The organism is Pontibacillus yanchengensis (assembly GCF_009856295.1).
GTDB classification, from domain to species: domain Bacteria; phylum Bacillota; class Bacilli; order Bacillales; family BH030062; genus Pontibacillus; species Pontibacillus yanchengensis_A.
In genome coordinates, this window is record NZ_WMEU01000004.1 from 173,014 (window position 1) to 288,356 (window position 115,343).

107 protein-coding genes, 2 pseudogenes and 1 riboswitch (1 of these 110 running past the window's edge) are annotated in these 115,343 nt (G+C 39.6%); of the genes and pseudogenes, 59 read left to right on the forward strand and 50 right to left on the reverse strand.

Annotated features, from left to right (window positions below; translation table 11 throughout):
- On the reverse strand, nucleotides 1-539 hold the 5' portion of the coding sequence (locus GLW08_RS13425) for a LysM peptidoglycan-binding domain-containing protein (RefSeq protein WP_160849158.1). The gene continues 880 nt to the left of window position 1, outside the view; the window shows 539 of its 1,419 coding nt (coding positions 1-539); it begins with the start codon at nucleotides 537-539; the stop codon falls past the left edge of the window.
- Nucleotides 540-765: 226 nt separating this feature from the next.
- Here GLW08_RS13425 and GLW08_RS13430 point away from each other — a divergent pair, with 226 nt between their 5' ends.
- The gene (locus tag GLW08_RS13430) at nucleotides 766-1,887 is read left to right on the forward strand and encodes an acyltransferase (RefSeq protein WP_160849159.1); all 1,122 of its coding nucleotides are present in this window, start codon (nucleotides 766-768) and stop codon (nucleotides 1,885-1,887) included.
- Between the two features lie 53 nt (nucleotides 1,888-1,940).
- Here the strand turns inward: GLW08_RS13430 and GLW08_RS13435 are convergent, their stop codons facing one another.
- The 3 genes from GLW08_RS13435 to GLW08_RS13445 all read right to left on the reverse strand — a co-directional run bounded on the left by GLW08_RS13435 (nucleotide 1,941) and on the right by GLW08_RS13445 (nucleotide 5,611).
- Nucleotides 1,941-3,467, reverse strand: coding sequence for a Na+/H+ antiporter NhaC family protein (locus GLW08_RS13435; RefSeq protein ID WP_337193947.1), 1,527 nt, complete (start codon nucleotides 3,465-3,467; stop codon nucleotides 1,941-1,943).
- A 579-nt stretch (nucleotides 3,468-4,046) separates the two neighbouring features.
- Nucleotides 4,047-4,436 carry a helix-turn-helix domain-containing protein gene (locus tag GLW08_RS13440; RefSeq protein WP_237458446.1) on the reverse strand — a complete coding sequence of 130 codons (390 nt, stop codon included), beginning with the start codon at nucleotides 4,434-4,436 and terminating at the stop codon, nucleotides 4,047-4,049.
- A gap of 254 nt (nucleotides 4,437-4,690) precedes the next feature.
- Nucleotides 4,691-5,611, reverse strand: a complete 921-nt coding sequence (locus GLW08_RS13445) for a histidine kinase dimerization/phospho-acceptor domain-containing protein (RefSeq protein ID WP_160849161.1) — start codon at nucleotides 5,609-5,611, stop codon at nucleotides 4,691-4,693.
- A 310-nt stretch (nucleotides 5,612-5,921) separates the two neighbouring features.
- Here GLW08_RS13445 and GLW08_RS13450 point away from each other — a divergent pair, with 310 nt between their 5' ends.
- Nucleotides 5,922-6,881: a Gfo/Idh/MocA family protein gene (locus tag GLW08_RS13450; protein WP_160849162.1), complete on the forward strand. Its 960-nt coding sequence runs from the start codon at nucleotides 5,922-5,924 to the stop codon at nucleotides 6,879-6,881.
- A gap of 275 nt (nucleotides 6,882-7,156) precedes the next feature.
- Here GLW08_RS13450 and GLW08_RS13455 read toward each other — a convergent pair whose 3' ends face one another.
- Entirely contained in the window at nucleotides 7,157-8,782 is a 1,626-nt protein-coding gene (locus tag GLW08_RS13455) for a lactate permease LctP family transporter (RefSeq protein WP_160849163.1), read from the reverse strand.
- A gap of 221 nt (nucleotides 8,783-9,003) precedes the next feature.
- Between GLW08_RS13455 and GLW08_RS13460 the strand changes: the two genes are divergently transcribed.
- Entirely contained in the window at nucleotides 9,004-9,906 is a 903-nt protein-coding gene (locus tag GLW08_RS13460; RefSeq protein WP_160849164.1) for an aldo/keto reductase, read from the forward strand.
- Between the two features lie 402 nt (nucleotides 9,907-10,308).
- On the opposite strand, the gene GLW08_RS13465 is transcribed toward GLW08_RS13460, so the two are convergent.
- The 4 genes from GLW08_RS13465 to GLW08_RS13480 all read right to left on the reverse strand — a co-directional run bounded on the left by GLW08_RS13465 (nucleotide 10,309) and on the right by GLW08_RS13480 (nucleotide 14,100).
- Nucleotides 10,309-11,025, reverse strand: coding sequence for an ATP-binding cassette domain-containing protein (locus GLW08_RS13465; RefSeq protein WP_160849165.1), 717 nt, complete (start codon nucleotides 11,023-11,025; stop codon nucleotides 10,309-10,311).
- Complete coding sequence (locus tag GLW08_RS13470) at nucleotides 11,018-11,665, reverse strand: amino acid ABC transporter permease (protein WP_160849166.1); 648 nt, start codon at nucleotides 11,663-11,665, stop codon at nucleotides 11,018-11,020. Before GLW08_RS13470 ends, GLW08_RS13465 begins: the two co-directional genes overlap by 8 nt.
- Nucleotides 11,666-11,679: 14 nt before the next feature.
- On the reverse strand, nucleotides 11,680-12,462 hold the full coding sequence (locus GLW08_RS13475; protein ID WP_160849167.1) for a transporter substrate-binding domain-containing protein: 783 nt from the start codon (nucleotides 12,460-12,462) through the stop codon (nucleotides 11,680-11,682).
- A 303-nt stretch (nucleotides 12,463-12,765) separates the two neighbouring features.
- Complete coding sequence (locus GLW08_RS13480) at nucleotides 12,766-14,100, reverse strand: MFS transporter (protein ID WP_237458447.1); 1,335 nt, start codon at nucleotides 14,098-14,100, stop codon at nucleotides 12,766-12,768.
- A 168-nt stretch (nucleotides 14,101-14,268) separates the two neighbouring features.
- Here GLW08_RS13480 and GLW08_RS13485 point away from each other — a divergent pair, with 168 nt between their 5' ends.
- The 3 genes from GLW08_RS13485 (at nucleotide 14,269) to GLW08_RS13495 (ending at nucleotide 18,775) form a co-directional block, all read left to right on the forward strand.
- Nucleotides 14,269-14,880, forward strand: a complete 612-nt coding sequence (locus GLW08_RS13485) for a transporter (RefSeq protein ID WP_160849168.1) — start codon at nucleotides 14,269-14,271, stop codon at nucleotides 14,878-14,880.
- A 381-nt stretch (nucleotides 14,881-15,261) separates the two neighbouring features.
- The gene (locus GLW08_RS13490) at nucleotides 15,262-16,992 is read left to right on the forward strand and encodes an ABC transporter ATP-binding protein (RefSeq protein WP_160849169.1); all 1,731 of its coding nucleotides are present in this window, start codon (nucleotides 15,262-15,264) and stop codon (nucleotides 16,990-16,992) included.
- Nucleotides 16,979-18,775: an ABC transporter ATP-binding protein gene (locus GLW08_RS13495; protein WP_423808696.1), complete on the forward strand. Its 1,797-nt coding sequence runs from the start codon at nucleotides 16,979-16,981 to the stop codon at nucleotides 18,773-18,775. The genes GLW08_RS13490 and GLW08_RS13495 overlap by 14 nt, the downstream gene beginning before the upstream one ends.
- A gap of 180 nt (nucleotides 18,776-18,955) precedes the next feature.
- Here GLW08_RS13495 and GLW08_RS13500 read toward each other — a convergent pair whose 3' ends face one another.
- Nucleotides 18,956-19,141 carry a small acid-soluble spore protein H gene (locus GLW08_RS13500; protein ID WP_160849170.1) on the reverse strand — a complete coding sequence of 62 codons (186 nt, stop codon included), beginning with the start codon at nucleotides 19,139-19,141 and terminating at the stop codon, nucleotides 18,956-18,958.
- A 338-nt stretch (nucleotides 19,142-19,479) separates the two neighbouring features.
- Between GLW08_RS13500 and helD the strand changes: the two genes are divergently transcribed.
- Nucleotides 19,480-21,813: an RNA polymerase recycling motor HelD gene (gene helD / locus GLW08_RS13505; protein WP_160849171.1), complete on the forward strand. Its 2,334-nt coding sequence runs from the start codon at nucleotides 19,480-19,482 to the stop codon at nucleotides 21,811-21,813.
- 108 nt (nucleotides 21,814-21,921) lie between these two features.
- On the forward strand, nucleotides 21,922-22,260 hold the full coding sequence (locus tag GLW08_RS13510; protein ID WP_160849172.1) for a CHY zinc finger protein: 339 nt from the start codon (nucleotides 21,922-21,924) through the stop codon (nucleotides 22,258-22,260).
- Here the strand turns inward: GLW08_RS13510 and GLW08_RS13515 are convergent.
- Nucleotides 22,257-22,700, reverse strand: coding sequence for an IDEAL domain-containing protein (locus GLW08_RS13515; RefSeq protein WP_160849173.1), 444 nt, complete (start codon nucleotides 22,698-22,700; stop codon nucleotides 22,257-22,259). The genes GLW08_RS13510 and GLW08_RS13515 overlap by 4 nt on opposite strands.
- A gap of 200 nt (nucleotides 22,701-22,900) precedes the next feature.
- Nucleotides 22,901-23,012, forward strand: a riboswitch (SAM riboswitch).
- 164 nt (nucleotides 23,013-23,176) lie between these two features.
- Between GLW08_RS13515 and GLW08_RS13520 the strand changes: the two are divergent.
- A pseudogene (locus tag GLW08_RS13520) lies at nucleotides 23,177-24,220 on the forward strand (LLM class flavin-dependent oxidoreductase).
- The gene (locus GLW08_RS13525; protein WP_160849174.1) at nucleotides 24,217-25,179 is read left to right on the forward strand and encodes an ATP-grasp domain-containing protein; all 963 of its coding nucleotides are present in this window, start codon (nucleotides 24,217-24,219) and stop codon (nucleotides 25,177-25,179) included. The pseudogene GLW08_RS13520 and the gene GLW08_RS13525 overlap by 4 nt, the downstream one beginning before the upstream one ends.
- A gap of 358 nt (nucleotides 25,180-25,537) precedes the next feature.
- Here GLW08_RS13525 and GLW08_RS13530 read toward each other — a convergent pair whose 3' ends face one another.
- Entirely contained in the window at nucleotides 25,538-26,260 is a 723-nt protein-coding gene (locus GLW08_RS13530; RefSeq protein WP_160849175.1) for a lipase family protein, read from the reverse strand.
- A gap of 268 nt (nucleotides 26,261-26,528) precedes the next feature.
- On the opposite strand from GLW08_RS13530, the gene GLW08_RS13535 reads away from it, so the two are divergent.
- From GLW08_RS13535 to GLW08_RS13545, 3 genes are all read left to right on the forward strand, one after another.
- Nucleotides 26,529-27,302 (forward strand): alpha/beta fold hydrolase, encoded by a 774-nt coding sequence (locus GLW08_RS13535; RefSeq protein WP_160849176.1) that lies wholly within the window; start codon nucleotides 26,529-26,531, stop codon nucleotides 27,300-27,302.
- A gap of 61 nt (nucleotides 27,303-27,363) precedes the next feature.
- Complete coding sequence (locus tag GLW08_RS13540; protein WP_160849177.1) at nucleotides 27,364-27,675, forward strand: hypothetical protein; 312 nt, start codon at nucleotides 27,364-27,366, stop codon at nucleotides 27,673-27,675.
- A gap of 234 nt (nucleotides 27,676-27,909) precedes the next feature.
- Nucleotides 27,910-28,416 (forward strand): membrane lipoprotein lipid attachment site-containing protein, encoded by a 507-nt coding sequence (locus tag GLW08_RS13545; RefSeq protein ID WP_160849178.1) that lies wholly within the window; start codon nucleotides 27,910-27,912, stop codon nucleotides 28,414-28,416.
- Between the two features lie 369 nt (nucleotides 28,417-28,785).
- Here GLW08_RS13545 and GLW08_RS13550 read toward each other — a convergent pair whose 3' ends face one another.
- Nucleotides 28,786-28,995 (reverse strand): hypothetical protein, encoded by a 210-nt coding sequence (locus GLW08_RS13550; RefSeq protein WP_160849179.1) that lies wholly within the window; start codon nucleotides 28,993-28,995, stop codon nucleotides 28,786-28,788.
- 240 nt (nucleotides 28,996-29,235) lie between these two features.
- On the opposite strand from GLW08_RS13550, the gene GLW08_RS13555 reads away from it, so the two are divergent.
- From GLW08_RS13555 to GLW08_RS13565, 3 genes are all read left to right on the forward strand, one after another.
- Nucleotides 29,236-29,565 carry a MerR family transcriptional regulator gene (locus tag GLW08_RS13555; RefSeq protein WP_160849180.1) on the forward strand — a complete coding sequence of 110 codons (330 nt, stop codon included), beginning with the start codon at nucleotides 29,236-29,238 and terminating at the stop codon, nucleotides 29,563-29,565.
- A 174-nt stretch (nucleotides 29,566-29,739) separates the two neighbouring features.
- Nucleotides 29,740-30,081 (forward strand): P-II family nitrogen regulator, encoded by a 342-nt coding sequence (locus GLW08_RS13560; RefSeq protein ID WP_160849181.1) that lies wholly within the window; start codon nucleotides 29,740-29,742, stop codon nucleotides 30,079-30,081.
- Between the two features lie 121 nt (nucleotides 30,082-30,202).
- Nucleotides 30,203-31,612, forward strand: coding sequence for an ammonium transporter (locus GLW08_RS13565; RefSeq protein ID WP_160849182.1), 1,410 nt, complete (start codon nucleotides 30,203-30,205; stop codon nucleotides 31,610-31,612).
- Nucleotides 31,613-31,760: 148 nt separating this feature from the next.
- Here the strand turns inward: GLW08_RS13565 and GLW08_RS13570 are convergent, their stop codons facing one another.
- Together GLW08_RS13570 and cysK are read right to left on the reverse strand one after the other, a co-directional pair.
- The gene (locus GLW08_RS13570; protein ID WP_160849183.1) at nucleotides 31,761-32,243 is read right to left on the reverse strand and encodes a DinB family protein; all 483 of its coding nucleotides are present in this window, start codon (nucleotides 32,241-32,243) and stop codon (nucleotides 31,761-31,763) included.
- Nucleotides 32,244-32,315: 72 nt separating this feature from the next.
- Nucleotides 32,316-33,251: a cysteine synthase A gene (gene cysK / locus GLW08_RS13575; protein WP_160849184.1), complete on the reverse strand. Its 936-nt coding sequence runs from the start codon at nucleotides 33,249-33,251 to the stop codon at nucleotides 32,316-32,318.
- 179 nt (nucleotides 33,252-33,430) lie between these two features.
- On the opposite strand from cysK, the gene GLW08_RS13580 reads away from it, so the two are divergent.
- Nucleotides 33,431-33,877: a hypothetical protein gene (locus GLW08_RS13580; protein WP_160849185.1), complete on the forward strand. Its 447-nt coding sequence runs from the start codon at nucleotides 33,431-33,433 to the stop codon at nucleotides 33,875-33,877.
- Between the two features lie 269 nt (nucleotides 33,878-34,146).
- Here GLW08_RS13580 and ggt read toward each other — a convergent pair whose 3' ends face one another.
- On the reverse strand, nucleotides 34,147-35,760 hold the full coding sequence (gene ggt / locus GLW08_RS13585) for a gamma-glutamyltransferase (RefSeq protein ID WP_160849186.1): 1,614 nt from the start codon (nucleotides 35,758-35,760) through the stop codon (nucleotides 34,147-34,149).
- A gap of 523 nt (nucleotides 35,761-36,283) precedes the next feature.
- Between ggt and GLW08_RS13590 the strand changes: the two genes are divergently transcribed.
- Both GLW08_RS13590 and GLW08_RS13595 read left to right on the forward strand, forming a co-directional pair.
- Complete coding sequence (locus GLW08_RS13590) at nucleotides 36,284-37,426, forward strand: glycosyltransferase family 4 protein (protein WP_160849187.1); 1,143 nt, start codon at nucleotides 36,284-36,286, stop codon at nucleotides 37,424-37,426.
- 86 nt (nucleotides 37,427-37,512) lie between these two features.
- Nucleotides 37,513-38,868 (forward strand): UDP-glucose dehydrogenase family protein, encoded by a 1,356-nt coding sequence (locus GLW08_RS13595; RefSeq protein ID WP_160849416.1) that lies wholly within the window; start codon nucleotides 37,513-37,515, stop codon nucleotides 38,866-38,868.
- Between the two features lie 856 nt (nucleotides 38,869-39,724).
- Here the strand turns inward: GLW08_RS13595 and GLW08_RS13600 are convergent.
- The 5 genes from GLW08_RS13600 to GLW08_RS13615 all read right to left on the reverse strand — a co-directional run bounded on the left by GLW08_RS13600 (nucleotide 39,725) and on the right by GLW08_RS13615 (nucleotide 42,812).
- Nucleotides 39,725-40,075 carry a hypothetical protein gene (locus GLW08_RS13600; RefSeq protein ID WP_160849188.1) on the reverse strand — a complete coding sequence of 117 codons (351 nt, stop codon included), beginning with the start codon at nucleotides 40,073-40,075 and terminating at the stop codon, nucleotides 39,725-39,727.
- A 98-nt stretch (nucleotides 40,076-40,173) separates the two neighbouring features.
- On the reverse strand, nucleotides 40,174-41,394 hold the full coding sequence (locus tag GLW08_RS13605) for an MFS transporter (protein WP_202410174.1): 1,221 nt from the start codon (nucleotides 41,392-41,394) through the stop codon (nucleotides 40,174-40,176).
- A gap of 144 nt (nucleotides 41,395-41,538) precedes the next feature.
- Complete coding sequence (locus tag GLW08_RS13610) at nucleotides 41,539-42,153, reverse strand: NAD(P)H-binding protein (RefSeq protein ID WP_160849189.1); 615 nt, start codon at nucleotides 42,151-42,153, stop codon at nucleotides 41,539-41,541.
- Nucleotides 42,154-42,364: 211 nt separating this feature from the next.
- Entirely contained in the window at nucleotides 42,365-42,511 is a 147-nt protein-coding gene (locus GLW08_RS21665; RefSeq protein WP_202406433.1) for a hypothetical protein, read from the reverse strand.
- Nucleotides 42,512-42,590: 79 nt separating this feature from the next.
- Complete coding sequence (locus GLW08_RS13615; protein WP_160849190.1) at nucleotides 42,591-42,812, reverse strand: hypothetical protein; 222 nt, start codon at nucleotides 42,810-42,812, stop codon at nucleotides 42,591-42,593.
- Nucleotides 42,813-42,855: 43 nt separating this feature from the next.
- On the opposite strand from GLW08_RS13615, the gene GLW08_RS13620 reads away from it, so the two are divergent.
- Nucleotides 42,856-43,317, forward strand: a complete 462-nt coding sequence (locus GLW08_RS13620; RefSeq protein ID WP_160849191.1) for an Hsp20/alpha crystallin family protein — start codon at nucleotides 42,856-42,858, stop codon at nucleotides 43,315-43,317.
- A 93-nt stretch (nucleotides 43,318-43,410) separates the two neighbouring features.
- Here the strand turns inward: GLW08_RS13620 and GLW08_RS13625 are convergent, their stop codons facing one another.
- The gene (locus tag GLW08_RS13625; RefSeq protein ID WP_160849192.1) at nucleotides 43,411-43,854 is read right to left on the reverse strand and encodes an Hsp20/alpha crystallin family protein; all 444 of its coding nucleotides are present in this window, start codon (nucleotides 43,852-43,854) and stop codon (nucleotides 43,411-43,413) included.
- Nucleotides 43,855-44,043: 189 nt separating this feature from the next.
- Between GLW08_RS13625 and GLW08_RS13630 the strand changes: the two genes are divergently transcribed.
- Entirely contained in the window at nucleotides 44,044-45,606 is a 1,563-nt protein-coding gene (locus tag GLW08_RS13630) for a glycine betaine uptake BCCT transporter (RefSeq protein ID WP_337193941.1), read from the forward strand.
- 195 nt (nucleotides 45,607-45,801) lie between these two features.
- On the opposite strand, the gene GLW08_RS13635 is transcribed toward GLW08_RS13630, so the two are convergent.
- A complete protein-coding gene (locus tag GLW08_RS13635) occupies nucleotides 45,802-46,293 on the reverse strand; it encodes a DinB family protein (protein WP_160849194.1) in 492 nt (163 codons plus the stop codon).
- A gap of 409 nt (nucleotides 46,294-46,702) precedes the next feature.
- Here GLW08_RS13635 and GLW08_RS13640 point away from each other — a divergent pair, with 409 nt between their 5' ends.
- Nucleotides 46,703-47,092: an ectoine synthase gene (locus GLW08_RS13640; protein WP_160849195.1), complete on the forward strand. Its 390-nt coding sequence runs from the start codon at nucleotides 46,703-46,705 to the stop codon at nucleotides 47,090-47,092.
- Between the two features lie 106 nt (nucleotides 47,093-47,198).
- On the opposite strand, the gene GLW08_RS13645 is transcribed toward GLW08_RS13640, so the two are convergent.
- A complete protein-coding gene (locus tag GLW08_RS13645) occupies nucleotides 47,199-47,864 on the reverse strand; it encodes a YpmS family protein (protein WP_160849196.1) in 666 nt (221 codons plus the stop codon).
- Nucleotides 47,865-47,885: 21 nt separating this feature from the next.
- Nucleotides 47,886-48,848 (reverse strand): SGNH/GDSL hydrolase family protein, encoded by a 963-nt coding sequence (locus GLW08_RS13650; RefSeq protein WP_423808695.1) that lies wholly within the window; start codon nucleotides 48,846-48,848, stop codon nucleotides 47,886-47,888.
- 391 nt (nucleotides 48,849-49,239) lie between these two features.
- On the opposite strand from GLW08_RS13650, the gene asnB reads away from it, so the two are divergent.
- Both asnB and GLW08_RS13660 read left to right on the forward strand, forming a co-directional pair.
- Complete coding sequence (gene asnB / locus GLW08_RS13655) at nucleotides 49,240-50,745, forward strand: asparagine synthase B (RefSeq protein WP_160849198.1); 1,506 nt, start codon at nucleotides 49,240-49,242, stop codon at nucleotides 50,743-50,745.
- A gap of 304 nt (nucleotides 50,746-51,049) precedes the next feature.
- Nucleotides 51,050-51,247, forward strand: coding sequence for a DUF2188 domain-containing protein (locus tag GLW08_RS13660; RefSeq protein WP_160849199.1), 198 nt, complete (start codon nucleotides 51,050-51,052; stop codon nucleotides 51,245-51,247).
- A gap of 343 nt (nucleotides 51,248-51,590) precedes the next feature.
- Here the strand turns inward: GLW08_RS13660 and GLW08_RS13665 are convergent, their stop codons facing one another.
- The 3 genes from GLW08_RS13665 to GLW08_RS13675 all read right to left on the reverse strand — a co-directional run bounded on the left by GLW08_RS13665 (nucleotide 51,591) and on the right by GLW08_RS13675 (nucleotide 53,881).
- Nucleotides 51,591-52,313 (reverse strand): amino acid ABC transporter ATP-binding protein, encoded by a 723-nt coding sequence (locus GLW08_RS13665; RefSeq protein WP_160849200.1) that lies wholly within the window; start codon nucleotides 52,311-52,313, stop codon nucleotides 51,591-51,593.
- Entirely contained in the window at nucleotides 52,314-52,976 is a 663-nt protein-coding gene (locus GLW08_RS13670; RefSeq protein ID WP_160849201.1) for an amino acid ABC transporter permease, read from the reverse strand.
- Nucleotides 52,977-53,086: 110 nt separating this feature from the next.
- Nucleotides 53,087-53,881, reverse strand: coding sequence for a transporter substrate-binding domain-containing protein (locus tag GLW08_RS13675; protein ID WP_160849202.1), 795 nt, complete (start codon nucleotides 53,879-53,881; stop codon nucleotides 53,087-53,089).
- 322 nt (nucleotides 53,882-54,203) lie between these two features.
- On the opposite strand from GLW08_RS13675, the gene GLW08_RS13680 reads away from it, so the two are divergent.
- Nucleotides 54,204-55,115 carry a phosphotransferase gene (locus tag GLW08_RS13680; RefSeq protein ID WP_160849203.1) on the forward strand — a complete coding sequence of 304 codons (912 nt, stop codon included), beginning with the start codon at nucleotides 54,204-54,206 and terminating at the stop codon, nucleotides 55,113-55,115.
- A 283-nt stretch (nucleotides 55,116-55,398) separates the two neighbouring features.
- Here the strand turns inward: GLW08_RS13680 and GLW08_RS13685 are convergent, their stop codons facing one another.
- From GLW08_RS13685 to rarD, 3 genes are all read right to left on the reverse strand, one after another.
- A complete protein-coding gene (locus tag GLW08_RS13685; RefSeq protein WP_160849204.1) occupies nucleotides 55,399-56,919 on the reverse strand; it encodes an FAD-dependent oxidoreductase in 1,521 nt (506 codons plus the stop codon).
- A 163-nt stretch (nucleotides 56,920-57,082) separates the two neighbouring features.
- On the reverse strand, nucleotides 57,083-57,730 hold the full coding sequence (locus GLW08_RS13690; RefSeq protein ID WP_160849205.1) for a glycoside hydrolase domain-containing protein: 648 nt from the start codon (nucleotides 57,728-57,730) through the stop codon (nucleotides 57,083-57,085).
- 208 nt (nucleotides 57,731-57,938) lie between these two features.
- Nucleotides 57,939-58,874 carry an EamA family transporter RarD gene (rarD, locus tag GLW08_RS13695; protein WP_160849206.1) on the reverse strand — a complete coding sequence of 312 codons (936 nt, stop codon included), beginning with the start codon at nucleotides 58,872-58,874 and terminating at the stop codon, nucleotides 57,939-57,941.
- 338 nt (nucleotides 58,875-59,212) lie between these two features.
- On the opposite strand from rarD, the gene treP reads away from it, so the two are divergent.
- The 6 genes from treP (at nucleotide 59,213) to GLW08_RS13725 (ending at nucleotide 66,171) form a co-directional block, all read left to right on the forward strand.
- On the forward strand, nucleotides 59,213-60,616 hold the full coding sequence (gene treP / locus GLW08_RS13700) for a PTS system trehalose-specific EIIBC component (RefSeq protein ID WP_160849207.1): 1,404 nt from the start codon (nucleotides 59,213-59,215) through the stop codon (nucleotides 60,614-60,616).
- 93 nt (nucleotides 60,617-60,709) lie between these two features.
- Entirely contained in the window at nucleotides 60,710-62,380 is a 1,671-nt protein-coding gene (gene treC / locus GLW08_RS13705) for an alpha,alpha-phosphotrehalase (RefSeq protein WP_160849208.1), read from the forward strand.
- 20 nt (nucleotides 62,381-62,400) lie between these two features.
- The gene (gene treR, locus GLW08_RS13710; protein ID WP_160849209.1) at nucleotides 62,401-63,111 is read left to right on the forward strand and encodes a trehalose operon repressor; all 711 of its coding nucleotides are present in this window, start codon (nucleotides 62,401-62,403) and stop codon (nucleotides 63,109-63,111) included.
- Between the two features lie 153 nt (nucleotides 63,112-63,264).
- On the forward strand, nucleotides 63,265-63,885 hold the full coding sequence (locus GLW08_RS13715; RefSeq protein ID WP_160849210.1) for a LysE family translocator: 621 nt from the start codon (nucleotides 63,265-63,267) through the stop codon (nucleotides 63,883-63,885).
- A gap of 113 nt (nucleotides 63,886-63,998) precedes the next feature.
- Nucleotides 63,999-65,201, forward strand: coding sequence for a methionine gamma-lyase (megL, locus tag GLW08_RS13720; RefSeq protein WP_160849211.1), 1,203 nt, complete (start codon nucleotides 63,999-64,001; stop codon nucleotides 65,199-65,201).
- Nucleotides 65,202-65,568: 367 nt separating this feature from the next.
- On the forward strand, nucleotides 65,569-66,171 hold the full coding sequence (locus GLW08_RS13725) for a metal-dependent hydrolase (protein WP_160849212.1): 603 nt from the start codon (nucleotides 65,569-65,571) through the stop codon (nucleotides 66,169-66,171).
- A 144-nt stretch (nucleotides 66,172-66,315) separates the two neighbouring features.
- Here the strand turns inward: GLW08_RS13725 and nadA are convergent, their stop codons facing one another.
- From nadA to nadB, 3 genes are read right to left on the reverse strand one after another with little or no spacing between them, the layout of a single operon-like run.
- Complete coding sequence (gene nadA, locus GLW08_RS13730) at nucleotides 66,316-67,422, reverse strand: quinolinate synthase NadA (RefSeq protein WP_160849213.1); 1,107 nt, start codon at nucleotides 67,420-67,422, stop codon at nucleotides 66,316-66,318.
- 12 nt (nucleotides 67,423-67,434) lie between these two features.
- Complete coding sequence (gene nadC, locus GLW08_RS13735) at nucleotides 67,435-68,271, reverse strand: carboxylating nicotinate-nucleotide diphosphorylase (protein ID WP_160849214.1); 837 nt, start codon at nucleotides 68,269-68,271, stop codon at nucleotides 67,435-67,437.
- Entirely contained in the window at nucleotides 68,240-69,832 is a 1,593-nt protein-coding gene (nadB, locus tag GLW08_RS13740; protein ID WP_337193942.1) for an L-aspartate oxidase, read from the reverse strand. The genes nadC and nadB overlap by 32 nt, the downstream gene beginning before the upstream one ends.
- Nucleotides 69,833-69,933: 101 nt before the next feature.
- Here nadB and GLW08_RS13745 point away from each other — a divergent pair, with 101 nt between their 5' ends.
- The 4 genes from GLW08_RS13745 (at nucleotide 69,934) to GLW08_RS13760 (ending at nucleotide 73,572) form a co-directional block, all read left to right on the forward strand.
- Entirely contained in the window at nucleotides 69,934-71,079 is a 1,146-nt protein-coding gene (locus GLW08_RS13745) for an IscS subfamily cysteine desulfurase (RefSeq protein ID WP_160849215.1), read from the forward strand.
- Between the two features lie 32 nt (nucleotides 71,080-71,111).
- On the forward strand, nucleotides 71,112-71,651 hold the full coding sequence (locus tag GLW08_RS13750) for a transcription repressor NadR (protein WP_160849216.1): 540 nt from the start codon (nucleotides 71,112-71,114) through the stop codon (nucleotides 71,649-71,651).
- A gap of 720 nt (nucleotides 71,652-72,371) precedes the next feature.
- The gene (proC, locus tag GLW08_RS13755; protein WP_160849217.1) at nucleotides 72,372-73,181 is read left to right on the forward strand and encodes a pyrroline-5-carboxylate reductase; all 810 of its coding nucleotides are present in this window, start codon (nucleotides 72,372-72,374) and stop codon (nucleotides 73,179-73,181) included.
- 214 nt (nucleotides 73,182-73,395) lie between these two features.
- Complete coding sequence (locus tag GLW08_RS13760) at nucleotides 73,396-73,572, forward strand: hypothetical protein (RefSeq protein ID WP_160849218.1); 177 nt, start codon at nucleotides 73,396-73,398, stop codon at nucleotides 73,570-73,572.
- Nucleotides 73,573-73,706: 134 nt separating this feature from the next.
- Here the strand turns inward: GLW08_RS13760 and GLW08_RS13765 are convergent, their stop codons facing one another.
- On the reverse strand, nucleotides 73,707-73,868 hold the full coding sequence (locus GLW08_RS13765) for a gamma-type small acid-soluble spore protein (protein WP_160849219.1): 162 nt from the start codon (nucleotides 73,866-73,868) through the stop codon (nucleotides 73,707-73,709).
- Between the two features lie 141 nt (nucleotides 73,869-74,009).
- Here GLW08_RS13765 and GLW08_RS13770 point away from each other — a divergent pair, with 141 nt between their 5' ends.
- Nucleotides 74,010-74,987: an NAD(P)/FAD-dependent oxidoreductase gene (locus GLW08_RS13770; RefSeq protein ID WP_160849220.1), complete on the forward strand. Its 978-nt coding sequence runs from the start codon at nucleotides 74,010-74,012 to the stop codon at nucleotides 74,985-74,987.
- A 63-nt stretch (nucleotides 74,988-75,050) separates the two neighbouring features.
- Here the strand turns inward: GLW08_RS13770 and GLW08_RS13775 are convergent, their stop codons facing one another.
- Nucleotides 75,051-75,365 (reverse strand): hypothetical protein, encoded by a 315-nt coding sequence (locus tag GLW08_RS13775; protein WP_160849221.1) that lies wholly within the window; start codon nucleotides 75,363-75,365, stop codon nucleotides 75,051-75,053.
- Nucleotides 75,366-75,643: 278 nt separating this feature from the next.
- Here GLW08_RS13775 and GLW08_RS13780 point away from each other — a divergent pair, with 278 nt between their 5' ends.
- Nucleotides 75,644-77,038, forward strand: coding sequence for an amino acid carrier protein (locus GLW08_RS13780; RefSeq protein ID WP_160849222.1), 1,395 nt, complete (start codon nucleotides 75,644-75,646; stop codon nucleotides 77,036-77,038).
- 403 nt (nucleotides 77,039-77,441) lie between these two features.
- Here GLW08_RS13780 and GLW08_RS13785 read toward each other — a convergent pair whose 3' ends face one another.
- Nucleotides 77,442-78,305, reverse strand: a complete 864-nt coding sequence (locus GLW08_RS13785) for a peptidylprolyl isomerase (RefSeq protein ID WP_237458449.1) — start codon at nucleotides 78,303-78,305, stop codon at nucleotides 77,442-77,444.
- Nucleotides 78,306-78,329: 24 nt separating this feature from the next.
- On the reverse strand, nucleotides 78,330-79,544 hold the full coding sequence (locus GLW08_RS13790) for a S1C family serine protease (protein ID WP_237458450.1): 1,215 nt from the start codon (nucleotides 79,542-79,544) through the stop codon (nucleotides 78,330-78,332).
- Between the two features lie 199 nt (nucleotides 79,545-79,743).
- Here GLW08_RS13790 and GLW08_RS13795 point away from each other — a divergent pair, with 199 nt between their 5' ends.
- Nucleotides 79,744-80,451: a response regulator transcription factor gene (locus GLW08_RS13795; RefSeq protein WP_160849223.1), complete on the forward strand. Its 708-nt coding sequence runs from the start codon at nucleotides 79,744-79,746 to the stop codon at nucleotides 80,449-80,451.
- The gene (locus GLW08_RS13800) at nucleotides 80,448-81,782 is read left to right on the forward strand and encodes a sensor histidine kinase (RefSeq protein ID WP_160849224.1); all 1,335 of its coding nucleotides are present in this window, start codon (nucleotides 80,448-80,450) and stop codon (nucleotides 81,780-81,782) included. The genes GLW08_RS13795 and GLW08_RS13800 overlap by 4 nt, the downstream gene beginning before the upstream one ends.
- A gap of 231 nt (nucleotides 81,783-82,013) precedes the next feature.
- Here the strand turns inward: GLW08_RS13800 and GLW08_RS13805 are convergent, their stop codons facing one another.
- Both GLW08_RS13805 and GLW08_RS13810 read right to left on the reverse strand, forming a co-directional pair.
- The gene (locus tag GLW08_RS13805) at nucleotides 82,014-82,415 is read right to left on the reverse strand and encodes a hypothetical protein (protein ID WP_160849225.1); all 402 of its coding nucleotides are present in this window, start codon (nucleotides 82,413-82,415) and stop codon (nucleotides 82,014-82,016) included.
- Nucleotides 82,416-82,460: 45 nt separating this feature from the next.
- The gene (locus GLW08_RS13810; protein WP_160849226.1) at nucleotides 82,461-82,676 is read right to left on the reverse strand and encodes a hypothetical protein; all 216 of its coding nucleotides are present in this window, start codon (nucleotides 82,674-82,676) and stop codon (nucleotides 82,461-82,463) included.
- A 177-nt stretch (nucleotides 82,677-82,853) separates the two neighbouring features.
- Here GLW08_RS13810 and GLW08_RS13815 point away from each other — a divergent pair, with 177 nt between their 5' ends.
- From GLW08_RS13815 to GLW08_RS13830, 4 genes are all read left to right on the forward strand, one after another.
- Complete coding sequence (locus tag GLW08_RS13815; protein WP_160849227.1) at nucleotides 82,854-83,051, forward strand: YwbE family protein; 198 nt, start codon at nucleotides 82,854-82,856, stop codon at nucleotides 83,049-83,051.
- A gap of 26 nt (nucleotides 83,052-83,077) precedes the next feature.
- Nucleotides 83,078-84,976 carry an ABC-F family ATP-binding cassette domain-containing protein gene (locus tag GLW08_RS13820; RefSeq protein ID WP_160849228.1) on the forward strand — a complete coding sequence of 633 codons (1,899 nt, stop codon included), beginning with the start codon at nucleotides 83,078-83,080 and terminating at the stop codon, nucleotides 84,974-84,976.
- Nucleotides 84,977-85,797: 821 nt separating this feature from the next.
- Nucleotides 85,798-86,607 carry a DUF2935 domain-containing protein gene (locus GLW08_RS13825; RefSeq protein ID WP_160849229.1) on the forward strand — a complete coding sequence of 270 codons (810 nt, stop codon included), beginning with the start codon at nucleotides 85,798-85,800 and terminating at the stop codon, nucleotides 86,605-86,607.
- Between the two features lie 220 nt (nucleotides 86,608-86,827).
- Nucleotides 86,828-88,027, forward strand: coding sequence for an MFS transporter (locus GLW08_RS13830; RefSeq protein ID WP_160849230.1), 1,200 nt, complete (start codon nucleotides 86,828-86,830; stop codon nucleotides 88,025-88,027).
- A gap of 111 nt (nucleotides 88,028-88,138) precedes the next feature.
- Here GLW08_RS13830 and GLW08_RS13835 read toward each other — a convergent pair whose 3' ends face one another.
- Both GLW08_RS13835 and GLW08_RS13840 read right to left on the reverse strand, forming a co-directional pair.
- A complete protein-coding gene (locus GLW08_RS13835) occupies nucleotides 88,139-88,588 on the reverse strand; it encodes a DUF948 domain-containing protein (protein WP_160849231.1) in 450 nt (149 codons plus the stop codon).
- 27 nt (nucleotides 88,589-88,615) lie between these two features.
- Nucleotides 88,616-89,029 carry a DUF948 domain-containing protein gene (locus GLW08_RS13840; RefSeq protein ID WP_160849232.1) on the reverse strand — a complete coding sequence of 138 codons (414 nt, stop codon included), beginning with the start codon at nucleotides 89,027-89,029 and terminating at the stop codon, nucleotides 88,616-88,618.
- 162 nt (nucleotides 89,030-89,191) lie between these two features.
- Between GLW08_RS13840 and GLW08_RS13845 the strand changes: the two genes are divergently transcribed.
- Nucleotides 89,192-90,019, forward strand: a complete 828-nt coding sequence (locus tag GLW08_RS13845; RefSeq protein ID WP_160849233.1) for a YhjD/YihY/BrkB family envelope integrity protein — start codon at nucleotides 89,192-89,194, stop codon at nucleotides 90,017-90,019.
- 241 nt (nucleotides 90,020-90,260) lie between these two features.
- Here GLW08_RS13845 and GLW08_RS22435 read toward each other — a convergent pair whose 3' ends face one another.
- From GLW08_RS22435 to GLW08_RS22440, 3 genes and pseudogenes are all read right to left on the reverse strand, one after another.
- On the reverse strand, nucleotides 90,261-90,371 hold the full coding sequence (locus GLW08_RS22435; RefSeq protein ID WP_160849234.1) for a thiamine phosphate synthase: 111 nt from the start codon (nucleotides 90,369-90,371) through the stop codon (nucleotides 90,261-90,263).
- Nucleotides 90,338-90,691, reverse strand: a complete 354-nt coding sequence (locus tag GLW08_RS13855) for a thiamine phosphate synthase (RefSeq protein ID WP_160849235.1) — start codon at nucleotides 90,689-90,691, stop codon at nucleotides 90,338-90,340. Before GLW08_RS13855 ends, GLW08_RS22435 begins: the two co-directional genes overlap by 34 nt.
- A gap of 119 nt (nucleotides 90,692-90,810) precedes the next feature.
- Nucleotides 90,811-90,924: pseudogene (locus tag GLW08_RS22440) on the reverse strand (hypothetical protein); the annotation flags it as partial.
- 529 nt (nucleotides 90,925-91,453) lie between these two features.
- Between GLW08_RS22440 and kynU the strand changes: the two are divergent.
- The 8 genes from kynU to GLW08_RS21670 all read left to right on the forward strand — a co-directional run bounded on the left by kynU (nucleotide 91,454) and on the right by GLW08_RS21670 (nucleotide 99,003).
- Complete coding sequence (gene kynU, locus GLW08_RS13865; RefSeq protein WP_160849236.1) at nucleotides 91,454-92,725, forward strand: kynureninase; 1,272 nt, start codon at nucleotides 91,454-91,456, stop codon at nucleotides 92,723-92,725.
- Nucleotides 92,726-92,740: 15 nt separating this feature from the next.
- Nucleotides 92,741-93,367, forward strand: a complete 627-nt coding sequence (kynB, locus tag GLW08_RS13870) for an arylformamidase (RefSeq protein WP_160849237.1) — start codon at nucleotides 92,741-92,743, stop codon at nucleotides 93,365-93,367.
- Between the two features lie 16 nt (nucleotides 93,368-93,383).
- On the forward strand, nucleotides 93,384-94,094 hold the full coding sequence (locus GLW08_RS13875; RefSeq protein ID WP_160849238.1) for a tryptophan 2,3-dioxygenase family protein: 711 nt from the start codon (nucleotides 93,384-93,386) through the stop codon (nucleotides 94,092-94,094).
- 94 nt (nucleotides 94,095-94,188) lie between these two features.
- A complete protein-coding gene (locus tag GLW08_RS13880; protein ID WP_160849239.1) occupies nucleotides 94,189-94,707 on the forward strand; it encodes an acyl-CoA thioesterase in 519 nt (172 codons plus the stop codon).
- A 225-nt stretch (nucleotides 94,708-94,932) separates the two neighbouring features.
- Nucleotides 94,933-95,781 (forward strand): GNAT family N-acetyltransferase, encoded by an 849-nt coding sequence (locus tag GLW08_RS13885; protein ID WP_160849240.1) that lies wholly within the window; start codon nucleotides 94,933-94,935, stop codon nucleotides 95,779-95,781.
- Nucleotides 95,782-95,932: 151 nt separating this feature from the next.
- Complete coding sequence (locus GLW08_RS13890; RefSeq protein ID WP_160849241.1) at nucleotides 95,933-96,517, forward strand: hypothetical protein; 585 nt, start codon at nucleotides 95,933-95,935, stop codon at nucleotides 96,515-96,517.
- A 230-nt stretch (nucleotides 96,518-96,747) separates the two neighbouring features.
- Nucleotides 96,748-98,544, forward strand: a complete 1,797-nt coding sequence (locus GLW08_RS13895; protein WP_160849242.1) for a DNA/RNA non-specific endonuclease — start codon at nucleotides 96,748-96,750, stop codon at nucleotides 98,542-98,544.
- A gap of 297 nt (nucleotides 98,545-98,841) precedes the next feature.
- Nucleotides 98,842-99,003: a hypothetical protein gene (locus tag GLW08_RS21670; protein WP_202410175.1), complete on the forward strand. Its 162-nt coding sequence runs from the start codon at nucleotides 98,842-98,844 to the stop codon at nucleotides 99,001-99,003.
- A 358-nt stretch (nucleotides 99,004-99,361) separates the two neighbouring features.
- Here GLW08_RS21670 and GLW08_RS13900 read toward each other — a convergent pair whose 3' ends face one another.
- Nucleotides 99,362-100,162 carry a helix-turn-helix domain-containing protein gene (locus tag GLW08_RS13900; protein WP_160849243.1) on the reverse strand — a complete coding sequence of 267 codons (801 nt, stop codon included), beginning with the start codon at nucleotides 100,160-100,162 and terminating at the stop codon, nucleotides 99,362-99,364.
- Between the two features lie 152 nt (nucleotides 100,163-100,314).
- On the opposite strand from GLW08_RS13900, the gene GLW08_RS13905 reads away from it, so the two are divergent.
- A complete protein-coding gene (locus GLW08_RS13905) occupies nucleotides 100,315-100,956 on the forward strand; it encodes a hypothetical protein (RefSeq protein WP_160849244.1) in 642 nt (213 codons plus the stop codon).
- Between the two features lie 467 nt (nucleotides 100,957-101,423).
- On the opposite strand, the gene recQ is transcribed toward GLW08_RS13905, so the two are convergent.
- Nucleotides 101,424-103,214, reverse strand: a complete 1,791-nt coding sequence (gene recQ / locus GLW08_RS13910) for a DNA helicase RecQ (protein ID WP_160849245.1) — start codon at nucleotides 103,212-103,214, stop codon at nucleotides 101,424-101,426.
- A 153-nt stretch (nucleotides 103,215-103,367) separates the two neighbouring features.
- On the opposite strand from recQ, the gene GLW08_RS13915 reads away from it, so the two are divergent.
- From GLW08_RS13915 to GLW08_RS13935, 5 genes are all read left to right on the forward strand, one after another.
- The gene (locus GLW08_RS13915) at nucleotides 103,368-104,249 is read left to right on the forward strand and encodes a WD40 repeat domain-containing protein (protein ID WP_160849246.1); all 882 of its coding nucleotides are present in this window, start codon (nucleotides 103,368-103,370) and stop codon (nucleotides 104,247-104,249) included.
- Between the two features lie 148 nt (nucleotides 104,250-104,397).
- Nucleotides 104,398-105,933 (forward strand): BCCT family transporter, encoded by a 1,536-nt coding sequence (locus tag GLW08_RS13920; protein ID WP_160849247.1) that lies wholly within the window; start codon nucleotides 104,398-104,400, stop codon nucleotides 105,931-105,933.
- 197 nt (nucleotides 105,934-106,130) lie between these two features.
- Nucleotides 106,131-107,081 (forward strand): NADP-dependent oxidoreductase, encoded by a 951-nt coding sequence (locus GLW08_RS13925; protein ID WP_337193943.1) that lies wholly within the window; start codon nucleotides 106,131-106,133, stop codon nucleotides 107,079-107,081.
- A 374-nt stretch (nucleotides 107,082-107,455) separates the two neighbouring features.
- Entirely contained in the window at nucleotides 107,456-109,333 is a 1,878-nt protein-coding gene (locus tag GLW08_RS13930; protein ID WP_160849248.1) for a cation:proton antiporter, read from the forward strand.
- Nucleotides 109,334-109,826: 493 nt separating this feature from the next.
- The gene (locus GLW08_RS13935) at nucleotides 109,827-109,982 is read left to right on the forward strand and encodes a hypothetical protein (RefSeq protein WP_160849249.1); all 156 of its coding nucleotides are present in this window, start codon (nucleotides 109,827-109,829) and stop codon (nucleotides 109,980-109,982) included.
- A gap of 57 nt (nucleotides 109,983-110,039) precedes the next feature.
- Here the strand turns inward: GLW08_RS13935 and brnQ are convergent, their stop codons facing one another.
- Nucleotides 110,040-111,368 carry a branched-chain amino acid transport system II carrier protein gene (gene brnQ / locus GLW08_RS13940; RefSeq protein WP_160849250.1) on the reverse strand — a complete coding sequence of 443 codons (1,329 nt, stop codon included), beginning with the start codon at nucleotides 111,366-111,368 and terminating at the stop codon, nucleotides 110,040-110,042.
- A gap of 398 nt (nucleotides 111,369-111,766) precedes the next feature.
- Nucleotides 111,767-112,969 (reverse strand): MFS transporter, encoded by a 1,203-nt coding sequence (locus tag GLW08_RS13945; RefSeq protein ID WP_160849251.1) that lies wholly within the window; start codon nucleotides 112,967-112,969, stop codon nucleotides 111,767-111,769.
- A 201-nt stretch (nucleotides 112,970-113,170) separates the two neighbouring features.
- On the opposite strand from GLW08_RS13945, the gene GLW08_RS13950 reads away from it, so the two are divergent.
- On the forward strand, nucleotides 113,171-113,803 hold the full coding sequence (locus tag GLW08_RS13950; RefSeq protein WP_160849252.1) for a putative metalloprotease CJM1_0395 family protein: 633 nt from the start codon (nucleotides 113,171-113,173) through the stop codon (nucleotides 113,801-113,803).
- Between the two features lie 330 nt (nucleotides 113,804-114,133).
- Here GLW08_RS13950 and GLW08_RS13955 read toward each other — a convergent pair whose 3' ends face one another.
- On the reverse strand, nucleotides 114,134-115,210 hold the full coding sequence (locus tag GLW08_RS13955; RefSeq protein ID WP_160849253.1) for an AI-2E family transporter: 1,077 nt from the start codon (nucleotides 115,208-115,210) through the stop codon (nucleotides 114,134-114,136).
- Nucleotides 115,211-115,343 lie beyond the last annotated feature (133 nt).

The window sequence follows — 115,343 nt, forward strand, 5'->3', positions numbered from 1 at the left end:
AAGGGCATAATATATGTGAGGGATTCGCCAACATCTTCCATGATATTTCGTGCATCTTCCCCGGCATCAATGGTGTAGCCATTCACTTCAATGGTAGATTTTGTTTGAGAGGGTATGATTAACCGCGTGCCAGGGTATAGAAGGTTAGGATCATCAATTTGATTGGCCTCCACTAACGTTTGTACGGAGATACCGAAGGCGTTGCTAATGCTCCAGAGCGTGTCACTAGGCTGTACCAAGTAGGTTTGTGGTGGGATGCTAAGAGTGGTACCAGGATATATGACGTTCACGTCTTGTAGTTGGTTTGCTTGAATGAGTGATGGGAGAGAGATGTTGTATTGTTGTGCAATCGACCACAGCGTTTCACCGGCTTGCACCGTATGGCTGCGATAATATGAAGGGATAATGAGAGCTAATCCAACAACAAGTCTGGATGGATCAGACAGCTCGTTCGCATCCGCGATTTCCTGCATAGTAGTTTGGTAGCGTTGAGCGATACTCCATAAGCTCTCACCGGTTTGCACAACATGTATTTGCATGGAATGCCTCCTTCTTGTTGACTTTATATATGTTTATGCGTATTGCTCGGTTATTAACAGTAAAAAAAGCTATCGTCATAAATTAGATATTTGAGGCGAATAGTGTACTAGTTTTTGTAAGGAAGTCTAGTAAATATCTAGCTCCAGCGTCGTCTTCTACCAACTTGAAGCCATGGCACTAGGAGAGTGAAAAATCATAAATGGTAAGATAGAACGGAGAATGCACATGAGTAAGCAAAGGATCGGGTCGATTCATTTCTTGAGGTTTTTTGCTATGTTTATGGTTGTATTGGTCCATGTGACAGGGACGTACATCAATACATTGCCAATGGATAGTGGAGCCTTTCAGAAATACCATTTTTTAAATAGAATTATTCGCATAGAGGCTGGCATCTTTATTATGATTACAGGTCTCGTGTTTTTCTATAATTATTTTAGTAAATCTATTACCCTTTCGTTTTTGAAGGAATATGTGCGAAAGCGGGCTGTGTTTATTTTACTACCATATGTAATATGGGCGATATTTTACGAGTGGTATGCTTATCACATTGGCTTTAGGGAAGTAAATTTGACTGATTCTGTCTTAAGGATCATACAAGGTGAATCCTATTATCAGTTACATTTTATATTTATTATCGTGCAATTATATTTAGTATTACCGATATTCATTTACGCAGCCCAGCATCTACAGTGGTTTAAAAGGTATATGTGGGCATTTGGTATCGCCATTGAACTCATCTATTTTATGATTGATTCTAGATTTGACATCATTCCTTTCAGCTTCTTTATGAATAGTTTAGGAACCTTCTTGTTAGGTGGTTGGCTCGGTATCTATTTCTTAGAGCAAAAGGAGAAAGTACGAAATCGAACAAACTATCTATTAGGTCTGTTAGCTGGAAGTTCTGGTGTTGTAACGGTTTATGTGCACTATCATCTATATATCCTCAACACGATGGAATTGCCAGGAATCTATTATAAAGTATTAAATTTGATTTTCATCATGAGCGCAAGTTACTTGTGTTTCCGTTTGGCAGAAATCTTTAGTGAAAGCTGGTATGAAGGTATTCAAAAGGTAGTGAGAAACGTCGCTGCCTATTCCTTTGGTTTTTACCTCATTCATCCTTTTGTGCTGAAGGAAGTCGCACGTTTTATTCCCACACACTCGAATTATTTGTTCCACGTGGAGCTCTTGATGAGATATGTGGTCACGTGTGCGCTATGTTTTATGATTATTTGGCTATTTCACCGGTTCACACCATTTGCGAGTTGGATGTTTGGAAAGCTACCGAAGCAGGCTCCATCGTTAAAGCCTGTGTATCGTCATGAAGCAAATCATTACTCCTCATAAGATGCAAAAAACCCCTGGTACTTTGTGAAAAAAAAGTACCAGGGGTTTTTGAATTAAATAAATCCTGCTATAAGGAATAATACAGATGCTATGCCTGCTGATGTCAGGGCGTATGGTAGTTGGGTGTTAATGTGCTGCATGTGGTTGCATTCAGCCCCTACGGAAGACATAATGCTTGTATCCGAAATAGGGGATGTGTGGTCGCCGAATGCGCCTCCAGAAAGAACAGCAGCTGCTGCAATAATAGGGTCTCCTCCTGTTGCTAGCATTAACGATACGCCGATAGGCATCATGATGGCCCATGTTCCAAACGAAGTTCCCATGGAGAAAGCAACGAAACCGGAGAGAGCAAACAAGGCAAACGGTATAATGGCACTAGGGATGACCCCTTTAGCGATTTGTTCAATATATGCAGCAGCGCCGGTGCCTTCAGGAGCAGGTGCACGCATGATATCGCCAAGTGTAACGGCAAGCGTAATGATCACAGCACCAAAAATGACCGACTTACTACCTTCGAAGAGCTCATTCGAAAATTCCTTTGGTCCCATTAAGTTGGAAGCCAAATACTTAATAAACGCAACAATGATACCTAGGGAAAAGCTAATAATAAGCATTTTATTGCCATCTAAAGGTAGCTTTTCGATAGAGAAGAAGTAAGGTAGCGTGTAATTGTATAAACCTAAGAAAACGAGCATGCCAACCGTTACGCCCAATGGAAGCACCATATCGGAAGGTTTAGCATTTTTCGTAGCTTCAGATGTATCGGGCTCTTCTGTAGTAGCTGAAACTTCTGGATTCACACCACCATAGTTGAAGTGTTGAGCTCGTTCTTCTGCTTTTTTCATCGGTCCGAAATCTTTAATTTTTCCTGATGCAAATAAGAACACCATCAAGATCATCACGATGTTATAAAAGTTGAACGGCACGGTTTGAGCTAACCCAGCAATAGGGTCGTCCACACTAGGGATGTTGTCCACCATTAGTGCGCCCATAAAGGCAACCCAGCCTGAGATAGGAATTAATACGTTAATTGGTGAAGAAGTAGAGTCTAATAGAAAAGCCAGCTTCTCTCGAGATATCTTCATTCGATCGAAAATCGGCTTGAAAACCGTTCCTGTAGCCAATGAACTAAAGTAAGCGCTGGTAAAAAGGGAGGTTCCCATCACTGCTGTTGATACTTGCGCTCCTTTTTTCCCACGTACTTTTGTAGCTAGCCATTCTCCAAAGGCATAAGCCCCACCAGATTTATTTAAAACACCGATAAAGGCGCCAAGAAGAAAGACGACGATGATTAATTCAGCACGTCCGGCTTCTTTGATGATACCCATCCCTTGAATACCAGCATCTGAATTTGCTGGATGACCAGCGATGGCACCGAATAAATTTGTTATAGAATACATAATTGCATGAAGAACACCGTTCGTACGTATATCGATCATTAAGCTTCCGATTAAGATTCCTGCAAGTAAAGACGGAACCACTCGTTTAGATAAGATGGCCAAAGTCAAAGCCACAATGGAAGGAAGTAATGATAGTATGCCAAAATGCTCCATGATGTACGCTCCTTTCTCTCTAGTTATTTAGTAAAAACGTACTCAAACAATTTTTATTAAGTTAGTAATAATACGAATTGTTTGAAATCTTAATTTGCATTATAGGAACCTTTTATTTTTTATGAAAGAGAAAAAAATGAATAAAAGTAATTGTGCGGTTAGAAAAGATGAAATAGCGGCTATTCACACCTGCTGAATACCACTCATCTGACTTATTTAAGGGACTAATCTCCATGGTGTTAAGTTTGATAGGATTGATTGGTGAGTTAGCTCTGTTGGCGTATCTAATATTATAAGGATGGCTTCGGCAGGTTTACCATTAACCCAATTGAATATTGGATCGAGTTCTTATGTATGGTGAGAGGTTAGTATCATTGTAGCTTTTTTTCCTTGCTACAATAGGCTATTGGTGGGCGAAAAAAATGATTAAACGGGTACAGGAGAAGGGAGAGGAGTTGGAGGGACTAGAAGATAATCCCCAGGTAACTTCTGCATGAGGAGGGGGAGTTCGCTTATGAACGCTACATCACGTAGCAACATCGAACCAACCCACTTCCTATGGGCAGCAGTTTGTATGTCGCTAACCGGGCGTTTGCGCTTTTGTTCTTACGCGTACCATTGGTAAAGTTTTTTCGGACGACCGATTTTTTGATGACTCAATACTTGGTTGACTTTTCCTTCATCAAGTAAATGCATCAAGTATCGATAAACAGTTGGATAGGCTAGGTCAATATTTTTGGAGAGTTCATCGACAGAGATGGGCTCTTTTTGCTTTTTGAGATAGTTGGATATATGTTGCAACGTATGTCGGCTAATGCCTTTCGAGCTAAAGACGTCTTCTTCTTGTTCTTGATGCTGGCGCATATTGGCTAGTTGAACGTGAAGTTGAATTCTAGAAATCATGTCTGGTGCTTTGACAGGCTTTAAGGCAAAGTCTGTTGCTCCTTCTTCCAATAGCTGATCGGCAATTTCCTGCCTCTCATCCACCGTGAGCACTAGTACCGGAAACCACCCATTTAAGATTAATCAGATGAAAGGAATCCTCTTAAGCTTTATAGATACTCAACCTCGTTCGATATACGGCAACTAGGTACCATCCAGCTCATACGAATAGTTCTATAAAGAAAGAGGTGTCAGTCTAAAACACGAAGACAATGCTTCAAGGGCGCAGAGCGACAACCTCTATCTGATGTATCCTCATTATACCTTCCTAAAAAGGTATTGAGGATTAAAAGCCAGAAAGAATCTGACTAATAATAATATACGAGGGTGCACCAATTCTTTCGCTCATCATAAAGGATCTCAGACACCATGTTGCTGGTGGACTGAATAGAATCGGAGATTTTCTCGGTATAATCATGAATTTCTTTGTCTGTTGTTTTCATTTGAATCAACGAATTTAGCCCTTCTATTAAGGCAAGAGGTGTTTTTAAATCATGAACCAAGTGCATTGCTTCCCGTCCAGAACGTGATTCGATCATTTCACCTCTAGCAATATTTAAATCTTGGCTCATGGTCCATTTTTGTTCGGAAACGGTTAAATAAATAGCCAAAACGATGGCATTCCCAACAAAAATACTACATAAAACCAGGCTGTAGAAGGACAAAGTCGTTTCAAACCCTAATGATACGGCTATATCTTTCACTTTCGTAGATATTGGACCTCCTCCAAAGCTAAAAGGGGTAAGGAAGATAACGGTATCTAACCATTGTATGCCAAACAATAACTGGGAAAATACAAACGACTTTATGATGGGACGCAAACGGCCTTTTGCGATACGTTGCAACACAACGATAGAGGTGACTAATAAGAGAGCTGGTCCTCCAAAGTAATAATCCAGTGGATTGTAAACGTTAATAATTGCATATACCAATGGAATGATGACAATAGGGACGATGATTTTTAACCATGGTCTTTGTAATCGATAACCAAGCTCATCCCCTAGTAATAAAGCTCCGAGATAATGTGGTAGAGCTCGTACGGTATTCAGCATGACGAGTAAAAAAGCTGTCATCATTAACGTGTCTCCGGAAGGGTTTGTTTCTAGTTGTTCGATGAGAAAAGTGAGTCCTACTTCATCAGCACCTAACCACAAGGGCATCGTAATACCCGCTGCAATGAGTCCAATTTTTATCCAGGTGCTTTTCTTATCCAATATTGTTTGTGTCAACGCGCTACCCCAATCTTAAATGTTGTTTCATTTGTAATCCCAATCACTGTACCATAACATACGTTTTATTTTAATATACAATTTTGTGTGTTTCGACTTTAGACTCCGGTGGATGGGACAGTATAGGAAGGATAATTTATGACGCTTAAGTTGGTACGTCGCTAACCGGGCGCCCCGAGCTTTTGTTCTGCTTGTATGAAGGCATTATGTGTTACTCTTTATGTAGGATGTATATTTCCTGTCATTTTTTCTTCGTAGTGCTATACATAGGTAAACACATTCGAAAGCAAATAAAGGAGGGCTTCAAAAAATGCGTTGGGGAATTCTAGGTGCAGCGAATATTGCCAAGAAAGCATTGATTCCAGCACTGCAGCGAGCGAATGCTGAGATTGTTGCGATTGCAAGTAGAAGTGGGGAAGCAAGTCAAATAGCAGAAGAGTTTGGCATTACTAAAGGTTATGATGCGTATGAAGAGTTGTTAGCCGATCCGGACGTTGATGCCGTCTATATACCAGTGCCCAATCATGTACATAAGGAATGGGTTATCGCCGCCGCACAGGCCGGGAAGCATATTTTGTGTGAGAAACCTGCTGCTTTAACGGTCCAAGATGTAGAAGAAATGCTTGAGGAGTGTCGTCGTAACAATGTGTATTTCTTAGAGGCATTTATGTATCAGTTTCACCCGCAGCATGAACGTGTAAAAGAGCTAATTATTGCCGGGGAAATAGGCGAAGTCCAGTACATGCGAGCTACATTCTCCTTTATGTTTGATAAGACGAAAGACAATATTCGTCTAGAAAAGGAAAAAGGTGGTGGAGCACTATGGGATGTAGGCTGCTACGGTCTTCACTCCACGATGAATATATTAGACTCTCAGCCAACCGAAGCTCAGATTATGTCTCATATAGATGAACGATTTGGTATCGATACAACGAGTCTCATCAACCTCACATTAGAAAATGGAAAATTGGCTCAGATTGATTGTAGTTTTAATGCTCCGGTGAGGAATGAATATCAAGTGATGGGAACAAAAGGAAAAATTACTGTGCCTCATGCATACCGTCCCGATAATAACAATCACCGGGGCGTGATTATTATTGAAAATGAAGACGGGCAACAAGAAGAAGTCCTCGAGGGCGATCAATATAAGCTGCAAGTGGAAGCGTTCATGAGAATCATCGAGAACGGTGGAACATTTGATGATTTTCACGAACTTACCCTACACAATGTGAGAATGATTGAGGCATTGTATAAACAGCAGAATATGTGAATTAGAAGAGCAGTCTGGTTTCAGTACAGATTGCTCTTTTGTTTTCATTCATTTTCGGGTGTGAGAAGTCTTTTTCAGGCTTGAATGATAGTATTGCTCATAAAATTTGGGTCTGCTTATATATTTGAAATCTCGATTATATTCAAATCTCGTTCATATCCCCAAATTGCTGACCTACCATTCCCTTGTTTCAATTTGGAAATAGAATGAGACTTTCCCATCAATGGAGAAAGTCTCTTTTTGATACGAGTCTTGCTATCTATCAAGCTTCGATGTTATAAAAACAATGCTTGTCCAAAGGTAACAACACCAGTAATCAATAAGAATACCATGCTATATTTAAGGGTGAATCGGAACAATTCTGATTCTCTGCCTACTAATCCTACAGCTCCAGATGCTACAGCGACGGATTGTGGGGAAAGCATTTTTGCCATGACTCCACCTGATGTATTAGCCGCCACTAAGATAAGTGGTAGTACGCTGATTTGCTCGGCTGTAATTTGTTGAAGGCTACCAAACAAGGCATTGTTTGATGTCACAGACCCTGTTAGAAAAACGCCAATCCAACCGAGTACAGGAGATAACAATGGGAAATAGTCAGAAGTAGCCGCCATCGCTAACCCTAGTGTGGAAGATTGACCACTATAGTTTGCGATGAAAGCAAAACCTAGCACCATCATAATTGTAAAGATTGGTTTCGCTAACTCTTGTAACGTCTCTTTAAATGTTTCTAAAGCGACACCAATTGGGATACGTAGCATAATAATAGATAGGATTGCTGCAATGAAAATAGCAGTACCAGTAGCTGACAAAAGATCTATCTTTAATATAGCAGCATAAGGTGTTACTTCTGTTACTATTGGTTGAGCTTTTAGTACCAGGTTATGCAAGTGATTCATAGGAATATGAAGAATGGTTCCTGCGAATAATCCCTCCGGTGTGAACAACTGTTTAAAAAAAGATAAGCTCCAAATGGTTACCATCACTGTTAACGCAATAAAGGGAGACCATGCTTTAACAATAGTTTTGAAAGTTAATGGAGATTTTATTTCCATCTCGTTTTCTTGAACGTCAAGTTCCATAATCTCTTTAGGTTTCCACACCTTCGTAAAGAGCGCGAGTGCCACTAAGCTAGCAATGGCAGATGTGATATTAGGTAATTCAGGACCGATGTAGGTCACTGTAAAGTATTGAGCAAGAGCATAGGAAGCGCCTGATACAAGAGCAGCAGGCCATACTTGTCGAACCCCTTTCAGACCATCTAGAATAGCGATTAATAAAAATGGAACGGTGAAAGAAATAATCGGTAAAGATGTTCCTAAAAATTGTCCAATCACTTTTGGATCAATCCCACTTACTTGACCTGCTACAATGACAGGTATCCCCATCGCACCAAAAGCACCAGAAGCTGTATTCGCAATTAAGCATATTCCAGCAGCTTGCAGAGGTTTGAAGCCTAAACCAACCAATAGTGCAGCTGTTATGGCAATAGGAGCACCGAATCCTGCTGCGCCTTCAAGAAAGGCATTGAAGGAAAAGGCAACAAGTAACATCTGCAATCGAGCATCTTTAGATATGGAAGCGATAGAGCTTCTGATTACATTGAATTGACCACTTTTAACAGATAATTTATATAAGTACACGGCCATAATGACAATATAACTAATTGGCCAAAAGGAAAAAGCAAATCCATATCCTGCTGCTTCAGAAGCCATTGCAGTGGGCATGTTGTAAACACTAATTGCAATAATGAATGAAAGAAGGACGGTGCATAAAGATGCAATGGTTCCTCGAATTTTAAAAACGGTTAAAGCTAGAAAGAAAAATAAAATCGGAATAGCTGCTACAAATGCGGATAACCAAATGTTGTTAAATGGATCGTAAGCTTGAGTCCATGTCATGTTCTATCACCCTTTTTTATTTAATGTGAATTATTTCACATGTTAAGTGTAAACTTCTACACAAAAAAGGAGAAGGATAAAAATGGCGTGAAAAGGTTTACTTTTAACCGTCTAGGCTCATTGTCATGATTTGGACAAATTGAAAGCGTTACAATAGATTTTTTCTTCTGTGTGCATTAAAGTTAATGTATACGATTGTTACAAAATTTGGAGGAATACATATGGAACGAATAAAATTAGCATCTGGTTTATCTTTATCACGTATTGTTCATGGCGAATGGAGATTATCTGATTGGAAGTACACAGATGAAGAACTGATCCAACTGATTGAGCATTGCTTAGATCAGGGGATAACAACATTTGATCATGCGGATTTATACGGGAGTTATACATGTGAGGAGTTGTTTGGAAGAGCATTGGCTAAGAAACCGGAGCTCCGTGAGCGCATGGAAATCGTAACAAAGTGTGGCATCGTGATTGAGTCACCAAATCGTCCAGAACATCATTCCCATCACTATAACACCAGCAAGGCTCATATTAAAAAATCCGTAGAGAATTCTTTGGAAAACCTTCGTACCGACTATATTGATTTATTATTAATTCATCGTCCCGATCCGTTCATGGACCCAGGAGAGGTGGCAAGTGCATTTCGAGAGCTGAAGGATGAAGGGAAGGTTCGTCATTTTGGTGTATCCAACTTTAAACAACATCAATTGAACATGCTACAGTCCTTCTTGGATGTAGAACTAGTCACAAACCAGATTGAGCTATCTGCTTATAACCTTGAAAATATTCAAGACGGTACATTAGATCTTTGTATGGAAAAGCGTATGGCACCGATGGCTTGGTCTCCTTTAGGTGGAGGAGATGTTTTTACTAGTCAAGAGGAGAAAGCGGTGCGCTTACGTGGAACGTTAGAAAAGGTAGCGAATGAATTAGGTGCCGATGGAATCGATGAGGTGCTCTATGCATGGTTGCTAAACCACCCAGCAAACATTATGCCAATTGTTGGATCAGGCAAGGTCAACCGAATCGATCGTGCCGTAGCTGCACTAGACTATAATCTATCGAGGGATCAATGGTTTGAAATTTATACAAGCTCGATGGGATACGATATTCCATAGTAAACAAAACCCCTGCCAATACGGCAGGGGTTTTGTTATGAGGTTAAATAAAGTATAAGTTCTGGTGCTTGCCTGTTTAGCTCCAGCACCCAGCGACTAGTGTGCTTCCCTCACCTCTGTGCGATAAGTCAACATCGAATCACTACTACTCTCTGTGATTCCTTTTGGCCTACACAACGTAGGTTGGTTCGATGTTGCTGCGTGACGCAGAGGGTTTAATCGAACTTCCTCTAACTCCCAGGCCAGCAGTTTGTGCGTCGCTAGCAAGGCGCTTGCGCTTTTCTAATGGCTAGCTCCGTCACACCTACCCCCTCGGGGTCTTAAGCAAATCCTCTCTGTGGCAAGAAACGCCACCGGCGAGCTTTGCTTAAGCCTGAACAGGGCGCCTGCGCTTTCAAGTGGTTAGAGTACTTTTTCTAAGAAGCTTTGCGCTCTTTCTGTTTCTGGATGATGGAAGAAAGCGTGAGGTGTGGTTTCTTCTACAACGGCTCCCTCATCGAGGAAAAGGATTCGGTCTGCAACTTCCCGAGCAAATCCCATCTCATGCGTCACCACAACCATGGTCATGCCTGAATGAGCCAGTTGCTTCATCACATCCAGTACTTCTTTTACCATCTCTGGATCTAGAGCTGATGTTGGCTCATCGAATAGCATGATTTCCGGTTCCATGGCTAGAGAACGGGCGATGGCAACACGTTGTTTTTGACCACCGGAAAGCTGGTTAGGGTACGTGTTTGCTTTATCGGATAGGCCCACTGTTTCCAATAGCTTTTTAGCTTGTTTTTCTGCATCAGCCTTTTTGACACCTTTTGTTTCTATTGGGGCAAAGGTAATATTGTCAATCACCTTTAGGTGCGGGAAGAGGTGGAAGTGTTGAAAGACCATCCCTGTTTTTTCCCGGACTTGTGCTAACGTTTTTTCGGTTAACGTGATGTCATCGACAATGATTTCACCCTTCGTTGCTTCTTCTAACCCGTTTATGCACCGAAGAAATGTAGATTTACCAGATCCAGAAGGTCCGATGACGGCGACAACATCTCCTTTTTTTACTTCGGTTGTAATGTTGGTTAGTACTTGATTGTCTCCAAATTGTTTGGTTAAGTTGTTTACGTTAATCACTGTATCGCAACCTTTTTTCGAGTTTTGCTCCGAATGTTTCTAGAATACGCACCATTATAAAGTAAATAATCAATGCAATGGTTAAAGCGCCAAAGTAGTTAAAGGTATCTGCTGCAACAATTTGCGAGCGACGCATAATGTCGTGAGCGCCAATTACAGAAATGACGGCAGACTCTTTCAGTAACATAATATATTCGTTCATTAATGCCGGTAAGATGTGCTTAATAGCTTGCGGTAAAATGATCTTACGCATGGACTTCCAGTAGGACACATTCAATGCCTGAGCAGCTTCAAATTGTCCTTTATCAACAGATTGAATACCAGCACGGATGATTTCGGATACATAAGCTCCTGAGTTTAAGGAAAAGGCAATAATCCCAGCTGCTAGCTTAGGAATCTCCCAGCCTGTGACTTCGGGAACAACGAAATATACATAGACGAGCTGGAGAATCAAAGGTGTTCCTCGGAAGAATGCAGTATATGCATCAGCAAACCGTTTTAACAATGGAAACTTACCAATCTTCGCGAATGCCAATAGAACCCCGATAATAAAACCGAAAATTCCTGAAACAACAACGAATTGTAGCGTAACGAGTATTCCTTTTAAGATGAATGGGATAGATGGTATTAGGTCAATCATTGTTGTTCAACTCCCTATTCTGAAGATCCTTTTCCGAACCAGTTGTTGATGAGTTCGTCCATTTTTCCACTTTCTTTCATTTCTTGCAGTTCCTTATTAAATTCCTTTACGATTTCACTTTCTTTAGGAAACGCCGCCGCTGATCCTTGCTCGTCCTCGCTGTCTATAATAAAGCTAGTCAGTTCTTTATTATTATCTAGATACCCTTTTGCAACGGTATTCTCGATAATCGTTGCGTCAATACGGCCTGATTTTAATTCTTGGACAAGCTGTGGAATTTGATCAAGTTGAGATAACTTAATACCTTCTATGTTTTTTTGCATATCCTCGGCTCTACCTTCTTGAATGGAGCCAAGCTGTACGCCGATGGTTTTATTCTTCAAATCTTCTACGCTATTAATATTGGATTCTTTTTTGGAAATAAGGGAATCCTTTGCTACATAATAGATGTCAGAGAACTGAACTTTTTCCTTACGCTCTTCCGTTGGTGTCATGCCAGCCATGACAAAATCTACTTTGTTACTATTCAACGCAGCAATTAATCCGTTAAAGTCCATGTCTTCAATCTTCAGTTCATAACCCATTTCCTTAGCGATGTGTTTGGCAATATCAATATCAAAACCTACTATTTCTTGTCCTTCTTTCGTATCAATAAATTCATAAGGTTTATAGTCAGCAGACGTTCCCATCACAAGGGTTTTCTTATCTGATTCTTGCTCCCCTTCAGCATTTGAACTTCCGCATGCAGCTAATACGATGATGGAAAATAATGATAAAATAATTGCGAATTTCTTCATAACGTAATCCCTCCGTGTTTTTTGTATCTTTATTAGTGTAAATGCATAATAACACAATTAATTAAGGGTGCATAGCGGTTTTTATGAAAGAATATTCAACTTTATGTATAAAGATAAATAGGTAAGGGTTTACATTATTGGTGTGAACGAAAAAATCACTTAGAGAAAAATTCTCTAAGTGGAGAGGGATTAATATATTGGTTTGTTGTATATTGCATTTGGTGTTTTATAAAATACTCATTATTTGAAGTTATTGGGTTAGATTTAAACTTTTTCCTGTGAACGACATAGCCTGTTACATCCTTATTTCTTGCTATAAAGCCAGTACAATAATGTCGAGATGACCATCATCCCAAAGATGAATAGAAAGGTATATTGAAAGGATGAAACGGAATAAGATGTTCCTCCTATTTCTAAGAAAAGACTAGCAAATACCGGTCCAGAAGCAGCGCCTACGAATTGGATGAGTTGCTTTAATCCTATGCCAGAGCCAATTAATTCATCTGGCAAAAAGCGAGATACTTCATTAGTGGAACTGGAGGATAAACTAGAAAATCCAAAACTCGTAAACATATAGCCTAGCATAATCATGTATTCGTTCACCGGGGATAGGAAATAAAAGACAAGGGTCGAGATTGTAAGCAATACATGAGCGAGTAGCATGATTTTACTATTTCCATATCGATCAATCAGTCGTCCTACGAAAATAGCCGCTACAGCTGATAAGAGAGCGCCAGGGAATATTATTAGCCCAACAGTTGTAGGGGGTTTATCATATACGTTTTGTAACATTAGTGGCATGATTACAAGGATTGCAAAGTGAGTACTAAACCCTAAATAACTCATATAAATGATCATGCGGTAAGGCTTATGCTTAATTAAATCCGGTTGTATAAACGGAACAGAGTGATTGGTAATACGTCGCCACAACATATATAAAACGACGATACCGATGACAAGGTAATACCATTGCAAGGTTGAGATGAACAGCAGAAAAGACGTTACACTTAGACCGGTTAAGATCGCTCCTATTCCGTCAAATGTTCCTTTCTTTACCTCTTCATTCGGAAGCATGCGATACAGAACCGGGATTAAGACTAGGACAATCATGGTAAATAAAAATAGATAATTCCAATTTAGCCAATCGGTAATCGCACCTCCTGCCACAGGACCTAATCCAAAGCCTAACGATGATGCAGAGGCGATAAATGCCATAGCCCGTCCTCTTATGGATAACGGGACAAATCGACCTGCAAATACGTAGGAAAGTCCTGGTATTGCTGCTGCACCTGCGGCTTGACAGAGTCTTGCAATGATCAGCCATACGAAATTGGATGTGAAGTAACCGAATAAAGAAGCTGATCCAAATAAGAACATCCCGATTAATAGTAAACGGCGAAGGGGAATGTAGTCCGACAATCTTGTGTAGCCGATTGTGAATATGGCCAATACAATAGAATAGCCAGAAACAATCCATGCCCCTTCAGAAGGGGTGAGGGAGAAATCTTCCAATACATTTGGTAAAGCTACGTTAAACATAGTCGTATTCATGACAACTAACCAGACAGCTAAACTTAATACAATGACTGTTTTAAAGGTGCTGGATGATCGTTGTTCAGTCGCTTCTTGCTGCATCATATTCCTCCTTCAGAGGTTCGGGTTTAGCATATATTTCGATACTCGAAAAAACTATAACATATGTTCCCTGATGTTTAACAAGGATGTGACTTGAGAAGGTTCATGCACCTTAAATGATGATATAATATACGTAATAAAGACGTTACGATCCTCGTAGGAGGGTAAGGGATGAAAATCTTTAAGCGAGTGTATGAGGGTATCATGATTATCTTGGTTATGGTCACCATCGTCACACTATGGACAGAACAAGCTTATAATACATTTATTAATCGATTTATTTGGTTTGTCTTTTTTATAGATTTTGTGGTTCGATTATGGAAAGCAGAAGAACGTTGGACATTTATAAAGAAAAATCCGTTTCTCGTCATTGCTGTTATTCCACTGGATCAATTTTTTCAGATGGCTCGTATTGTACGTATCATTTATTTGTTTAGAATCAAAACCATTACAAAGTATTATATACAGCCATTTGTACAAAAATTGACGTATCAATCTAAGCTGTTTATCTTTGGTGCTTTGTTTGGTGTGTTAGTTTTTCAATCTATCATTTTATGGTGGTTAGAGGAAAATATCACTTCTTTATGGATGTCCTTTAGCCTTGTGTTTCAACATTTATTGTTCTTTGGGCATCGAGCGATTGAAGTGAACGCTTCCGCTACGTTGTGGATGTTTGTGATCACCTCTATTATTGGCGTCATCCTTCATGGGCTTGCCCTTCAATGGCTGTTTAGTCATATTGAACCGATTTATAATAAAGTGAAAAATACGCTTGAATCATAAGGTTCAACCTTTCATAAGCATAGAAGTAAGCTGTTCGTTGAATAGCTCTTTTCAAGTGAACCTCAAAGCTACCGAATCATTTACAGGTGAGAGGTTCCTTTTTTACAAGAAAAGAAAGTATAAGTTTTTGGCTCTTACATGTCTAGCTCCAGCGCCCAGCGACTAGCAAACTTCCAGCTCCTCCTTGCGATAAGTCAACATCGGATCGCTACCGCTCTCCGTGTTTCCTTTATCTAATACGGATTCAGGGGAAGTTCATTAAGAACGCTACATCACGTAGCAACATCGAACTAACCCACTTCATGTGGGAAGCAGTTTGTATGTCGCTAAGCGGGCGCTCCGAGCTTTTCTTTACTTTTCCATAGATTGGATGGTTTTACGATGAAGACTGTTCTGAGGTATGTTCTTACATATAAAAAATCGGCTATCATTGCTTTGTTACTCATGGGGGTTGAATTAACGGTTGAATTGCTTCAACCGATGCTCATGGGGGTCATCATTGATCAGGGCGTTGTGGAACAAGACATGGAAGCTATCATGATATGGGGAGGCTTGTTGCTCTTTTTATCCTTGCTTGCCTTCGCTTCTGGTATAACGAACTCCTTTTTTGCGGCAAATGTGAGCCAAGGAGTAGGACACGATGTTCGTCGTGACCTGTTTACAAGGATACAATCCTTTACAGCAGATCAATTCCAACGATTCGCCACGTCCTCTCTCATAACGAGGATGACGAATGATGTTACCCAGGTTCAATCCTTTTTGTTTATGGCCATGCGGATCATGCTCCGTGCACCGTTATTTATTATCGGTGGTCTTATATTGGCATTCACAGTGCACGCGGGTCTTGCCAGTATTTTGTTGCTGGCCGTGCCATTTCTGTTTTTGTTTATGCTGTGGATGATGGGGAAAGGGGTTCGTCTGTTCAGGGAAGTTCAAGTAAGGTTAGATGCAGTGAACCGGGTGATCCGTGAAAATTTAGTCAATATGAGGTTGATCAAAGCATTTGATCGTGGTGATTATGAACAACATCGATTTGATGAGGTCAATCGGCCTCTTATGGATGAGAACAAAAAAGCACTTCGATTATTAGAGTTGACGATGCCTGCTGTGATGCTTGCTATGAATATCGTTTTAGTCGTTGTTCTTTGGTACGGTGCAGCCGATTTACGAGTAGGAGATGCCCAGGCTGGTCAAGTGGTGGCCGTTCTGAATTATGGCACACGAATTATGTTCTCTTTTTCAACTTTTTCATTTTTGCTGATGGTGTTTTCAAGAGGGCGAGCTTCGACAACAAGGATTGCGGAAGTGTTACATAAAGATGCAGGTGAAGAGGTAGATACATATGATGAAATGTACACAATAAAAGGTGATGTTTCCTTTGAGGATGTTTCCTTTCGTTACCCAGGTATGAATGTTGATGTGATTAAACATCTATCATTTTCTGCAAATGCTGGGGAAACGATAGGCATCCTAGGTGAAACAGGATCAGGAAAGACCTCCTTACTACAACTGCTCCCAAGGCTCTATTCACCTACAGAAGGACAAATACGTATTGATCAAAAAGATATCCATTCCCATTCTGTTCCATCACTCCGAAGAGGGATCGGGTTCGTCACACAGGAAGCCCACCTTTTTTCTGGTACGATTGCGGACAATATAAGGTGGGGAGACGAACAAGCAGATATGGAACAGGTGAAACAGGCAGCGCAAGAAGCCCATATCCATGACTTCATTATGTCATTACCTAACCAATACGAAACAAATTTAGGGCAAAAGGGAGTCAACCTATCTGGTGGACAAAAGCAACGACTGTCATTGGCCCGTGCTATGATTAAGCGTCCTGCGATCTTGTTGTTGGATGACAGTACAAGTGCACTTGATGCACAAACAGAAACCAGTGTATTACATACATTGGAACATCTCTCATGTACGACGTTTATCGTTGCCCAGAAAATTAGCTCTGTGCAAGCTGCCGATCACATTTTATTACTTCAAGATAGCGAACTCATTGCCAAAGGAACGCACAGTGAGCTTATGCAGCATAGTGATGTTTACAACAACATTTTTCAGTCACAACTGCAGCGTGAGGAGGTACATGATGGGTCAATCTAATCGAAGCCACCCACATCAACGTCGAGGTATTCCTATGAAACCACCAAAGATTGATCATATGAAGGGAACTCTTTTGCGTATTTGGCAGTATATGATGGTGGAAAAAGGCCGAATTGCGCTTGTGTTAGCCATGGTCGTCATCAGCTCCGTTTTGTCGTTGGTAGGGCCTTATTTATTAGGAGTAACCGTGGATAAGGTGATTGCGAAGGTAGGGGTGTTCACGCTTGTTTGGATGCTGGTTTTATTAGCCTGTGTTTATGTATTCCAATATGGGGCAGTGTTATTGCAACAGTTTTTTATGATTGGTGTTGCTCAAAACACGATATATACGATGCGAGGCGATCTATTTAAACACTTTCACCAGATGGGGATGTCGTTCTTTCAAACGAAACAGCATGGAGAATTAATGAGTCGTGCGACGAATGATATGGAAAATATAAGTCGAACGTTAAATTCATCTGTTATTCAATTCTCTACTAGTATCTTAACGTTAATAGGGACCATTGGGATGATGATTTGGTTGAGTCCTTTGTTAACGGTGGTCACCTTATTGATTGTGCCGATTTTACTTTACGGTATGAAATGGATTACCAGTCGTACGGGCGTTTACTTTAAAGAACAACAACGCCACTTGGGAGATATGAATGGATACATTGAAGAGTCTCTAACTGGCCACCATATCATCACTCTTTATTCACGAGAACCGCAAGTGATGGAACAATTCAAGCATAAAAATGAAGCGTACCGAAATGCTAGTTATTGGGCCCAAACTTATACAGGATTTATCCCTAAGCTACTTAATCTGCTCAATAATCTAAGCTTTGCCTTGATTGTTGGGTTAGGTGGAGTGTTTGCGTTAAATGGATGGATTTCTATTGGAGTGATTGTTACCTTTACTACTTATTCACGTCAGTTCACTCGCCCACTGAATGATTTAGCCAATCAATTTAACGTTATATTATCAGCTGTTGCTGGAGCGGAACGTGTCTTTCACATCATGGATGAACCAAGGGAAACCGAAGATGAAAAAGATGTGGAACAAGTTACTTCCATTGAAGGAAAGGTGCAGTTTCGAAATGTTTCATTTGCTTATGAAGACCAGCCAACACTTTCGGATATTGATTTTGATGTGAACCCTGGGGAAACAGTTGCTTTGGTTGGTCCGACAGGTGCTGGGAAAACGACCATTATATCGCTCTTGTCCCGTTTCTATAACCCTGATGAAGGGGAAATTTATGTGGATGGAAAATCTATTTCATCCATCAGCCGGAAAAGTTTGCGCAACCATCTTGGTATGGTACTACAGGACTCTTTTTTATTTGAAGCTACGATACGGGAGAATATACGCTATGGGCGATTGAATGCCACAGATAAAGAAGTGAAAGAAGCAGCTAAGAAGGCTAATGCCAACCGATTTATCAAGTCGTTACCAGAAGGGTATGACACCATGCTTCATTCTGATGGTCAACGAATCAGCCATGGACAGCGTCAACTATTGTCTATTGCCCGGGCAATGTTAGCTGATCCTCAATTATTAATACTAGACGAAGCCACGAGCAGTATAGACACGATTACAGAAGTGAAAATTAACGAAGCTCTTTCAACCTTAATGGAAGGACGTACTAGCTTCGTCATCGCTCATCGTTTAAACACCATCCAAAATGCCGATCAAATCATTGTATTGGATGAAGGGAACATAGTTGAAAAAGGAACCCATGAAACGCTACTGAAACAAAATGGAATGTATGCGTCGTTTATGTATCAGCAACTTTCAAAGGCGTAGTATGATGTGCAAATGGCAATAAAAAGCCTCCCTGTTAAGGAAGGCTTATTCAAAAGAAAAAGCAGTATAAATTTTTGGCTCGAATGTGTATAGCTCCAGCGACTAGCAAAATCGTGCAGCAACATCGAACCAACCCACGTCGTGTGGGCGGCTATCCGGACGCCTGCGCTCTTCTATTCATTAATGATAATCTTCTCTCAAACTGTTCAGAGATACCTCTTGTTCTTGATCTGGGAAGTCTAGGGGGAAGATGCGGGCGGTTTCTTTTTGCTCATCTACGTGTTGAATGTAGATGGGGGTTCCGTTATAAGAAACATTCGCCATGATTGGCGTCTCAGAAATTTCTTTCGCGCGTTGTCGGTTCATGCCATTCACCCTCCTTAAGATGAGATCAAGATTAGTCTTGGTGACTTGGTCAAAAACTATACGAGTAAACATTCATTGCACTTGCATAACCTCATAATAGGATGAGGTTGGATGGAAAATAGAAGACATCCATATCAAAGCAAAAAAAACATAAAAAAGGTACCGAGAACATCGGTACCTGACTGATAAAAAAGTTGTGAATATGTAAAAACCATGCTATGATAAAAATCCATGCATACAACAAAAATATGCAATTACATTTATCCAATTATAATTATACATGAATTTAATTTGAATGTCAAACCATTTGATAATCTTAAGTAATGGAGAGTGATGGTATGTCTGATAAACATGAAGATTGGCAAGTTGAACAGCAACGTGTGGATCGTGTTGTTGAAGAAATAAATAAAAAGGAAGAACAGCTTCGAGAAAAAGTTGGTGACGTCAAAGGGGAAGTTATTGACCTTCGCGAAGATTTCTTTGAAGATGTAACCGTCAATATGGATGAACCAGATGATGTAATGGAAACGTATAGTAGTATTCGCCAACAAGCTGAATTGCTAGGAGAACGGGAACGTAGTCATAAGCAGTTCTATGACCAATTGAAAACTTTGCATCGATTGAAACATTCTCCTTACTTTGGACGGGTGGATTTTGTAGAAGAAGGTGAATCGGAAGCTGAGGAAGTGTACATTGGAGTTGCATCGTTAATGGATCAACATGATGAAGATTTTCTCGTCTATGATTGGCGTGCTCCTATCTCAAGTCTTTATTACGATTATTCACCAGGCTCTGCATCTTATGAAACTCCCGAGGGTGAAATAGAAGGGGATATGACGTTGAAGCGTCAATTCATCATTCGTAACGGACAGATAAAAGGGTTATTTGATACAGGTGTTACGATTTGGGATGAACTGCTTCAAGAAGTCCTTGGTAACAATGCGAATACACAAATGAAAAGCATTGTTGCAACTATCCAAAAAGAACAGAATGAGATCATACGCTATGATAAGAAAAAATACTTATTGGTCCAAGGCGTAGCGGGTAGTGGTAAGACCTCAGCAGCATTACAACGTGTGGCTTACTTAATGTATCGGTATCGTGGCAGCATTCAAGCCGACCAAATCATGCTTTTCTCACCTAATCCAATGTTTAATAGCTATGTTGCAAATGTCCTCCCTGAACTCGGAGAGGAAAACATGGATCAAACGACCTTTTTAGAGTATATCGACAAACGCCTTGAGGGACGTGTGAGCTACGAAGACGCTTATGAGCAATTAGAACATCTTCTAACTTCCCAAAAAGACAAGGATTATGATGTTCGATTAAATAATATCCAATATAAAGCTAGTTTAGATTTCAAGGCATTTGTGGACCAGTATATTGAGCGGTTAACAAAGCAAGGATTAATCTTTAAAAATGTGAAATTTAGAGAACAGACCATTGTTACCAAGCAACAGATGGATGATTACTTTTATAGTCTAGACCCGGCTATTTCTACTCCTAATGCCATGCAAATGCTTGCAGATTGGCTTTTGGAACAAGTGAGTGCTTTTGAGCAAGCAGAACGGAAGAAGGCATGGGTTGAGGATGAAATCCAACATTTAAGTAATGAGGAATACTTGAGAATTTACCACAAAACGCAAAAAGGAAATCGAGATAATCAGGATACCTTTGATGACTTTCAATTAGAGCAGCAAATGTTATCGAAGGCTGTTGTCCGAAAGTATATTAAGCCGATAAAAAATAAAATTAAAAATCTTGAATTTATAAACATGACCGCTGTGTATAAAGCTCTGTTTTCCATTGAACCACATGATAAGCCAGCACAATGGGATGAAATGATTCAACAAACATTGGCATCGTTGGATGAGAAGCATCTCCTACATGAAGACGTTACGCCATATCTTTATCTAGAGGATCAGCTTAAGGGAACGAATGTCTACACGAAAATTCGCTACCTATTTATTGATGAGGCTCAGGATTATTCTCCGTTCCAATTTGAATTTTTGAAGAAGCTTTTCCCTTATAGTCGTATGACGATTTTGGGTGACTATAACCAAGCAATCTATGCCCATAATGTCCATGCGCCAACGCCATTATCAGAAGAACTCCACTCTGAAGGGGAAGTAGAAAAGCTTACCCTATTAAGAAGTTATCGCTCAACCAAGCCTATCATTGAATTTACAAAAGGACTTGTAACTGGTGGAGAAGATATTGAACCGTTTAATCGAGAAGGTGAGCGTCCAAGTCTTGTCGAAGTAGAGGATGCAGCGAAGCATATAGAAGCAGTTGAGCAAAAGGTTCTCTCCTTGCAAGACAAAGCATACGAAACAATTGCGATTATTTGTAAAACAGCTGAAGAGAGTCGACAAGCATACGAAGCGCTTAAAGATGATCTGCCTGTTAGACTAATGGATAAGGATACCTATACGTTTGAAAAAGGACTTATTGTCATACCTGCCTACTTAGCAAAAGGGATTGAATTTGATGCTGTTGTTATTTTTAATGCATCAGCAGAGCAATACAAAGATGATTTGGAACGCAACTTGTTCTATACCGCGTGTACAAGAGCGATGCATGAACTTCACATTCTTTCTTTAGGGGAAAAGAGCCCTTTTATTCAGGAAGTTCCTTCAGAAACATACGTGGAAGAACTGTTTATGCGATAAGTGGAGCAGATAAGTGTACAACACAACTCCCACTGGAACAGATTTTATCATTCAAAAGAGGAGGTGCGTAGAGATACGCGCCTTCTTTTTTAAACGGGAGGAAATAAAATGAAGATCAATGGTCATGAAGTAAAGGGGATAGACATTGATGCTGAGACTCGGTGCAAACATTACCATAAGGAAGTAGATAGGATCGCACTTAAATTTAAGTGTTGCGATACCTATTACCCTTGCTATCAATGTCATGACGAGGTCACCAATCACAAGGCTGAGACGTGGACTGTGGAAGAGCGAAACAAGAAGGCAGTTTTGTGTGGTTCATGTGGTAAGGAGTTAACGATACACGAGTATATGAACAGTGGATACGCATGCCCTCATTGTGAAGCCTCTTTCAATCCTGGCTGTCGTAATCATGCTAATCTTTACTTTGACGTCTCAGAAGATTAAAAGTGTTGTTTTAAGTAGGAAGATAACTCGATAAAGCCAGGCTCATCTTGTTTGTCTAACGCTTGATCAATCAATCTCATTGCATTTTCTCGCTCTAGTTCGAGAATCACTTTATCAATTGTTTTCATATTGATTGATTTTTTTCGATTCAAATATCGACTAGCAATCGAGTGGACATGGGTAACGAAATCAGGTAAATCCAATAGCTCTTGAATGGTAATTTGCATCATATGTTTCCCCTTTTGGAAAACTAGCACATCATTAACATTGGTGATTTTTTTGGTTTTACGATCAACTACAATTTCACGTCCTTCAATGGGAGTGAATTGATACAGGTCATCACCAAAGTGGATAGAGAAGTATTGATAGGCTAACATAATGCGAATACAATTTTCTTCGTGTTTCACATAAAACGGTTTTAACATCCGAACAGATAACATGTGATCACCCCTTAAATACTGAATATTTTGTTATTAGGATATGCAGTAATCCCGCCAGAGGTTAAAGATTTTAAGAAGGTTAGACGCTTTCATTTTTTTAAGTACTTTTTACGAAAAATTTAAACTATTCAATAAGTTTGACATATTGACGGGTGATTAGTAGTATATATGGCAACAACTTATGCATCATTAACGTAATCTTCTTATCCAGAGAGGTGGAGGGACTGGCCCTTTGAAACCTCGGCAACGGATTCTGTGCAACAGAACACCGTGCTAATTCCTTCAAGCTTAACGCGGCTTGGAAGATGGGGAGAGTTGGGATCTACATAAAAGCAGAGCCCCTCTTCTTTACATAAAAGAGAGAGGCTCTGCTTTTATGTTTATGAGGAAATACGTTAAAAGTTAGTGTTTAATACTGAGTAAAGTCATTGGAATAATGGAATATAATAGGTGTCGTGAAGGAGAGGGAATGGATGATGAGGTATGGATTTTGGCTCCCTATATTCGGAGGTTAGTTACGGAATGTAGATGAAGAACAGATGACTCCTACATTTGAGTATGTGAAGAATGTTATTCAATCGGCTGAAAAATGGGGGTATGACACCACCTTAATCGCAGAACTGTATTTAAACGATATCAAGGGCCCTGAAAGAGATTCATTAGAAGCATGGTCCACTGCTGCAGCATTAGCTGCAGTTACGGATTCGATAGAAATCATGACAGCTGTTCGGCCAAATTTTCATAACCCTGCTGTTACTGCAAAAATGGCCTCTACGATAGATCATATTAGTAATGGACGCTTTACGTTAAATGTAGTTTCCGCTTGGTGGCAAGAGGAAGCACGACAGTATGGAGGTGCTTTTACAGAGCATGATGAACGTTATGATCGCACAGATGAGTTTTTACAAGTCTTAAAAGGGCTATGGTCTCAAGATACATTTAGTTTTCAAGGGAAGTTTTATCAAATCGCTGATACACAGTTACAGCCTAAACCTATTCAAGCACCAACTGTTTATGCGGGTGGGGAAAGTCCCCGAGGAAAACAATCCATCTCTGAGTATTGTGATGCTTATGTGATGCACGGAGGGACGGTTGACGAGATTTCACAAAAAATAAGAGATATGAAAGAACGGAGACTTAAGGTGTCTTCAACGCCGTTTCAATCGTTCGGTATGGCTGCTTATGTCATCTGTCGTGACACCCTTGAGGAGTTAAATCGAATCACGCAGTTGAAACAGTCTAGCGCTTATGCAGGCTACAAAGACTTCACAAGTAAATCGCAGCTGGAACAGCAGGTGGAAATGTTGGATTATTCGGTTTCCAATCGTGGATTACGGCCAAATTTGATTGGAACTCCTAATCAAATAGCAGATAAAATGATCGCTTATGAAGAAGTTGGACTTGATTTGCTACTGCTTCAATGTTCACCTCAGCTTGAGGAAATGGAGCGGTTCTCTAAGCAAGTGATGCCTCTAGTAGAAGAGAAAAGGGTGCAGGAAAGAAAGGAGACTCAACAATGAGTAAAGTATATATCTTACACGAAAACGAAGAATGGACTGTCCACCTCACAGATCGTTTAGACCAATTGGGCATACCATATGAAAGCTGGCATTTGGATTATGGAACGATTGATCTATCTGAGGAACCTCCGGAAGGTGTGTTTTACAATAGGATGAGTGCTTCTTCCCATACAAGAAATCATCGTTTTGCTCCAGAATTTGCTGAAGCGGTGCTAGCTTGGCTTGAGCGGCATGGTCGGACTGTAATCAATGGAAGCAGAGCTCTTCGTCTTGAAGTCAGTAAGGTTAATCAATATATGGCATTAAACCAGCAAGAGATACAAACGCCTAAAACGATTACGGCAGTGGGACGTAATCAAATCATAGAAGCCGCAAAGCAGCTAGATCGAGCTTCCTTTATTACAAAGCATAACCGTGCAGGTAAAGGCCAAGGCGTTCAACTGTTTCACTCCATAGAAGCCTTGCATCAATATGTGTACAGCGAGGGATTTGACGAGCCTGTAGATGGTATAACCCTTGTACAGGAATATATTGAAGCACCTGAACCGTATATCGTGAGGTGTGAATTCATTGGTGGGAAGTTAATCTATGCGGTTCGTGTTGATACATCTGAAGGGTTTGAGCTTTGCCCTGCTGATGCATGTACGATTGAAGATTTACATTGCCCTACGGAAGATACGCCGCAACAAAAGGAGGAGCAACCTAAGTTTAGGATCTTAGATTATTTTGACGATCCAGTTATCGAACAGTATGAACAATTCCTTTTAGAAAATAATATTGAGGTAGCAGGGATTGAATGTATACAAGATCAAAACGGAAATCTGTACACGTATGATGTGAATACGAATACGAACTATAATAAAGAAGCAGAAGAGCAAAAGGATAAGTTTGGTATGTTGGAACTTGCTACGTACCTTGGCAGGAAACTAGAAAAGAAATCAATTTCGAGTTATGTATAAAACGGAAGTTAGGCATCTATTAAGGTGTCTAACTTTTTTATTGTCTAACGAAATTATAAAAATGTTGGCTTGTGCATAACTAAGTAAGTTATAGAGGCCACGTACAGCTCCAGCGCACAGCGACGAGCAAACTTCCTGCACCTCCTTACGATAAGTCAACATCGAACGCTTGCGCTCTTCGTGTTTCCTTTATCTCATACGGATTCAGCGGAAGTTCGAGTTCGATTAAGAACGCTACATCACGTAGCAATATCGAACCAACCCACTTCCTGTGGGCAGCAGTTTGTACGTCGCTAGCCGGGAGCGCTGAGCTTTTGTTCTCATAACGAAAGCCTTGATGTGGTAAATACTCGCCGCGTCAAAGGATTTCAATCCCTTTTCTATATGTGGTGAGTGAGTGGTTTCCCTTGATGGTATCGGTTTGCAAGGAGAATTCCATTGGAGAACGGATGTGTGAATAATACCAAAGCTGCTTTGTGAAAGGGCAGTAGATAACGGTAGGAGGGAGTTGGGTAACAAGGTCATGCATATTGGCAAAACGAATGCTCAGGGGCGTAAGCGTAGTATAGGATTGTGTAAAATTATCATTTCCGACTCGTGGACTTCCGTAATTGTACATGATCACCTGAGCGAATGGTGCGTTTCCTTTTGCATCTAAAGCATGTAGCGTCGCTAAGGCACCACCTAGACTATGACCGGTAATATAGAGCTTCTTATGAGGGGGAATGTGTTGATAAGCTTGGAAAATATCATCGCGGCACGACTCATAAATAGATAAGAATCCATTATGAACAAGCCCAGCATTGTCAACATAGGGGTAAGGTATTTGGAAAACCTGTGCGTCTGCGACCCAATCTGGTTCTGTTTGGGTGCCACGAAAAGCGATTATTACAGAATGCTCAGATTCTATGATAAAGCCGAACCACTCTTTTGAATGAAGGGTAGTTGCCTTGAATGTTTTCACTAGCTTAAACCCTTTAGGTATAGGAAACGCACCATTTTGTTTGAATTGCACATAGCTTAATTCACACATATTTAATAAAAATCGGGAAAGTTGCTTATGATAAAACGGTAGAAGCATGAGGTACAACCAACCTTTCATGGTAGAAATGAAAGGATAACTTTCGGCGCTCACATGTCTAGCTCTAGCGCCTTCACCTCAGGAGCTTTAGCAATACTTCTTTGTGGGAAAAATCGCCACGACGAAGCTTTGCCTTAAGCATGGCGGGGATGGATAAGGCGCTTGCGCTTTTATTTAGTTATCTTGGTTGTATGTTATGTCAATGAGATCGTGTTGGTTCTAACACCCTTGATTGTACATTAACATCAAGCTAAAAGGAGATACGTGCATGGTAGAGAAGACAATTTATTATAAAGATTTAGGTGAGGGGCTTCCTATCGTTTTTATACATCCACCAGGAATGGGGCATAAAGTGTTTCTTTATCAAGAGAATCTATCTCAGTCGTATCGGATATTACTGCCCGATCTAAATGGACATGGTATGTCTTCGAAACGGGACAATCCTGTTAGCATCCCAGGTTTTTCTTTAGACATTAAAGAGATGCTTGATCATGCTGGAATGGAGAAAGCGGTGATATGTGGCTACTCTGCAGGTAGTATGGTGGCGCAGGACTTTGTGCTATCTTATCCTGAACGCACGCATGCTATGATTTTATCTGGAGGCTACCCTAAAGTGAATTCATTATTACTAGCAGCAGAGTACAAATTAGGTATGCGGCTTGTCAGAAAGAACCGCGAGAGATTAGCGTATATAATCGCTAGAAGTCACACCAACCACCCTTCATTTCAGAATGTATTAAAGAATTATATGATGAAGGCAGATCCACGAGTTTGGTACGAGTTTTATCATAAGTCTTATCATTATGATTGTAGTGAGCGTTTATCATCTGTGAAGGTCCCTGTGTTACTGCTATATGGTGCAAGAGAAACTTGGATGAAAAAACATATTCCATTTTATAACCAGTGCTCTTTTTGTACGTTACAAGAAATCCCTAAGGCATTTCATCAATTACCTTCAAGACAATCGGTCTATTTCAACAGAATCATTGATCATTTCTTGAGAGAACAAGCTCCTCTTTTTCAAAATATGATATCAAAATAATGTTTGATGATCCCTTAAAAAGGAAATGAGTATAGAAGAAATTGTAATGGAGGGATCAAGAATGCCAGCAGCTGAAAAAGAATTAAAAGACGTATATATGAAAAAAAGTGGGGAATCGATTCGCTTCGCGCACGGAAACTACATTATTACAGAAGTAGATGGAAAGCAGCATTGTGAACTAACATTAAATAACGTAGAACAATACGAAATGTTAGAGCATCGTAAAGATGAAAATCAAGATATTGAAGTTACGTTCAGTACCCAAGAAGGCGATAAGTTCGACGGAACGCTTAAAGTAACGACAGTAAATCGCGAAAACGAAAACAGTAATACAGTAGAGCTTGAGAGTAAAGAAGCGATTTCTCAGCAATAAAAACATGAGTAGCAGAATCCCGCCAACTAATATTGGCGGGATTTTTTATACTCATTCATAAAAAACATGAAAGGAAATAAGGTATAAATTCGAGAAGTAAGGTGATAGTAGGGATGATTAAGGTTTGAACATGATAAGAACATGACAGGAATAACCTGGATTACCACTAGACCTATAGTGGAAAGTAATGTATATTTTGGTAGAAAGCAATCGATTTGCTGGAGGGACATCATAATGAAAAAAACACTATTCATCGTAGCGATCGCATTATTACTAGCGGGTTGTTCGGATGCCACTGCTAGCTCATTTCCAGATGCTAGAGATAAGGCTGGATTCCCGATTATAGAGCCTACATATGTTCCAGATGGTATGGAACAATCTAAATTACGAGTGGAATATGGGTCGTTATTTTTAGCATACGAAAGTGAAGAGGAGCATCTTGAAATCTATCAAGAACATGCAAGTGATAGATGGATGATCCAGCACGTTCAGAAATATATTCTCACGGGAGAATATGATGAAGTCTTTGGGCAGGTAAATGAAGTATTTGAAACGGAAAATTACGTTGGATTTATTGATACAGAAGCAGTACGTCTCCATGAGACCTACCAGTACACATTTCTTCCAAAGGATACTGAACTATGGAAGGATTACTACTATCAGCTCACTACAAATGTAAGCAAAGAAGAATTAAGAAAAGTTGTAGAGAGTTTCAACGTTGTCGATAACGAAATAGAATAAAATTTTTGTTTTTGTTCTACGCATACGTAAAAAGCTCCGCCAAATAAGGCGGAGCTTTTTATTGTAGGAAAGAAAGTGTTAGCACCTCCGTGTCTAGCTCCAGCGCCCAGCGACTAGTGTGCTTCCCTCGCCTCTGTACGATAAGTCAACATCGAATCACGCATGTTTTCGTGTTTCCTTTATCTCCGACGGATTCAGGTGAAGTTCGATTAAATTCGCTACCCACGTAGCAACATTGAACCAACCCACGTTGTGTGGGCCGTAGCATATACGTCACTAAACGGGCGCTTGCGTTTTTCTTCGTTCAACAGGTTAAATAGCTCAAACATATACTTTCTTTTGGAGACGGGAGAGATGACATCAGGATACTTACTCTACTTGTTGCATGGTAGTTGTGACTTCTATGTTTGATAAGCCATTTTTACTTGCTAAATAGGCATGCCTCCTTTCAAAGTCTCTTTCTAGCTGAGCCAGAGTGATATTTTCCAGTATATCCGTTCGCTTATAAAGTCCATCCTCTACTAACTGCTTGAATAACCTATTTCGTTTAATCTCAACAGCCTTTTGTAATAATGTCATCTTTCCTACATCCTTTCCCCTTGGTTTGTGATCATCCTGACTTGGATTAATGTCATTATAGCTCCTTATCCAATCATTATCATGAAGTTTGTTAGTTTAACTTACACGAAAATTTTGAAAAGTATGATTTAATCATGTTAGGAAACCTGACAAAACTAGTTACAAAATATACTTCTTGTGTGTATAATCCTATTTATAGTCATCAACAATTCAGCATGATCTGAGAGGTGAAAGGATGGTATGGAAGAAGATAAGCATTCTTTAAAGGAGCGAAAGGTCATTACAATAGGTATTGTAAGTGAGTTGACGGGATTAACGGTAAGACAAATTCGATACTATGAGGAAAGGAAGCTTATTTTTCCTGATCGATCCAATCAAGGTAGTCGTAAATTTTCTTTCTCAGATGTAGAAACATTAATGGAAATAGCGAACAAGATTGAAGAGGGAGTTCAAACACATGAAATTAGAAGGGAAATGGCAAAAAAGAAAAAAGGGGTTACAGAAAGAGAAGTGAGAGATCGGATGCTGAAAGGTCAAATTCGAGCCCAATTTGGCGATCCCAAGATGTAAATGCTTACATGTTTGAGTCGCGGGGGTTAGGGGTTATCGAAGACGATTAAAATAATCAGAAAATTTAATATTTTTTCGAAAACCCTCTTGCTTTTTCCTTTTTTAGCGTGTAGGGTTATTAACATAACAAAACATGTTAGAACTCCTAACATAATTTCGAAAGGGGATCCAATCATGAAAAAAGTTGAGTCCGTTATTCGTCCGGAATCGTTCCCAGCATTACGTGAAAAGTTAGATGAAGTGGAAGTGAATGGGTTAACGGTTTCTGAAGTTGCGGGGTATGGTAAGCAGAAAGGATTGGAAGGTGTATTTCGAGGCACACGTTACGAAATTAAATTATACCCAAAAGTGAAAGTAGAAATGATTGTAGACGAGGAACAAGTAGATCAAATCATTAACCTCATTAAAGAAACATGCATAACTGGAGAGACAGGTGACGGAAAGATTTTTATTTATCCTGTAGAAAATGTGATTCGAATTCGAACAGGTGAAGAAGGTAAAGAAGCTATCATATAAGTTTATTTTTATCAAAAAAGAAAGTATAAATTTTGGCGCTTACATGTCTAGCTCCAGCGCCTAGCGACTAGCAGGGCACTTGCGCCTTTCTTTATATCATCACTTAGGAGGAATGAATGAAATGAAAAAGAAAGTAGGATCGTTGCTTACGGGGAGTTTGTTGTTAGCCAGTCCTGTGTACGCCGAAACAAGTGGACCTTCCATTGAATCATTAAGTGCTTCTATGGATATGGTTTGGATAATGGTCGCTGCCTTTTTGGTTTTCTTCATGCATGCCGGCTTTGCAATGGTAGAAGCAGGCTTCACTAGATCGAAGAATGCATTAAATATCTTAATGAAAAACTTCCTTACTATGTCAGTCGCCTCTATTTTATATTTTCTAGTTGGTTATGCATTTATGTTTGGTTCTTCAGCAGGAGGCTTTATTGGAACGGACGGATTCATGTTAACTGGTTATGAGGATCAAGTTGGTTTCTTCGCATTTCAGGCAGTTTTTGCGGCAACATGTGCCACTATTATTTCAGGAGCAGTGGCAGAAAGAATGAAGCTAGGTGCTTATATTCTACTAACTGTACTTATGACAGGATTCATCTATCCAGTTGTTGGGCACTGGATTTGGGGTAGTGGTTGGTTAGCTAGTTTAGGCTTTACGGACTTTGCTGGTTCAACAGTTGTTCACCTAACTGGAGCTTTAGGAGCTGTAGTAGCTGTTGCTGTTCTAGGTAGTCGTATTGGTAAGTATTCCAAAGGCAAAGCTAATGTTATCCCAGGACATAACATACCAATTGGTGCACTAGGGGTATTCATTCTTTGGTTCGGTTGGTTTGGATTTAATGGTGGAAGTACATTAGCAGCGGATCCTTCTCTTATTCCTCATGTTGTTTCTACGACGTTATTAGCAGCATCCGCAGGTGTCATTGGCTCTGCATTATACTCTTATATGAAGTACCAACGCGTTGATGCTTCCTTAACCTTGAACGGAGCATTAGGTGGACTTGTCGGAATCACAGCTGGTACTGCTGCTGTATCTTTAGGTGGTGCAATCATTATCGGGATTATTGCAGGTGTTATCTTAGTAGAAGCAGTTACATTAATCGATCAACGCTTCAAACTAGATGATCCTGTTGGCGCAATTGCTGTTCATGGTATCTGTGGTGTCTGGGGTACGCTTGCAGTTGGTTTATTCGCGATGGAAGGTGGCCTATTTTACGGAGGTGGAGTATCACTCTTAGGCATTCAGGCAGTTGGTATTGCAGCTGTTATGGCTTGGACGATGGGCTCTGTCGGTCTTTCTCTATTCATCGTTACTAGAATTACATCCATCCGTGTAAGCCGTGAAGAAGAAATCTCAGGACTTGATTTCACCGAACACGGATCTCGAGCATACGAATCTTCTGGTAGTATCTTTAATGAAAACAATCCTGAAGATAATGGTGAATTTGGTGTAGGATTACTAGAACGGTTAAATGAAGTGAGCAAAAGTAAAGACAAGCCAAAAAGACCTACAAAGCCTAAAACAGAAGTGAATTAATCTGTTGAGGTAATGAACACCATGATTTACACGGGATTTCTACTATAGAAATCCCGTGTTTTTTAATGAGACGAGGAACCTGTCCCCTCTGTTCAAGTAATTAAAAAACACAGGAGCAAAAAAGCCCTGTGTTTTTTTATGTCCACTTTTATGATTTCTCTATCCCCTGCGCTCGTTTTAAACTTGTAATCGCTCCTTGATGAAGTCCTTCATGCCAGTTTGAAAACGTAAAGAGCTCCCCTAATGTTGAGAATTCCATGATAGAACCTAACGTAAAAGGTGTTTCTCGTTCTTCTTCAAGACGTCCTTGATAGTGCGTACGCATGGCTTCAACCTGTTGAGACAAGTGCATGCGGAGTTCATCCAGAGAAGGTGGGTCTGTTTGCCAATCTATTGGGCTTGTACGAGCGTTAAATAAGTCAATGTAATGGGATGGAATTTCTTTCTCTTTTTGAAGAAAGCCAGCTAGTAAGTTCTCGTGGTTAACCAATATGTGTCCGAAGTTCCATCGAATTGAATTGTTAAATCCTTCAGGTATGACATCGGCCTGATCTTCTGTCGTTGCTTCTAAGGCTTTTAGGGTACGTGTTCGAACAAATTCCATCTGTTTAAAGATCATCTCTTCCTTCAATGTTAACCTCCTACAGTAATACCTAAAAATGCTACTAAATAGAGGTTAACATTTGTTAACCTCTATCATCCATTATTCGTTAAATCGAAATAAATCACCAGAAAGATAGCGCTCGCCTGTGTCAGGTGCAATAACAACAACAACTTCACCTGGTTCTTTGCGTTTGGCCACTTCCATAGCAGCATAGCAAGCTGCTCCAGCAGAAGGGCCGACTAAAATGCCTTCCTCTCGAGCCAAGCGTCGTGTAATATCGTAGGCAATCTCATCTGATATTTTGAAAATCTCATCATATACATCTTGATTTAAAATCTCAGGGATAAATCCAGGACTTGTTCCGACAAGCTTATGCTTCCCGGGTTTCCCTCCAGATAGAACTGGCGAGCCTTCTGGTTCAACCACATGAACGGATACATCCTTGTAATGCTCTTTTAAGGTTTCTCCTGTACCAGTCACAGTACCACCTGTACCAGCAGTGGAGACAAATGCTGCCAATGGTTTACCTAATTCATCCATTGCTTCAATGATTTCCGTAGCAGTCGAGTTACGATGAGCGTCAGGATTAGCTGTATTTTTGAACTGCATAGGAATGAAACTCTCTGGAATCTCTTTTGCCAATTCCTCAGCACGCTTAATAGCACCAGGCATTTTATCGGCACCGGGAGTTAGCTCAACCTCAGCACCATAGGCTTTTAATAAGTTGATTCGTTCTTGTGTCATTGTATCTGGCATCACTAGAATAGAACGGTATCCACGAGCTGCTGCATTCATTGCAAGTCCGATGCCTGTATTTCCGCTAGTTGGCTCAATGATGGTAGATCCTTCTTTTAAGTCGCCAGATTTCTCGGCCTCAACCATCATATTATAAGCGGCACGGTCTTTCACGCTTCCACTAGGGTTAAACATTTCTAGCTTCACATATACATCTGCACCACCTTCAGGGTTGATGCGATTTAATTTAACTAGTGGAGTATCTCCAATTAACTCTGCCATATTGTTTACAACACGCATGATGTCACTCCCTACATTACCTCGTTTCTTATAATTTTAACATAAACCCCTTAGAGTACTCATGTTTTAGACTTTTTTTGAACGTTAGGATCTAGATATATATATAGCAGTAATCCCTCACAATTGAAAAATCTCTGTTACAATAAACGTAAACGCTTACAATAATAGGGGGTTATTAGATGACGTGGACTCCAGAGACTGCTTATGACGCTATGAAAGAGATATATACAGATGATGTGATGCAAGAAGAGAAACGGCGAGTGTTTCAACAAGTGTATCGGCATCTATATGAGCACTTAGAGGATTTAGCTGCAAAGGATGCAGTCAAACAAGAGGTCGAGGATCGTATGCAACTATATAAAGCATACACCTTTATGCCAGGAGACAACTTATTTCAATCAATGCGCTACGTATTTCTACTTGCGAGGGGAGAAAAAGAGCGAGATAGAGCTGTTACCCAGCAACATCTGCAAAGAATTTACCGTGCACTATTTTCGGCTGCGGGGCTAAAAAATCCAGTTATTCCAGATTCGTTTTGGGAAACACCGCTAGGAGTGAGTTGTTTAGTAGCTGACAAAGGAATAGAGGCTGTGTATCCTATTTTAGATGAAATGGAAATCAGTTAGTGAGATCCCCCCTCTTCCAATGTTGGAGAGGGGGATGACTTTATTTTAAAGTAAAGAAAGTTCTGGCTCTTACATGTCCAGCTCCAGTGCCCAGCGACTAGCCCTCCTTACGATAAGTCAACATCGGATCGCTACCGCTCTCCGTGTATCCTTTATCTCCTCCGGAAAGAAGCTCGATTAAAATCGCTGCATCACGTAGCATTATTGAACCAACCCACGTCCTGTGTGCAACAGTTTATACGTCGCTAGCAGGGCGCTTGCGCCTTTCTTTAATAAGCAGCAATCGTGCCGTCTGTTCGTGATTCTGTACCACCATATAAGGTGCCAGTATTAGGATCACGCCAAATGATTTGTCCCCTTCCGAATGATCCTGTTTCAAGCTCAACTTGAATGTGATGCCCTTTTCGAGTAAGGGCTTCTGCAATATGAGATGGAAATGTTGGTTCGACAATGATTTTTTTCTTCTCTAGCCATTGCCAGCGTGGTGCATCTAGAGCTGATTGTGGATTCATATTGAAATCGATCGTATTCATCATGACTTGAAGGTGTCCCTGCGGTTGCATAAATCCACCCATCACACCAAAAGGTCCAACAGCCTCATTTCCTTTGGTTAGGAACCCTGGTATTATCGTATGGTAGGTGCGTTTCCCGCCAGCTAATGCATTGTCATGGTGGGGATTTAAAGAGAAACTATGACCTCTGTTTTGAAGAGCGATACCTGTTCCTGGCACGACCAATCCAGAGCCAAATCCCATGTAATTGCTCTGAATAAAAGAGACCATATTTCCTTCGTTGTCTGCTGTTGCTAGATAAACGGTTCCGCCTTTTGGTGGAGTACCAGCTTCAGGTGTAATGGCGTTATGCCCTATAAGTTTCCTTCTTTCCTCTGCATATTCTTCAGACAGTAATCTCTTAACGGATACAGACATGTTCATTTCCTCGGTAATATATGATTTTCCATCCGTAAAGGCGAGTTTCATTGCTTCCATTTGTTTATGATACGTATCAACTGACTCTTTTTCGGTAATCTCATATCCTTTTAAGATATTTAAGGCTTGTAACGCAATTAGTCCTTGTCCGTTTGGTGGAATCTCCCAAACATCATAACCTTTATATTGTATGGATATCGGATCTACCCACTCAGGAGAGTAGTTTGCTAGGTCTTCTTTCAGTAAATAACCACCATATTGCTCGGAAAAAGAGGCAATTTGATCTGCTATATCGCCTTTATAAAAAGCTACCCCCTTTGTATTTGCGATGGACTGCAATGTTTGAGCCATATCAGCAGAACCCCATACTTCTCCTACGTATGGTGCCCTGCCATTCGGAGCAAATGTTTCGAACCATGATGTAAAGGCTTCGTTAGTAAGCTTTTGACGGAAAGCTTCGTAAGTCGCTCTCCAAAACTTTCCTAATGTTGGGGAAATTGGGAAGCCTTTTTCAGCGTAGTGTATGGCAGGTTCTAATAGGTCTTTAAACGATAAATTACCAAAGCGATCAGATAGCTCTGCCCAAGCTGAAGGAACTCCCGGAACAGTGACAGGCACCCATCCATGTGTGGGCATTTCATCATACCCTTGAGCTTTTACTTTATCAATAGAAATAGACTGTGGAGCAGGCCCGCTTCCGTTTAAACCATGTAGTTTTCCTTTCGTCCAAACCAAGGCGAAGGCATCCCCACCGATTCCATTTGAAGTAGGTTCAACGACTGTTAATGTAGCTGCTGCAGCAATTGCAGCATCAATTGCGTTGCCTCCTTTTTTCATCATGTCTAGACCAACCTGAGCGGCTAGTGGTTGGGAAGTGGCCACCATGCCTTGGTTAGCAACGGTTGTTGTACGCTTTGAATGATACGGGGAATACAATGAATCAAATTGAAGCATGGAAAAAAACTCCTCTCGTTATGTAAACATATGCTCCAATTATTATTCGATAATGAATGACAAAAGCCCTTGTTCTTTTAGAATTTGTTCTACTATAAAATATTTGGTTGTGTATAATTTAAAAAGCTCTATAGAAGCCACGTCCAGCTCTAGCGCTCAGCGACTAGCAAACTTCCTGCACCTCCTTACGATAGTCAACATCGAATCGCTTGCGCTCTTCGTGTTTCCTTTATCTCAAAAGTATTTAGAGGAGGTTCGATTAAGACCGCTACATCACGTAGCAACATCGAAACAACCCACTTCCTGTGAATAGCGGTTTATACGTCGCTAACTGGGCACTTGCGCTTTTGTTCTTTTGAAATTGAACTTCATATATGTAGAGTATTATTTATATTTTTTGTTTGAAAATTTACAATTAATTGATATTAGCAACACATTGAATTTATATACTAAAAGCATAAATTCTCGTTAGGTCTAGGTGAAAGAAAATACGAATATGGACTCAGGAAAAGGGGGAATCCTGATGAAGATCGCTATTTTTACCGATACGTTTACACCTCAGGTAAACGGAGTTACGCAGACATTTCAATTGTTTGTAGATTATCTAGATGAACAAGGTATGGAGTATCGTTTATTTGTTCCCGAGACGAAGGAAGAAAATCTGTTCTCCAATCAAATCCACCGTTTTACAAGTGTACCTTTTTACTTGTACCCAGAGTGTCGTTTCTCATTTCCGAAGATGAGTCATATCCGCAGGCAGTTAGAGGAATTTCAGCCCGATTTAATCCATATCGCTACACCGTTCACTATTGGTTTAAGCGGCTTGTATTATGGTAAAAAATTGAACATTCCAATTGTAGGCTCCTATCACACTCACTTTGACCGTTACTTAAGGTACTACGACCTACATTTTCTATCGAAATGGATATGGGAATATATGCGCTGGTTTCATCAATCGTTCCGAGCCACGTTTGTACCATCTGTAGAAACAAAACAAGAGCTTCTAAAACACGGTTTTCACGACGTTGGGATTTGGAGTCGTGGAGTGGATTGTAAAAAATTCAAACCACTTCAAGATGATGAACCTTTACGTTCTAGATACAATATAAAGGCTTCACATATTTTATCCTATGTTGGCCGTCTTGCTCCTGAAAAAGATTTGCATACCCTGATGGAAGCGGCTGAACAACTCCCTGACCACATAAAAGATCAAGTACATTGGTTGATTGTAGGAGATGGACCTACGGCTGATGAAATGAAGAAGCAAGCACCAGACAATATGAGTTTTACCGGGTATTTGAATGGAGAAGACCTTGCAGAAGTGTACGGTGCTTCCAGTTTATTTGTTTTCCCTTCCACTACTGAAACATTCGGAAATGTCGTTTTGGAGGCGTTAGCTTGTGGAACCCCTGCGATAGGTGCAAGGGCAGGAGGAGTTCAGGAAATTATTTCTCATAATCAAACCGGATTTTTATGCAACCCAGGAGAAGTGGATGATTTTATTGCGTCCATATCCAATGCAGTCGAAAATGAAAGTAAATTAAAAAAGATGAGCTATGAAGCTAGAGAATATGCACTGAAGCGTTCATGGTCCTCTATTTTCGAGGATCTATTAGCTCAATATGAAAAAGCTATTCAAGTTGAAGAACGCTCTGTTGCTTTATAGGGTCATTATGATTTAACGTACCATATTATACAGGTCCATACGAGTAGTGTTATTTACTACAGATAGGAAAGGAACTGGTGAGTCTTATGAAAAACATTGCTGTTGTAGGGACGGGATATGTTGGCTTAGTGACCGGCGTTTGTCTAGCGGATCTTGGCCATCATGTCATTTGCATAGACGTAGACGAAGAAAAAGTAAGTCACATGCGCAAAGGATATTCCCCAATATATGAGCCACAATTAGAAGGTCTAATGAAAAAGAACATAGAGGAGGGACGACTAACATTCACCACTAATCATGCATGGGGCATACCAAATATGGATGTTATTTTTCTTGCAGTTGGTACACCTCAGCAGCAAGATGGATCTGCCGATTTAACGTATGTGCAACGAGCCGTGAATGATATTGCCCAGCATATTAATCGAGATGTCATTGTTGTTAATAAGAGTACGGTACCAGTGGGGACAAATGAAAGCATACAGCAGTATTTTAATCAACACGTGGGAGAGCTAGGGCGTGTGGATGTTGTATCGAATCCGGAATTTCTCCGGGAAGGTTCAGCTGTGTATGATATGTTTCATGGAGATCGAATTATCATTGGTGCAGAGAATGAGGGTGCAGCTTTACTAGTGGAAGAATTATATCGTCGATTGAAATTACCAGTAGTCAAAACGGACATTCGTAGTGCTGAGATGATTAAGTATGCGTCGAATGCATTTTTGGCTACAAAAATAAGCTTTATCAATGAAATCTCCTCCATTTGTGAGAAAGTCGGGGCAAATATAGAAGATGTGGCCTATGGGATGGGGAAAGATCGCAGAATAGGAACTCAATTTTTACAGGCCGGCATTGGATACGGAGGTTCTTGTTTCCCTAAAGACACAAATGCTCTTGTCCAAATTGCAGGGAATGTAGAGCATAAATTCGATTTACTTGAGTCGGTCATTCATGTAAATAATCGCCAACAAGTTTTACTTGTAAAAAAAGCAAAAGAACGATTCGGTTCATTGCACGGTAAAAGAGTGGCAATGCTTGGTTTGGCTTTTAAACCCAAAACAGATGACATACGGGAATCTGCTTCTGTAGTGGTTGCAAATGAGCTTATTCAAGAAGGTGCCTATGTAACTGCTTATGACCCAATTGCCATGCCGAACGCATCTAAGGTTCTAAATGTTGAGTTTGCAAATTCTACAGCAGAAGCCCTACAAGATGCTGATGCGGCATTAATTATTACTGAGTGGGATGAATTCAAACAGCTTCCATTGAGCACTTTTTCAGAACAAATGAGAGTGCCAATGGTTTTCGATGGACGAAACTGCTATACACTAGAAGCGATTCAAGAATCCTATTTAGAGTACCATTCTATAGGACGCCCAGTAATAGGGGAAGTAGATTTACACAAGTTTGAATACACTCAAAATTATTTGAGTGAACATGGATAAATTTTAATTATGAGGAAATTGTCTAAGCGAATGTATACAATAATATTCATAAGTAACGCAAAAAGAATTTTACTATAAATTCCTTTTGCGTTTTTCTTTTTCACTCTCTTGTTTCAATTAAGAGGCATAATATTAGAGACTTGAAGTCGAGATAAATTTAGGTGAGAGGGATGTTTTCGTTGTGTGTATCAGAGAAAAGATTGGCCGAGAAATAGCTCGCTTTCCAGTGGCTAGGGTCGTTGGACGTTGTAACACGATGTGACGATCTTAGTCGAACTTCCTCTGAAACCCTTCGTCTCCTCGGGCAAAAACATGGGCTCTGGAGCGACTCTTCCTGCTTTCGGAGTAAGAATCGATATAGGGGTAAGAATTGGATTTTTGGAGCGACTCTTGCCCATTTTAGAGCGACTTTTACAAAATAGGAGCACCGCTGTTTTGGTGGTGTGGTGCTGTGCTTCAGCCGGGCTGGAGCGGACACTAGTGGGAGGTTGCGAGCAAGTTTTCGGAAATTGGAGCGATTTCTGAATATAGGAGAGACCGCCCCAATTTCCCGGCCCATGTTTCCGTTCATCTCAACAAAAGCAAAGGTGGCCTGGGAACAAGGATGCTCACGCCGGAGAAAGAGGTAGCCAAGATCCCCTGAGGGTGCTTTCCCCGAAGGTAGCTTGCCACCTAGGTGGCAGGACGCGAGTTATTCCACAGCCACCTTTATTCCATACTAACGTATCGGGAACATCCCGCTTAATAAAGGTATTTATCTAGAACTCAAGTCTTCAAGATGATGGGGCTTTAATGAAATAGTAAAAGGGCTTGGAACATCAAGTACCAAACCCTTTTTTGGAAAGCAATTGCGGTATTATGCAGTTGTGTCTTTAATGGCATCAGCGATTTTTGTTGCTGATGCTTGTACTTTCATAGCGAGTTGATTCAAAGCATCTTTCACATTTTGTAACACTTGTGTTTGTTCTTGTAGAGCTTTGGTTTGTTCACTCGTTTGTTGAGTTAATTGACTTAATTGATCGATTACACCACGAAGTAGAAAGAACAAAACGCTTAGTCCAATAGCCGTAACTATTAACCATACCCACCCCTGGTTATACCATGGCTTCTTAGGGGTTTTTTCTTTTTTTGTTCGTGTGGCAGCACGATTATGCTCATCTATAGTTGTCGTTTGTTGTTGCTCTGTCTCGTTTGTGTAAGAAGACATGAAATTCCTCCTTTGAATAGTTGCATGTTCTTACACTAAAGTATTCGTGAAAATTATGTGGGTTTGGGTGTCGCTGTGCTTGGAAAGTTGCTCCATTTTCAAGAGCTGTACCTACCAATAGCTTTTGGTTGTTTTTGAAGTACCAAACCAAAACTCAAACCACTGATAAGCAATAACGCGGTAGTGGTAAAGAAAACGGACGTAAAGCCATACGCACTAGCAAGCAATCCACCTAAAGCAGGTCCCATAATATTTCCTAGGAAACGTAAACTTGTGCTATAACCAAGTACCTCACCTTGAATGGACACGGGGGCCACTTGGCGAATATAAGCGGTTCTAACAGGGATAATTCCACCAATCGTAATACCTAATAAGAAACGTAAGGCAACGAGCTGCCAGATGTTGTCTACAAAAGCTCCTGGTAAATAAATAATGCCTGAGGCTACAAGCAAGAACACGAGTACTTTTTCATAGCCTATGGAATCAGCAATCTTTCCCCATTTTCGCGCCATGAGGAGATTACCTAAACCAGCAATAGAAAAGGCGATACCAGAGTAGAATGCCAGATTAATAGGTCCATGCAATTCACTTACATAAAGGGCTAAAATAGGCTGAATACTGAAGTGAGCAATTTGTACGAACATGGAGACTATCATAACCGTAATCAATATAGGATGGGCCAAAACATAGCTGAGCACTTCTTTACGTGAATAAGGCTGAGCGGACTCATCTTCGGTCTTGATTCTATATTCTTGTACCCCTAAAAGGACGAACATTGCTGCGATAAACAAGGTGATGGAGGTTAGTTGAAATGTACTAGAAAAACCTACCGTGTCAGCTAGTATTCCTCCGAACAACGGCCCCATCAAACTCCCAGAAACATTTCCTGTCTGAAGTGTCCCTAGTGCTCTTCCAGATACTTCTTTTGGTGTTTGCGTAGAAATTAAAGCCTGGGACATGGAAATAAATCCGGTAAATACACCCATGAAAAGACGTAAAACAAATAATTGTAGGACAGAAGTGACAAACCCCATGAGGAATACACAAAACGCTAAACCTATACCTGATATCACAAGAATCATTTTTCGTCCATAATGATCTCCAATACGTCCCCATATAGGGGAAAAAATAAATGCTGTAAAAAAGGTTACTCCAAATGTTAATCCTGACCAACGTTGCACGTACTGATCAGAAAACTGACCAAACGTCTCAATGTATAAAGACAAAAATGGCATAACCATCGTCATACTTCCCGCAATGAAAAAATTCGCAAACCACATGATAAGCAAATTTCGGTTTGCAAGTTGTTCTGTATTCATTTGTAAGAACCCTTCTTTCATTCAAGGAAACTATTTCGAGTATCTAAATATAACATTTACTATAACAAATACAACCTTCTTGCACAAAAAAGAATAGCCCTTATTAGGCTATCCTTCCAAAATGTTGTATTTATCATCTGCTTGCTAATATGCTAGTCCAACAGACTTAGAGACAAATGTATCTTCTGTAACAGCTTTGAGTAAAAAGTGAGCTACATCGGCACGAGCAATTCTTTTTCCTTTTGAAGGAACACCTTCATCAGTTGTTCGGTATTTGCGAGTTACAGGATCACTATCTAAACGTAAAGGTCTAGCTACTGTCCATTTAAGGTTGCTCTCTTTCAGAAGTTCATATGCACGTTTATGATCTGCTAATACGTTTCGTAAAATGACTCCAGCCATAACACCTGTTACACCAGGAATTTCATTGTGAATGCCTGCAGATGCTGTATAAGCAATTCTTTTTATTTCATGATCCTTCATTGCCTTTACAATATTTTCTGTACTTTTCGCTAGGGCAGTTGATTTCTTTAGACCATCCGTACCAAGGCAAGATATTACGGCATCATGGCCCTCAACACCTTTCCATACAGCTTGTTCATCAAGAGTGTTCCCTTTTAAACTAGCTAAGTTAGGATGTTTGATGGTTAATTTTGATGGTGTTCTCACGAATGCTGTTACATGATGGCCTTCTCCTAAGGCTTGCTTGACAACCTCTTGTCCCGTACGTCCCCCTGCACCAAATACAATAATATTCACATAAAGCCCTCCTGATGATTACTTGTATTTCCATTATACCAACCTAATGGGATTGTGTAACAAAAAGAGTCTATTCAATGTGAATAGACTCTTGTTTAAAGTAAAAAAATAGAAAATGTCGTTAGGGTAGGTGTCTAACTCTAACAGTTAGCATTGAGTACGCTTCCCGTCCAAAATCAATATCGAATCGCATTTGTGTATTACTTCCTTTTTATTTGCGTTTAAATAAATCAGCGAATAATTCTGTGAATGCTTGAATGATTTCAATAGATTGAAAAGTAAATAGACTCGCAGCCGTTAGGGAAAATAACCCTATTATGACAAAACGCATGGAATGTGCTATATGAAGCCATGCCATAGTAATCCCTCCTCATCTCATCCCTTATCTTACTCTTCACACACAGATATGCAAGAGTGGAAATTTTTATTCTATCTTTCTAGGCAAACAGCACAATCAAGGCATAACTGAATACGATACTACAAGACTGATTATGAGGAGTGAAATTTTGCCTTTTTTTTGATTTCTTTTTTTTTGGAATCTTCAACCGATACGCCAAGTTTGAGGAGGCGGAGAAATTTGCTTGAAAATTATCAGCAGAGAAAACGGCTGAAGATTCACTTAATTGGTCGATGGAAAAATTGTGGAATTGGAGTTTCATTATCTACACCTCCTTTATATTAAATTGAAAGGATTGAAGATGGTTGAAACAGTTATTTGATATGTTGTCGCAGTTAAACAAAATGGGGAATACCCAGCAATGGAATGGTCAATTACCAGATATGATGGATATGAAAACAATTGATTCCTATATTCAGCGTACAATTCAACAAGCACTAAATGGGAGTAATATCCCGCAGAAGAACAATGTCGATGTCATTGATTCAAAGTCCAATAAGTTGAACTATGAACTAGTAGAGCTTCATCAATATTATATTGTGAAAATAGATATTCCTGATACTGTTTCTGTTCACGACCTATCGATTTCACTTGGAAACTGCAAGCTGATTGTAACTGGGCTTCTAGGAGGGGAGGCACAGGCCATCCAACTTCCAGAGCAACCATATGGGAAGCAGTATAGCGCTCAGTATAAAGATGGCATAATTGAAGTAAGACTTCTGAAAAAAGGCGATGATTCTTCCAAGGACATCTATATTCATTCGTAACAACAGTATCTCTTGAGGTATTGTTGTTTTTGCTGTTAATAAAAGTACATCATAATGAAGGATAAAGTTACTGCCAGGTGGCAAAATTTTAAGTTAGGACGATTCATCCTCATGGAATGTTATAGGAATCCCCTCAGGTGTGGATGGTTTGTTTACATATATGATTAATAATCCGTTTTTATATGATGTATGGATGTCATCTGATGTGAAGTGGAATGGGATGCGAATCTTACGCTTAAATTTACCATTTAAGCGTTCTTCGTGAAGCAATTCCTCTTTCGGAACAGGATATCGATATGCCAAACTACCTTGTAACAATAAGTCTGTTCCGTGTTGTTTTAACGTAATTTCTTCAGATGATCTAAGGTCAGGTAATTCGACTATGATGACAACTGTAGTGTCCGTTTCATACATATCATATGCAGGACCGCGTTTTGGAATCATGTGATTCATCTCATCCCAGAAATCCTCCCCTAGAACTTGTTCTACGCTTTTAGAGAACTGATCCCAGTTAACCTTGCTTTTATCCTTTTTCATATAACCACCTCTCCTACTCATTTATATGAAGAAGTAGCTATATCATGAAATGATTCTATTGTTTATATTCCCCCTTATTGGGTATAGGTATATTATGTTACTCCAGAATAATCCATTCGAATAAGCCAAGAACCTTTGAGTTTACTCAAAACAACTTTGAAGGCATTATTTTCTGAAAGGAGTATGATTGTGACAAATCCATTATCGAAGAAAGTCAGCTTAGTATTTTGGATAGCTATTGTTATATCTACATTATCGGTTATTTGGGGTGTGTTATCCCCTGAAAATTTAAAAGGTGTTACATCAACCATTCGTAATTTCATAAGTGTTCATTTTGGGTGGTATTACTTATTAATCGTTACGTTATTCGTGTTATTTTGTCTGTTTATTATCGTAAGTCCATACGGGACCTTGAAGTTAGGAAAGGCGGATGAAAAACCTGAATATAGCATGCCGACGTGGTTCGCTATGTTATTTAGTGCAGGTATGGGAATTGGACTAGTTTTCTGGGGGGTAGCTGAACCTGTTTCTCACTATGCCAAAAATGCCCCAACAGCAGAAGCGGGAACGCCTGCAGCTTTACAAGAATCGTTGCAATTTGTGTATTTCCATTGGGGATTACATGCATGGGCTATTTATGCATTGGTAGCCTTAACGCTGGCATATTTTAAGTTCAAAAGAGGCGCACCTGGTCTAATTAGTGCTACGCTGTATCCAATATTAGGGGACAAGGTGAAAGGGCCAATTGGAAAGACGATTGATGTTATTGCTGTTTTTGCAACTGTTGTAGGGGTAGCCACTACATTAGGTTTTGGAGCTGCTCAAATTAATGGAGGCTTAACGTTTTTAACTGATTTACCGAATGAGTTTTGGGTACAACTTGTGATTATCGGTATTGTAACCGTATTGTTTATGTTTTCTGCCTATACCGGTTTAAGCAAAGGAATTAAGTACTTAAGTAATGCGAATATGTTTCTTGCACTTTTACTATTCGCATTTATGTTAGTTGTAGGACCTTCATTAAAAATAATGAACGTCTTCACAGATACAATTGGATCATATTTCAATGATCTTGCGCAAATGAGCTTTAGACTAGCGCCAACAAATGAAGAAAATCAAACGTGGATTCAAGACTGGACCGTATTTTATTGGGCGTGGTGGATAGCGTGGTCTCCATTTGTAGGAATCTTTATCGCTCGAGTATCAAGAGGGCGGACGATTCGAGAATTTTTAATGGGAGTGCTTATTGTACCACCACTAGTAAGCTTTTTATGGTTTGCAACCTTTGGGATGTCTGCGATTAATTTGGAGCAAGGTGGATCGGACATTGCAGGGTTAGCTACAGAACAAGCTTTATTTGGTACACTTACGGAGTATCCACTAGGCATTGTAACGTCCATCATTGCTTTATGTTTAATCGGTACATTCTTTGTTACATCTGCAGACTCTGCGACATTTGTCCTTGGTATGCAGAGTACGAATGGTTCCTTAAACCCACCAAAGACAGTGAAATTTGCATGGGGAGTTGTTCAATCCTCTATGGCAGCAATCCTTCTTTACACTGGTGGACTACAAGGATTACAGAATGCTTTAATTACAGCGGCCTTACCATTCTCCGTCATTATGCTGATGATGATGTATTCGCTCTATAAAGCACTAGCAGAGGACAAGGCTATACTAATCGATAAATCATCGAAAAGCCCTTCTAGTACCACAGATGAGCAGAAATCTAATCAATCAATGTCTTCATAAGAAGAAAAATCCCCCTTGGTTGTAAAAGAACCAAGGGGATTTGCTTTGTTGTCTAGGAAACGATTAGTTAGATGAAGTTCTGGATTGATGAAGGTTCGATTACAATCACTGCATCATACAGCAACATCGAACCCATCCACATTGTGTGGGCCGCAGCCATATGTCGCTAGCCGGGCGCCCTGATTTTTTCATTACTTATTTATTTGTAGTTGCGAAGAGCTGTTCTTGGCCTTGGACGCGTTTTAATGAGGTGATTGCTCCTTGGTGTAATCCTTCATGCCAGATAGAGAAGTTCATAATCTCAGCTAGAGTAGTAAACGTAATGTCTCCTCCCAATTGGAAAGGTTTTTCTCCTTTTTCGTGCAAGCGCCCTTGGAATGTTTGCTTAATTCTTTCTGTTTGCTCAGCTAAATGTTCGCGAAGCTCTTGGAGCGATGGAGGCGTTGCTTCCCACATGTTTGGGTTTGTATTAGCATTAAACATCTCTAAATAGTGTGCAGGTAGAGAGGGGGCTTCTCCAATAAAACGATGTAACAAGTTTTCTTGGGCGGTGTAGATATGACCTAGGTTCCATCGAATGGTGTTTGGAAATCCTTCAGGTTGAACATCTGCTATCTCCTCACTAGTAGCATCAAGAGCAGAAAGTGTTCTCATACGTACAAATGATAATTGTTGAAATAACATCATTTCATTTAAAATAGTTAGTCACTCCTTTAATGATTTGCTCTTGTACTTGTATATTCTTCTATAAGACTCGGAAGTTTCCCTCTGTTTGTACGAGAATAAAGAAAATATATGTTCTGGAGCTTACATGTCTATCTCTAGCGCTAACACTAGAGGTGGAGGGTCAACATCGGATCGCTACGGATTTCCGTGTACCCTTTATCTCCTTACGGTTTCAGTGGAATTTCGATTAAAATCACTACATCATGTGGCAACATCGATCTAAACCATGTCGTGTAGAACGCGGTCCATACGTCGCTAATCTGACGCTTGCGATTTTCTTTAAAATAGGTCTAACTTGATTAAGCTAAGGGATATCGATAGAGTAGTAGATATAATGTCTGAACTATTTGAAAAATTAGGAGGTCATTTTATGAAAATTGTTAAGTTGGAAGACATCATCGGTACAGAGCAAGAGGTTAAAGGAGAGACATGGGAAAGCCGTCGTCTCTTACTAAAAAAAGATCAGATGGGCTTTTCTATGCATGATACCATTATTAAAGCTGGAACTGAAACACATATTTGGTACCAGAATCATCTTGAAGCAGTCTATTGTATTGAAGGTGAGGGAGAGGTCGAAACGGTGTCTGATGGGAAGGTTCACCCTATTCAGGCTGGAACCGTGTATGCACTTGACCAACATGATGAACACTATTTAAGAGGGAAAACGGATATGAGAATGGTATGCGTCTTCAATCCTCCTATTACAGGGAAGGAGATACATGATGAAAATGGTGTTTATCCACTTGTTGAAGATGAATAATAAGTAGATTGAATGTCGATCATAATGCTATTTCCAGACCCAAAGGCTATTCCTTTATGCGTAGGAAAATCTCAATAGCTAATAAACTAAAAACTGCCTGGTACCGTTAATTGGTCTCAGGCAGTTTTGTTTTCTTTTGCATGAAATTTTTGAGCCAAGTGGTTTTCCCTACTCCTAAAGTTTCATGTGGAACGGTTACGTTAAAGGCGATCTGATTTTTCTCTAAGTCAAAGGCTTTGGCTTTTACTTGTAAGCCATATTTCGCTTTTATATTAGTGAAAGCGACATAAATATTTTCCTTATCTGGGTTTACGATGACCCAATCAGGCATTGGGTAATTGTCACGAATATAATCTAATACCTTTTTATTTGGTAATTGTAATCGTCCTAGCGTAATGGAGGTTTGTTCTAAAACAAGGTCACCATTTTTTTGAACACGGGGTTCAAATTTCATTGTTAACGGAATTTCTTTCTCAAACGCGACAATGGTACCCTTTAATTCTACGCTGTCTTCTAGGGAGACAGAGTACTTCAGAGGTTCTCCTTTGGATAATTCAACTAAATAACTATTAATAATTTCATTAATGTTGTCGGTAGTCGATTGAAGGGTGAACTCAGCTTGTTTCCCTTGTACAGGATCATCCTCAGGTATGGTTGTTGTATTGGAAGGGACATACACGAGAAACACTAACCATATGATGACCCCCACATTAATGATGGCCAACAACCAAAACAACCATTTCCACTTGTTTACTTTAATTGCATTGAACATACCAAAACTCCACTCTATCCATTATTCTGGATCCTCTTGATTGTTCTCATCTTCCATGGTATTCTCGCTATCCTCGTTTTCTATCTTTTCAATATCGTCTTTAATAGATTCAAGTACACGCTTTGCCATTAGTTTATACCCATTTTCATTTGGATGGAAATTGTCCTCCGAGTAAAGAGGTTGAGTAGGGTTTTCAAACAAATCTTTTATAGGTATGAATTGAACCCCTTCATTTTCACTTACGACCTCTTTACTGATGCGATTCCAATCATAAATGATTTGTTCAAGTTCTGGAATATTACTGAAATATTGATTGAAGGGGTTATATAATCCAATAAGGTAGATTGATGCATCTTCATTCTTATTTCGTATCGTTGTAAAAATATCTTGAAGGTGATTTCGATAATTGTTTTGCTCTTGAACGAAAGCTTGGTAGTTTAAATTGGTAGCATTCTTCTTTACAACTTTCATGATATCATTGGCTCCGATTGTAATAAGGATAAGGTCGGACTCTTCTATAGAAGAAGAAATCTTTTCTTCTTCTAATCGCTTAAGCAATTGATCAGTGCGATTCCCTCGTTTACCGAAGTTCTTGATATTAATCTCTACGTTATTCTTGTTTTCTTGTAAAGTGCTTTCGACAATACCTACATATCCTCCGTTATTCGTACTATCACCAACACCTTCGGTTAATGAATCTCCAAGCGCCACAATATCTAAGTTTTCTCTAATGAAAATTCCTTTAGCTCCTTCTATTACATGAGAGAAGGCATCTTTTATACCTTCAGATATATTATCTTCGGAATTTGATTCTTCCTCTACTGTATCATTGGTTGAATTTGTTATCTGTTTTGTTTGGGTTTTTTCGACTTCTTTATTTGCTGTTGAAGTAGCGTTTTCTTTACCGTAGAGATAAAGAGCACCTGTGAACACCACAAATAAAGAGATTAATAGAGTAATGCTTTTTATGAGCTTATGCTTCAACTTCATCACACCTGTCTAACATTTAGAATAACACATTTACACTTGTCCAAAATGATTTCATAGCTGGGGGTGGACGAATAGGTTTGCTATCCTTTATGGAAAATGTGATATATTGGTTCGTATCTATATTATAAAAGCTGACTGTAATACAGGGAATGAAAAATAACCAAAACAAGCTTATTACTACACATTTATTTTTAAAATTATAATAAATGCCCATCTCGTGTAATAAACCTCTATTTTATCTATTCTTAATAATATAAGAAGCTTATGCTAACAAATAATAAAGAGGAATTCAAAATATTGTATCTTCCTTGATTTGGTTATTTTTATAGGGAAGTATATAATATAGGACGGTTTAAATAAAATACACTGAGGTGACTATATCAGCATGTGTGGCATATTTGCAATGACAGGCCATATCAATAAACAACAAATGAACAGCGTATTAGAAAGCATGAAACATCGAGGTCCAGACGAAGGAAAAGAGGTACCACTAACGCATTTTCACCTCGGGCATCAACGGTTATCTATTATCGGTTTACATGATGGGATTCAGCCCATTCATAATGAAGATGAATCTAAATGGATTGTATGTAACGGAGAAATTTATAACTACCCTGAATTAAAACAAGAATTACAAAAATCAGAAACGTTTTTAACGGAATCAGATAGTGAAGTAGCACTAAAAATAGTTGAGAAGGAAGGAGTAGAAGGTATTAAAAAGCTAGATGGGATGTTTGCTTTCTTTATTGCAAATGAAGAGACAAACAGCTTTATCGCAGCCCGTGATACGTTAGGAATTAAGCCGCTCTATTATGGTAAAGATGAGAATGATGAATATGTGTTCACTTCAGAGCTTAAGACATTATATCAGGTGACGGATGACGTTAAAGAGTTTCCAGCAGGCCATTACTTTACTCCGGAACAAGGCTTTGTATGTTTTAGAAGAATTAAGAATCCCACCACGACAACAAAAGAAGAACCCGAAGAAGCATACACATCAGCTATTCATGATGCCTTAACAAAGGCTGTTGAGAAACGAATGTTAGCTGACGTAGAAGTAGGAGTACTATTAAGTGGAGGACTCGACAGTAGTTTGATTGCGGCTATTGCAGCTAAGTTAAATAAATCCGAGAAACCAATCAAATCATTTTGTGTAGGATCAGAAGGAAGTGAAGATCTTCTACGTGCCCGTGAAGTAGCAGAGGCGATTGGTACAGAACACTATGAGTATATCTACACACAACAAGAGCTGATTGAAGCCATACCTCATGTTATCTATTCCTTGGAATCATATGAACCTTCTCTAGTTCGAAGTGCACTTCCGAACTACTTTGTGTCCAAGTTAGCTTCTCAACATGTAAAGGTAATCCTTTCAGGTGAAGGGGCAGATGAGTTGTTTGCAGGGTATGATTATCTTAGCAAATTTGAAACAACAGAATCCTTGAATGAAGAAATTATTCGTATTATTAATACCCTTCATAATATTAATCTTCAACGTGCCGACAGAATGAGTATGGCTCATTCCCTTGAACTTCGGGTTCCTTTCTTGGATTTGGAATTAATTGACGAGGCATTACAAGTCCCTGCACACTTGAAGCTTCACACGGTAGAACAAATGGAGAAGACGATTCTACGTAAATCTTTCAACGGTATGCTTCCTGAGCATGTACTATGGAGGAAGAAAGAGGAGTTCTCAGCGGGGAGCGGAGCGTTAGATATATTGGAAAGCTATTCAAATGAACATATTTCAGATGAAGAATTTGAACAGCTAAATCAAGAAGCAACCATCCCTATTCGTAGCAAGCAGGAATGTTTATACTACAAGTACTTTAAAGAAAGCTTCCCACAGTCTTCTGCACTAGAGACAATTGGGAAATGGGCAACAGCATAGGGTTGAGTTAGATATTGAGGGGTCAAATACAAAGTCACATAAGAATTTATGGTTGAGTTCTCATGGGACTTTTTCATAGGTCACTCATAAATCTTTTTCAAATCTCGGTCATAAAGCTTGAAAGTCACTCATATCTTTCGAAATCTACCTCGTGGCAAGGCTGTCGTTTCATCAGTGCAATGAAGATGTGTTCCATTAGATAAGCATCCCACTCCTTACGCATATAATATTAAAATATAATGTTTGCGCTGGTAAAAGAATGGGAACATTTCTACCAAACCCAATAAAAAAGGAGCGATAAATCATGAACGAATACACAGTTGCACCAAACAAAGATGCTACGGGTTGGTTAGTAAAAGTAGAAGATGTAGCACCTACTGAACATTACATTGACCGTGACTCAGCAGTAGAAAAGGCTGAGGAGATTGCGAAAGAGCATTCACCAAGTAAAATTTATATTCTTGATAAATATCATGAAGTAGAAGAAGAACGCTCATTCTAAACAGTTGTATGGAGATATCTATTAGATGTCATTCATGATAGAAGAAAAGCCTAGCATATTGTATGCTAGGCTTTTCTAATTGTATAGGAATTTATAAAGTGTTGGCTTGTTCATTGCTTCATAAGTTATAGAGGCCAGCTCCAGCGCCCAGCAAACTTCCTGCACCTCCTTACGATAAGTCAACATCGAATTGCTACCGCTCTTCGTGTTTCCTTTCGGCCTACACGACGTAGGTTGGTTCGATGTTGCTGCGTGAAGCAGCGTTTTTAATCGAACCTCCTCTAAATCACTGTTAGAAAGTTTGTACGTCACTAATCCGGCCGCCCCGAGCTTTTGTTCTTGATTATAAAATTTTACTAAGGAAGGATTGCGTTCTCTCATTTTGAGGGTCGTCGAAGATTTGGGTAGGGGAACCTTCTTCCATAATGATTCCTTCATCCATAAATAGAACACGATCTCCGACTTCTTTAGCAAAGCCCATTTCGTGTGTTACAACGACCATTGTCATACCCTCTTTTGCTAGGTCCTTCATTACTTGAAGTACATCACCGACAAGTTCAGGGTCCAGAGCGGAAGTTGGTTCGTCAAACAACATGACTTTAGGATCCATGGCGAGTGATCTTGCGATTGCCACACGCTGTTTCTGTCCTCCTGATAGGCTTTCAGGATAGGCATCTGCTTTATCAGAAAGTCCAACTTTATCTAAAAGAGGACGTGCAGCTTCTTCAGCCTCTTTTTTTGAAAGCCCCTTTACTTTAATAGGGGCTAAGGTGATGTTATCTAATACACTCATGTGAGGGAATAGGTTAAAGTGTTGGAATACCATCCCTACTTGGGAGCGAACAGCATTTATATCCACCTTTGGGTCTGTTAGTACATCGCCATCGATTTCAATCTCTCCAGAAGTAACTTCTTCTAATAAATTTAAGCATCGTAAAAAAGTACTTTTTCCTGAACCGGAGGGGCCGATGACACATACCACTTCACTCTCATTAACATGGGCATTAATCCCCTTTAAGACTTCATTTTTTCCAAAGTATTTATGCAATTCTTTTACTGTAATCATTTAGACATCCAGCTTCCTTTCTAATCGACGTAGATAAAGCGATGTAGGTATGGTGATGACTAGATATAATAAACATACCATCACTAACGTTTGGAATGGTGAATAGGTAATATTATAGTATTGTTTACCTTGGTAAACAATCTCTGGTATCGCAATAACAGATAGTAAAGAGGTGTCTTTCAAACTGATCACAAATTGGTTTCCTAATGGAGGGATCATTCGCTTGAAAGCTTGTGGCCAAATGATATATCGCATCGTTTGGCGTTGTGTTAGTCCCATTGCTCGTCCAGCTTCATGTTGTCCTTTTTCAATAGAATACACAGCTCCACGAACGATTTCTGCTATGTACGCACCTGCATTGATTGCAATTGCGGTAATGGATGCCGTCACAGCATCTATGTTAAACCCTATGACTCCCTTTGTTAGGCCGGCATAAATAAATAGAATTTGAGCTAACATTGGTGTGCCTCGTACAACTTCTACGTAAACTGTAGAAAGGGTACTGATAATTTTACTTTTTGATAGTCTACCTAAACCGAAGATAGCACCAAGTATAAAGCCAATAAATAATCCAGCAAAGGTGATGAAGGCTGTCCAACGTAAACCTTTTAGAAGAAATGGCAAGCTATTATAATAGTGAGATTCTTGTATGGCTTCAATCATTGTATTATCGCTCCTTGTCTTCATTTACGGGCAAAAAAGCGTAACAAGCACATGCACCTGTTACGCTCTTTGCCCATAGAGAGGTAATCTAAGAAGTATATGAGTAGATCTTACTCTGGTTTGGAACCAAAGTATTTTTCATAGATTTCGTCATAGGTTCCATTATCTTTTACTGCTTGTAACGCTTTATTAACGTCATCTACTAGCTCAGATTCTTTCGGTAACGCAATACCATAAGATTGGGCTTCAAGTACGTCACCAACTGTTTTTAACTTACCTTCACCACTTTGTTTGATGTAGTATTTGACATTGGGTAAATCATAAAGAGCTGCATCGAGACGCCCTGTTTTTACGTCCATGTATGCATTAATGATATCTGGGAATGCCTTTACTTCAGCATCTGTATTTTGCGTTAAGTAACTTTCACTCGTTGAACCTGTTTTGGTACCAACTGTTACACCATCCACGTCGTCAATAGACTGAATATCGGAGTTATCCTTGTTTACCATTAAAACAACACCAGAATCGTAGTATGGATCAGAGAAAGCGATTGATTCTTTACGTTCTTCCGTAATGGAGATACCAGCAATCGCTAATGGGAAACGTCCAGATTGCATTCCCGTAATAAGGCCATCAAATTGCATGGATTTGAACTCAACGTTAAAACCAGCCTCATCCGCAATGGCTTTCATCAGTTCAATATCGAAGCCTTTCATTTCACCTGTTTCAGGGTCTTTGAATTCAAATGGTTTAAAGTTAGCATCTGTTGCCACAGTATAGGTTTCTTTTTCTCCGCCTTCTCCGCCTTCTCCGCCTTCTCCGCTGGCTGAATCACCACTAGTGCCACACGCTACTAGTAATGAAAAGGATAAAAGTGCAATAACAAGCGTAAATACCTTCTTCATGTAATTGTCCCCTTCCAATTAATGGTTTGTCTGTATCATAATAAATATTATCCCATAGTTATCAGAAAATTTTAAATTCGAAATAGGGCTATCTAGCTCGGTTTATTTTCAAAAATTCTGAAAAATAACCGATTAACACTATTTTCCTATTAAAAACTCTTGATAGATTCTGTTTGCTAGTTAATATGCATAATTTGTAGGAGGGGGCTCATTTTTAGTAAAAAGATTGGCGATAACCCTTCACCTGCTTTTTTAGTGAAAATGAATTATAATATTGTCTACATATCTTTGAGGGGAGCATGAATAAATAGGAGGTTTTTTGATGTGTGCTGATTGGACTCCAGAAGTTGTGATATCTTCTCCAAAAGCGATTCAGCTTATAGAGAAACAGTTTCTAGACCTTCACCCTGTCTCGATCCAACAAATAGGGGAGGGGTTCGATAATACCGTATTTGAAGTGAACGATACATATATTTTCCGATTCCCCAGGAAGCAAATCGCTGAAGATTTATTAAAAATAGAGAAAGGGCTCCTGCCTAAATTGGCTAAACAAATGCCTATATCCATCCCTACGCCTATCATGTTTGGCCAACCTGATCTAGGATATCCGTGGCTTTATCTAGGATATCCATTTATAAAAGGAGATGTCCCAGGAGAAGTACAAAATCATGTAAGAGCCGAGTCTGTAACCTTAATCGCTGAGTTTTTGAAAAAGTTACACTCTATTCCTAAGGATTGGGCTCAACAATGCGGAGTTCCTCTAGATCCAATTGAACGATTGAATATTGCCAGAAGGAAGCCTAAACTTTTAAAGAATCTTGAGAAAGCCTACGAAATTGGTTTGTTATCAAAGGATGAGAATATGTCATCGTTTCTACAAGAGATAGAAAAGGTAGAAGGAAAGGAATTTGAACGGGGGACTCTGGTTCATGGAGATTTGCATATAAGAAATGTCCTGGTCGATGAAGATGGGATCTTGAATGGGATTATTGATTGGGGTGACACACATATTGGCCATCCGGCTATCGATTTAGCTTTTGTTTATACCTTTTTCCCAAAGCATGCTCGTGAAACTTTTTTTTCAATATATGGTGAAGTCCATGAACATACGCATATATTGGCAAGGTTTTTTGGTGTTTACGTGTCTGTTATTCAACTGTTGTATGGTCATGATTTACAAGATCATACCCTTGTTCAGGTTGCTGGTGATGCAATAGAACGTGTTATAGACTGAAAAGCCAGCTAACAAACTGTTAGCTGGCTTTTCATAAGTGAAGAAAGTGTACATTTTGGCTCATAACATGTTTAGCTCCAGCGCCGAGCGCCTAGTATGCTCCCCCCCTCACCTCCGGTCGATAAATTATTAATATCGAATCAATTCGTTCTTCGTGTTTCCTTTATCTCCTACGGAAACAGGGGGAGTTCGATTATAATCGCTGTGCCACGCAGCAACACCGAACCAACCTACATCGTGTAGGCCGCAGCATAAACGTCGCTAACCAGGCGCTTGCGCCTTTCTATAGTAGTTTCTTTAAAGGTTGATCTGCTGGGCCTTCTAGGACTTCTCCTGTTACGGAGAATCTTGAACCGTGGCATGGGCAGTCCCATGTCTTTTCGCCGTTATTCCATTCTACTTCACAGCCTAAATGGGTACAGGTGGTATCGACGACATGAACGCTACCTTCGTCATTTTTATATGCTCCTGCTCGTTGATTATCATAAAAGACTATATCGCCCTCATTGTTTTGTAAATCCTCGACTTTTTTCTGTGGGGCTTGTACTTTCCCTTTCACGAATTCTTTCGCAACATTTAGATTCTCTTTGAGAAAATGTTTTATGCTGGGATCTGCCAGAAAACGCGATGGGGTGTAGAGATCTTCGTACAAAGATTTTTTTCCTTTAATTAGGTTAGAAATAAGTATTGCTGCTGCTGTTCCATTTGTCATTCCCCATTTTCGATACCCTGTAGCCACATAGATATTGTCATGGCTAGAAGTTAATCGACCGATATAAGGGACTTTATCTAAGGTTATCAGGTCTTGGGCTCCCCATTGATACAAGGTCTGGTCAACTGTGAAGTGCTCATCTGCAAATTGTTGTAATGCATCAAAGTGATTAGAGGTATGTCCACCTTGCCCAGTTTTATGACTTTCTCCCCCTATGAGTAAGATTGAATCACCATCAGCTGTAGCTGTCCGAATGGACCGTTTAGGCTCATCTGCACTTAAATACATCCCCTCAGTAACGGGTGTTTTTGTTTTAACGCCTATAATATAGGATCGTTCAGCATACATTCGACTAAAGTACAATGCTTTGCCATCATAGAATGGAAAATGGGAGCACGAAACAATGGAAGAACATGTGATGCGAGACCCTGCTTTTGTCACGATGGTTGGATGTTCTCCTTCTTCCACATCATTGGCAACAGTATGTTCGTATATCTGAACATCCATCTTTTTTAACTGATCGATAAGGAAGGATAGGTACCGTAATGGGTGGAACTGTGCTTGTTTTTCCATAACAATCCCAGCTTTTATATATATATCAATAGGCAATTTATCTACATTTCCACCTGCAATACCAAGTTCCTTATAAGCTTCAGCTTCTTTCTCAATATCTTTTACGCCTTTATCTGTGTTCGCATAAATGAAAGCATCTTCGTCTGCGAAATCACAATCGATTTGATTCTCCTCTACTAATTGTTTAATAAAAGTGAGAGCTTCAGAGTTAGACTTGTAATACTGTCGAGCTTTTTCTTTTCCTAGATGCTGCAACAGTTCATGATAAATAATATCGTGTTGGGCTGTGATTTTTGCTGTTGTGTGTCCTGTTGTTCCTTTAACAAGCTCATCCGCTTCAAGTATAGCTACTTTATAACCTTCTTTCGCTAATAGATAAGCTGTTGTTATTCCTGTAATACCACCACCAACAACTCCTACATCAACCGTAATATCCTTAGATAAAGACGGAAAATCAGGTAGGTGTGTGTCTTTAATCCAATAACTTGTAGGTATGATCCCATTGTGTTCTGCGTTCATAAAAAACCTTCTCCTCGTTTAAGACTTCTTCTCTTTATTTTGTCTTATTTTGGGAAGAGTTATACGAGTAAAGTACAGACATAAGTAGAAGTCTGTCTCTACTCGTTTTATATAAAGCATATGTGCATGCAACGAAAAGGGGTCACACATCTAATTAATTAAACTACCAAAGCATATTATAAAGTCTGTCATCAATCACATTTGTATCTATCGGACAGTTTTTTGCATTTTGACCGTACTGCCATCCCCACACGTTTGATTTGCATTTTGGTTTGGCCGGATTAAATTTCGGTGCTTTCCGTGCCTTTGATACTCCTCGTTCGGGTTGGGCACTCCATAATACGGATTGATTGGAAACCCTGCTATCCTTCGATACGGCCTTACAATAAGCACTACTGAATGGTCCGTTTACAGGGTCAATGTAGAAACCAGGCTTGTAATCTGTATTATACAGTCCATCCACATAGCCTCGTATCCAAGATTCGTCTACATTGAAAGCCTTCTCCACATGTGCAAACAGAACACGACCTTTTGGGAATTTTAATCGTTGTGCGTGAAATGTTGCATTTTGAGCTGTTACTTTCCCTTTTCGATATCCAGTCGCAGACTTGAAATTGTTATAAATCGGCATAACTTTAGTACCGCTATTATGCAATAAGCTAATTTCCTTTGAGGTTAATCCTTCGGAAGTATTTGGTACAGTCGTTAAGTATCTTCCCCAATATTCAGGTTTTCCAAAGTTCTTTAACACACAGTCATAAAGCTCTTTCGTAACCTCTTGAGCAGAGTCCACTCCCCAAACGTATCCCATTCTCGTACACCCTTTCCTATAATGAATCGACTCGTTACATGTATATTCAAAAATAGGCAAGGTGACAATGTTTCTTTCAAACAATAACGGGAAGTTGATAAATGTTGACGACTGGATTGTTCTCAAATAAGCAAAGGAGGGCACGTTTTGATTCATAGATCTCCGTGTTTCCTTTATCTTACTGAGGTTCCGTCCACCATACACGTCGCTATCCGGGCGCTTGTGCTTTTCTGTTTGGGAACAATTTGTGTTCGATATGGACAAACCATTTGGTTCGAGAGAGGCTATATAAGAATAAAGCAGCCCAAATAAATGTAAATGAAATGAAGTGCGTCTTTGTAAAGGGCTCGTTATATAGAAATACACCAAGTAACAGCATTATTGTAGGAGCCACATATTGAAGAAATCCGACCATGGAAAGAGGAATTCTTCTCGCTCCGCTTGCAAAAAACAACAATGGTATTGCTGTTGCTACTCCAGCGCCCACCAATAACGATGTGACGAGAGGAGAGATGGTAAACGATCCCGATCCTGCTAAGTTGCTCTGGGTTATATACAAAATTGCGATAGGCGTAATCATCAATGTTTCAATTGTTAAACCAAACATAGAACTGAGCTGGATTTGTTTTTTTAATAATCCATAGGCTCCAAAGCTTAAAGCTAAAATCAAAGCTATCCAAGGTACTTGATGAAAATGAATAATTAAATTCATGACACCTATCATTGCTAGAAGGAATGATACGATTTGCCAAGGTGTGAGCCGCTCTTTCAAAATCACCATGCCAAGCAAAATGCTGACAAGTGGATTAATGTAATATCCTAAGCTAACTTCTACAACATGATTGGCGTTCACAGCCCAAATGTAGGTCAGCCAATTAATGCTAATTGTGATGGAAGCGAGTGTTATTCCAACTAGTCTCTTTTTATGTTGTATAAGGTGAATCGCCTCATGAAGAAAGGCTTTCCCATTTTTCGTAACGAACACAATGGCCATCATAAAAAGAAAGGACCAAATAATTCGATGAGCTAATATTTCACCAGCGGGAACCTCCTGCACTAGCTTCCAGTAAAGAGGTAAAATCCCCCAAAGGGTGTAGGCGCTAAGGGTATAGATAATACCAACTTTTTGTTCATTTTCAGACATACAATCCCTCATTTCTATCTTCCGTTTCCCACTTTATTAGTATAAAACATGGAAGATGGTTACAGAAAGGTGAATCATTCGAAATAAAATTCGTTTTAGATTCTAACGGAGGGTATTTCAAAAAATAGAATAAAAATTATGAAAACGAGTACTTGTATATACAAAATGAAATGAATGCGATATCATGTATATACAAGATGATAGGAAAACGCTTTATTTTTGGTGAAAAAAGCTCAAGTGCTTTGCTCAACTCGCTGTAGGTGCGGGTACTGGAGCTAGACAACCTTTTATGTCCTTTACTTTACGAGACAAAATTTCATGCAGGGAGAGGGTACATCATGGATTTGAAAAAAGATGCGAAACAAATTCTTGAGGCCATCGGTGGTCAGGAGAATATTGCGGCTGCAACTCACTGTGTAACGCGACTACGGTTATCTTTACATGATGAGAGTAAAGTCGATCAAGAAAAACTAGAAAGCATAGAGTCAGTTAAAGGTTCTTTCTCAACAAATGGACAATTCCAAATTGTGATTGGACAAGGAACTGTTGAGAAGATGTATAAAGAGTTAAATGAGCTTGGAGTTGGAGAAGCTACGAAAGATGATGTGAAAGCAGCTTCTTCCGAGAAAATGAATCCACTGCAGCGTGCCATTAAAACATTGGCAGATATCTTTATTCCAATTTTACCTGCCATCGTTACAGCTGGTTTGCTTATGGGTATCTACAATATCTTCTCCGGGACGGGCATTTTCTTTGATGAGAAGTCCCTGATTGATGTGTACCCACAATGGAGTGACCTGGCGAATATTATTAACCTAATAGCGAATACAGCCTTCGTGTTTTTACCCGGATTGATAGGTTGGTCTGCGGTTAAGAAATTCGGTGGTAATCCACTACTTGGTATCGTACTTGGTTTAATGCTTGTTCACCCAGATTTATTAAACGCATGGTCATATGGTGAAGCAGTAAAAGAAGGTTCTGTTCCGAAATGGAATTTATTTGGATTAGAAGTTGAAAAGATAGGTTATCAAGGACAAGTACTACCCGTCCTATTTGCTTCGTATATATTAGCTAAAATTGATGTGTTTTTACGTCAGCGTATTCCAGACTCTATTCAGTTACTTATCGTTGGACCAGTTGCACTACTAGTGACAGGTTTTATTACGTTTATTGCAATCGGACCACTTATGTTTGGGCTAGGTAACTTGATTACTGATGGACTTGTTTCGATCTTCGAAAACTTTGCAGCACTTGGTGGTTTAATTTACGGTGCTCTATATCCAGTAATGGTTATCACAGGTATGCACCATACATTCTTAGCTGTCGATATTCAGCTTATCGGTAACACAGGTACAACGTTCTTATGGCCAATTCTAGCACTATCCAACATCTCTCAAGGATCGGCTGCACTTGGTATGATGGTAGCTACGAAGGATGAAAAACTACGAGGACTAGCTGGTTCATCTGGTGTGTCAGCGTGGTTAGGAATTACAGAGCCTGCCTTATTCGGGGTGAACTTACGTTATAAGTTTCCATTCATTGCAGCGCTAGTATCTTCAGCTGTTGCAGCTCTAATCATTACGGTGCAAAACGTACAAGCCTCTTCTATCGGTGTAGGTGGCGTTCCAGGAATTTTCTCTATTCTTCCTGAAGATTGGTTATTCTTCTTGGTTGGAATGGCGATTGTAATTGTATTACCATTCGCAGCTACGTACTTGATTGCTAAAGGACGTAAAGTATAAAAAATATGAGTAAACAAACACGAGTGAAATAGCAACCTTGCTTTATTGGTTGCTATTTGCTCGTTCTAAATAACTTCAAAGGACGGTGCAGACATGACACAACCATGGTGGAAAAATTCTGTTGTTTATCAAATCTATCCTAAAAGCTTTAATGACACGACTGGAAATGGAACGGGGGACATTCAAGGTGTTATTGAAAAACTTGATTACCTCGATCAATTGGGAGTTGATGTGATTTGGCTAACTCCAATCTATAAATCTCCTCAACGTGACAATGGGTATGACATTAGCGATTATTTTGATATTCATGAAGAGTATGGCACGATGGAGGACTTTGACCGTCTGCTAGAACAAGCTCACAAACGTAACATCCGCATTATTATGGACATTGTTGTCAATCATACATCTACTGAGCATGAATGGTTCCAGCAATCCATTCAATCAAAAGACAATCCATATCGTGACTATTATATTTGGAAAGATCCAGTTGATGGTGCTGAACCAACGAACTGGCAGTCTAAGTTCGGAGGAAATGCATGGGCTTACGATGAAGGCACAGGCCAATACTATCTTCATCTATTCGATGTGACTCAGGCTGACCTAAATTGGGAGAATGAAGCTGTTCGTAATAGTGTCTACGACATGATGCATTTTTGGCTACAAAAAGGTGTAGATGGATTCCGCTTGGATGTTATTAATTTAATTTCCAAAAATCAGGCATTTCCTAATGACTACGAAGGCGATGGTCGTAAGTATTACACAGACGGTCCTCGTGTGCATGAATTCATGCATGAAATGAATCAGGAAGTCTTCTCCAAATACGAAATGATGACAGTAGGGGAGATGTCTTCTACCACAATCGATAACTGTGTGAAATACACAAACCCTGAACGGGAAGAGCTAGATATGACATTTAGCTTCCACCATCTAAAGGTCGATTACCCTAATGGAGAAAAATGGACAGTTGCCGACTTTGATTTTCAACAGCTGAAGCAGATTCTATCTGAATGGCAAGTTGGGATGCAGCAAGGTGGCGGCTGGAATGCTCTATTCTGGTGTAACCACGATCAACCACGCGTTGTATCACGTTTTGGGAATGATGAAGAGTACCATAAAGAGTCTGCTAAAATGCTTGCAACAACAATTCATTTGATGCGAGGCACTCCTTATATTTATCAAGGGGAAGAGTTTGGTATGACTAATCCAAAATTTGATTCCATTGAGCACTATCGTGATGTGGAGGCCCTTAATACGTATAAGATTCTTCAAGAACAAGGAAAAGATGAAGAAGAAATCCTAGCCATTTTAGGTCAAAAATCACGAGACAACTCTCGTACACCAATGCAATGGACAGCTGGAAGACAGGCTGGATTTACAGAAAATATTCCATGGATACCTGTTGCGTCTAACTATGAACAAGTGAACGCTGAGGCTGCATTAGAAGATGAAACATCCATTTTTTATCATTATCAGCACCTTATTCAACTACGCAAGCAGTATGATATTATGACACATGGAGAGTATGAACTCATACTCGAAGATGATGATGAAATCTTTGCTTATGTTCGCCATGGTGAAGGTGAAAAGCTTGTTGTCGTGAATAACTTTTACGCGAATGAAACAACCTTTACGTTACCAGAAGGTATTGATGTAGAAGGGTTCACTAGTAACGTCCTATTAACCAATTATCAAGATACGCAAGGAGACGTTCATCACATCACTCTTCGTCCGTATGAGTCTGTTGTCTTTCATTTAACTAAGTAAAGTAAAAGAGTGATGGTGTCATGCAACAAAACAAATTTATGTCCATTTATCAGGACATTGTCGAAAAAATAAAAAAAGAGGTCTATAAAGTAGGAGAGAAGCTTCCCTCGGAAAATGAACTCTCTCAAACGTACGAAACGTCACGAGAAACCATTCGTAAGGCGTTGAATCGGTTGTCTCAGCATGGATATATTCAAAAGGTACGGGGAAAAGGCTCTATTGTACTAGATATTAAAAAGTTTGATTTCCCTGTCTCCGGACTCGTTAGCTTTAAGGAACTTGCTGATGATATGGGAGAACCACCTGTTACCGAGGTACATGAGCTCTCCTTATCAAGTCCTGAAGAGCACATTCGTTCCGCAATGGAACTAGATGATGAGGATTTAATCTGGCATGTGACACGCTCCCGTTCCTTTCAAGGAGAGAAAATTATCTTGGATAAAGATTATATTCTCTATAGCCAAGTACCAAAGCTAACGAAGAGCATTTGCGAGGAGTCCATTTACGCATATTTGGAACAAGAGTTAGAGCTCAAGATAAGCTTTGCTAAGAAAGAGATCACAGTAGAAGAGCCTACCAATGAAGACGAGCGCTGCCTTGACTTAAAAGATTATCCTAATGTAGTCGTTATCAAAAACTTTGTGTACCTCGATGATACTACCCTTTTTCAATACACAGAATCCCGCCACCGCCCAGACAAATTCCGATTTGTGGATTTTGCAAGAAGGTAGATGTCCCCCCCTGGCCACGTGGTCAGAGGGGTTTTTTAAGGCATCGCACCTTACTTCGTTAATGAGCTAAAGGGGTTTATTCATTTAGGTTTTTCTTTTCCGTAAACCGTAGTAAAATCATGATAAACAAACAGAAGAAAAGGAGGGGGAAAAATGAGTGTTACATTATTACTATCATTTCTAGGTGCAGCAGTTGTGCTTACTCTAATGCCAGGGCCAGATAATTTATTTGTGCTCGCTCAAAGCATTTCTCAAAATAAAAAAGCAGGTATCATGACCACACTTGGATTGTGTACTGGAATTTTCGTACATACTACAGCAGCTGCAGCAGGTATCTCGGCTATTATCTATCAGTCTAGTTTTGCGTTTATGATTGTGAAATACGCTGGAGCCATATACTTATTATACTTAGCTTGGAGTGCCTTTCGTGAAGGCAAAACATCATTTGAAATAGGTTCAAAGCCTAAACTAAGCTATAGTAAGCTTTACAAACGCGGTATATTAATGAATGTATTGAACCCTAAAGTCTCCCTGTTTTTCCTAGCTTTATTTCCGCAATTTATCGACTCTACTCGCGGAGCGTGGGCGGTTCCTATCCAAATGATTTTGATGGGAATTGTATTTTTACTACAAGCATTTGTCATCTTTGCAATCATAAGTTTTTTTGCGGAAAAAGTTCGTGTATGGCTTGAGCGATACCCAGCGATAGAAAAACGAATCAACATAATTAAAGGAGTTCTATTAGGCGTGATTGGTGTGAAGCTCGCTATTTAATACACAAACGTGGTGAGTGTGTGGCACCCTTTCGTTAGAAAACGCTTTCATTTATAGCTATCTTCCCATATGATAATAGTAAAGGATTCATCTAAGTAAGAGGGGGATATAGGATGAAGAAAGAGCATGGTTTTGAAACAAAGGTGATTCATGGAGGTTATGATTCAAAAGATTTCTTAGGGAGTTTAACAACACCTCTATTCCAAACATCTACCTTTACGTTTGATAGTGCCGAGCAGGGGGAGATGCGTTTTGCGGGTAAGGAAGATGGATATATTTACTCCCGTCTAGGTAATCCAACAGTGAAAGCGTTGGAAGATCGTATCGCTCAGCTTGAGGAAGGGGAGGCTGGTCTAGCTTTTGGTTCTGGTATGGCGGCTGTATCGGCTGTTTTAATCGCCTTAACAAAAGCAAATGACCATATCCTTTGTTCGCGAGGGGTGTATGGCTGTACGTTTGGCTTATTAACGATGCTTGAGGAAAAATATAATATCCAAACAGATTTCAGTGATATGAAGACAGCTGAACAAATTCGTTCCCTAATTAAACCAGAAACCTCCTGTATTTATATTGAGACACCAATTAATCCGACAATGGATTTAATTGATTTAGAGCTCGTTTCCACTGTTGCGAAGGAGTACAATATTCCTGTCGTTGTCGACAATACGTTCTGTTCGCCGTATTTACAAAAGCCCTTAACTAAAGGCTGTGACGTTGTGTTGCATAGCGCTACGAAGTATATTGGGGGTCACGGAGATGTCGTTGCTGGCTTGCTTGTTGGAAAACAGGAATTCATTCAAGAGGTGGCGATGACAACGCAAAAGGATATAGGAGGAATCATCTCACCGTTTGATGCCTGGCTATTGCTAAGGGGCCTAAAAACACTTCCTGTCCGCCTAGATCGTCATTGTCAGAATGCAGAAAAAATCGTTGCCTATTTAAAAGATCACTCTGCGGTGGATAAGGTTTATTTCCCGGGTGATGCTACAAATCCTGACTATGACATTATGAAAAAACAAATGAAGCAAGGTGGGGGTCTCATTTCCTTTGAAATAAAAGGAGGGAAGGAGGAGGCTCAGTATATCCTCAATCAACTTCGTTTTATTAAAACGGCTGTGAGTTTAGGCGATACAGAGACGCTAATCCAACACCCAGCGACCATGACGCATTCGGTCGTACCGGAAGAAACGAGAAGACGTATGGGCATCACCGACCAGCTGGTCCGTTTGTCAGTGGGACTAGAAGCTTGGGAGGATATATGGGAGGACCTGAAGTATGCACTAGATCAGGTCACCTCTGCTAATATACAAAAATAAAGCTGACATTAGCCTTCCTTGATAGGGAAGGTTTTTTTATGAGAAAAAAGTACAACATTTGGGGCTTACATGTGTTTCCTTTATCTCCTACGGATTCAGGAGAAGTTCTGGGGTGGAGGAGACTCTATTACACCCGCTGATCGTGCAGCAGAACCAAACCACGTCGTGTAGGCCGTAACATATACGTCGCTGAATGACGGGCGCTTGCCTTTCCTTATACTTATACGCTTTAACAAAATTATTCTCTCATAACCCCATAAAAAGTTCACTCAATTATCCTATTGAACAAAAGGCCTATAGTAGCGTACTATTGGTATTTGTAACCATTCAGCACCGTAGATAGTTCAGCGAGAGAAGGAGGATTCATATGGTTGCTACAAGTCATCAGGTGATGGGCTTTACGTGGGGGATGGGTGCTATTACGATATACAATAGTGTAGGGTACATACCGGACCAACTGTTTTCTACGATTTTATTTTTTGCAGCGGTCATTATTGGATCGCTCATACCGGATATCGATACACCAAAGTCCAAGTTAGGTGGGCCTTTTGAGCGTTGGGGGTTCATGTTTGTCATTTGCCTCGTTGGAGTGGAGATATTGACACCGGGATTTTCGAGGTCTGCTCAGTTTTTACTGATGATATTGTCCCCTTTGTTGTTTGTGTATTCCGGGCACCGCAAGTTCACCCATTCCATCGCGTTTCTTGCCTTGATGGGGGCGTATAGCTTTCTGCTTCATACATATATAGCGATTCCTCTTTTTTATTTAGTTGGTTTCTTAACAGGTATCGTATCGCATTTATTTGGAGATTTTCTAACCAAAAGAGGGATTCCGCTTTTCTATCCAATAAGTCGAAAGCATGTAAAGTTCTTTTATACATTTCGTACTGGCTCACCGATTGAGGTAAGTATAACAGCGGCACTAGTGGTCTTAAACATTGTTATTCTATCGAAAAATGTACTCGGCTAATATCAAACAGGCTTACCCAATTGGGTAAGCCTGTTGTTGATATGGGGTATCTACCTAACGTGTGCTCTTAAGTCATTCCAACCTCTCCTTGGTGATGTGATTAAGGCGAGGTACTTTTCATGTGAAACGATCCCCCATGAGCCTCTATGCTCTTTCCAGCATACGATCCAAGGCTTTCTTGGCATCTTGAGCAATTTTCGCCTCTACCTTAATGACATTATGCGGTTCACCTTTTTCAATGGACTCTAAACACCAGGCAAGGTGAGGTAAATCAATGCGGTTCATGGTGAGGCACGGACACATATTCGGATTAAGAGAAATAATGTGTTTATCAGGATGCTCTTGAATAATTCGGTTCACTAGATTCATTTCTGTACCAATGGCCCATGATGAGCCGGCAGGAGCGTTCGTAATAGTATGGATAATGTGATTGGTTGACCCTGCATCATCAGATAACTTCACCACTTCTCTACGACATTCAGGGTGCACGATAATCTTCATTTCAGGGGATTTTTCACGTAATTGGTGGACATTTTGAACCGTAAAATTCTCATGTACAGAACAATGCCCTTTCCATAGAATTACTTTGATATCCTCCATGTTTCCTTCATAGATCAGCTCATTCATAATCGGATCCCAAACGGCCATTTGTTCTAATGGAATACCTAGGTTATAAGCTGTGTTCCTTCCAAGGTGCTGATCAGGTAAAAATAAAATCCGTTCTTTTTGTGTGAATGCCCAGCTAACCATACGTGCTGCATTGGAGGAGGTAACGGTAGCACCATCGTTTTTTCCAACAAATGCTTTAATAGCAGCTGTAGAGTTCACGTAGGTGAGCGGCATGATCGTATCATCAAATAGGTCCATAAGCTTTTGCCATGCTTTTTCCGTTTGATCAATGTTAGCCATGTCAGCCATGGAACAACCTGCGCGCATGTCTGGTAGATACACTTTCTGTTCTGGTTTCGTTAATATGTCTGCCGTTTCAGCCATGAAGTGAACCCCACAAAAAACAATCGCCTCGGCTTGGTGATTGTCTGCGGATAACTGAGCCAACTTCAATGAGTCTCCGCGATTGTCAGCAAATTGAATCACTTCATCTTTTTGATAGTGATGGCCAGGTAGATAAAGGCGTGACCCCATCCGTTCTTTCACCTCACGTACGCGTTGCTCCAAATTCTCTCTACTAGCTTGTTTATACTGTTCCGGAAGCATCGGGGTCTTCTGTTCAACTGCTTCAAAAATATTCACTATAATCCCTCCTTATTGCATTTCAACTCTGACACTAATATCAAGGGCTGTTGCTGAATGGGTTAAACACCCAAGTGATATATAATTAACACCTGTGTGGCGATAGGTATGCAAGTTTGCTAGATTAATACCGCCAGAAGCTTCTGTCGTTATGGAAATGGGAACGAGCTTATCAAATTTTTCGATTTCGTCAGGTGTACGATTATCGAACATGATGCAATCAACTCCTGCTTCGACTGCTTCTCGGACCTGCTCCTCTGTTTCCGTTTCGACTTCAATTTTGATCATATGTCCCAACTGTTCACGTAATGAAGCGACAGCTTTGGTAATCGAACCTGCAAACGCAATATGATTATCCTTAATCATGACAGCATCATATAGCCCGTTTCGATGATTAAAGCCACCACCCATTCGGACCGCATATTTTTCAAGCATTCGAAGACCAGGGGTTGTTTTTCTGGTATCACAAATTCTCGTGTATGGGCTATCGAGTAGGAGTACTGCTTGTTTCGTAATCGTAGCTACCCCACTCATTCTTTGGATGACGTTTAAGATAACGCGTTCACCTGTTAACAGCGTGGACATCGGACCTTCCACTGTCGCGATTATCTGGCCCTCTTCAACTTGATCACCATCTTGTATAAAGATATGGACCGCGTTGTCTTTCGTTAAAAGCTCATAGCCTATTTCAATGACATCCGTTCCGCAAAAAATACCTGTTTCTTTGGCAATGAAATGAACTTTGCCTCTTGTGGTTGACTCAAAAAGAAGGTTACTTGTTTGATCGCCTTCCCCTATATCTTCAAGGTAAAATTGTTCAATTAATTGCCGTAGCTTGATTTTGTTCATATATGTCACCCTTTTTGTATTGTTTCTGGTGGAAGATATGCTTGGTCTCCCATTCTTTCTTTTCAACTGGAAAATCATTTCTAAAATGTCCTCCACGGCTTTCTTCGCGTGTTAAGGAAGAGGACGTCACCAGCCAAGATGTGATGAGCATAAAAATAGTTGTAATTTGCTCTTTGGAAAGGGCGTTATAGTTTGCTTGCAATAAATGTTTTAGGGAATATGATTCAAGCCATTTGATTTGTTCGTTTAAGGAGTTTTTTTCTCGAACAATACCTGTGTGCCTCATCATCTTTTCTTGTATTTGGGTAATGGATGGAAGAGGTGAAAAAGTATGTTCACTAGGCTGAGCTTGTATTAAGTGAGTTGGGATAGAATGATAGAATCTTCTTGGCTGCTGATTAATGTAATTAGCTAAACGTTTCCCATAGACAAGCCCTTCAAGTAATGAATTGCTTGCTAGCCTGTTTGCCCCATGAATCCCAGTACATGCTGTTTCTCCAATAGCGTATAGTCCGTGGATGGAGGTTTTTCCCATTTCATTCGTCTGAATGCCACCCATTAAAAAGTGACACCCAGGTGCAACAGGAATAAACCCATCAGCAATCACCACTCCATTTGACTCACATAAGCTCGTAATACCAGGAAATCGTTTCTGGAAGTTTGGAATGGAGCGGATGTCTAGATAAACGGTATGACCTTGTTGAATATAGTCGTAAATGGTTTGAGATACAACATGACGAGGTCCGAGATCTTGTAAGGGATGAACGCCCTTCATGATCTGTTCACCATGTTCATTGACTAGTTTGGCACCCTCGCCCCTTACGGCTTCTGAAACCAATCCTTTTGTTTCCCCATTTAAATAAAGGAGAGTGGGGTGAAACTGCACAAATTCCATATCCATCACTGTTGCTCCAGCTTTATAAGCAAGCGCTATTCCGTCTCCAGTTACGGTTGACGCATTTGAGGTCAATGAATATACCTGCCCACAACCGCCAGTGGAGAGGACGATGTGATTAGCTATAAAGGTTTGAATATCACCCGCACTATCTTTTCCTTTTACACCATAGCAAGTATTGGAAGAGGGATCGACCAGTAACTCGTAAACCAAAAAATCTTCAATCACGGTAATGTTTTCTCCAGTTTGTTGAATTAAATAATCGACTATTCGCTTCCCCGTCTGATCACCTCCACCGTGAACAATACGGTGGTGCCGGTGTGAGCCCTCCATACCTAACGAAGGGGTACCATCTTCGGTAAGGTCAAATTCACACCCTTGTTGTAAAAGCTCTTCAATAATTTCTGGGGCTTCTTCCGTTAATGATTGAACTGCTTGATGGTTGTTGCTATATCTTCCAGCTTCTAATGTATCTAAGTAATGTTGGTAAGGGTCATCATCCAAGCCGATAGCTGCAGCAATTCCGCCTTGTGCTAAGGAAGAGTTTCCATGTTGAAGGCTAGACTTTGTGAGAACAATCACATTTAAATGCTTAGAAAGCTTGCTCGCAAGCTGTAGTGACGCAACCCCACTACCAATTATGACAACGTCTGTCTTTTGCATCATGTAACCTCCTGAATTAACAGGTGTCTTGACACTTATATTTACATAGAATTAAACTAATGACAAGTATTTTGTGCGAAAAATTGTAAGGAAGAGGCGAGTACATGATGTATTTTGATTATGCAGCTACATGTCCAATGGACGAAGAGGCGTTGCAAGCATACAACAAAGCGGCGACTTCCTATTTTGGAAATACACAAAGTTTACATGATACAGGGAGTCAGGCAGAAACGTTGCTTGAGGAATGTCGGAATACATTTGGTGATTTATTAGGAGTAGAAGCAAAAGGGATTTATTTTACGTCAGGAGGGACAGAGAGTAATTTTTTAGGCATACAAGCGTTAATCAGCTCCAACAAAAAGCGAAATCATATCATTACATCTGATGCCGAACATGCTTCTATTGAACATTGTTCTCTAAAACTGGAAGAAGAGGGCTATCGAATAAGTCGAATCCCATTTACGCAAGAGGGAATTATAGATATAGAAGAATTAGAGAATGAGCTCACTGAGGATACAGCATGTGTAGCCATTCAACATGTGAACCCAGAGCTAGGAACGATTCAGCCTATTCAGGACATTGCTACTCTTTGCAACGAATGGGGAGTATTACTCCATGTGGATGGCGTTCAGTCATTTGGAAAAATGGATGTGACGAAAGCCGTGCCTCAAGTCGATAGCTATGCCATTTCCAGTCATAAAGTATATGGACCTAAGGGAATAGGTGCTCTATACATCCGCCCGAGCTTAACGTTTCAACCTTTTCTACCAAATGGGAGTCATGAAAAAGGCGTAAGAGCTGGTACGGTGAATACACCTGCAGTTGTTGGTTTTACAGTAGCCTCCCAAAAAATAGTACAGCATTTATCTGCACATATCCATCATTATAAAGAATTGCATGATACGTTTGTCGACACGATGAATACGGTTGATTCCTATATTGATTGGGTTATCCCGGATCAGTCAGAGCGAATCCATGCAATTGTTGGATTATGTGTAACACATATCGAAGGGCAATGGATGATGCTTGAAGGAAATCGACGAGGATTTGCATTCTCCACGGGAAGTGCTTGCCAGGTAGGAAATCAGGCTCCTTCTCCAACTTTAATGGCTATGAATAAAAGCAAAGAAAAAGCCAAGACGTTCATACGGATCTCATTTGGAAAAGATCATACGAAAGAGGAAGTGAAACAATTAGCGAATACCCTTATACAAACTATCGAAGAGCGCCATCAAATTGTGCTACAATAACTTAGTACAAAGACTTAAAGGGAGCGTTAGATATGAGCCATCAGAAGAAAGTGCTGGGTGAAGAGCGACGTGCCATGCTTTTGGATATTCTCCAATCTAGCTCTGAACCGACAACAGGGAGCGAATTAGCGAAAAAAGCCAATGTTAGTCGGCAGGTTATTGTTGGAGATATCTCTTTATTAAAGGCTAAACAAGAACCGATCATTGCTACGAGTCAGGGGTATATGTACTTGAATGACTCTAACAATGTCAATCAGGTTGAACGCACCATCGTAAGCTATCACACAGCTCACCAAACAGAAGCAGAACTAAACCTACTAGTCGATCATGGAGTAATTATAAAAGATGTATCAGTTGAACACCCAGTATATGGGGATTTAACAGCTTCCTTGCATATATCGAATCGAAAAGAAGTTAAACAATTTATCGAACAAATCCAATCAAACCAAGCAACATACTTATTGGAACTGACAGGCGGTATCCATATGCATACCATCGCCGCTTCCAATGAACAGATGCTTGATGAAGCCATAGAGGCGTTGGATCAACAAGGATATATTGTACGTGCTTAAATGATGTAACCCTTATGCTTTTGGAGCATGAGGGTTATTTTTATTAGTAGAGTAAGCATAAGTTCTTACGCTTACATGTTAAGCTCCAACGTCTCATGCATTAGCTGGTTTAGTTTGGATTCGATACGTTTTCTTGAAACAGATTATTATCGACTTTTATTGGTTTAATTGTCTGTATAGGGCTATTAACTTTATATCTGTCCGCCTCTTTCGTATCGAACGAAATTCTATAAAACTGACCTTTACGTATTAGGTTCCATACATTCCTATTTTTGACTTCAAGTATAATATTCTTTTTAGTTTGGTCGACAATAGTCAAAATCTCTATATGATATGTAGCACGACCTTTCTCTCTCTCTTCACTTTTTTGAATTACTTTCCCGGTAACTATCATAGTTTTATCGAAATCTATATGTTTTTCTGATGAACAAGCTGATAGCACTATTAAACACGTCATCAATAATACATATTCTCGCATAAAGCCCCCTTTTAATTACGATAGCCTAAATTTAAATGATATATTATAAATAAGTCTACATAATACGCATCAGAGCTAGATTCAAATGAAAGTAGTTTTATTCATCGTTCCTTTTCTTGTATGCTATAACTAGAGTAGTGTTATGGTATAAAGTGAACACTACACATAAAAGCACTACACCTATTTTTATTAGAGGATAACGGATTTCATATAAATTTCAACAGAAAAGGACGTGAAGATTCATGAATCAGACGGTTGGGTTTATCGGATGTGGGAAAATGGCGCAGGCCATGATTGGAGGCATGATTCATTCAAAGATTGTCACACCAGATCAAATCATTGCAAGTGCCCAATCTGAGGGTACCTTAGAAGAAGTGCGACGACAATTTGAGATACAAACGAATTTAGACAACCGAATTGTTGCCGGACAGGCAGACTTGCTCTTTTTAGCTGTGAAGCCGTATGACTACAAAGCAGTTATTCATGAGGTTCGTCAATCTGTTGCCGACGAGGCTATTATTATAACGATTGCTCCTGGTGTTTCGTTCGAAGAAATGGAAAGTGCGTTTGAGAGAGAAATGAAGGTCGTTCAAGCAATGCCAAATACACCTTCTCTTGTAGAGGCAGGGATGTCTGCCCTTTGCCCAAATAGCAAAATAGATGATAAGGATTTAGCAAAAGTTATAACCTTATTTGAAAGCTTTGGCAAAGTGGAGGTCATTACGGAAAGCCAAATGAGTGCAATCCCGTCAATCAGTGGTTCATCTCCTGCTTACGTTTATATGATGATTGAAGCAATGGCCGATGGAGGTGTTGCTCAGGGACTTTCCCGAGATCAATCTTACCGACTTGCAGCGCAGGCCGTGCTTGGTGCAGCAAAAATGGTACTTGATACAGGAAAGCATCCAGGGGAACTTAAGGATGAAGTAACGTCTCCTGGAGGAGCAACAATTGCAGCTGTCACAAAACTTGAACAAGAGCGGTTCAGAGGAACGATTATGGCTGCGATGGAAAGTTGTTCAAACAAAGTGAAGGACATGGGAGAGGAATAGAAAATAGATCATTCTCCTGCTTACTCACTACTTTGGTAATAAATATAGAAGGATTTTGGTTTGATACAATAAATTCTTGAGACCATACAACCTAATAACTTACAATCAGCAATTTCGTAATGGGTATTTGGAGTTAAATGAAAGATACCTGGTTCCTTTTGGAAATTTCTGTGGTATATTTATCCTGAATCTAATTCAGAAGAGATCCAAGAAAATGAAGAAGAACCTGTTTTATGCATTGTTGTTAAGTATGGTTCTAGTACTAGGTGCTTGTAGCGGTGGCTCTGAGGGAGAAGAAGATTCTGATTCTAACGAAGACATGAAGCAACAAGAAGATTTAGGTGTCTCTGAGGAAGGTTCTGAATCAGAAGATGGATCCGAATCTGAATAAGACTCAGAAGAATAAGTACATCCTAGAATAATAAAATCAATAACCCCCTTAAGAAACTGTGTGCTCACTAGAGTATTGCTTTCTTAAGGGGGTTTTAAGTTGTTTTCTTTCCAGATTACCAAACGGCAATCATTTTACTGCTTATTGGTGTGAATTTCTTTTCGAACGTTTTCCACATTCGTATTACTATATTTTTTTGTGTTGCGTCCTCCGGTTGTTTCAGCAAGGTAGCGTTTTACTTCATTGTACGTCATAGAAACATCATCTTGTTTAGCTTGAACGATATACTTTTTCATATATGTCACCTCTTATGTATAGCGTATATCGATTTTAGATTTCTTATCCAAGGAAAAGATTGAATGTATTTTCTAGGCATATTTATGGCTAATGAACGGGTATGAAGTAAGGAGGAGAAATGATACAAGGATGTGGTGTAGATGGAAGAAACAAAAGTTACCATAATTGGTGCAGGAATTGCAGGTGTAATGGCTGCTAGGACGCTCCTTGCTAACGGCATTAAGGATATAAAAATAGTTGATAAAAGTAAAAGTGTAGGCGGACGATTAGCAACTCGTCGTATGGAAGAAGGAAAAGCAGATCATGGAGCCCAATTCTTCACAGTACGATCAGAACAACTCGAGCAAGACGTTAAGCTTTGGTTACAGCGTGGATGGATCAAACATTGGTTTGGTGACCCTTATCCACGATATACGAGTGTGAATGGTATGAATGCTCTTGTAAAACAGCTGGCAGAAGATTTACCTGTCTCATTATATGCAAATGTCGAATCCATTGAGGAAACGACTGGTGGTTTCGAATTAAAAACAGAAGATGGGCAGTCTTGGAAAACAGGAGCAGTATTATTAACAGCTCCTGTCCCACAATCAAGAAAATTATTGTCCGGTAAAAATGTATCGTTGCAAGAAAAGGAAGTCAGGAAACTAGATAGAATATCATATAATGCTGCAATTGTAGGGCTTTATCAATTTAATTCTCCAACCACTTTGCCATCGGAAGGAATAATAGATGCCTCTCTCCCATTGCATGTAGAAAAAATTGTAGATCATCAGAAGAAAGGGATATCACCCAACCCAACAATAAGTGTGTATATGGAGGGAGGATGGAGTAATGATTATTTTTCACATACAGATGAACATGTGATGAACAGAATGAAAGAGATTACGGAGCATCTTCTTCCTTGGGAGGATCTTACAAACTCCCAAATAAAACGATGGCGATATGCTGAGGCTGAAAACGTTATTTATGAACCTTACCTTAATGTTCATGAAGCACTACCTCTATATGTTGCAGGAGAAGCTTTTCTTGAGAAAAACGACAAAGCAGGTCGAACACGTTTTGAAAGCGCGTACTTGTCTGGAATTGCAGCAGGAAATAAAATTGCTTCTTTTTTCTAGACGATATGTAGAGAAATCCTGCCCATTATAAGCGGCAGAATTTCTTTATTTTGTTCCAAAGCATTACTTGTTGTCGTTGTAATCTGGGATGAATTCTTCAGAGAACGCAACTTTTGCATCCTCCATTGAAAAATCATCTGCCCCTCGATTTGGGTCTTGCTCTTGATTGTTGATCATATCCTTCATCCCTTGAAGCATACCTCGGTTGTCACGGGTCATTCCATAAATGAAACCACCTAGACCGAGAAGGGTAAGAAGAATTCCTCCACCTCTACTATTTCTACGCCCAGTCAAAAATGCTAAACGACTGCGTCTTCCAAATAATGATGTTCTACGGCCAAATTTGAAGGCTGATGTTAACCAACGTAGGTTATTCAAAATGGTTTCCTCCCGAATTCGTGAGTTTGAAGATCATTGATCTCCTATATTAGTTTCTGTAAAAAAAGACCGATTATGATAGCAATCTTTACTAAATGGAAGGCAAGTGGCACAAGTTACCTTTTAGCTGAAATATAAATCAAAAGTAATGGTTTTGGTGGGTTTTTTGACGGGGAATGGAATTGAAATTCAATTATTAATTAATTATTTATTTTTATTAGAAGATAATTGTATAATTTGTTTTTGAGTTTCTTACTATAAAAAGGAGGATGGAGTAAGTGTTTTTAGAACTTTTAAGGCAAATTAATGACAGCATATGGACTTATATTATTATTACGGTACTACTTGGAGTAGGACTATTCTTCACTTATAAAACCAACTTTGTTCAGTTTAGGTTGTTTAAAGAAATGTTCCGGGTTTTATTTGAAAAAGAGTCTTTTGCAAAAAGTAAAAAAGGAACTTCCCCATTTCAAGCTTTTACGATTAGTACAGCATCACGGGTAGGAACAGGTAATCTCGGTGGTGTAGCCATTGCAATAGCAAGCGGAGGACCTGGAGCGGTATTCTGGATGTGGATTATAGCATTGGTAGGCTCTGCAACAAGTTTTGTCGAGAATACGCTGGCGCAGGTTTATAAAACAGAAGACGGGGATGGTTATCGTGGCGGCCCTGCATATTATATGCAAAAAGGGCTCAACAACCGTAAGCTAGGTATTGCCTTTGCCATTGCAATCACCTTTACGTATGGATTGGTATTTAGCTCTGTGCAATCCAATACGATTCGATTAGCCTTTGAGCAATCGTTTGATCTTTCAAAATGGATTATGGCAGGTGTGCTTACTATTCTAACTGCTCTCGTTATTTTTGGTGGTCTGAAGCGAATAGCGAAAGTAACCCAATATGTGGTTCCGATAATGGCTATTTTATATCTTATCCTAGCCTTTTTTATATTGATTTTTAACCTGGGAGCTATACCTGGCCTGATTTCAACGATTGTCGAAAATGCGTTAGGTATTCGTGAAATTGCTGGGGGAGGTATTGGAGCTGCAATTATGATGGGTGTTCGACGCGGCTTATTCTCCAATGAAGCAGGCATGGGTAGTGCACCGAACGCTGCAGCAACGGCTGAAGTCACACATCCTGCTAAACAAGGCTTAATTCAAACATTGAGCGTTTTCATTGATACCATCATTATTTGTAGTGCGACTGCCTTTATCATTATGCTTTCAGGTGACCCTTCTCAATATATGAATCCAACGATGAAAAGCATACAACTTACCCAAAGCGCTTTTTCAGGTCACGTAGGAAACTGGGCAGGAACCTTCGTAGCCATTGCTATCTTTCTGTTTGCCTTTAGTTCAGTAATCGGAAATTATTATTACGGTGAAACGAACATTCAGTTCATAAAAGAAAAAAACTCCTATTTAACGGTATATCGTTTAGCCGTCCTGTTCATGGTTGTTTTTGGAGCAGTAGCAAAAATGGAATTGGTTTGGGCTCTCGCAGACCTCTCTATGGCTATTATGGCACTTATTAACCTTTATGCCATTATCCGCTTATCAGGTGTTGCTAAAGATGTCTTGCAAGACTATATGCAGAAGCGTAAACAACCACAAACTTCCCATTTTTCAAGTAACAGTGTAAAACACCAGCAAGGAATAGAGAGTTGGTAAAATGCAAGTATGTTACGAAGATAAGAGGGACCTTTTATAAGGTTCCTCTTTATTGTTCTTCAATTAAGGCTCGGAAAGAGCGCCCAGCAAGGATGAGGCACACCGAAAACCGCGGTCGACACACTATCTCGACTTCACTTCAAGATTATGCATCATATACGGAACAACATAAGTAAAAAGAACCACCAAGCTATATAGCTTGGTGGTTCAATTAGGAGGAGAAAACCTATCGACACCTAGGTTTTCGTAGGGTTCACCTCTGCTTAGTGAGCGAGGTGAACTGATGGGAATGGGTGTCCCTTCATTTGATTTTGAAGGGACAAATGTTCAGGTTACATTTATATCATCAAAGAGAAGAGGGGGGAGGGTCCCTTCTCTTTGTTACACGTCCATAAAACTTGCGTTAGAAAGAAATCCTCTCTTTTAAATCAGCATTTTTAATGTCAATTTTCGCTTCATTCATAATCTCTGTTAATTGATCAGGGTTGGCTTTACGAGTTTCAAGCTCCGTTTGTAGCTGTTCTTCCATTTCATCAAATGTTCCTATAGATGACGTGTCTTCTTTCTCCCGTTTATCGGTCACTTTAATGACGTGAAAGCCATATTCGGATTCAACAGGCTTACTGACCTTGCCAACTTCTAAATCGTAAGCTGCTTCCTCAAAAGGTAGCACCATGTCACCAGTAGAGAAGTAGTCTAAATCGCCACCGTTTTCAGCAGAGGTTGTATCTGTGGAATATTCTTTAGCTAGGTCAGCAAAATCTCCACCATCCTCTAGTTTTTGGATTACTTCGTTGGCGGTTTTTTCATCATCAACAAGAATGTGGCTTGCTTGTACTTCTTGTTTCATGTTTTCGTAGTAAGATTGCAACTCTTCGTCCGTAACCTCTACACCATCTGTAGTGGCTTTTTCCTTAAGCATAGAAGAGTGAATAACATTTTTTAAATCTTCTTCACTTGAAAAGCCATTTTGTTGTAATACCGATTGAAATTGATCACCGTAGGAATCTTTCATTTTATCGATTTCATCTTGCACTTCTTCTTCACTAACAGAGTAGTTCTCGGACAGAACTTTGTCATAGATCATTTCTTTTAAGACTGCGTCACCATATTGGTCAACGAGCTTGTTATAAAAATCCTCTTTACTTACATCACCGTTCTTCGTGGATGCTACTACTTCAGTATCTTCAGCGCTGCTGTTACTACATGCTGTTAGCGTGAAAGCTGCTACAACAGTCATTACGATAGGTGCTAATTTGATTTTCATTCCATACGCTCCTTATGATATATATTATTTTGCTAAGGTTAATGCTGTTGTTTGTTTCTCTCCATTACGATAGAACGTAATATCCATGCTGTCCCCGACTGTTTTTTCTTCATAGATGAACTTTCTAAGGTCAACTAGAGAGGAAATATCCTGGCCATCTACCTGGACGATGACGTCATACTTTTGTAAGCCAGCTTCTTGAGCAGGGGAGCCATTTTGGGTAGCGGCTACAATGACACCTTCTTGAACTTCTTTCGGAAGTTTTAGTGTATTTTGTAATTGCTGAGTAGAGATTGTAGATAGGTCTCTCGTTTGTATTCCCATATAAGGGCGAGTTACTTCGCCATATTGTTCCAAATCTTCGATGATTGGTTTAGCGGTTGCTGTTGGAATAGCAAAACCTATTCCTTCTACTTCTTGTTTTGCGATCTTCATAGAGTTAATACCAATTACTTCACCAGATAAGTTTACAAGTGCGCCGCCACTGTTACCTGGGTTGATTGCTGCATCTGTTTGAAGTACTTCCGTTTCCCAATCAGACTGTCCGTCTTGATTTAAGTCAACCGGCATCGTTCGTTCTAAGCCACTGATGATACCTTTTGTGACAGATCCTGCAAATTCCATCCCCAGTGGATTACCAATAGCTATCGCCGTTTCCCCAACTTTAAGTTCCTTGGATGAACCAAAGTCTGCTATTTCATTTATACTCGCTCCATCTATTCTTAGTACGGCAAGGTCAGAAAGCTGATCACTTCCGAGAACTTCTGCTTGTACCTTTTCACCCCCGCTTAAAATAACATCAATGGAGTTAGCACCTTCAATGACATGGTGGTTTGTGACCACATAAGCTGATTCATTTTCTTTCTTGTAAATCACTCCAGAACCTGTGCCGGCTTGGCTGTTCTCTTCTGAAAGCAGTTGAGATTGTTGATAATTCACAACACCTACTACAGCGTCTGACACGGTCTCAACAGCCTTTACAACAGAAGCATCTTCTTCAGAATTCATAGTAGATGTTTGTGTGAGGTCGAGGTTGCTTTGCTCAACAGTATTCGGGTTCGACTGTGCTTGACTCGACCCAAAGGGAAAAACGTTTGCTTTGAACAGTGCAAAAGCTCCTAATAACAACATCACGGTTACAACTAGAGCGCTTGCTGTGAATCGGAATAACCAATTAAAATAATTTCTATTTTCATTTGTACGCTTTTCGTCGGTTCTTACCATTTGTTTTTCATCCATTGTGTAAACTCCTTTCTACTTCATTGAGCTTTTTATGAAATGAGTTGTTTTTCGATGTGCAATTCTTATTCTAGGAAAAAGGTTTGGCATTCGTTTGGCATAATTGTGTAAAAAGTGTGGAATTGAATATGGAATATTTATATGTTGTCGATAAGATATGGCACAATAGTAGAAAGAACTTCTGGTGGAGGGGATGAACATGAAATCAACCATTGCGATTGTAGAAGATGATCCGCATATTCAAGAAATTGTAGAAGCATATTTACAGAAAGAAGGTTATCAAACAAAGTTGCTTGAAACGGCAGAAGCTGCGTGGGATTTATGGCGAGAGACACCACCTGATTTATGGGTGCTTGATATTATGTTACCTGGTATGAATGGGTACGAGTTTTGTAGTCGAATCAGGCAAGAATCAGATATGCCCATCATTATTATTTCAGCGAAGGACGAGGAAGTAGATAAGGTTATGGGTCTTGAGCTTGGAAGTGATGACTATTTAACAAAGCCTTTCAGTCCAAGAGAGTTAGTTGCGAGAGTAAATCGTGTACTGAAACGGTGGGAAAAGTTTCAAAATAGCTCAGAAGATGCACAACCTCAAAGTGACGATTCATCTTTGCATAATGGTGATTTAACGCTTTCTATAAAAGAACGCCGGGTGCTATGGAAAGATGAAGAGGTGGAGGTTACCTCTAAAGAGTTTAATTTACTTGAAATATTGATTTCACAAGTTAATCGGGCATTTTCTAGAGAGGAACTATTACAACGCGTATGGGGAGAAGACTACTTTGGAAGTGATCGAGCTGTCGATGACCTGGTCAAAAGATTACGAAAAAAACTACCAAATGTTCCGATTGAAACCGTTTGGGGTTATGGGTATCGATTACGTGAACGAGAGGAGGAAGCATGAAGCTACTCTATCAATTAAACGCAGCATTCACTGCTCTTCTTGTCATCATTATGTCCGTGACGGCTTTCTTCATTTATTCATTATTATTGGATATATTGATTCAAGATGAACAGAATCAACTGCAGGACAATGGCGAAATTTTACTTAACATATTATATGAGCAAGAATATGGAGCAAGGGGCGATCTCTTGTTAAGTAAAGTCATGCGGAACAACGACTTCAAGGTTCTCTTTTTTGACCCGGATCGAAATCAAGTTCTCTATTCTTCTCTTCCAGATAGTATTACAGAAGCTTGGAGTTCCCAATTCGAAAGGGAAGAACAGCACAAAGCTCTTTGGAAAACTGAAGGAGAGAACTATGTGATTTCCAAGCTACGATATAATTATCAAGGAAAGAGGTTTCTCCTTGTATTAGCAACTCCATTGGAGGAATTGCAAAGTATTCAATCGGTCTTTGCTGCCAGGATGATTACCATCTTTATCATTGGTATTTTTATAGCTGTTTTGTTTAGTTATCTATTAACAAAGCGACTAGTTACACCATTGAGTCATCTTAAACGTGAAGTGAAAAAGATTGAGAATCGCCAATTCGAGTCTATTCAACCAATTGGAGCTAGTGGGGAGATTGGTGAAGTAGAACAAAGCGTTTTAGAGATGGCCAATGAATTAGACCGATATATTCATTCACAAAAGCATTTCTTTCAAAATGCTTCTCATGAATTGAAAACACCATTAATGACGATTCAAGGTTACGCTGAGGGTGTAAGAGATGGGGTTTTTGAAGGAGATGCAGCCAATCGAAGTCTCGATGTTATCGTGAAAGAGAGCGAGCGATTAAAGAAAATTGTTAATGAAATCATTCTCCTGGCAAAGTTAGATAGTGAAGAAGGAATATACCATCCTCAAAACATGTCTATATCGAGTGTATTAAAGCAAACCAAAGAGCGAGTATTGCCACTAGCTCAAGAAAGAAATATTACATTGGATATAGAGTTAGAAGAGGACAAAACATTATACATTGATGATGAAAAAATGCTTCAAGCCATGATTAATATCGTCAGTAATGGTATTCGTCATGCCAATGAAAAGGTAATATTGAAGGGATTTACTAGCGAAGGAACGTACCATATTCAAGTAAAGGATGACGGGAATGGCGTACCAGATGACCTTTTACCTCAACTATTTCACCGGTTTGTGAAAGGCAAAGAGGGTGAAACGGGGCTTGGATTAGCCATTTCTCGAGCAATCATTGAGAGAAGTGGTGGTACTATTCAGGTGTTTAATGAGGAGAAAAGTGGAGCTGTTTTTGAAATCGAATTTTCAGATGAATAACAAAGCAAGTGAAAGTGGCATGCTCTACATGGGCATGCCAACTTTATATAGAATTAAGTGATTTTATTTTTTAACGCAAGATAAGAATTTACTATCAGCTACACAATGACTTTCTTTTCTTTGCATAAGGATTCAGTTGCGTTGCATATTCACTAATTTGATTTGTAGATTCGAAATGAACGTTTTGATTCGTTACAATTGCTATAGCAATGAATAATAAGGGCACGTGCACTAGGGTATTATTTCGGTCATGTTAACAAATCCTCGATCCCAGTCAGTTACAGAATAAAAAGAGGGTACTTTTTGATCGAAAACCTGTATAATTTGTTCTGATATAGATTTGTATTCATGGCTATAGATGGCGCCAATAAAATCATTCCCACCAATGTGGCCTGAAAAACTATCATAGGAAGTGTTACGTAATATCTCTTGGAGCAGAATGGAGGTTTCTGTGAGGTTTTCTTCTATAATATCTTTTCCAGGCAATCCAGTTAAAGGATTTGAATAACGTGCCATATAAGCTTGAATGTCAGCGAAGGTCTGTAACAAATTTTTAATACTCACAATATCGTAAAAACAAGTATCTTTTGCAATAATGACATAATCATATAAATGTTCTTGCTCTTGGTTCATAGCTAAGTAGCCTAACGTCTGTAATAGAAGTAAAATAGTCAAAAACTAATGGAGAAACATCCATAAGTCATAATCAAATTTCGCAGCAATCTTTTTATAAAATGCGTCTTTCATGACTAAACCATCTATTTGAACATTGTCACCGATAACGTCACTCTCAAGGTTTTTATCTTGTTCAAAAATCTCATTGATGTGCGTACGGATGGTGTTACGATGTACAAACGGTGCTGCTTCTGCTATTTCTCCGATATAGGTAAGCATGATAACATCCCTTCAATGAATAGGACTATTGGTTGATGTATTATCATCCCATATAACACACTGAAAAAATAAGAAGGATTTAGCTAACAATAGTTAAGATTGTGTAAATTTTCATAATGATACAATGGAATAAGAAAGACAGTAACGACACCAAATGACGAAAAAGGAGTTAGTAAAATGGCAGGACAAAATAGAAATGAGATTTCCCCTGGTCAGGAAGTAGATATCGTATTGAAACAAGATCAACGAAGCGGAAAGACTACACGTGGTAAAGTGAAAGATATATTAACGAAGTCACCCAATCATCCACATGGCATTAAAGTACGTTTACAGGATGGTCAAGTCGGGCGCGTAAAGCAAATTATTAACGAATAATGGTCGAAATAAAGGAAGGATGAATTATGAGTATTTTATCAGTTGAGAATTTATACAAAACATATGGAGAGAAAGAGCTTTTTAATCATATCTCCTTTTCTATTGGGGAGCGAGAGCGGATTGGTCTGATAGGGGTAAACGGAACAGGTAAATCAACACTATTAAAAGTTCTAGCAGGAATCGACTCTCCAGAAGAAGGGCATCTAAGTCATGCTAATCAGTTTCATATCGAGTACCTTGCTCAAGAGCCTTCCTTGGACCATTCATTAAATGTTCTTCAGCAAATATATTATGGTGATTCCCAAATTATGAGAACAATGAGGAGCTATGAGCAAGCATTACGTGAACTAGAACGGGCTCCTGAAGATACCAAACAACAAGAAAAATTATTCAAAGCTCAGCAAAAGATGGACGAATATGATGCATGGGAAGCAAATACTGTAGCGAAAACAGTGTTAACGAAGCTTGGTATATCAGATTTTGAGAAACCTGTTAGTGAACTGTCAGGTGGTCAGAAAAAACGGGTGGCTATAGCGAAGGCATTAATTCAACGTGCTGACTTACTTATTTTGGACGAGCCTACAAACCATCTAGATAATGAAACGATTGAGTGGCTGGAATCGTTCCTTGCTCAATATCAGGGCTCTCTTATCGTTGTTACACACGACCGTTATTTCTTGAATCGTGTTACGAATCGAATCTATGAACTCGATAAAGGACGATTGTTTATTTATGACGGAAACTATGAAACATTTTTAGAAAAGAAAGCGGAACGTGAAGAACAAGAACAACAATATGAACAAAAACGACAAAACATCTTAAGACGAGAACTTGCTTGGTTAAAGAGAGGACCAAAAGCAAGGGGTACCAAGCAAAAGGCGAGAAAAGATCGTGCGGAAGAACTCATGAATGAAAAGTCCCATGCTCCAGATGACCAAGTCGATATTTCCATTGGTTCTAAGCGCTTAGGAAATGATGTGTTAGAGCTTGAATCGATTTCGAAATCCTTTGAGGGCGCACCAATTATTGAAGACTTTTCCTATCTTGTTGTCCCGGGGGAACGCCTTGGCATTATTGGACCAAATGGAAGCGGAAAAACGACGTTACTGAACATTATGGCTGGAAGAATGCAGGCAGACCAAGGAACTATTGAACAAGGGCAGACCGTTAAGATTGGTTACTACACACAAGATCACCAAGAAATGGACGCATCGTTACGTGTTATTGAATATATTAAGGAAGAGGCAGAAGTGGTGTACACTGCTGAGGGGGATGAAGTCACAGCAGAGCAGATGCTCGAACGATTTATGTTTCCTCGTTATATGCAATGGAACTACATCTCAAGGCTTTCTGGCGGAGAACGCCGACGTCTCTATCTGCTTCGAGTATTGATGCAGGAGCCAAATGTTCTCTTTTTAGACGAGCCTACGAACGATTTAGATACGCAAACGTTAACGGTTCTAGAAGAATACCTTGAACACTTCCCTGGTGTAGTCGTAACCGTTTCGCACGATCGCTATTTCTTAGACAGAGTAGTGGACCACTTGGTTGCCTTTGAAGGTGATGGTAAAACACGTCGTTTTCAAGGGAACTATACAGAATATCTTGAGTTGAAAAAGCAAGAAGAAGGGGAAGCTTTAGCTGCTCAGAGGGAGAAAGCAAAGGAAGAGAAAAAAGAATCTCCAAAGCATAAGCAAAAGCGTAAAAAGTTATCCTATCGTGAACAACAAGAGTGGAATACGATTGAAGACCGAATCGAAGAACTTGAGCTACGCTATGAAGAAGTTCAAAATGAAATCACCGCAACAGGCAGTGATGCAGTAAAAGCTCAAGAACTGCTTGAAGAGCAACAAGAAATCGAATCCAAATTAGAAGACCTCATGCAACGATGGGAAGAACTATCAACTATTGTTGAAGGGGAATGAGTTGAATAAAGGTCAAGTTGAGAAGCAATCTAATTCCATTGGATTGCTTCTTTTTTGTCGGACAGTATTCCATATAAGAGGCATAATCTTGAAGACTTGAAATTGAGATAAATTTGGTAATCGCACAGAAAGAGCGATGTTTCCGTAGATTTAGTTAGAATAAAGGTGGCCGTGGAACAACTCGCGTCCTGCCGGCGAGAGTCTCCTTGTTCCACGGCCACCTTTGCTAGTATTGGGAGCAACGGAAATATTGCGAAGTTAGAGAGGTTGAGGTATTTGAATATCTTCTGACGGTCTACACCCTAGTAAGTTCTAGTATCACAATTGGTTCATAACAAAAAATGCTGTGGCAAGAAAGCTAATGAACATTTAGTTCGCTGTTTGTAAAAAATAAAGTTTTATTTGTCCGTAAGATCTAACCAAAGAGGGTTTTCACTAAAAATAAGGGCTTATATGTCCTTTCGGGAGACATACAACATTTGGCCGCGGTTCCGATAGCCATTACCCGGCTGGGGGTGAAGGGGAACTACGAGACTCCCGCGGGAGAAAGAGGTTGGTGAGACCCCGGAGGGAGCAAAGCGACTGAGAAGGCTCACCAGCTCGCCCGCAGGAAAGCGAGTTGCTTCACCGTAACCGTAACGCCCTTCCACGTTTCAAGTATCGGACCCATCACCTTTTGAATATATCTCGAACTAAAGTCTTCAAGATAATGGGGCTATTATATAAAAGAATATTTACAAATAAAAACGTCTCATCCATGTCTTACTTTCTTCTCTCAATCATATACATGTAAAGTGTGGACAAAAAGGAGGGAAGAGGCAGTGGATAAGTATGAGGAAAGCGCCCTTTTTGAACATAAGTTTTGGTTGCAGGTATTAGGGGATCACGCTAGGTTTATTAGGGATGCTTTATACCCTTCTGAAACGATTGATATTAAGCAAGCAAACGACTATATAGAATTGTTTGATGCCTACCTAAATAGAGTTAGAAATGAACATATGGATAATATGCAAACGTTCACGAACGAAGTCGGCAAACAGGTTCGAACGTTTCGTCACTTTAAGCTTTCATTATTGGAAAGTAATCTGCAGGGAGAAATAGGAGTTCATTTATCCCCAACTTTTTTCAATCATATGGTTAATGAGTTAGAGGAATATTTGTTAGTCATTGCCTACTTAGGGAAAGGTGAAATACCCCCTATTTTTCACGAACTACATCATCATATGCTTTGGTTGTTAGATGCAAGTGGCCATGCTGGAGCGATTCATGATCAGTTAGATGGCGTGGAAAAACGGTTGAGAAACAGAAGTGAAGAATTTACCAAGCACTTTAATCAATTTTATATGAAAGCAGTTGAGTTAACAGGGTATTTACGGACGAATCTAGAGAATTTCCCCGCACTAAACAAATTCAACGATGATGTCGAAGTGGAAATGTATTTATTTAAAACGTTTTTGAATGAGTTAGAGGAGCTGGAGCTTTCAGAAACCTTACTGGGAACTTTTTCAGGACTAATGGCAGATCATATGGTTCGAGAAGAGTGCTATTACTTATATAAAATAGCGGAGTCAACACAAAGTGAATATCCTTCTTGTGATCCTACAAAGCCTAGAACAGAAGATCCTTATTAAGCAACCAGTATTGGTTGCTTTTATTTTGGCCGAAAAACAGTGATAATGGCGGTTTCCAATGTGTTGGAGCAGACACATTACTGTCCCCTTGCAATCAGTGTTTACTTTTTATAAAGTTTTCTTAAGTACCATATATTACAAGTCCTCTCTTTGTATGTAATACCCCCTTTTTATCACAAATTAGATTGTAGGTATTTTTACAAATTCGGAGGAATGATTTATGAAAGAGAAAAAGTGGGACTTATTTGCATTAGCTTCTATTCCTCTATTGATGACGCTTGGGAATTCAATGCTTATCCCTGTTCTTCCCATCATGGAAAAGGAAATTGAAATTACCTCTTTTCAATCTAGTTTGATTATTACGATCTACTCCATTATAGCCATACCTCTTATACCAATATCAGGGTACTTATCTGATAAGTGGGGGCGTAAAAAAGTCATTATTCCCTGTTTAATCATTGTGGGGATTGGCGGAGCTCTAGCTGCTTTTGCTGCTTGGAAGGTGGAAAATCCACTAATGCTCATTCTTATTGGGAGGTTCATTCAAGGTGTTGGTGCATCAGGTGCCTTCCCAGTGGTGATTCCAACAGTTGGGGATATGTTTAAAGAAGAAGAGGAGGTAAGTAAAGGATTAGGCATTATTGAAACAGCTAATACGTTTGGCAAGGTATTAAGCCCGGTTCTTGGTGCTTTGTTAGCTGTCATTCTTTGGTTTATACCTTTTGTAGCGATTCCTGTGCTAGCTCTTATTGCCATTTTATTAGTTATGATATTGGTGAAAGTTCCTAAAGAAGAACAACAGGAAGAAACACATACATTCAAGGAATTCCTGCATATGATTAAAGATTTATTTAAAAAGAATAGTCATTGGCTTTCCGCTATTTTCATCTCTGGTGGAATCTTCATGTTTGTTCTGTTTGGTTTCTTGTTCCATTTTTCAAATTTATTGGAGGATGAGTATAAGAAATTTGGATATATAAAAGGGTTATTATTAGCTGTGCCGTTACTGTTTCTATGTGCTGCATCTTATATAGCTGGGAGTAAAGTGGGCCAGAATAAAAAAGCCATGAAAAATCTTATTCTTATTGGTCATGCAATTGCATCCATTGCACTTATTTTTGTGCAAGGAGAGCTACTGATTCGATATTTATTATTGTTATCTATTGCGGGGGTAGGGATAGGCTTAGCATTACCTTGCTTAGATGCTTATATAACGGAAGGAACTCCTAAAGAAGAAAGAGGAACGATTACATCATTATATAGTAGTATGAGGTTCGTTGGAGTCGCAGCAGGTCCTCCAGTGATTGCGGTGATGATGAAGAGTACTCCAACATGGATCTATTACCTATTTGCTATTCTTTGCTTAATTGGCTTCTTTATAAATTGGTGGGCCATTAAACCTGATGAGCAAGATGGGTGAGTAACGAAAAGACTAGGAACAGTGCTCATCCACTGTGGACTTATCTAGACATAGATAAACTACATCTTATATTCGCTGAAAAATAAAAAAAGGTGATCCTCATGATCACCTTTACTTTGTTTTAATTTCTTGAGCCATTTCTTTAAGTGTTTTTCGTTTTTGGGTGAAATAGTAACCTAAAGCTAGTGCTCCATATAATCCATTAAGGTCACTACGATCAGCTGTCTCTCTTCCTTCTTTTGTATCTTTTTTCATTGAGTTAGTAGCATCAGCTAAGGAAGAGGATAGTTTTCGTGAGGATTCCCCTATATCACCTACAATATAGAAAAGAGGGCTTAAGGCTGCAATCTTCTTATTTACGTCAGCAAGCGTGTCGTTACTATTATGAATGAGCTGACCTGTTTCTTTCATAACTTCATCTAGTTGATTTGGTAACTTCTCAACTGTTTGGTCGACTCCTTTTAAGACACTAGATAAACGATTCAGTGTCCGTGATAGAAAAATGGCTAGGATGACAAAGGCGATACCGATAAGTAATACTCCGATTCCTACGAAGTCCATATGAATTCCTCACTTTCCTAAGTGTAATTAGCTTGTCTTCTTATTAGAATAGGTGCTATATAAATTCATAGCTGCGTCACTCCAGCGAATGATGTTTGTTAATTGGTCGGTTTGTTTGGAAGATTGCATCGAAAAGTGAGCAGCTCCTCTACTTAATGCATCGTTGATATTATGTAATGACTCTCCAACGTTATGTAAGGAGTCAAACACGCCATCTGTTGAATCTACTTTGTGTTGAATATCTTCTGTGAGGCTATTGGTTTTATGTACAAGTTGTTCTGATTCATGGGATATCTCCTGCATCTTCGTCTCTAACTCTGACACAGTGTGGTCCAGACTTTGGATGGTTGAACTCACTCCATTGAGTGTTTTCACAATAAAAAAGGTTAGGTAAGCAAAAGCTAACGCCACTAATAATGCACTAATATAAATAAGTTCCATTTTACATAGACACCTCCTAAGAAATAATTTACCCCTTTTTTGATGAGCAAAACACCACGATTTACAATTATTTAAACATATTCTATTGTTTTTTAGATTACACCTGTACAAGTAAAGGGTAAGAGGGGGAAAAGGATACATTTTATAAAGGGGGTAATTTCGGTGCCTAAATGGAAAGGATTCATGAAAGAATTAGGGACAGAGTTTCAAAAAGATAACGTACCTTTACTGGCGGCAGCACAGGCTTATTACTATCTACTTGCTATTGTACCAATGTTGATTTTAATATTATCTTTGGTACCATACTTAAATATTGATCCAAATGCGGCAGTTAAATTTATTAGTAACTCACTACCTGATGGAACAGCTTCTGTATTCCGTGAAAATATTATTAGCATTGTCACACAGCCAAAAGGTGGGTTGCTGACAATCGGGATATTAGGAACAATATGGTCAGCATCCAGTGGGATGACAGCTTTTATACAAGCTTCCAATCAAGCTTATGACGTTAAAGAAGACCGTTCGTTTGTCAAGGTGAAGCTATTATCTATATTCTTAACATTTGGAATGATTCTAGCGCTCGCTGTTGCATTACTTTTACCTGTATTTGGGGAAGTGATTTTCAACTTTGTTCAGTCTTTTGTTTCGTTACCTGGTGAAATAATGGTGTTATTGCAATTAGCTAGATGGCTGATTAGTATCATTGTCATGAGTGGAGTACTTCTGCTGTTATATCGTTTTGCACCCAATAAGAAGCTTCCTTTTTCAGGGATTTTACCTGGGGCGATTTTGACTACGGTTCTATGGCTAATCATTTCTTTTGCGTTCTCTTTTTATGTGAGCAATTTCGGAAATTATTCAGCTACGTACGGAAGTTTAGGTGGCATTATTATATTAATGATTTGGTTCTTCTTAACAGGTCTTATCTTGATGGTGGGGGCAGAGATTAATTACATCTTAAATCGACAAAAACACTCAACGGGTTCATGAGTTACAAGTAAAGAAAAAGTTGTGGATGGAAAGCGAGATTTAGTTACATTGAAAGACAAAAGAAAGACCTTGGAGTAAATCCAGGGTCTTTCATTCTTGTATAGCATTCTATAGTTTGCTTGTTTGTATATCACTTTATAAGTTATACAGGACACATCCAGCTTCTATCCCGGAGGGTTTTTGATCTTATAACAAAAAATCTTTAATCTGCTTAGTAGCTTTAACCGGATCGTCACTTTTACTAATGGCTGAGAGAGACACCATTAGCGCCTGCACGTATAACCGATTCGGCATTTTGCTCATCGATGCCACCAATTCCTACCATAGGGATGGAGAGGTTAGCATCGCGCATAGAGTGAATCGTTTCAATCCCAGAGGTTTTTTTGGGCTAGTAGAAAAAATGAGGCCAACGCCGACATAATCAATGTGTTCGATGTTAGCCATTATCCCCTCTTCTAATGTGTGTACTGATAACCCAATATAGTTTCCCACAAAATTATCCACAACGGTTCTTTTGCTTTTCCAGTTAATGACCCTACACCTTTCTCCCCGGTACTGGAAGCACGTAACTCCACCACGAATTGCCTCTTGAAGGGCGGAAATAGGGTCATACTTACAATCTTGGCTCTCCAAAATAAAATACATTGTCAGCATATCTTTTATCTTACTCATCTGTTGCACTCCTAGATTCAATGTGTTCCAGATCATCAATAGCGGCTTCATCAATCGAAGCCAATGAATCTAAAAAATGTCCCTTAAACGAGCCCGGTCCATCATTTGTCCACAGCTGCTCACGCGGTAAAAGCTGCAACTGCTTTTTCCACAGATGCTCTTTCTAAGGAAAGAAAAGCTGTAAGAACAGAACCTAATAAACATCCTGTACCTGTAATACTTGATAATACGGAGGTTCCGTTGTGGTTTAGGTTGTTTCGTTACCATCGGAGATCACATCTGTTTTTCCAGTTAGGACAATAAGTGTTTGGAATCTGTTACCTGCCTGTTTGGAATGGATTGGAAAATAGGTTCTGCTTCTTGTCGCAGATAATCAGAAAAATTCATAGGTGCAATAGTATTTGGAAGCACTAGAGGGCGTAGAATGCGAGGGAGTAGATTGGCAGATATACATAAAAAAATCGCTCCGGAACTGGAGCGGTTTGGGGTTAATGTGTCATCAAAGTTTACACGTATATACATAACGCCTACGTGAGCGCTACAGCCACCGACTCCACTTCCCTTCGCTGGTACTAACTAGAACCGTATTTCAGCCTCTTGAAGAGGCGCCACTAGTGGACTTCCTATATTTACTAATAAGGTAACACAACCACAAGATTTCTTAACAGTAAACGAATACATCTGAAGACAGATATGTATCAATCTAACCAGCCCGTTATGAAAGTATGATAGGATAAAAGTAAAAGGAAAGGGAGTGTTAGGGTGGATGTGTCAAAGGAATATGCTGAAGAGCTAGATCGACAGGATGACTTAGCGCATTTCCGAGACGAATTCTATATTCAACCAGGTACCATTTATATGGATGGGAATTCCCTTGGTTTATTATCAAAGCGAGCAGAACAAACGCTAATGGAGGTGCTAGATTCTTGGAAGCATTTTGGCATTAATGGATGGATGCAAGGTGATCATCCGTGGTATTATCTTTCCGAAAATCTTGGCAAGATGAGTGCGCCTTTAGTTGGTGGGAAACCTGAAGAAGTTATTGTAAGCGGTTCCACAACAACGAACCTTCATCAACTCGTATCAACCTTCTATCAACCTATTGGTACAAAAACAAAAATTTTAGCTGATGAGCTTAATTTTCCTTCTGATATTTACGCATTGCAAAGCCAACTTCGGTTACAAGGATTTGATCCTAATGAACATCTTGTGCAAGTCCAAACAAGAGACGGGAGAGAAATCAGCGAAGAGGATATTATTGAAGCGATGGCAGAAGATGTAGCCCTTATTGTGCTTCCAACGGTTCTGTATCGAAGTGGACAGTTATTGGATATTGCTAGATTAACAGAGGAAGCACATAGTCGGGGGATTGTTATAGGATTTGATGGTTGTCACTCTGTTGGAGCCATACCTCACAAATTTCACGAATGGGGAGTGGATTTTGCTTATTGGTGCAATTATAAATACTTAAATAATGGTCCGGGTGGTGTCGCGGCCTTGTTTGTGCATGAAGACCACTTTGGTAAAACGCCTGGTCTTGCTGGTTGGTTTGGATCCGATAAGGAAAAACAATTTGATATGAGTCATACGTTTAATCCAGCCGGCACAGCTGGTGCATATCAGATTGGTACTCCTCATGTGCTTAGCATTGCTCCCCTTATCGGTTCTCTTCAACTTTTTGAAGAGGCGTCCATTGAACGAGTGCGTAATAAATCATTACGTGCTACGCAGTATATGATGGATTTAATAGAGCATGAACTAAAGCCATATGGATTTGTGATAGGGAATCCAACAGAAGATCACAGGCGTGGGGGTCATGTATGTTTAGAGCATCCGGAAGCAGCGCGGATATGTAAAACCTTAAAAGAACACGGGGTTGTACCTGATTTTCGCGCTCCAAATGTCATTAGGCTGGCTCCTGTGGCCTTGTATAATACATTTGTAGAGGTATGGGAAACGATTCAAATCCTTACACGGATTATGGACGAAGCACTTTATGAAAAACATCCGAATGAACGAGATATTATTGCTTAATGGAGGGGAATAGGCATGTCGATCATTGATATTTCCAGAAGATTGGAGCAAGGGACCCCTACATGGCCAGGGGATACCCCTTTCTCTTATTCAGTCAGTTGGTCAAAAGAAGAAAGTGGTTCTGTGAATGTTGGCAAGCTAGAAATGAGTATCCATACTGGCACGCATGTAGATGCACCATTTCATTTCATGAATAATGGCGAACGTATCTATGATCTTGATCCCGAATTATATGTTGGCCCAGCGCTTTTGATTGATGTGATCAATCTCTCGAGTATAGCAGCCAAAGATATTGAACAAATCGACTTAACAAACGTTAGGCGCATCCTTTTTAAAACTAACTCATGGACAGATTATACGACGTTTCCAGAAGAGGTTACATACATAGAAGCGGATGTAGCCCCATACTTAGCCAAACACAATATAAAACTAATTGGCGTTGATGTTCCATCGGTCGATCCATTAGACAGTAAAGAATTACAGGCTCACCACGCATTACATACTAATCATATTCATATTTTAGAAGGGCTAGCTCTTCACGGCGTAACAGCTGGATGGTATGAGCTCATGGCGCTACCATTACCTATTGTCGAAGGGGATGGGAGTCCAGTTCGAGCTGTTTTGCGATCATATCAAGCGTGAAAGGTGGAATGACACAATGAATTATTATAAGAAAGAAAACAAAACGGATTATGAAACATATATACAAACAGAGGAATTGTTAACGCTGCAAAAACCGGAACAAGACTTAAGCTGTCAGGATGAATTGACCTTTCAAACCATACACCAAATTGCTGAACTGCATTTTAAATTAATGATTCAATACATGCATATAGCTCACAATCATATGACAAATGGTGAGGTGGAGGCGGCAACAGAACAAATCAGACGAGTGAATATGCATTTAGATCATTTACCCAATGTGTTTGATATGGTGAAGGTTATTAGTCCTAACGATTATCATACAATCCGCCTTGCTCTGGGGCAAGGAAGTGGTCAGGATTCCCCAGGGTTTAATGAGGTGTTACGTTTAGGTCCAACATTATGGGAACCATTTGAACGGATTCTACAAAAAAACAATCTAACACCACTAGCAATCCAACAACAACCTGAATCTTATCCTAGACTGTTTCACCTCATGCAAGCCTTAATTCGTTTTGATGAAAACTTCCAATCCTTCCGACACCAGCATCTTCAGCTTGTCCGCCGTATGATTGGTCTTCATACAAACAGCTTAAAGGGGATACCAGCTCAGATGCTAGAAAAAGGCGTGAAATATGAGTTCTTCCCTAAACTATGGGAAAGTATATGTGAGTTAACGGATTGGACGGGGTCAAGCTATAATACCAAACCTCTTGATAAAAATTAAATGTTGAAAGCGGTTGATTTATAGAATCCCACATACTACGGGCAGAATTGGGTATACTACCTGCATGAGTTGCTTGAAAATAGGAGGCTAAAATATGGAAAAGAAACCTTGTATTGACTCACTTGTAGTAAAAAATTCCCACGTACTCCCAACAGACACAAATAATCATGGCACCCTATTTGGAGGTCAGCTCATGGCGTACATTGATGATGTAGCAGCCATTGCAGCAACCCGTCATGCTCGTGCAACAGTCGTAACAGCATCTACGGATTCTGTCGACTTTTTATACCCAGTAAATGCAGGGGATGCAATATGTCTTGAAGCATTTGTGACCTGGACTCGTAATACATCAATGGAAGTGTTTGTGAAGGCAGTTAAAGAAGAACTATTAACTGGAAAACGTGCTGTATGCGCAACAGCATTCATTACAATGGTTGCTGTTGATGACAACAACACGCCACAAGAGGTACCAACTGCATATCCAGAAACGGACGAAGAAAACTGGCTTCACTCTGGAGCTGCAGCGAGAGCCCAACACAGAAAAGAACGCCGAGGTGTTTCAAAAGAATTTGCCAACCGCTTTGGTACAGATTTCCCTTGGAAACGAGACTAACCAACATATACCAACTTTAAGATCCTGTTGCTTATAGAAGCAGCAGGATTTTTTAATGTACACCAGGAAATTTTATAAAATCCAATCCTTGTGTATAACTGAAAAAGTGTGAGCAGCAGTTTGTACGTCGCTAAGCTGGCGCTTTTGTTCGTGAAAAAATGGAGGAATATGGATGTTTCTGTCGAAGTAAATAAAATCAGATTGAATCAGGGAAGGTGGGAGAAGATGACTGTTTTTACGTATAATAGTCCACTTGAATACGAAAGTAGAGTACAATCTTTTTTATTAGAGAATGAAGCTATGCATAACCTCCCTTTAGGGATAATCCAACGCATGAAAACAGATATGGGGCGATTTGAAAAGGAGCCAGTACTTGGCTACTTAGATCACCTTGGGGAAATTAAGACGGTTCTTATGCGAACTCCACCACATATGTGGATCTTAGCTTCACATATTGAGTTATCAGATCAAGATATTAATATCCTTGTACACTTTTTCAAAGACAATCATCACCCAGTTCCCGGGATGATTGGAGCATCAGATAATGTCACACGGTTTGCGGAAGCATGGAAGAAGGCAGTTGGTGTGGAGTATGAAGTACATATGAAGCAAAAAGTGTTTCAACTCGATGAAGTACTCACACACCAAAAAAGTCCAGGTCACTTAATAAAAGCAACGGAAGACCATGCTGCTTTAGCCCGTGAATGGATGCATGCTTTTGGTCAGGAAGCTAATGTGGTTCATTCCGAAGATGAACTAAATGAGGTAGTAGAGAGGTTATTGAATGAACAAACACTCCGACTATGGGTGGTGGACGGTGAACCGGTATCAATGGTGAACCAATCTAGAAACACACCTAATGGTACTACCGTTAGCGCCGTATATACACCTGATGCACATAAACGAAAAGGCTACGCAACTTCCGCTGTAGCCGCACTATCACAAGAGTTATTGGGTGAAGGATATCAATTCTGTTGTTTGTATACAGACTTATCAAATCCTACGTCTAATGGCATTTATCAAAAGATTGGTTATAAACCGGTCGGAAACTCCATGGTTGTGAATTTCATCTAGAGGCTGTCTGGTAGAATTTCCTTCAGATTTTTTGTCTGGAGGATTTTTGTTATGTAAAATTTTCTAAATACGTGTGCTAGGTGTTGGAATAAAAGGGTATAGAAAGAAAAAAGGTAAGGGAGACATGGAAAAGGAATAGGGAGGAATGGTCGTGCAGAAGCGTTATCTAGCTATGTTCATGATGGTGTTAACTGGAATAGTAGTATTACTCCCTAAAGGCTCTTTATTCTATTATATCCTTTTAGCTTTCGTTGTTTTTGGGGGTAGTCCAATAGCTGTATATCAGTTTATGGAGAAGCAACCTGATCTTATCCGTTATTGGACAAAGCGAATGGTAAAGGTGATCTCGCGGCCCTGGATGTCTTTGTTTTTTTACTTATGCTTGTTCATTCAAGAAACCTTAGAACATAATATTTTTTTAGACGTTGGACTATTTTGGGCAGTTGCACTTACTTCTAACTGTTTATGGGCACCTGTGCTAAGCGCACACCGCTGTGTACCTATCATGTCATACGGAAAGAAAATGATCTATCTATTACTGCATTGTACGTTCCTTTTTGCATGGTTTACTGGAAATGTTGTTTACAATAATGGTGGAATACCTGAGCAGATTTTCTTTTTAACGGGTATGGGGACGTTTCTATTAGTATTGTATCTTGTTATTAAAGCATGGAGAAGGGAGGAGGAAGAAGTAGATAGCCCTACAGTAAAAGGATATATTCATCCCTTGCGTTAAGCAGGCTAGGTGAGAGCAGAACTATATCTTTTTTATATGAATCTATGAATATCCTGGTTCGCTCATAAAGCCCTATAGCTATTCCAACGCTTCCTTCAAATATAAGCCCAGAAAATAGGACTAAATGTGCAAGGGATTTTTTATAGTGGAATGGAAATAAACGTTGTCGTCCTTTATTTGAAATGGACAGAAAGATAATCTGAGTTCATTACTTTAGGAGGGAACAACGAATGCTACGGTACGAAGAACTGCAAAAGTGGAATAAGGAATTACTGGATAGGCAACAACAACAAGCCCTGAATCGCTATATGGACCGTACAGAACAACGAGAATATACAGAACAAGAATTGAAAACAAGAAATCCTCTTGAAGTAGACTCACCTGATCGTGTAGCCTCCAGGGAATCAATGCTTCAGGGGAACAACCTGGCTATGGAGCGAATCATTGGTCGAAATGATCTTTTTCCTATCGCATATTTCCAGGCCGGCTTACAGGCTGCTAAATCAGTATGTCGAATTGAAGTACGAGATAGTATTGGTCGAGTTAAAGGGCATGGTACTGGATTTCTAATATCCCCCTCTGTACTAATTACGAACCATCATGTACTTGGGGATGAGGAAGCAGCCAATGATAGTGTAGCTCAATTTAACTATGAAAAAGATCTTGACGGAAGAGAACGAGAAATTAAGAATTTTCGTTTTGAACCGGAGCAGTTATTTATGACAGATAAAGAGTTGGATTTTACTCTGGTAGCCGTTGAGGGACGTTCTGCAGAAGGGGACAAGCTTACTGAAAATAGCTATTTACCATTAGAACAACGGACAGGGAAAGGCTTAGTAGGAGAGCGTGTCTCTATTATTCAACATCCATCCGGGTCACCTAAGGCTGTTACCATTAGAGAGAACAAAATTCAGGACGTTTTTGATGATTTTATTCATTACTCCACAGACACTATGCCTGGTTCGTCTGGATCACCTGTTTTTAATGATGAGTGGCAAGTGATATCCCTTCACCATGCAGGAGTACCAGATCCGAATGATCCTTCTACCTTTATTGCTAATGAAGGCATTCGCATAAGTAGCATTGTAGAATATATAAAAAACCATCGTTCACAGGTAAGTGATCAAGCTCAGAAACTAGTGGATGATATTGTAGGAGTAGAACAGAGCCATGATGATCATAAGGCTGAAGATGAAGTTCCAGTTGAAGAGTTAAGTTTAGAGTGGTATGAGGGCACACAGGGATATAATTCAACTTTTTTAGGGGATGACTATGAAATTCCCCATCCAACATTTTGTGAGGAGAAACAAAAAGACATTGCTCCATTAAAGGATGGAGGGCACATTTTGAACTATACCCACTTTTCCATCGTTATGAGTAAATCCAGACGTCTGGCATTTTATTCTGTGGTCAATATCGATGGGAAGAATTTACGTTCTGTCGAGCGAGCTGATAAATGGTATCTTGATCCTCGCATCAATAAGGCATATCAGGCGGGCCAAGATTTATACTATGACAATCCACTGGACCGTGGTCATATTGTCCGTCGTATTGACCCAGTATGGGGGAAAGATGCAGAAGCGGCAAATGAAGATACGTTTCATTTCACAAACTGTGCACCACAACATAAGGATTTAAATCAACAAACGTGGCTTGATTTGGAAAATTATATTGTCGAGAATGCCAGAAACCATGATATGAAAGCTACTGTTTTTACGGGGCCAGTATTTCGAAGTGATGACAGAATCTATCGTAGTGTGCAAATTCCAGTAGAGTTTTGGAAAATTGCTGTCATGGTAAAAGAGGATGGGAATCTTTCCGCGACGGCTTACCTTCAATCTCAAAAAAATTTAGTAGAAAATCTTGAGTTCGCATATGGCGATTACAAAACGTATCAAGTTCCTGTTCAACAAATCGAAGCATTAACAGGTCTAACGTTTGGAAACCTACGAAACCATGATCCAATCAGAGGACTTGAATCTACAATTGGTCATATTATTGAAGGAGAAGATGATATAACGGTATGAATGATGTGAGGGAGGGTGTCCTGATGGTAGGACATCCTCTTTATTGGATTGGTTATTTCTACTGCAATATAACGTAATATGACCAAATGAGGAACTCGTGAAAAAGATGCATTTACCTTGGCCTTGCTATAATTTCGTTATGAACGTATTGGGAAGCGTTTACAATTTTGTTTAGTTCTATCTGGAGCGGGAATAAATTCATTAAGTGCTTCAGCTTATCATGTTTCTTTGTTTCTGTTCATTTGAGTCCTTAGCTTATTTATATTTTTCACAAGTATAATAAAAGGAGTGTTGATCATGACAGATGTAGAAGGTGAACTTTGGAGCGGCATTCAAGGGAATACAGGTCAAAAATGTACACACTGCGGGAAGCTTCTAGCGACACGCAACGAGGCCGGTATGGGATTGTGCAAAGAATGCCAACAGATTAATCAACCAAACGACGAAAATGGTGAATAAGAGGAAAACGGCTTTAAGTAATAATAAGTATGATGTGATTGGAAGCTAGGGATAATGGAATTCCAGGACCAGAAAACGAACTTTGGAGTAGCTTGCAACCAAATCCCAATGAATTTGAAAAATGCTCAAGTTGTGGAAAGATGCTTCAATCCAAAAAAAAGAAGAAAATGTGAAGCTATGTAAAGAATGTCAACGTCGCGGGAAAGCTTGAACCAGAGTTAAAAGAAGGCGAATAAAGAAAGAGAGCTCCTGCAATGATAGGAGCTCTCTCCTTAGTTCTTTCTTATGCGCATCTATGATAAAAATTTCTATGACGAGGCTTCACTTCAGCCTGTGAGCAGGGCGTTCCGAGCTTTTTTTATTTCCCTATTTCAGGTCGTTTGCCGTTCTCGACATACTCTTTAAGGAATGTTCCAAGAAGCTCTTTCCATCCTTCATCGTGCATACGACCCCACTCAGGATCAAGCAAACCAACTGCATGATGAGAAAGTTTCAGAAGTGTGGCCTCACCCTTCGGTTCTAGTTTAAAAGAATATGCGCTGTTCACCGCACCTGTCATACCTAAAAGTCCGTTTAAGCGGATTTCTTCATTATCTTTTATATACATAACTGTACCCCAAAGAGCATTAGCTCCGTTTACGCCTTCTTCTAGGAAGTAACCTCCTGGTTGAGGAGAAAGAGTTAGCTTCGAACCTTCCCCGCATAAACGGTAAGCCCACCATTGCCCAATATCAGTTGTTAAAGAATGGAATACTTTATCAGGGGAAGCTTGAATTTCAACCTCTTGTTCTAGTTGGAATGAATCGTGTTGCAAACCGTGTTCTGTCATGTCTACATTACTCCCTTCAACGAGTTGTTTTATTGATGTTAACGAACCAGCAATACTGGATTCGTACTTACTTACCCAACGCTCATACACCTGCTGTAAAGGAACAGCATTCAAATAGTTTAAGCGAGACCGTCCCTCCCGCCGAATAACAAGAAGGTTAGCTTCCTCTAATGTATTTAAATGCTTCATAACAGCATATCGACTTACTTCAGGAAAAGAGAGGTCTAGCTCACCGGTTGTCTTCGGTCCTTCTTTTAGTAGGTCGAGTATGCTCATTCGTGTTGGATGACTGAGTGCTTTAAACACAGCTGTGAGTTGTTCGTTTTGCATGATAGGCCTCCATTGAAAAGACGTTACGTTTTGGTAACGTATAAAACGTTACCATACCGTAACATGACGTATCCTTATTCGCAATGTTATTTTGTAAAAGGATTCGTATAATTGGTTTAACGTTTTATAGAGTTGAAGGAGGTTACGTGAATATGAAAAAACAAAACAATTTAGTTTGGTATGCTAGCTTTGGCTCAAACTTATTTAAGAATCGTTTTCTTTGCTATATAACAGGTGGTCAGCCAGAAGGTTCGAATAGAAGAGAAGTAGGCAGTCGTGATCATACGCTTCCCGTTGATAATCGCGGTGTGTCACTTCCGTTTGCGTTATATTTTTCTGGATATTCCGATCGATGGGATGGAGCAGGAGCATTTATCGATACAGTTCGTGATGAAACCAACAGTAGTTGGGCGAGGATGTATCTAATTACAGAAGAGCAATTTGAAGATGTGGTACGACAAGAGAATGGCGTACCTGATATGGAAGTGGATGTTGATCATATTAAAGAAAAGGGCAGTGTTGTTATTCAAGACTCTCCTTATGGAAATCTCATATACGCTGGTGAAGCAGATGGATATCCTATCTTTACATTCACACACCAAAATCCAATGAGTGAACAAGAAATTAACAAACCATCTAAGCGTTATCTTGCGATGTTAATAAGAGGTTATTTAGAAACCTATACAGATGATGCGACCCAAATTGCTTCCTATCTAGCAGAAAAACCAGGAGTTATAGGTGTTTACAGTTACGATGATCTTCTTGAATTTACGAAAAAACAACAAGCTAAGTAGTAGTTTAGAGGAACCCGCACATATCGGGAGAAACCCACGCATAACGGGGGAAACCCAACGTATATTAGAGCATCCCTTACCTATCACACAAAAAAAGCTAGACCCCTTTATATAAAGTGGTCTAGCTTTTTTTAAAGCATAAGTTAGTGTTGAGGTGTCTAATTCAACGCCTGCTCTCAAAAGGTTTTAAACACATGTGGAAAAATCGCTGCGCCGAGGCTTTGATAAAGCCTGTATGGGTGACGAGGCGCTTATGCTTTTGTTCTGTCCAGCTCCAGCGACTAGCAAACTTACTGCATCTCCTTATGATAAGTCAACATCGGATCCCTACCGCTCTCCGTGTTTCCTTTATGCAGGCCCAGGGGAAGTTCGATTAATATCGCTACCTCACGTAGCAATATCGAACCAACCTACGTCGTGTGGGCAACAGTTTGTACGTCGCTAACCGGGCGCTTGTGCTTTTATATTTAGGTGACTTGTTGTGCATTATTGGAATGGAGTGCTTCTAAAAAGATCTGGCCATATTGTTCGAACTTCTTCTCTCCAATCCCCTTTATTTGGAGCATCTCTTCCTTGGTTTTAGGCTGATATTTACATAGTTCTTTCAAAGTAGCATCAGAGAACACAATATATGGAGGAATGTTATGCTCTTCTGCGATTGATTTACGAAGGATTCGAAGGTTTTCAAACATGTCTTCATCATAGTTTTCTTCTCTAACAGCTACAGCTGTTGATTCAATTAGCATAGAGACAGTGACTTCTCCTTTTAAAACAGACAATGATTCTGATGTTAAGCGGAGTAATGGGAATTTTCCTTCTCCAACAGAAAGATATCCTTCAGCTACAAGGAATTGAATTATCTGGGTAATCTCTTTTTCTGTTAGGTGGGAGAGTAAGCCGTAAGTTGAAAGCTTTTGGAAACGTCCATCCATCACTTTCTGACTCTTCGATCCCTTTAGTACTTTGGCTACAAGTCCAGACCCAAAGCGTTCATCCATGCGTTTCGTGCATGATAGAATCATTTGTGCTTCTTTGGTGATGTCCTTAAGTTCTCCTTCGTGGAGGCAATTACTACATTTTTCACATGGAGGATGTTCAAATGGGTCTTTGAAATAGCTTAGCATGTATTCCTGTAAACAACGGTCTGTATGACAGTAATTTATCATTTGTTGTAGCTTCTGATATTCAACAGACTTCTTATCCTCTTCCATTAGTGATTGTTCAATCAAGAACTTTTGAAGCTGAATATCTTTGGCAGAAAAAAGTAGAATACAGTCACTTGGTTCCCCGTCTCGACCAGCACGTCCAGCTTCTTGATAATAGGATTCAATATTCATGGGTAAAGCGTAGTGGATAACATAGCGCACATTCGATTTATCGATTCCCATTCCGAATGCGTTCGTTGCAACCATTATGGTCGTTTCTTCTTGGATAAATGAATTTTGCGCTTCTTTACGTTCATCCTCTGTTAACCCTGCATGATACTTATCGACCAGATATCCTTCTTTCGTAAGCCATTGGTGCAATCGGTCCACATCTTTACGAGTAGAGGCATAAATAATCCCTGATTCATTTGGTCTGGAGCGTACATAATCCTGGATAAAGTCATGCTTTTCTTTTCCTTTAACAATACGAAAATGCAAATTATCCCTGGCAAACCCTGTATTTACAACACATTTTTCTGAAATAGATAACAATTGCTGTATATCACGTGTCACTTCTTTTGTAGCAGTTGCAGTAAGTGCGACGATGGGGGGGAGTGTTCCAAGACGTTGAATATTCCGTACGACAGATCGATAACTTGGTCTGAAATCATGCCCCCATTGAGAGATACAATGAGCTTCATCAAATGCAATCAATGAAAGACGTGTCGATCTAAGTGATCGGAGAAATGATTCGGAATCAAAGCGTTCCGGGGCAACATAGACAAAATCGTACTGCCCGTTAGAAGCATTTCTCAATCTTTCGAATTGCTCCTCAGAAGATAAGGAGCTATTGATATATGTAGCGGATATACCTAGTGATGTTAAGGAGTCGACTTGGTCCTTCATTAACGAGATCAGGGGAGAGATAATAAGCGCTGTCCCCTCTTCTACAAGTCCGGGAATTTGATAACAAATCGATTTTCCGCCACCAGTGGGCATGATTCCTAATGTGTTTTGACCTTGTAATATATGCTCAATTACTTGTTGCTGTCCTTGACGAAATGATGAAAACCCGAAATATTGCTCTAGTATGTCATGAGCTTGCTTCAGCATCGACACCCATCCTTTATGTAAGTGAATCTAAGATATTCTATCATCTTAAATCTATCTATTAATATCGTACCATGTTCTTCAACAGGTCGAATAGCTTGTTTCAATACTTTTCTTATATAATGGGGATAACACTTGTGAAAAGGGGAGAGCTATATGAATCCACTTATTATTCACGCTCATTCTTCTCACGTTAACAAAGTTATTTTTTCTCCTAATGAGAAATTTCTAGTTTCAGCAGGATTTAGTGGGGAATTGAAACTTTGGGATGTAGAGAATGGTGAACTCCTTCAACGTTTTGAAGGACACACTAAAACGGTAAATGGAATAGAGTTCGCAGATCAAGGTGAAACCTTACTATCTGGGTCCGCAGATGGTTCGTTTCGGAAATGGAATGTAGCTACAGGTGAATGTACAGACACATTAAACGAACAGAAGAAAGGTATTGGATCTCTAATACTCGCCAAAGATCAATCATTTGTGGTTACTAGTTCACCGGATTATATGTTAGCAGTAAGGCCGCTACCTGAAGGAGAAATTTCCAATCGTATAAAAGCAGATAAGAAGAACGTTGGGATTATGGCTCTAAATCAATCTTCAACCCTAGTTGCTACAGGTGGTATGGGTAATTACATTCGTTTTTATAATGTATCTACTGGAAACCTAGTAACCTCAATTGATGCTCATGATACAGCTGTAATGTCTTTTCAGTTCTTTGATAATGATGAAAAGGGTGTATCTATTGGTTATATGGGAGATGTAAAAGTGTGGGACCTTCAAAAAAATGAGGTTTTACGTGAATGTAAGATAGGTGAAAAAGGCTACTATTCATTAGATGTATCACCTGATGAAACACAAGTAGCGATTAGTATGCCTTATCAAGTTAGTCTTCTTAACCTACATGATTTAGAGGAAGATAGTATTTTATACGTAAAGCCAAAAGGGAACTACGGAATCTCATATTCTCCCTCAGGACAGTACTTAGGTTTAGCTTCTGCGGACAAACGAGTAAGAGTATGGCGAATGAATACAAAGTGAGTTGAATAAACTCACTTTTCTTTTGGAACCCTAATAATTGCTTATACAAATTTTATAATAGTTTACTCTTTACATCCGTGGCATTTTATGAGAGAGTGTGAAAATGTGTTTAGAAAGGCAATAAAACTAAAGGAGTATATAACCTAAAATGTCTAACAAAAAACAAGAACACACCTCCAAAATTGACTGGCCCGTATTTGGTCTAAGTGGAGGACTACTAGTATTATTCGTAATAGCAGCATTCTGGAACATTGATGCAGTAAAAACCTTTGTTAACTCAGGATTTGCTTGGTCATCTAAGTACTTTGGTGCATTCTGGCAAGTACTCATGCTTTTGCATTTCTTAGTTGGGCTTTATATTGCGTTTTCACGCTATGGAAATGTGAGATTAGGATTTTTAGAAAAACCGGAATTAAGTACATTTAAATGGTTATCCATTATTATGGCAACATTACTTGCAGGAGGCGGCGTATTTTGGGCAGCGGCAGAGCCGATGTATCACTTTTTAACAGTTCCTCCTATGCATGAAGGAATTGATGCAAAATCTCAAGCAGCCATTATGCCTGCATTAGCACAGAGCTATATGCACTGGGGCTTTTTAGCTTGGGCAATCCTTGGTACCTTAAGTGCTGTTGTAATGATGTATGGTCATTATCATAAAGGCATGCCGATGAAACCAAGAACATTACTTTATCCGATTTTTGGAGAGAAGCTAAATAATAACATTCTTGGTACATTAGTGGATGCATTCTCTATTATTGCTGTAGCAGCAGGTACAATTGGACCAATTGGATTCTTGGGTCTACAAGCAAGTTATGGACTATCAGCGTTATTTGGACTGCCTGATGCATTTTCAACGCAACTTGCTATCATTATTGCACTTGTCATTGTTACGACAATTTCTGCAGTAACTGGTCTTCATAAAGGTATTCAAGCGTTAAGTAACTTTAATGTTCGATTAGCAATAGGTCTAATTTTCTTTGTTCTGTTATTTGGCCCTGGAGGCTTTATTATAGATTCATTCGTATCTTCTTTCGGATTCTATGCGGAGAACTTTATCTCCATCAGTACGTTCCGTGGAGATACAGGATGGTTAGGTAGCTGGACTGTATTCTTCTGGGGTTGGTTTATTGGATATGGACCAATGATGGCTATCCTTGTAAGCCGGATCTCCCGAGGAAGAACAATTCGCCAAATTATTATGGCTGTAGCCATTATTGCACCACTTGTAACGACATTCTGGTTCACCGTTGTCGGAGGATCTGGTATTTTCTATGAACTACAAAATGCTGGCTCTGTATCTGAACAGTTAAATAATGGCGGTATGCCTGCAGCGATGATTGCTATCACAGAGCAATTACCATTAGCAAGCATCATTTCTCCATTATTCTTGTTACTAACGATTATTTTCGTTATTACAACAGGAGACTCCATGTCTTATACAATCGCAATGGCTGTTTCTGGTGAAGGAAATCCGAAAGTTTCCTTACGTGTCTTCTGGTCTATCCTTATGGGTTCGATTGCAGCCATACTGTTGTTTATTGGTGAAGGTAGTATAGGTTCCTTACAGAGCTTTATTGTGGTAACAGCCGTACCGGTTTCCATCCTATTGTTACCAATGTTGTGGTTAGCACCAAAAGTGTCTAATGAACTACTTCATGAACAAGGTTTAAATAAAGATTAATGATTTGAGAGAGGCACATCCTTTAGAGGGTGTGTCTTTTTTGTAGGCTTACCTCACGAAGCAACATCGAATCAACCTACCTCGTGTGGGCAGCAGATTATAGGTTGCTAACCGGATGCTTGCGTTTGTTGTTGCAATTGAAAAGTGTGAAACGGAATAACAGTGGGTATAGTTCAAATGAGATGAAAGGAGTGGTGATGATGAAAGCAGTAGTTATTGAACAATATGGTGGTAAGGAACAATTAAAGGAAAAAGAAGTTCCGAAACCTGAAATAAATGATGAACAAATATTGATTGAAATGCGCTCAACATCCGTTAACCCAATTGATTGGAAAGTTCGCGAAGGGTATATGAAGGACGTACTAGATTGGAGCTTTCCGATTATTCTAGGATGGGATGCAGCTGGCGTTGTCTCTAAGGTTGGTAACAATGTAACCCAATTTAAAGAAGGCGATCGTGTATTCACAAGACCTGAAACGACGCCGGATGGCACGTATAAAGAATATATTGCAGTAGAAGAACATTTAGTGGCTCACATGCCCGAAAGAGTGAGCTTTGAAGAAGCTGCTGCTGCGCCTTTAGCAGGATTAACAGCATGGCAATGCCTATTTGAAACAGCGAACCTTAAAGAAGGAGAAAAGGTTCTTATCCATGCAGGTTCAGGTGGAGTAGGACATTATGCTATTCAAATTGCTAAGGCAGTAGGAGCATATGTGGCTACAACAGCCAGTGGCAAGAACAAAGAATTTGTAGAGACATTAGGCGCAGATCATTTTATTGACTACAAAACAGAGCAATTCGAGAATATCCTTGAAGATTATGATGTTGTACTAGATACGATAGGTGGAGACGTTCAGGAAAAAAGTTTTGAGGTATTAAAGAAAGGTGGACGTCTCGTATCTATTACTCAGCAACCTTCTGAGGAACTTGCTAATAAATATAACGTAGAAGCTACAGCTATCTTTTTGCAACCAAAAGGGGAGCAACTAAGGAAGTTAGCGGATTTAATGCAGCAAGGAAAAGTTAAATCCATTGTTAGCAAGGCATTCCCATTAAGTGTAGAGGGAATTCAAAAGGCACATGAATTAAGTGAATCTCACCATGCAAAAGGTAAAGTCGTTATTCAAGTACAACCATCTGCTTGTTAACGTGTGGAAAGATAATGGAACGTATCTGGTTACGTATAAGTGGTAATCAGATACGTTTTTCTATATGGTACTTTAAAAGAACGTTTAGACAGCAGCCCATTGTACGTCGCTAGTAGGGCGCTTGCGCTTTTCGTTAATAAAATTTTTATGGTTTTTTCCTCCATGATGTATGCACAAAAATAACCGATCAAAAGTGTATCCTACCAATATGGATGAGAATGAAATGTTAAGTAAAAACTAAAAGGAGTATTAAATGATTTACATATTCAAACCACACATTTAGAATATGTCTATATGTGTCTTTCTTTCGTAATAACTTTGTTTATACATAATTAATAATTGATTATTTATATCTTACATAAAGGGGCGAACTTATGTTTCATTCAATTTTATTTGACTTTATGTTAATAGGTGCGCTCGGCGTAGGTTCGCAATGGATAGGATGGAAGTATCGAATACCTGCCATTGTGGTAATGTCCATTGTAGGACTTTTAGTTGGACCAGTGTTTGGAATTCTACAACCTGCTGAAGACTTTGGTAATTTATTTACGCCGATCGTTTCTATAGCAGTTGCTATTATATTATTCGAAGGTAGTCTAAGCTTAGATTTTCGTGAGGTTAGAGGTTTAGGTAGACCTGTTTTGCGTATTGTTACATTAGGTGCATTCATAGCTTGGTTATTAGGGTCATTAGGGGCGCACTATGTGGCAGATCTTTCTTGGGCAGTAGCGTTTGTGATAGGCGGCTTATTCATCGTAACCGGACCTACTGTAATTTTGCCACTCTTACGGCAAGCTAAATTAAAGCCTAGGCCTGCTGCGATACTAAAATGGGAAGGGATTATCGTCGATCCATTCGGTGCTCTTCTTTCTGTATTTGCTTTTGAAATTATTGATTTCCTAACAGCTGAAGATGTAACAGCGAATGCATTACTTTTCTTCTTCTTTGCTTCGTTCTTAGCTGTGGTGATTGGATATGTGCTAGGTAAATGCCTTGGCTACATGTTTGAACATGGGCATGTACCCGAATTCTTAAAGTCTCCCGTTATGTTCGCTGTTGTCATTCTTTGTTTCACTGTTGCTGATGAAATTGCACATGAAACAGGATTATTAGCTGTAACAGCAATGGGGATGACGCTTGCCAATATGCATATTTCCTCGATAGAAGATATGCGTAACTTTAAAGAAAATATATCTGTATTACTCGTATCAGCCATATTTGTCATGTTAACAGCTTCGCTCTCTGTTGATACATTGATGCAGATTTTTAATCTAAACATAATAGCATACGTGTTGATTATGCTATTTCTAGTTCGACCTCTGTCCATATGGGTATCAACCATTGGAACAGATTTATCATTTGCAGAACGTACTTTAGTCGGATGGATTGCACCAAGAGGTATCGTAGCATTAACGGTAGCTGGATACTTCGCAAGTGTTCTTTTAGAAGCTGGATTTGAAGATGCATCAATCTTAACGTCGTTAACATTTGCACTAGTATTCGCAACAGTATGTGCTCATGGGTTTTCCATTGGCTGGTTAGCTAAAAAATTGGATTTAGCTATTGATGGGCAGCCTGGAGTGTTAATCGTAGGAGGAAGTAGTTTTTCAGCTGAATTAGCTAAGGTATTAAAAGAATTGAAAATACCTGTTTTGATTACGGATTCATCCTGGCAACGATTAATTCCAGTTCGAAAATCTGGGGTGCCTTTTATGAAGGAAGAAATTTTATCGGAGCAAACAGAATATCACTTAGATATGACACCTTATGAATATATGATTGCAGCTTCGGAGCTTGATTCCTACAATGCTCTCGTCTGTAATACATTTGTTCCTGAGATTGGCCGTAGCAACCTATTCCAGTTAACCCTTCATAACCGCAGAGGTGATGATTTAGAAGCTATGGGTAATACGATAGGAGGAAGGTTGTTATTTAACGAGCAGGCTACGTGGGAGCATTTAAATGATAAAGTAGATAGTGGATATGTATTTCGTAAAACAAACATTACAAATCAGTACACGTATCAACAATATATCAAAGAACTACACCCTGAAACGCTAATGTTGTTCGTTTACAAGCCATCAGGTAAGTTATCATTCTTTACTCATAAGAGCCAACCTAAGGCTGAAACGGGTGATGTGATTGTTAGCTTAATGCCACCTAGTAAGGAATTTCAAAAGATTCAAGATAAAATCATTGAGCAGCGCAAAGAAAGTGAAGAAGATCAGGCCAACCATGAAACCAAAGAATAATTGTCCAAAAGCATTTCTCCTGTCATCCATTATGGCAGGAAGGAATGCTTTTTTTTAGTGTGTAATAAATTATAAAAATATTGGGTTGTGCATAACATTATAAGTTATAGAGGCCACGTCCAGTTCCAGTGCCCAGCGAGTAGCAAACTTCCTGCACCTCCTTACGATAAGTCAACATCGAATCGCTATCGCTTTTCGTGTTTCCTTTATCTCCTTTGGATTCAGGTGAAGTTCTGGGATAATTGAGGTTCGATTAATACCGCTGCATCAGTAACATCGAACTAACCTATGTCGTGTGGGATGCAGCATATATACGTCGCTAAACGGTCGCTTGCGCTTTTGTTCGTGTAAAAAATCCATAATAAGGATGGATATAGAGTGGTTAATAAGGGAATGGAGAGATAATTATAGCCATTTTTAGATATGAAATGTATAGGACAATAGATTTTTGGCATAAAGTAAATAAATCATGAAGAAAAGGGAGGGTACGGTGATGGAGAACCTCAATTTTCATTCAAGGCAGGCAGAAATATTTGAACAGTTAGCAAGGCAGTATCAGAATCTAGATGGAGAATTATACAACTACTTTTATTGTCTCTATCAATATCACCAACAACAAATTGATTATTTAGAGAGTCAATCGCTTTGAATTTGAAGCACAAAAAACTCCTGACACAATGTGAATAGTGGCAGGAGTTTTTTAGTATTAAGAAACTTTTCGTGTAGAAGCCTTCATTGATGTTCCATTTTTATTCCGGTCAATCAAATAACCTAGGATTGCTCCAATAAGTGCTGGTAGTGCCCAGCCTAAACTCTGTTCAAATAACGGGAAAATACTTAGTACATTTTCAAATGATTTCAACTCAAGGCCGAAAGCTTTTAAGCCATCATATACACTAAATAGGAGGGTGAACAATAAAGCCCCTCGATAGACATAGCTGGAACCTTTAAATACTTGATGAAAGAAGGATAAAACGATTAACACGATAGCAAGAGGATAAATGAACTTAAGCACAGGTACAGAGTACGCAATGATTTGATTTAACCCAAGATTTGCAATTGAAAAACTAACTAAGGTTACCACAATAGCTACATGGGTGTACTTTATATTGGAAAATGTTGTAGAGAAAAATTGACTACATGCTACCGTTAAGCCAACACATGTCGTAAAACAAGCTAAAGCAACGATAAGTCCAAGGATTAGTGCTCCTGCTGATCCAAAAAGGATTTCTGCACCGGAAGATAAAATGTCTCCTCCATTGTCATAGGAATCGAGAGAAGCCATTTTCGCTCCCATCCAACCAATAGAAGTATACACAAAAGTAAGTCCAGTAGCTGTTACCAGCCCAGCTTTTATGGTTTCTTTAATCATGGACTTTCCTGGTGAAACGCCTCGATCTTTAAGGGCGTTTACAACAATGATTCCAAAGGCTAATCCTGCAATGGCATCCATTGTTAAGTAACCATTGACGAACCCTTGAAATAGAGGGCCACTTGTATAGTTACCCGTAGCCGATTGTAATGGTGCATCAAAATTAAAGAAGCTTGCAACACAAAGGGATACAATTGCTACCAACAAAATAGGTGTTAACCATTGGCCAACTCGATCCACTATTTTTGATGGGTTTAAGCTAATCCAGAATACTAAGGCAAAAAAGATGATTGTAAATCCAAAAAGCCATAAAGATCCCGTAGTTGATCCTACTAGAGGGCTTACACCCATTTCATATGCAACGTTTGCTGCACGTGGAATTCCGAAAAAAGGTCCGATCGCTAAATAAATGACAGATGTGAAAATAAGACCAAATAAAGGGTGAACCCGATTTCCTAGTGACCTAGCGTCATTGCTACCAAATGCAATAGCTGTAACAGCAACAATAGGAAGACCTACTCCTGTGATGATAAACCCAGCAATAGCATACCAGTAGTTCATACCAGCTTGGCTACCAAGCTCTGGTGGATAAATTAAGTTACCAGCTCCAAAAAATAGAGCAAAAAGCATGAAACCAATCGTCAGTGTATCTTTTTTTGTCATGTAGATACTCCTCTCTGATGTTGTGTAATGGTTAGTGATTTCGTCTAGTGAAAAGGCGATTAAGTGTAACTTGCTTCGTGCTTATTTATATAATGACAAAATTTTTAGAATTTTTAGTCGAAATAAAGAGAATTTTCTATCGGAAGAATCCATGCAGGACATACAATCTACAATTGCTATTTATTTCTAGTACATTCTGTTGACACCTTACATAAATATCAAATCATTCCTGCCAAAACAGAAGATGAGATGATTTTAGTATGAACAAGGATAATCAATTAGATTCAAGCATGAGACTAAATTTCTCATCTCCGAAAAAGCCTTTTAAAGCTTAACAGGCGGCTGATTTTTTGTCAATTTAATTATCAAAAATTTTAGAAAAGAAGGAAGCATCAGAATTACTCTGATGCTTCTACCCATGGAATATGCTTGTTTTTTCGATAATCGAAGTAGGTTAAAAGAAGTACTAATAGGAAACTAACGCTTGAGATTTTAAAAAGAGAAGCGGTCTCGAGTCCAAGTTGGTTAGAAATGACACCTAATAAGAGCGCACTAAGTCCAATCCCTAAATCAATGGAAGAATAGTACATGCCGTTCGCAATACCACTTCTTTCTTGTGTCGTTTTAGAGATGATCCATGCTTGGAATGCTGGCATCATAGAGCCGAATCCAATACCGAATAGAATCCCAGCAATAATGAGGTAAATGAAGCTTTCAGCAATGGCGATTGTCCACATACCTGCAAATGCGAAAAGGGAGCATGTCATAATGACGAGCCAAGGTCCTCTTCTGTCAAAGAAACGTCCAGTAATCGGTCTTGCAATAGTGGCAAAGGTTGCGTTAAATAAGTAAAACAAGTAAATATGATCAATATTTTTTTCCTCACCGTAGATGACGATAAACGTCACTATTGCACCGTAACCAAATGTATTAAAAAATGACACTAAGGCAGGGTACCAACTTGGCTTCTCAATGAGGGAGCCAAAGAAAGAGAATGACTTCATGTCGAATGTTTTCTTATGGACCTCTTCTGGTGTAATGAATGTAGTAAGACTAAATAAAGTGAGCGCGATAATTCCTAAACTGACGGAGGCAACAATAAGAATGTTAAAGTTATAGTTCTGGAATAAAAAGATTCCAAGGCTTGGTGCAATAATCATGCCGATGGTAACGGAAAGGCCAAAGTAGCCCATGCCTTCACCAATCTTCTTCTTAGGGACTAAATCAACGGCAGCAGTTCCATTTGTGGTTGTAGACCAGCCCCATGCTAGACCATGTATGAAACGGAATAATAAAAATACTACAATAATGGCTGTTACAGAATACAGAGATGTGATGATCAGTAACGAAATAGAACCAACCAACACTAAGACCTTACGGGCCTGGCTTTGCAAGATGTGACCAATAAATGGTCTGCTTAAAATGGCGCCGATTGAAAATAAGGTCGTAACAAGTCCTACTTGCGTTTTGCTCCCACCAATATCCTCCATATAAGGGGGTAAAGTAGGGATTAACATCTGAAAACTCATAAAGGTAAACCAATTGGCTAAAATCAATAAAATAAACGATCGATTCCATAACTTCTCAGGCTGTTGTTCCATTCTGTACCCACCTCTTTCGGATGTTGTCTTCGTTCTTTGCAACTCTTCAATTGTATCAAAAGAAGCTTCGATATGCTTTTTATAGGATTAGGAATAGAGGGATAAACGAGCTTTTGTCGAAAGATAAGGAAAGAAGTCATTTAACCTAATTGGAATTAAACCGAAGAAAAAAGTAGCTCTGCTTCTGAAGGAGGTGTTGAGATGGCGGCAATCGGAGCAGTGAATCAAGTGACTACACAACCACTTCAACCAGCCAAGCAAGTTGAGCACACTAAGAAAAACAGTACTCATCTTGAGGGTCAAAATGAATCACTACAGCAGTCAAAACAGAAATCGTCTGTGAAACAAGAGGAACATCACTATGGAGATAAGTTATCAGCAGAAGCAAAGCAAGAAATTTCTAAACTAAAAGCTACTGAACTAAAGGTGAAGGCACACGAACAAGCCCATCAATCTGTCGGAGGCCAATTTGCAGGCGGTATCAATTATGACACCCAAAAAGGTCCGGATGGACAGCAGTACATTACCGGTGGAGAAGTTCCTATTAGTATGCCAAAAACAGATGATCCTGAAAAAACCATCCAAGCGATGGAACAAGTAAGGAGAGCAGCATTGGCCCCTGCTAACCCTTCATCACAAGACATGCAAGTAGCTGCAAAGGCTTCCCAACAAATGATGGAAGCACAAGGGGAGTTGAAAAAACAATCTCAGTCATCAGATGATGAAGCTGAACATCAAGCTGCCCACTTCCAAAAAGTGCAACAGCTGTACGCCAATCAACAGGCTGTCGTCGGATCATTTAAACCAGAAACCATCTTTGATGTAACGGCTTAACAGAAGGTCTATCTCTTTTCATGGACAAGGAAGTGAGTGTAGTGGCTTGAACCTAGCACAAATTGTGCTAGGTTTTTTGGTATAAAAGGTGAGGTTGTTAATCGAATCTATAAGGATACACTGAACTTCATTATCTGTATCTACTCTGCTATCTCTGTTTTTCCTATTGTAACTCTATTCCAAAGAACTCTTTCAATTTCTCAAAAGTGAGAAGCGTAAATAGAAAAAAGATCCTAGCTCATGCCAGAATCTTTTTTGAAAAATAAAGAAATCATAAATTGTGGTTCTTAGATGTCTTGCTTCAACAAGGAGCTTTATTATTTTCTTACACTAAAACTCCTTCGAATCTAAGGCTTCTTCATAAAAGTGGCCTATTATCGCTTTAATCACTGCATAGAATGGGATGACAAATAGCAATCCGAGGAAACCGGCTATGCTACCTGCGGCCAATATTAGCGTGATAATGGTTAGTGGGTGAATACTTAATGCTTTCCCCATAACGTTTGGTGATATGAAGTTTCCTTCAATTTGCTGCGCAATAATCATAATTAAGATAACCCATAGAACCTTTTGTGGATCTTGGAACAGGGCAACGAGTATTGCTGGTATAACTGCTAAGTATGGCCCTGCGAAAGGAATGACATTTGTTATTAGACCAAATAAAGCTAATGTTAGAGAGTAGTTTAAATCGATAATCACATACCCAATAAATAATAAAATACCTACAAAGAAGCTCACCAATAGCTGACCTTGTATGAAAGAAGAGAGCGTATGGTCCACACGTTGAAATAAACGCGTAATACTCTCAGATTTTTTATCTTTAAAAAACTGGGACACAAATGGTTGAAGCTTTTCCCCATCTTTAAGCATGAAGAATAAAAAGAATGGCACAAGTATGAGTAAGAACAAAAATTGGACGATTTGGGCAAGCGTATTAATGAGAAAATCGGTAAATCCAAGTGTCACATCTTTAATGGATCCAGTAAGTTGCTCCTGCGCACTCTTGATCTCAGACATGAATTGTTCAGGGATAATATCTTGATTGGATTGCCATAGGGTAATGAGGTTTTCCACTTCATTAATCATGCCCGGCAAGTTATCGTAGAATCTAGAGAATTGTTGTTGAGCAATTGGTGCAATAAAGTTTACCACCAAAAATCCAACGACAATTAACAAAAGAAATACGACGAAAATGGAAAGCAACCTTGGGATTCGATATTCTTCTAGCATGTGAACAATGGGACGAGTCACATAATAAAGAACTCCAGCTGCTATAACGGGAAATGCGATGGCACTTACGTATTTAAAGACCGGTTCGAACACGTAATGGTTATGTCTCATCAACCAAAATAGGATGAAGATTAGGATCGTAACGACTAAAGCTTGAAACCAACGCTTATTGTACATGCTTCCACTACCTTCTATTATAAAATCTTTTCCAATTATATCGATTTCTCTATAAAACGTAAATCTCCTGCATGCAGAAAAAGGAAATGGGAGCAATTACTTTAAAACCTCCTGTAGGAAAATACAGGAGGTT

What these genes read in the sequence shown, in the direction of transcription:
- GLW08_RS13430 (WP_160849159.1), top strand. Translation starts at nt 766, where the DNA reads ATGAGTAAGCAAAGGATCGGGTCGATTCATTTCTTGAGGTTTTTTGCT.
- GLW08_RS13450 (WP_160849162.1), top strand. Translation starts at nt 5,922, where the DNA reads ATGCGTTGGGGAATTCTAGGTGCAGCGAATATTGCCAAGAAAGCATTG.
- GLW08_RS13455 (WP_160849163.1), bottom strand. Translation starts at nt 8,782, where the DNA reads ATGACATGGACTCAAGCTTACGATCCATTTAACAACATTTGGTTATCC.
- GLW08_RS13460 (WP_160849164.1), top strand. Translation starts at nt 9,004, where the DNA reads ATGGAACGAATAAAATTAGCATCTGGTTTATCTTTATCACGTATTGTT.
- GLW08_RS13470 (WP_160849166.1), bottom strand. Translation starts at nt 11,665, where the DNA reads ATGATTGACCTAATACCATCTATCCCATTCATCTTAAAAGGAATACTC.
- GLW08_RS13475 (WP_160849167.1), bottom strand. Translation starts at nt 12,462, where the DNA reads ATGAAGAAATTCGCAATTATTTTATCATTATTTTCCATCATCGTATTA.
- GLW08_RS13480 (WP_237458447.1), bottom strand. Translation starts at nt 14,100, where the DNA reads ATGATGCAGCAAGAAGCGACTGAACAACGATCATCCAGCACCTTTAAA.
- GLW08_RS13485 (WP_160849168.1), top strand. Translation starts at nt 14,269, where the DNA reads ATGAAAATCTTTAAGCGAGTGTATGAGGGTATCATGATTATCTTGGTT.
- GLW08_RS13490 (WP_160849169.1), top strand. Translation starts at nt 15,262, where the DNA reads ATGAAGACTGTTCTGAGGTATGTTCTTACATATAAAAAATCGGCTATC.
- GLW08_RS13495 (WP_423808696.1), top strand. Translation starts at nt 16,979, where the DNA reads ATGGGTCAATCTAATCGAAGCCACCCACATCAACGTCGAGGTATTCCT.
- GLW08_RS13500 (WP_160849170.1), bottom strand. Translation starts at nt 19,141, where the DNA reads ATGAACCGACAACGCGCGAAAGAAATTTCTGAGACGCCAATCATGGCG.
- helD (WP_160849171.1), top strand. Translation starts at nt 19,480, where the DNA reads ATGTCTGATAAACATGAAGATTGGCAAGTTGAACAGCAACGTGTGGAT.
- GLW08_RS13510 (WP_160849172.1), top strand. Translation starts at nt 21,922, where the DNA reads ATGAAGATCAATGGTCATGAAGTAAAGGGGATAGACATTGATGCTGAG.
- GLW08_RS13515 (WP_160849173.1), bottom strand. Translation starts at nt 22,700, where the DNA reads ATGTTATCTGTTCGGATGTTAAAACCGTTTTATGTGAAACACGAAGAA.
- GLW08_RS13525 (WP_160849174.1), top strand. Translation starts at nt 24,217, where the DNA reads ATGAGTAAAGTATATATCTTACACGAAAACGAAGAATGGACTGTCCAC.
- GLW08_RS13530 (WP_160849175.1), bottom strand. Translation starts at nt 26,260, where the DNA reads ATGCTTCTACCGTTTTATCATAAGCAACTTTCCCGATTTTTATTAAAT.
- GLW08_RS13535 (WP_160849176.1), top strand. Translation starts at nt 26,529, where the DNA reads ATGGTAGAGAAGACAATTTATTATAAAGATTTAGGTGAGGGGCTTCCT.
- GLW08_RS13540 (WP_160849177.1), top strand. Translation starts at nt 27,364, where the DNA reads ATGCCAGCAGCTGAAAAAGAATTAAAAGACGTATATATGAAAAAAAGT.
- GLW08_RS13545 (WP_160849178.1), top strand. Translation starts at nt 27,910, where the DNA reads ATGAAAAAAACACTATTCATCGTAGCGATCGCATTATTACTAGCGGGT.
- GLW08_RS13550 (WP_160849179.1), bottom strand. Translation starts at nt 28,995, where the DNA reads ATGACATTATTACAAAAGGCTGTTGAGATTAAACGAAATAGGTTATTC.
- GLW08_RS13555 (WP_160849180.1), top strand. Translation starts at nt 29,236, where the DNA reads ATGGAAGAAGATAAGCATTCTTTAAAGGAGCGAAAGGTCATTACAATA.
- GLW08_RS13560 (WP_160849181.1), top strand. Translation starts at nt 29,740, where the DNA reads ATGAAAAAAGTTGAGTCCGTTATTCGTCCGGAATCGTTCCCAGCATTA.
- GLW08_RS13565 (WP_160849182.1), top strand. Translation starts at nt 30,203, where the DNA reads ATGAAAAAGAAAGTAGGATCGTTGCTTACGGGGAGTTTGTTGTTAGCC.
- cysK (WP_160849184.1), bottom strand. Translation starts at nt 33,251, where the DNA reads ATGCGTGTTGTAAACAATATGGCAGAGTTAATTGGAGATACTCCACTA.
- GLW08_RS13580 (WP_160849185.1), top strand. Translation starts at nt 33,431, where the DNA reads ATGACGTGGACTCCAGAGACTGCTTATGACGCTATGAAAGAGATATAT.
- ggt (WP_160849186.1), bottom strand. Translation starts at nt 35,760, where the DNA reads ATGCTTCAATTTGATTCATTGTATTCCCCGTATCATTCAAAGCGTACA.
- GLW08_RS13590 (WP_160849187.1), top strand. Translation starts at nt 36,284, where the DNA reads ATGAAGATCGCTATTTTTACCGATACGTTTACACCTCAGGTAAACGGA.
- GLW08_RS13595 (WP_160849416.1), top strand. Translation starts at nt 37,513, where the DNA reads ATGAAAAACATTGCTGTTGTAGGGACGGGATATGTTGGCTTAGTGACC.
- GLW08_RS13600 (WP_160849188.1), bottom strand. Translation starts at nt 40,075, where the DNA reads ATGTCTTCTTACACAAACGAGACAGAGCAACAACAAACGACAACTATA.
- GLW08_RS13605 (WP_202410174.1), bottom strand. Translation starts at nt 41,394, where the DNA reads ATGAATACAGAACAACTTGCAAACCGAAATTTGCTTATCATGTGGTTT.
- GLW08_RS21665 (WP_202406433.1), bottom strand. Translation starts at nt 42,511, where the DNA reads ATGGCATGGCTTCATATAGCACATTCCATGCGTTTTGTCATAATAGGG.
- GLW08_RS13615 (WP_160849190.1), bottom strand. Translation starts at nt 42,812, where the DNA reads ATGAAACTCCAATTCCACAATTTTTCCATCGACCAATTAAGTGAATCT.
- GLW08_RS13625 (WP_160849192.1), bottom strand. Translation starts at nt 43,854, where the DNA reads ATGAAAAAGGATAAAAGCAAGGTTAACTGGGATCAGTTCTCTAAAAGC.
- GLW08_RS13635 (WP_160849194.1), bottom strand. Translation starts at nt 46,293, where the DNA reads ATGATGTTATTTCAACAATTATCATTTGTACGTATGAGAACACTTTCT.
- GLW08_RS13640 (WP_160849195.1), top strand. Translation starts at nt 46,703, where the DNA reads ATGAAAATTGTTAAGTTGGAAGACATCATCGGTACAGAGCAAGAGGTT.
- GLW08_RS13645 (WP_160849196.1), bottom strand. Translation starts at nt 47,864, where the DNA reads ATGTTCAATGCAATTAAAGTAAACAAGTGGAAATGGTTGTTTTGGTTG.
- asnB (WP_160849198.1), top strand. Translation starts at nt 49,240, where the DNA reads ATGTGTGGCATATTTGCAATGACAGGCCATATCAATAAACAACAAATG.
- GLW08_RS13660 (WP_160849199.1), top strand. Translation starts at nt 51,050, where the DNA reads ATGAACGAATACACAGTTGCACCAAACAAAGATGCTACGGGTTGGTTA.
- GLW08_RS13665 (WP_160849200.1), bottom strand. Translation starts at nt 52,313, where the DNA reads ATGATTACAGTAAAAGAATTGCATAAATACTTTGGAAAAAATGAAGTC.
- GLW08_RS13670 (WP_160849201.1), bottom strand. Translation starts at nt 52,976, where the DNA reads ATGATTGAAGCCATACAAGAATCTCACTATTATAATAGCTTGCCATTT.
- GLW08_RS13675 (WP_160849202.1), bottom strand. Translation starts at nt 53,881, where the DNA reads ATGAAGAAGGTATTTACGCTTGTTATTGCACTTTTATCCTTTTCATTA.
- GLW08_RS13680 (WP_160849203.1), top strand. Translation starts at nt 54,204, where the DNA reads ATGTGTGCTGATTGGACTCCAGAAGTTGTGATATCTTCTCCAAAAGCG.
- GLW08_RS13685 (WP_160849204.1), bottom strand. Translation starts at nt 56,919, where the DNA reads ATGAACGCAGAACACAATGGGATCATACCTACAAGTTATTGGATTAAA.
- GLW08_RS13690 (WP_160849205.1), bottom strand. Translation starts at nt 57,730, where the DNA reads ATGGGATACGTTTGGGGAGTGGACTCTGCTCAAGAGGTTACGAAAGAG.
- rarD (WP_160849206.1), bottom strand. Translation starts at nt 58,874, where the DNA reads ATGTCTGAAAATGAACAAAAAGTTGGTATTATCTATACCCTTAGCGCC.
- treP (WP_160849207.1), top strand. Translation starts at nt 59,213, where the DNA reads ATGGATTTGAAAAAAGATGCGAAACAAATTCTTGAGGCCATCGGTGGT.
- treC (WP_160849208.1), top strand. Translation starts at nt 60,710, where the DNA reads ATGACACAACCATGGTGGAAAAATTCTGTTGTTTATCAAATCTATCCT.
- treR (WP_160849209.1), top strand. Translation starts at nt 62,401, where the DNA reads ATGCAACAAAACAAATTTATGTCCATTTATCAGGACATTGTCGAAAAA.
- GLW08_RS13715 (WP_160849210.1), top strand. Translation starts at nt 63,265, where the DNA reads ATGAGTGTTACATTATTACTATCATTTCTAGGTGCAGCAGTTGTGCTT.
- megL (WP_160849211.1), top strand. Translation starts at nt 63,999, where the DNA reads ATGAAGAAAGAGCATGGTTTTGAAACAAAGGTGATTCATGGAGGTTAT.
- GLW08_RS13725 (WP_160849212.1), top strand. Translation starts at nt 65,569, where the DNA reads ATGGTTGCTACAAGTCATCAGGTGATGGGCTTTACGTGGGGGATGGGT.
- nadC (WP_160849214.1), bottom strand. Translation starts at nt 68,271, where the DNA reads ATGAACAAAATCAAGCTACGGCAATTAATTGAACAATTTTACCTTGAA.
- nadB (WP_337193942.1), bottom strand. Translation starts at nt 69,832, where the DNA reads ATGATGCAAAAGACAGACGTTGTCATAATTGGTAGTGGGGTTGCGTCA.
- GLW08_RS13745 (WP_160849215.1), top strand. Translation starts at nt 69,934, where the DNA reads ATGATGTATTTTGATTATGCAGCTACATGTCCAATGGACGAAGAGGCG.
- GLW08_RS13750 (WP_160849216.1), top strand. Translation starts at nt 71,112, where the DNA reads ATGAGCCATCAGAAGAAAGTGCTGGGTGAAGAGCGACGTGCCATGCTT.
- proC (WP_160849217.1), top strand. Translation starts at nt 72,372, where the DNA reads ATGAATCAGACGGTTGGGTTTATCGGATGTGGGAAAATGGCGCAGGCC.
- GLW08_RS13760 (WP_160849218.1), top strand. Translation starts at nt 73,396, where the DNA reads ATGAAGAAGAACCTGTTTTATGCATTGTTGTTAAGTATGGTTCTAGTA.
- GLW08_RS13765 (WP_160849219.1), bottom strand. Translation starts at nt 73,868, where the DNA reads ATGAAAAAGTATATCGTTCAAGCTAAACAAGATGATGTTTCTATGACG.
- GLW08_RS13770 (WP_160849220.1), top strand. Translation starts at nt 74,010, where the DNA reads ATGGAAGAAACAAAAGTTACCATAATTGGTGCAGGAATTGCAGGTGTA.
- GLW08_RS13785 (WP_237458449.1), bottom strand. Translation starts at nt 78,305, where the DNA reads ATGAAAATCAAATTAGCACCTATCGTAATGACTGTTGTAGCAGCTTTC.
- GLW08_RS13790 (WP_237458450.1), bottom strand. Translation starts at nt 79,544, where the DNA reads ATGGATGAAAAACAAATGGTAAGAACCGACGAAAAGCGTACAAATGAA.
- GLW08_RS13795 (WP_160849223.1), top strand. Translation starts at nt 79,744, where the DNA reads ATGAAATCAACCATTGCGATTGTAGAAGATGATCCGCATATTCAAGAA.
- GLW08_RS13800 (WP_160849224.1), top strand. Translation starts at nt 80,448, where the DNA reads ATGAAGCTACTCTATCAATTAAACGCAGCATTCACTGCTCTTCTTGTC.
- GLW08_RS13805 (WP_160849225.1), bottom strand. Translation starts at nt 82,415, where the DNA reads ATGAACCAAGAGCAAGAACATTTATATGATTATGTCATTATTGCAAAA.
- GLW08_RS13810 (WP_160849226.1), bottom strand. Translation starts at nt 82,676, where the DNA reads ATGCTTACCTATATCGGAGAAATAGCAGAAGCAGCACCGTTTGTACAT.
- GLW08_RS13815 (WP_160849227.1), top strand. Translation starts at nt 82,854, where the DNA reads ATGGCAGGACAAAATAGAAATGAGATTTCCCCTGGTCAGGAAGTAGAT.
- GLW08_RS13820 (WP_160849228.1), top strand. Translation starts at nt 83,078, where the DNA reads ATGAGTATTTTATCAGTTGAGAATTTATACAAAACATATGGAGAGAAA.
- GLW08_RS13830 (WP_160849230.1), top strand. Translation starts at nt 86,828, where the DNA reads ATGAAAGAGAAAAAGTGGGACTTATTTGCATTAGCTTCTATTCCTCTA.
- GLW08_RS13835 (WP_160849231.1), bottom strand. Translation starts at nt 88,588, where the DNA reads ATGGACTTCGTAGGAATCGGAGTATTACTTATCGGTATCGCCTTTGTC.
- GLW08_RS13840 (WP_160849232.1), bottom strand. Translation starts at nt 89,029, where the DNA reads ATGGAACTTATTTATATTAGTGCATTATTAGTGGCGTTAGCTTTTGCT.
- GLW08_RS22435 (WP_160849234.1), bottom strand. Translation starts at nt 90,371, where the DNA reads ATGCGCGATGCTAACCTCTCCATCCCTATGGTAGGAATTGGTGGCATC.
- GLW08_RS13855 (WP_160849235.1), bottom strand. Translation starts at nt 90,691, where the DNA reads ATGAGTAAGATAAAAGATATGCTGACAATGTATTTTATTTTGGAGAGC.
- kynB (WP_160849237.1), top strand. Translation starts at nt 92,741, where the DNA reads ATGTCGATCATTGATATTTCCAGAAGATTGGAGCAAGGGACCCCTACA.
- GLW08_RS13875 (WP_160849238.1), top strand. Translation starts at nt 93,384, where the DNA reads ATGAATTATTATAAGAAAGAAAACAAAACGGATTATGAAACATATATA.
- GLW08_RS13880 (WP_160849239.1), top strand. Translation starts at nt 94,189, where the DNA reads ATGGAAAAGAAACCTTGTATTGACTCACTTGTAGTAAAAAATTCCCAC.
- GLW08_RS13885 (WP_160849240.1), top strand. Translation starts at nt 94,933, where the DNA reads ATGACTGTTTTTACGTATAATAGTCCACTTGAATACGAAAGTAGAGTA.
- GLW08_RS13895 (WP_160849242.1), top strand. Translation starts at nt 96,748, where the DNA reads ATGCTACGGTACGAAGAACTGCAAAAGTGGAATAAGGAATTACTGGAT.
- GLW08_RS21670 (WP_202410175.1), top strand. Translation starts at nt 98,842, where the DNA reads ATGACAGATGTAGAAGGTGAACTTTGGAGCGGCATTCAAGGGAATACA.
- GLW08_RS13900 (WP_160849243.1), bottom strand. Translation starts at nt 100,162, where the DNA reads ATGCAAAACGAACAACTCACAGCTGTGTTTAAAGCACTCAGTCATCCA.
- GLW08_RS13905 (WP_160849244.1), top strand. Translation starts at nt 100,315, where the DNA reads ATGAAAAAACAAAACAATTTAGTTTGGTATGCTAGCTTTGGCTCAAAC.
- recQ (WP_160849245.1), bottom strand. Translation starts at nt 103,214, where the DNA reads ATGCTGAAGCAAGCTCATGACATACTAGAGCAATATTTCGGGTTTTCA.
- GLW08_RS13915 (WP_160849246.1), top strand. Translation starts at nt 103,368, where the DNA reads ATGAATCCACTTATTATTCACGCTCATTCTTCTCACGTTAACAAAGTT.
- GLW08_RS13920 (WP_160849247.1), top strand. Translation starts at nt 104,398, where the DNA reads ATGTCTAACAAAAAACAAGAACACACCTCCAAAATTGACTGGCCCGTA.
- GLW08_RS13925 (WP_337193943.1), top strand. Translation starts at nt 106,131, where the DNA reads ATGATGAAAGCAGTAGTTATTGAACAATATGGTGGTAAGGAACAATTA.
- GLW08_RS13930 (WP_160849248.1), top strand. Translation starts at nt 107,456, where the DNA reads ATGTTTCATTCAATTTTATTTGACTTTATGTTAATAGGTGCGCTCGGC.
- GLW08_RS13935 (WP_160849249.1), top strand. Translation starts at nt 109,827, where the DNA reads ATGGAGAACCTCAATTTTCATTCAAGGCAGGCAGAAATATTTGAACAG.
- brnQ (WP_160849250.1), bottom strand. Translation starts at nt 111,368, where the DNA reads ATGACAAAAAAAGATACACTGACGATTGGTTTCATGCTTTTTGCTCTA.
- GLW08_RS13945 (WP_160849251.1), bottom strand. Translation starts at nt 112,969, where the DNA reads ATGGAACAACAGCCTGAGAAGTTATGGAATCGATCGTTTATTTTATTG.
- GLW08_RS13950 (WP_160849252.1), top strand. Translation starts at nt 113,171, where the DNA reads ATGGCGGCAATCGGAGCAGTGAATCAAGTGACTACACAACCACTTCAA.
- GLW08_RS13955 (WP_160849253.1), bottom strand. Translation starts at nt 115,210, where the DNA reads ATGTACAATAAGCGTTGGTTTCAAGCTTTAGTCGTTACGATCCTAATC.